We start from the raw sequence: 115343 nt of genomic DNA on the forward strand, positions 1-115343 counted from the left end.
AGAGCAAATATTTCTTAGTCGCTTTTTGCAGCAACTCTTTTATTGTACCAGTTTGATTAGCGTTTGTCAATAACTTTTTTCAAGTTTTTATCATCAACTGTTTTGCTTCTCAAATTGGCGACTTTATTAATATACCATGTTTGCTAGATTCATGTCAACAAACAATTAATATATTTTTTTGTCTTATGTCGCTTAACTCAACTGAATTTTTGCGACGGAATTAACTTTATCATGGTTATATTACAATGTCAACGGTTATTTTACATTTATTTGCATAACGACGAAAAAATTGTAGAAGGCATGCAATAGCGTTACACCATGTATACGAATTGCAATGCCCATACACAATTTATGCCTATTATCATAAAAACGTTCCACTATTGATGCATTTTATATTTTCGGTGGTAAACGCCAACTCCTTTGGTTTCTTGCCTGACCGTTGTAATTATATCTTTCTCAACTAAATATGCAATGATTGCAGATAAGTCCAGTGAATACGGTGTAATCATTTGCAATGACTTTAATTCCGCATAGGACCAAGCATCATCTCTAGTATCCATAATATCCAATAAATGCTTTACTGAAACCTTTGCTCGATTTTTTATTACATAATCCATTGCAATAAGCATTAGTTGAATTCGTTTCTTGATTTCTTCATTACTCTCAATAAATTCTTCATATAACTTATATACCTCGAGGTCAATCTGTTTTACTTGACTCCAAACCGTGACTTCTGGATAATACCCCTTTTCAATGACAGCTAACCTCGCTAAATAATGCAGCGAATATAAGATCTTGCTATTGGAATCCTTGTACTCCTCCGATTCAAACAGCTCTTTAGCTTCACTATAGCTTTTAACAAGCTTACCAAATTCAATTGCTTTACGAAGATCTCGCTTACTATCTGGAAAATCTCTTAATTGACCTTTCAAATTATAAATAAATTCATTTCTGTCATAAATCACCTTCCCATAAATAATCCATTCAACAGCTGTTCGATATCCACTCGTATCAATCCATTTCATTAATAGATCCTCTTTAACGATATGTAACGCACATGTCTTATCATCAAATTCGTAATGTTTTACGTACCAAGCTTGTTCTCCCTCTTGAACAATAATTAATAAGATCACATCAAAATTATCTGTAATGGGACTATCTGGTTTTGTTTTTTCTAGCACTAATATCCCTAATGTATTTGTATCACTCGCATGTTCTTGATAAATCGGTCTCAGGAAATTTTCCATTGCCTCATTTCCTCCAGTTTTATTTTACTTTCTATTAGTAATTATTTTCTATCTTCACTATACTACAATTCGTTGTAGATATATGAAATCCTCTCTCACAATCAAAATTTTTAGCAAAATATGCTATACTACCTATTGTAAGCTGAAGGAGGTTTAACATGGCTCAGATCGTATATTCGAGCAAAATCAATAAAATTAGATCGTTTGCCTTAATTCTCGTATTTGCTGGTATTCTCTTAATGTATGTTGGTATCTTAACGAAACGAATAGAATGGTTAATGGTAACATTCTTTATCCTAGGTGTGCTAATGGTAGTTCTAAGTTGTGCGGTTTATTTATGGATTGGAACACTCTCATTAAAAGCAGTGCCAATTGTTTGTCCAAACTGCGAAAAGCCCACGAAAATGCTTGGCCGGGTTGATGCATGTATGCATTGCAAAGAACCGCTGACATTGGATAAAGATTTAGAAGGTAAAGCATTTGATGAGAAATATAATACAAGACGATATCGAAAAGAACTTAAAGCGAAGGAAAAAGAAGAACAACATAATAAGTCATAAAAATTCGCTGAGATAGCGAATTTTTATTTAAAAACTCCAAATGCCCACACGAGCATTTGGAGTTACGTAAATTAAAGAATCAGTGCTTTTGTGTAGCCGTCTTTTGACAATCCTCACACTTACCGTACACTTCCATGCGATGATGACTAACTTCAAAGCCTGTTACTTGTTCGGCTAATGATTCCACTTCGTCTAATGGAGGATAGTGAAAATCAACAATCTTACCACAAGAATCGCAAATAATATGATAATGATCTGACGTGTTACAATCAAACCTACTAGAAGAATCTCCATAAGTAAGTTCTCTTACAAGACCAATTTCACGTAACACACGAAGATTATTATATACTGTTGCAACACTCATATTCGGGAATTTACCTTCAAGTGCTTTATATATATCATCAGCCGTTGGATGGACCATCGCATTGAGTAAATACTCAAGTACCGCATGACGTTGTGGTGTAATCCGGACGCCTGACTCTTTTAATGTACTTATTGCTGCCTGCAATCGTTTTTCAGACACCCTCATCCACCTCACTTTCAGTATTTTCTATAATTATAAGTTTATTATTAATTTATAATCTTTATAAATAGTGTACGCTTTATAACGGGGTTCTGTCAATATAAGTATATTATATTTGAGAATAAATAGAACTAGTTAAACATGGTTCCTTCTTTCATTTGTCTCTAGATTATCCATCTGCTTGCAATGGCCATTCTTTCCCATCAAGGGCATGATTACAATACCTTGCTACAACAAACAGATAATCAGATACGCGATTTAAGTAAGCGATCACTAAAGGATTTACTCCTTCCATCCCTACTGCCAAACGCTCTGCTCTTCTAGCAACAGTTCTAGCCACATGTAAACTAGCGGATACTTGATGACCCGAAGGTAGAATGAAGCTTTTTAACGGCTCAAGGTTGGCATCCCACTTATCAATTTGGCTCTCTAATTCATCAACATGTTCCTGTTTTAATTTCCAAGTTACTTTTTTATCCTTAGGTGTGGCCAACTCAGCTCCAACATGAAACAGGATGGTCTGTATCCGATGCAGCTGATGGGTTAATATCTCCCTTTCATCAAATGATTGTTGGTCTATATAACTTAAGCTTAACCCAATCATTGAATTTACTTCATCACAAGTGCCGTAAGCCTCGACACGTAGATCGTTTTTAGGAACTCGTTTTCCATATATTAAAGATGTTTCCCCTTTATCTCCAGAACGGGTATAAATCCGCATGCCAGTTACCCCTTTTCTTCTCACATTTAGCTTGTACATGTTTATCGTTTTTTATCGATTTCTTTATTATATAATATCATATCAATCATATATTTACGGACTATAGCAGTTTTCTTATCGTTCTAGCGAGAATTTTTACATCCTTTTTCCATGAGCGATACTTTATATAATTTAAATCCATTTCTAACTGTTGTTTATAACTTAATTTCTGTTTGTCAGCTAATTGAACAACCCCCGTAATACCCGGTCGTATTTTCAGTCGTTGTTTTTGATAGACATTATAAAACCTGGTTATCTCATGAAGCTCTGCCTCAGGACCGATAAAACTCATATCCCCTTTTAATACATGAAGTAATAGAGGTAGTTTATCTAATTTATGTTTTTTTAACCATATACCGGTAGAAGTCAGCGTCACAGTGGGATTCGGAATATAAGTAAATTCATTTGGCACACCATATTGCCAAGAAGATGGAAATGGATAAGGAGGTAGCCCATGAATCACTCGTGACGGAATTGTCGTTGTACGAAATGTATACATAATAAAGGATTGATCATTCATTCCTGTCCGAAGTTCTTGATAGAAAACCGGCTTTCCTTCTTGGCTCTTTATTTTTTGATAAACAAAGAGAATCACTGGTGCAAACAGCAAAAGCAGGATAAAGCTTAACATAATATCAAATAAGCGTTTCACATATCGGTAACTTCTGCTTTCAACACTAGTTATTCTACCAACTCTTGTTACTTTCCCCTGAATCTCCAATGTTTTCACCTCAGATTTAACTACTAGATTTAGTAGTACAATCTATTCGAAATGTTAGCAATCTATGACAAAAAGCAGCCGTTTTTGGCTGCTTTTTAATAATTCACCTTAATTTAAATGCTCACGAATATAAGTTAACGCTGCTTCAACATGACCTTTAACCTGTACTTTACGGAATTCCTTTTGTAATGTTCCTGATTTATCCAGAATAAACGTAGAACGTTCAATGCCATAATATTCTTTTCCGAAATTCTTCTTTAACTTCCATACACCAAAATCTTCAGCCACTCGATGGTCTTCATCGGCTAATAATAAAAATGGTAAGTCATGTTTGTTAATAAATTTCTGATGTGATTCAACAGGATCTGGACTGATCCCTATGATAACGGCATCTATTTCCTTGAAACTTTCATGCGCATCTCGAAAGTCACAAGCTTCCGTTGTACATCCAGGAGTCATATCCTTTGGATAAAAATATAGAACAACATGCTTTCCTTTAAAATCAGCTAAACTTACGTTGTTGCCATCTTGATCTGGCAGTGAAAAATTAGCGACTTGTTCCCCTATTTGGACTGTCATCTTATCCCTCCAAAATATCTGTTCTCTCTACTATAGCATAATAACTAGGAGGAATCATTGATCTCTGCTTCGTTCTTGTGATTGAACAAGACGGAGTACAAACGCCGTCGGAAGAATGTAACCAATTAGCGCTTCGATTAACGCAATCAGTCTACCAATACCAATCGGTGTTATATCTCCATAGCCAATCGTTAAGATAGTTACTCCACTGAAATAAAAAGAATGGATCATAGAACCTAGGACACTAACCTGACGTAGTTCCCCATTTTCAACAAGTACAATTCCCTGCATAGATAGTAAAAAATAAATAAGACCAAAACCAATAATAACAATGCAATAAATAACGAGGAGTGCATAAAATAATTCGAGTGAAAACCCACCTTGGCGAACCGATTTACTCATATGTTTTCCACGAATAAATACAAGTAGACTCCTTGCTAGTATGGCAAAAATACCGCCCATAATAAACCAAATTAGAACCCCCATATGATCCCCTTCTATTTAAGTCTATATCTCATGCTTATGCGGAGAAATAACATAGCTTGTCAATTATTTTCTATTGAGGATAAGATAGAGTAAAATGAACTTCATACATGGTAGTGCTGATCTTGATTAAAAGGACGGTGTATAATATTGAAAAAGATATTCTTAATCGAAGATGACCCAAAGATTGCTGGATTACTAAAGGATTATTTAGAAAAATATGAATACCACGTTGAAGTGGTTCAAGCATTTGATCAAATCCTCGAAGAATTCCATAACCATGATCCACATCTTATTTTGCTGGATATCAATCTACCCAGATATGACGGGTTTTATTGGTGTCGTAAAATAAGAAGTGTATCCAATTGTCCGATTATATTTATCTCTGCACGTGATTCTGGAATGGATCAGGTGATGGCAATCGAAAATGGTGGGGATGATTACATTACAAAACCATTTAACTTCGATGTCGTTCAAGCAAAAATTAAGGGAATCATGCGGAGGATCTATGGAGAATATGCAGTGAATAGACAATCAGATATATTAGAGATAAAGGAGCTAAAACTTTACCTGACTGCCATGGAGGTTAGTTATATAGACCAAAGATCACTTCTTACAAAAAATGAATTTATCTTATTAAAAGCCTTTATGGATCACCTTAATCATGTGTTATCACGTACCTACTTATTGGAAATGCTATGGGATGACGAACAATTTGTTGATGATAATACCTTATCTGTAAATATAACCCGATTACGAAAAAAGTTAGAAGATATTGGTATTCACCAGAGTATCCAAACAGTTAGAGGAGCCGGCTATAAAATGACTGAGACATGGGGCGGTAACGAATGAAAGATTTTTTAAAAGATAGCTTGCCGTTTATAGGATTCTTTTACGTTCAACTATTTCTTTTGATTGCTATTGTCCAGTTGTTTTATGGAATCACAGCGGTTCCTTTAAGCTGGGACTTGATCTCTTATCTGATTATTTTACTTACCTGTTGCTTGATCTTATTTTTAGCCTATCGTTACTATCGATTACGTGATTATTATGTAGTTATCCAGCAGGATGAAGAAAACCCCAATTGGTTACCAGATCCACCAACCAACCTATTGGAAAACTTGAAACGGCAATACGATCAGCAATCCAATAAATATGCGGAAGAAATTGAGCTGTTAAAACAGCAAAAGCAAATGGAATTTCATTTCATTCAACAATGGGTTCATCAAATGAAAACACCAGTATCCGTGATGCATCTTACATTACAAAAGGAGAAACTACAGCTCCCTCAGGAGTTCCTTCATAGTATGCAGGAAGAATTAGAACGAATGCAGCAAGGCCTCGACCTAGCATTGTATCAATCGCGTTTACAAAAATTTGATCGCGATTTCCAAGTACAGCAAGTTAATTTACGAGCTGTCGTAAAAGAAGTGATTCAAGATTTCAAATCAAGCTTCATTCGTAATCAAGCTTTTCCAGACTTAGCGGTTGATGAGCAGTATGTTGTAGCAACCGATCCAAAATGGCTTCGCTTTGTGATTAGTCAAGCTGTATCCAATGCAATTAAATATTCGAAAGCCGGCTCCAGTCATATTTATTTCCGAACGGTATTACAAAAGAAGGAACTTGTACTTGAAATCGAAGATACTGGTCATGGCATACCGAAACAAGATATCAATCGTGTTTTTGATCCCTTTTTTACTGGTAACAATGGAAGAAAATTTAGAGAGTCCACCGGAATGGGCCTCTATTTATCAAAACAAATTTGCCAAGAGCTTGGACATGAATTGACAATTACTTCAGAAGAAGATCATGGGACGATTGTATCCATTCACTTCCACTCAAGTTAACCTTACAACAATGTAAGGTTAATTTTTTCATTTGAAAGATAGACCCATAGTGAATTTTAATGTAGATTCGATATACTAATGTTGAAATGTTTGATTAGGAGGATTCATCATGCACGTGTTAAAAGCGGATAACTTATCTAAAATATATGGAAGTAAACGAGGAATATCACATGAAGCATTGCATCATTTTCATTTAACCGTTAATAAGGGAGAATTCATTGGAATTATGGGCCCATCAGGCAGCGGTAAAACAACATTATTAAATCTTCTATCAACAATTGATGTTCCTAGTTCAGGAAAAATTATGATAAATGATCAAGTTGTTACTTCCTTCTCCCAACAAAAACTAGCGAAATTCAGAAGGAAGGAAATGGGATTTATCTTTCAGGATTATAACTTATTGGAAACCTTGACAATTGGAGAAAACGTTCTGCTCCCATTAACATTAAATAAAGTAAAAGTAAAAGAGATGGAGAAAAAGTTAGTCATTGTAGCCAAACAGCTAGGCATTGATAAACTTATCCATAAACGCATAATGGAAGTATCTGGTGGACAATTGCAGCGTGCTGCCATTGCTAGGGCGATTATACATGACCCTTCCATTATATTTGCCGATGAACCCACTGGGAATTTAGATTCGAAAGCCTCTCTTCAAGTAATGGAAGCATTAAGTCTGTTACAAGACAAACAAAAAGCTACAACCGTGATGGTTACCCATGATCCATTTGCGGCTAGCTTTTGTGGTCGGGTCATTTTTATAAAAGATGGTAGGTTGTTTAATGAAATTCACCGTGGGGATAATCGGCAAAGCTTTTTCCAGGATATTTTAAATGTGCAGTCCTTGTTGGGAGGAGATATGAATGACCTTCAAACAGTTCGCTTTTAATAATGTAAAACGGAATACTCGTGTATATCTAAGCTATTTTCTAAGTTGCATGTTCGCAGTTATTGTCTTTTTCATGTATGCTGTGGTTATTTTCCATCCGCAAATAGCGGAGTATGATTTTATAGACATCGTGCAGCGAGGGATTCTGGTATCTGAAGTCATTATCTATTTGTTTTCATTTTTATTTGTACTTTATTCTACTGCTTCATTTATCCAATCACGGATGAAAGAATATGGAATTTTAACGACATTAGGTATTAGCAAATCACAGTTAAACCGAATGCTGATTATGGAAAACACGGTAATTGGGCTAGCTTCCATTGTTGCTGGAATCTTTGTCGGTGCTTTGCTAACAAAATTGTTTCTCATGATCTTTTCAGCGATACTTGGTACAGGAGAAATACTCCCTTTTTATTTATCATGGAAAGCAATTGGAATTACCGTCATTCTATTCTTTATTATGTTTGAACTTAATTCGTTCGTCGTTGTTTGGTCATTACGTACAAAATCGATTATGGAAGTATTTCGAGGAGCAAAGGCACCTAAGAAACGACCACGCTTCTCTTGGATATTAAGTCTAATTGCCCTTTCCCTAATCGCGTACGCATATTTTTTAGCCTACACATCCGATATGATTTCAATTTTGTACCGAATGTTCATTATTCTCGCTTTAATTATTCCAGGTACTTACTTGTTATTTACTCAATTTAGCATTGCCCTAACCAGTTTATTACGAAGTCGCAAGAAGTTCTTATATAAGAATTTAAACTTATTAATGGTTTCGGATTTAACGTATAAATTAAAAGACCACTCTCGTTTATTATTTATGGTTACTATTTTGAGTGCAGTTGCCTTTACCTCTTCTGGGGTATTATTTGGCCTTTTCCAAAGTGCCGAATCGGAATCTGAACGATTTGTACCTCAGGATTTCACTTTAATTGCCAATGAAGAGGCTAATGAAGCCTTTGAAACAAGAGTAAATAAATTAGAAGAAGCATTTCAGGAGAATTACATTCCTTATGAAGCAATGCGTGTTCAACCGACACTCGTACATTCACAATCTGAGGTTTCTGAATGGGATGATATCTCATTCCTAGTCTTCTCCTATTCAGACTATAAATCAATGCTACAACTAAATAATAAGGAAATACCTGCTCAGCCATCAGCCAATGAAGCGATCATCCTGACACAAGACATTATTCATACATATAATACGGAGCTGCCAAAATCGTTAACTTTTACATCAACGAATAAAAAAATGAAGGTCTCGACGGTGGACAGAGATTCTTCTCAATTAAATACAACGCCATTTAGTACATTTCAACTTGTCGTTGCTGATGATGTATTCCAACAGTTCTCCCAAACGGCGAAAGTTCAAGAGAACTATGATTATTATGTGATGAATATACCAGATTGGGAAGAGCATACAGACCAAATTACAGAGATTTACTCTACCATGCATGGAGATGAAATATTTCCTGACGCACAAGCTGATTTCTATACATCAATGAAGGAAAGCATGTCTTATCTCTTCTTTTTTGGTATATTTATTAGTGTCCTTTTCTTTTTAGCAGCTGGATCAATTCTATACTTTCGGATGTATCAGGATATTGATAAAGATTTAAGCCATTATCATTCGCTATATCGGATTGGTTTAACCAATATGGAAATGAAAAAGATCGCAACGAAACAACTTGCCTATTTATTTTTCCTTCCGTTTATCGTTGCTGTTATTCATGCAGGATTTGCCTATAAAGCATTACAAAATATACTCGTATCATCGGTTGTACTACCGAGCACCTATATTATCCTGTTCTATTTTATCGTTCATTTTATCAATTTTATCTTTATCCGAAATATCTACACGTCCAAGCTAAAGAAGGTCATGTAATTCTAAAGGAGGCATTATCGTGGAGTTCACTAAATCAGAAGCACTGCATCAAGAAGCCCTAGACCATATTGTAGGTGGTGTAAACTCTCCGTCTCGCGCTTATAAAGCAGTTGGCGGAGGTTCACCAGTTTATATGGAACGTGGCCAAGGAGCGTACTTCTGGGATGTTGATGGAAATAAATATATTGATTACTTGGGAGCATATGGTCCAATTATTACAGGACATGCCCATCCCCATATCGCTAAAGCGATTGCGCAAGTAGCTAGTACTGGTGTTTTATATGGAACACCTACCCGATTAGAAAATCAATTCGCTCAAATGTTAAAAGAAGCGATACCTTCACTTGAAAAAGTAAGGTTTGTTAATTCTGGTACGGAAGCAGTAATGACTACTGTCCGAGTAGCTCGTGCTTATACAAATCGGACAAAGATTATTAAGTTTGCTGGTTGTTATCACGGCCATTTTGATTCTGTCCTTGTGGAAGCCGGATCTGGTCCTGCAACATTAGGGACACCTGACTCTGCTGGAATACCAGAAGCGGTAGCCCAAGATGTAATTACAGTTCCTTTTAATGACTTAGATACATTTAAAGAGGCTGTAGCGAAATGGGGAAGCCAAATTGCAGCTGTCTTAGTAGAACCGGTTGTTGGTAATTTCGGCATTGTCGAACCAAAACAAGGCTTCCTGCAAGCAGTGAATGAGCTTACCCACCGTGCAGGTGCACTGGTTATATATGATGAGGTTATTACGGCTTTCCGCTTTACATATGGCAGTACACAACAACTCTATGGCATTGAACCTGATATGACAGCAATGGGTAAAATCATTGGCGGTGGACTTCCTATTGGCGCTTATGGTGGCAAACAAGAGATTATGGAACAAGTAGCACCACTTGGACCTGCTTATCAAGCTGGTACAATGGCTGGTAACCCAGCTTCAATGGCATCAGGCATTGCTTGTTTAGAAGTGTTACAAGAAGAAGGCATTTATGAAAAGTTAGATAAGTTAGGAGAACGTTTAGAAAAAGGCATCCTAAAAAAAGCAAAAGAAAACGGCATTGCCATATCTGTGAACCGCCTTTGTGGTGCTTTAACAGTTTATTTTGGTGAAGGCACAATTACCAATTATGATCAAGCCGAAGCGAGCGATGGTGAAGCATTTGCTGACTTTTTCCGACTCATGCTTAAGCAAGGAATAAACCTAGCTCCTTCTAAATATGAAGCTTGGTTTTTGACTACAGCACATTCAGACAAGGATATTGATTATACCATTGAAGCTGTTGAAAAGGCATTTCAAATAATGGGTAAACAATAACAATCACTGCCTTCTGCGGCAAATTCCAGGCTATCGAGTAAGTTATCGGTAGACTTCTTCTTTCCCTTTGTGCTGTGCGTATTAATAGGTCACGTCAATTTTTCGAGGGAGCTCAAGGCCTTTGATGAGGCATTGCATATTTTTCTCCATTTAATCCATTCTAAGCATATATTAAATATTGGAGGAGATAGTTATGAGTAATCCATATCGCTGTCCAAATTGCAAAACAAACAAGACTAGATTCAATAAAATTGAACAAATTGCACAGCCAATAAAAATGGACGCTCAAACTGGTGAAACCGTAGATTCTTACCAAAATGGAAACATTGAAGCATTTCACATTATCTATCAAGGTCCAGACTATAAAGTACAATGTGCAGTTTGTGGAAACATAGAAGATGAAAGAGCATTTACGCAATTTGCTAAGCTAGGTCATTAGAAATATGAATTAAAAACAAAAGGGAGGCCAAATTATTGGCCTCCCTTTTATTCTTCCACTTTATCATCTAAATGTTGAACCTGATATAGGTTGTAATAATGTCCCTGTTTTTTCATCAATTCTTCATGAGATCCGACTTCTTTAATTTCGCCGTCTTCAATCAGTACGATTCGATCTGCATGTGTAATTGTCGCCAACCGATGAGCAACAATAAATGTTGTGCGATCAGAAGCGAGCTTTTCCATTGCCTCTTGAATCGTATGTTCACTTTCCAAATCAAGAGCAGATGTAGCTTCATCAAAGACTAACATTGGTGGATTTTTCAAAAATACACGAGCAATAGCTATCCGTTGCTTTTGACCACCCGATAACTTCACTCCTCGTTCGCCAACAAGTGTATCATAACCATAAGGTAGGTTCTCAATAAATTCATGCGCATTTGCAGCTTTTGCTGCTTCGATCACTTCTTCATCCGTAGCATGAGGGTTTCCCATACGAATATTCATGGAAATCGACTCACTAAACAACGTATTGTCTTGCAAGACCATACCGATGTTATCTCGAAGGGATCGTGCTTTCATCTGGCGGACGTCAATCCCATCAACTTTAATAGACCCACTCGTAACATCATAAAAACGCGGGATCAAACTAACTAATGTAGATTTCCCACCACCACTCATGCCTACAAAGGCGATGGTCTCTCCTTTTTCTACATGTAAACTCACATGATTAAGTACTTGCATTTCATCGTCCTCATACTGGAACGAAACTTTATCAATCGTTACTTCTCCTTCAAGTCGATTCATCGTTATCGCATTCGGTTGATCCGTCACATCATATTTCTCATTCATAAGTTCAAATACACGATCAATCGAAGCAATTGACTGAACGAGGGTAGTTGAGGAGTTAATTAACCTTCTCAGTGGGCTATAGACTCTTTCCATATACCCTACAAAGGCAACCATTGTCCCCATCGTCAAATTACCATGAATGACTTGATAACCTGCATAAGCAATTACAAGTAACGGAGCTAAATCTGTAATGGTATTGGTAACGGCAAAGGTTTTCGCATTCCAATTTGTATGATCCAATGCCTTTTGAAGAAAGTTTTTATTTCTTTTTCCAAACTGGCCTTGTTCATATTCTTCCAATGCAAAGCTTCTCGTAACTGGCATACCTTGTACACGTTCATGTAAGTGACCTTGTACTTCAGCAAGCGCTTGTGAGCGGTCACGAGTTAATTGGCGAAGTCTTCCATAAAAATACTTTATTGAAAACCCAAAGAGTGGAAACAGTATAATGGAGACAATGGTTAATTCCACATCCATTGATAACATTATTCCAATGGCAATAAGAATAGTAATCAAGTCCAACCAAATATTCATTAATCCTGTAATGACAAAAGTTTTCGTTTGTTCGACATCATGTATTACCCGGGAAATAATTTCGCCGGTTTTTGTCTTTGAATAAAAATTCAAGCTCAATTTTTGTAAGTGGTCAAATAAACGATCTCTTATATCAAATAATATTTTATTCCCCACCCATTGTGCTAGATATTGCCTGATGAATTCAATGGGTGGGCGCAATATAAGAAATACTGCAAAGGAAATACCCATTAACCAAATCAACTGGCTTGTTTTTTCGTCTGGATTTAGTGAATTGTCACCAATAATATTGTCAATCACATACTTTAATATTAATGGCATGAGTAAGGGAATCCCAAACTTAGCAATTCCTACTATCACGGTCCAAACGATTTTCCACTTATACGGTTTAACAAATTGCATATATTGTTTAATAGAACTCATCGTTGAAACTTCCTTATTTTTAGAATTTAATTTACTAATTTATGTGCTCGTGCAAAGAAAAGCCTTGCTACAGTAGTAACAAGGTTCTTTATCAGCGATACGTTAAATATCTTTCATACCACTCATCGACAAAACCCGGTAAAAATGGTCCTTTCTTTTGTCGCACCCATCGTACTAAGTATTCCAATTGATGATGTAGGATCCTATCAAGAACTCTTGGATAATTCATTTGCTGTCGATGTTCTTCATATTCATCTTCATCCAATAAATCAAAGGTCATATCAGGATAAACTTTAACGTCTAGATCATAATCGATGTACTTAATCGCATTATCCTCATATATAAAAGGTGAGCTAATATTACAGTAATAATAAATACCGTCATTACGAAGCATACCGATAATATTAAACCAATACTTGGAATGGAAATAACAAATAGCAGGCTCTCTGGTAAGCCACTTTCTCCCATCACTTTCCATTACTTCTGTTTTATCATTCGCTCCGATAACAATTGTTTCTGTTCCCTTTAGTACTAGACTATTATCCCATATACGATGCAGTTGTCCATTATGCTTATAACTTTCTATCTGAATTTTTGTTCCTGCTTTCGGAGCAACCATTCAATCTCCCTTTCCACATGTTCCTACCGTTTCTAATCCTTCATTCATTATAATTGGAATAGAAACAAATATAAAGCATAACGAACCATTTTTAAGTATGGGGGAAAATAAAGGGAGCTATAGGCGATCGAGAAAGTTATCGACAGTCTTTTTTTTGCTTTTTTCCTTAAGATAGAATTCCTAAAAATGCGGTGATGATTTTGTTTCAATCAAAAAAAGATCGATAAAAAAATGGTGACAATTGAAGAACTTGTTCCTCAAGACCACTTACTCCGGAAGATTAACCACTACATCGATTTCTTCAAAGTACGCGAACAAGCATTACTGACGACTTCCTGACAGAACATGAAAAAAATGGCCCTTCATCAATCCAAGGTGAGTTAGGTGAAATGGAGTCTTTTTCAGTGAAGGGCGAATACTACAAGACTTCTGCGGAAAAACGGGTGATCCGAGACCCCGCGGTGGAGATTTTCACGAGGAGGCACCGGCGTTCGTCCGTGGAAAGCGAATGGTATTTGGTCCGCACAGGCGCACCAAAAAAAGCTTGTAGAGAAACACAGGGTTTCTCTACAAGCTGAGAGTTCCCTAATTGGGAGCTCTGTTATTGGGGGTAAGGTTACTTTTTGTTTTGCTGAGATTTTTGATTTTGCTTTTTAACTTCTTGAGCATTTGTTTGTTCAGCACCAAATTCAGTTCCGTACTGACCTTGCCCTTGAGCGGCTTGCTGGTTTTGTTGTTTAACCTTTTGAACGTTTGTACCTGCAGTAGTTTTGTTCGGTTTTTTAGCCATCAATATCACCTCCGCACTCATTAATTTGTCCACTTATCGATTTGTTATCCAAATTTAAATTAGTAATAAAAAGATAAAATGGATTTTAATTCCACAAGCGAATAGAATAGGGAAAAATACATACATTAAAGGAGAGCAATTCATTTTGGAGGATGAAGAAATGGACACATCACGAAGAGACTTTACAGAACTGACAATGATAAGTAAAACGAAATGGAACGAAAAAGAATTAATGTATTTTCAACATGCTTTATCACAGCTATTACCATATGTAAATTCTGAAGGTTTAACCATTTTGCATGAAATTAATAAAGAAATGCATAACAGGAAGGATCAACCTTCAAGCCCTCCATTGACAACATCAACCATAACTGATTAAGCTAAAAACGCAAGGGATGCCCCTTGCGTTCTTACCTTCATTTGATATAGGACATAATCTTTTGATGAGATACTGGAAACGGATAATTCGTTAACGCTTCTTTTTCGACTAGCTTAAGTCGTTCATTCATGTTTGGTTGTTCCAATTTAGCTTCATAAACATCCAGCTGCCAAATCAAATGAGAAAATACATGCTTTAGATTAGCTTGTTTTTCTCCTAATGTTAAATGAATACCATATTCATGATACACCCAATTCTCAAGATGATCCCAGCCAATTTCATTAATTGGTACCATAGGAAATTGCCAAAGGTTTGCTAATAATCCTTTGTCTGATCGCTTTTCAATAATATATTGCTCTTGTTTATTCTTTACAAGTAATACAACATAAGGGACTTTCTTTTGTTTTTTTGCTTTCTTCTTTATTGGTAATTCCTCTTCTACACCTGCAGCAAATGCTTGGCAATGTTCTTGTAATGGACAAAGTAAACATGCTGGTGATTTAGGTGTACAAATAAGTGCTCCTAATTCCATTACTGCTTGATTAAAGGAAGAAGGATCTGACTCATCAATAAGTTCTCGAACATACGATTCAAATAATTTCTTTGTACGCTGTAACGCAATATCTTCTTCTATCCGAAGAATCCTGGAGAAAACTCGCATTACATTTCCATCAACTGCAGGTTCAGGTTGATTAAATGCAATCGATAATATGGCTCCTTTTGTATATGCTCCTACGCCTTTTAAAGCCCCTAATTCATCCCCATTATCAGGTACTTCTCCATTATAGGTTGCAACTACCTCACGAACAGCGTTTTGTAAATTCCTTGCACGGGAATAGTAACCTAAGCCTTCCCACGATTTTAAAACATCTTCTGGATCAGCTTGAGCGAGGGCATGCACATCTGGATATTTTTCAATAAACCGTTGAAAGTAAGGAATTACCGTATCAACCTTTGTTTGTTGAAGCATAATTTCTGATACCCAAATTTTATATGGATCTTGGTCTTGGCGCCAAGGTAGGTCGCGTTTATTTTCTTGATACCAAGTAATTAAATCGTTTTGAAATCTTGAAATGTCAATATATTGTAGTTTTTTATCTATCATAAAATCACATCCTATATGGTACAATAAACAGATAAGTAAATTAAAAAAAGTTCGTAACCTGTTGCTATTTGTAAAATGAGACAGTAAAAAATAATATGCTGTACCGAATATTGTAATTGTAGGATACATGAAAATAGTAAACGTTGTCTAAGGAGGACCTTTTCTATGGATACTGGAACCCATATTGTAATGGGTGTTGCACTAGGTGGATTAGCTACATTAGATCCAGTCGTTCACAACGATCCTGTTTTATTTAACGCAGTACTGGTTGGAACAATTGTAGGTTCTCATGCACCAGACTTCGATACGGTTTTAAAATTAAAAAACAATGCAACCTATTTACGTCATCATCGCGGAGTTACACACTCCATCCCAGCTGTAATTCTTTGGGGTATTTTAATTGCTGGTTTGATTCACTTATTTGTTCCACAAGTGAATTTATTCCACCTGTGGTTATGGACTGCGATTGCAGTTGTTATCCACGTCTTTGTGGATATCTTTAATGCATATGGGACTCAGGCGTATCGTCCCTTCACGAGCAAATGGGTTGCACATGGCTTTATCAATACGTTCGATCCATATATTTTTTTCCTCCATATTGCAGGGATAGCTGTTTGGGCATTAGGCGCAAACCCAGGATATACTTGGATAACGATTTATAGTGTGATACTGCTGTATTATATCAAACGATTTATTGACAAACGAGCAATCGTAAAGAAAATTAAAAATTACTACCCACAGGTAGAACAAATTGCCACTTCACCAACGATAAAGCAGAACTATTGGCGCGTAGCCATTACTGCTGGGGAGAAATTCTATGTTGGCGTTGTGGAAAACAACCATATCGAGATCGTAGATGAATTTGAAAGAGTGCCGCTTCCTGATACACCGATTATTGAAATTGCAAAAAAAGACAAAAATATTTCTGCATTCTTATCCTTTTCACCAATCTATCGATGGGAAATCAATGATTATGATGACTTTACTGAAGTCCGATTTATTGATTTACGCTACCGCTCAAAAGGACACTATCCTTTTGTAGCTGTTGTGCAAATTGATGATAATATGCAAATTATTAGTTCCTACACTGGCTGGATCTTTTCTGAAAAGAAATTACAAAACAAATTATATGTAGAAGAAAGTCCGATTTAAAACAGCAGGGATGCTTTCCTGCTGTTTTATTATTCGTCTATTTTATTGCCTAAGAGCGAAATTGGAATTGCTTCTTCTTTCTCAAAAACTTCCCCTAATAAGTTAATACGATGTCCCCATGCAAATACACCATTAATGTAATTAATGGTAAACCGTTGGCCTGGATCGGTTGTAAATTCATATACTTCACCAGATTTGAAGTCAGCCGGATTTAATGTGTAAGCTAAAGCTACTTGCATTTTTCGTTCGTATACAGCCACTTCAGAGATATTTCCGAGTTGCTCCGCCTTTTGCGCTTTTTCTTTTAATTTACCTATTTCTTGTCTCAATTGTTCAATTGAATAATCACTATAACGAAAGTTATTGCTCATCCTTATCCCCCATTCAAATTCCTCATCATTTTACCAATTGTTGAATTAGATTTAAACTATATCGTCTCCGTCATCGTAATTAAGCTTTCTCTTGACCATCGATAAATTCCTCAATAAATCGAGTAATTAAATCCATAGCGAATCCTTTTCGAAATAAGCCTTCTTTTACTTTGTTTTTTAGTTCATAGCCAGTACGTTTTGTTTCATGCTTTCTGAGTAATTTTTCTCCTTGATAGATAATTGCTTCCCATTCTTCATCTTGATTTTGATTCGCATTTACTTCACGAAGCACTGCTTGGACGACATCCTGTGTAAAACCTTTTTGCTGTAAAGAAGCTTGGAGATTTTGAATTTGTTTACGAAACGAATCTTTTTTCTTCTGTTGAAACTTTTTATCGACCAATTTCTGAACCTTTTCAAACTGAGCCTGATAAGAGTATTGGTGAAGACTCTCGTCGATAATGCTCATTGCAACACCTTTGTCCGACAGCTCCCTCCTAATAACCATTGGTCCTTTTGAAGAGGTATTTATACGAGTCCGTATGAACATTTCTGCAAATTGGCGATCATCGATTAGTTTCTCATTTGTTAACTTGTTTATAATAACCGGTATATGATCAGGTTCAACCTCTTTTTGTACCAAATAATCATGAATTTCTTTTTTAGTACGCATTCGATAGCTTAAATAATGAATTGCTAGGGTATATGATTTATGCATGGTATCTTTTTGGATAAGCTCATTAACGGTTGCGTTTTCTAATTCCAATCCTTTTCGTAGCTGATATTCAATTAAAATGGACGTATCAACGCTAAATCCATATTCTTCACCAGCACCATCATCCAAAAAAATATTATAGCGATCTTTCCTTTTCTTTTGGGTTGTAATTCGGGTAATTTTTTTCATGCATACACACCTCTAATAAAGCATATCAAATTTAAGATGAATCTGTCTTTTATTTTTCAACCAAAATGAAACATTCCTTATTTGTTCATACTGGTATAGACTAATGTTAATTAAAATTGGAAGAGAAAGGTGATTTGAAAATGAATATTCTCCTAACTGGCGGTACTGGATTTGTTGGTCAAGCATTATCAGCCTATTTGCATACTCGAAACGATCACACATACATACTTACACGATCACCGGAAAACCATAAAAATACCAATCAATCCACTTTTATTAGTTATCAATATCCTCCTGAAGAATTACCTGTGATACATGCAGTGATTAATCTAGCAGGTGAGTCCCTATTTGGTTATTGGTCTGAAAAGAAAAAACAAGCAATTTTAAACAGTAGAATACAAACCACAGAAAGATTGATTGCTTTTATCAAACGACTGCCTACATTGCCTGATGTTTTTATTAGCGGGTCTGCAGTTGGATATTACGGCATTTCTGAAGACCTGATGTTTTCAGAAAACACATCGGAATCTGGTGATGATTTTCTTTCGCATGTTACATCGAAATGGGAAAAAACTGCTAGTCAAGCTGAAGATTTAGGCATTCGAACACTATATACTCGATTCGGTATTGTTCTAGGGAAGGATGGCGCACTTCCTTTCATGAGCCTTCCAGTAAAATTATTCGCCGGAGGTAAAATTGGCAATGGGGAGCAATGGCTTTCTTGGATTCATATTGAAGATGCGGTCAAGCTCATTGTATTTTGTCTGGATCACCCCAAAATATCTGGACCTGTAAATGTCACTGCTCCCCATCCTAAACGAAATAAAGCATTTATGAAAATACTAGCTAAAGTCCTAAAACGCCCATACTGGTTACCGGTGCCATCACCATTTATTTTTATCGCTGCAGGTGAGATGAGTCAGTTAATCACAAAAGGACAATACGTTATTCCAAAAAAGGCGCTTGATCATCAATTTTCATTTGCCTTTCCCTATTTGGAAGAGGCATTAAAAAATATTTATCGTAGCTAACACGGAAAGCATGACAATAGCTTCAGATTCTATTCGGAAGACAATTTTATTACTACCGATAGGTATGGAGACATAGTAACTGAAATCTTATCGGGTTTATGAAGTCCGTTATAGTTATTTCTAAGCCTCCAGCCCCTTTTTTAAAAGGTTTTACATGTTGTGATAAAAAAAAGATTCCTTTTTTCACAAAGGCTGTGTAAAATAAAGTTATAAAATGAAAACAGTTGACGGAGATGACAATAGCAAGCCAGCAACAGACGAAATTAAATAGGGAAGGCAAATGGTGCGCCACCAGCTTAGCTGGTTCTAGTGGGTTCGATTCCCACCCCGAATTTTTGTTGAAAGCTAACTAAAAATTCGTGGGTGGGTAAAACGTGCTAGATTTCCTTTTTCATTTGGATATTCTATACACCCGCCTAAAAACAGGAGGGTATTTTTTATGTTAAAAGCACGAGAGCTACATGAAGTGCCAGTGTTATTTGAGTTGTTACGCGATCCAGCTGTTTTTCCCTATGTACGTCATAAGGCGGAGACATGCGATGAATATTATTTCTCTACGAAGCAAACAATGGAAGCAGAAGAAAGAGGGGAACTAATTTCAAGAACAATTGTAGATGAATATCTAACGCCGATTGGAACGATTAATTTATTCGATATTGAAGGTAATTACGGTTTTTTGGCTACATGGATTGGCACGCCTTATTTTGGCAAAGGATATAATCAGCAGGCCAAGGAGCAATTCTTTAACGAATTATTTTATCAATCTCCGATTGAAGGTGTGTTTATGAAGGTTAGGAAGACAAATATTCGATCCATGAAAGCAGTGATGAAATTACCGTATGTTACTTTAGCAAATGCCATCTACCCTCAAATGTATAAAAAGGTTAATCAAGATGAGGAAATGTATGATTTATTTGTTGTTACTAAAGAACAATATCTTTCGTTCCAACAATTTGTATCTACCCCTGTCAATCATACCGGAGAAGAAGTTGGTTAACCTTCAGTATAAATAACAAGAAACATGTACATCCTAATAAAAAACAATGCAGAGGACGGTAAAAATGAAAAAAGCCAATCCAGCATATAAGCGTAAGTTCTTATCTAAAACGCAAGAAGTTCTTTATCAAAAAGAATTTAAACATGCAGATCAAGTTTATCGTCAACTATCTGGAAAGAAGAATCAAGGTTAATTACATTGATTCTTCTTTTCTTTCGTTTTTCCTGAGAATAATTTAAACTCCTAATCAAAATAATTGGGGATGAGATTCCGTTTGTTGCAATAATGTATTCCATGTCTCTAGCATATCTTCAGCTAACCATCTTGCCTCTAGTTTGTCTTTGCCAAATCCATATCCGACGATCATATTTGTTGTTTCGAACATCGCAAATGCCCTCCAAACCATGTGTTTTTCAACATCATAAATAAATGAAATAGCTGTATCTTTGGATAGTACTTCTATTTCAAATACATAGTCCTTGAATATAAAACGCAGCATTTTACACTTCGTAAGGGAAGTTATTGTAGAATGTTGCAAGATCAAACAACTAACCATTACATCCCCTCCTTTTGGTCTATATGAGAACATTTTACTATATGTGTATTTTAAGAACAAGAAAGAAGCAAAATAATCTTTAAAATCGTGATAGGATGAAAGATACTACGAAGTCATTTTCTAACTTTAACCAATTGAGTGTGATAGCATGAGTGAACAAATTGCACATAATATTAAATTCTTTCGTGAACAACATAACTGGACGCAAAAAGAGCTAGCTGAGAAATTGTTACTCTCACGTTCTGTAGTAGCTAAATGGGAAAATAATACAGTTACACCTGATATCGCATCCCTTTTAAAACTTGCTGCTATTTTTCAAGTATCACTTGATCATCTAGTAGGTAATTATTCTTTTCAAAATGACCTATTACGAGAATTTAAGCGAATATATAGCTCCTCTACTACTTCGTTTGATGAAGAAGTCGTAGAGCTAATTGAATACATTATGACCTATCCAGAATTTAAAGCTGACATTTTTGAATTGAAGCATTTATCCATAAAAAAACAACGTTCCATTCATAAATTAATGGCTGAATTAATTCAACAATACAGACAGTTATAATAAACAAAAAAGCTTGTAAGGAAAATAGAAAGTTCCTTTACAAGCTTTTTTATTTGTGGTTTTTGAATTCGTTCCATCTCCATAAAAAACCGTGTGAATCTTTCTAAATTCTACTATTCCTATTTTCTAATTAAAAATTTCTTACCATTGACAAAATAGTTATAACTGTTATACATTATATATAACAGTTATAACTATTTTATGGAGGTGGTATGGGTGTGTTTATTTCACTCGATTTTGAATCAAGTCAACCCATTTATTTACAATTAATTCATCAAATTATCGAAGGAATAGCTAAAAAAGAGCTGCAACCAGGTGACCCTTTGCCCTCTGTTCGTTCCTTAGCACAAGACATAGGAATTAATTTGCATACCGTCAACAAGGCTTATCAACAATTAAAACAAGATGGTTTTTTGCAAATTCACCGACAAAAGGGTGTTGTTATCCGTCCAGAAGGTATTCCTAAAGCTGATAATATCTATAAGGAGCAAGTACAACAAAAACTCCGACCACTAATTGCTGAAAGTATATGCAAAGATTTATCAAAAGAAGAATTCCTCACCCTGTGCCAGACTATTTATCATGATTTTCAAATTGGAGGTAGAAATGATGACTAACCTCATCCTTCTTATAACCCTTACATTGTTACCAGCGTTTATTTCTATTATGTTTATTCCTTATTGGACCCGAAAAACGGAAAGCTTTGGAGTATCTATCCCAGCGGATATTTATGATACTTCAGCGTTGAAATCCATGCGTAAAAAATACACCATCATCATCGGTGTTATTAGTTTACTAACCATATGTGTTTTCCTAGGATATGGTTTATTTACAAACATGAGTGAATCAATGGTTGGTTGGTTAGTTGGGACAACGATTACTTTATTTATGATAATTAGCTTTATGATTTACTTGATATTTCATCAAAAAATGAAACAAATAAAATCAACTGCCAAGTGGGGAAGGCAACGAACACAGAAATTAGCCATCCACACTCAGTTTAGACAGCAGAAATTAAGATACTCCAATAACTGGTTCATTGTTCCATTTGTTCTTATTTTTTCTACGATTATCTTGACATTTCTTTCCTACGAACATATACCTGAAAAAATACCGATGCAATACAACTTTCAAGGGGAAATTACGAATTTCGCAACAAAATCATATCGCACTGTTTTAGCACTTCCAATTACGCAACTTTATCTTATATTAATCTTTATTTTTGTTAACACCTTAACAGGAAAGGCAAAACAACAGCTTAGTGCGGAAAACCCGGAAAAATCTATGCATCAGAATACTATTTTCCGTAGAAGATGGTCTGCTTTTACTATATATGGCGGAATTATATTATCGATGCTACTCTCTACTGTACAGCTGTCTTTTATCTATTCCATTCCACAAGGATTCTTAATAACTACTGCCGTAATTACTGTATTTGCTATTATTATTTGGGCATTTATTCTGTCTTACAAAACCGGGCAAGGTGGTAGTCGAGTCACAGTATCTATGGATAGTAATGGAAAAACAGTTAATCGAGATGATGATCGTTATTGGAAACTTGGTCAATTTTATGTGAACAAAGATGATCCAACCATATTCATCGAAAAACGATTCGGAATTGGCTGGACAATGAATTGGGGAAGGCCGATATCGTGGGTAATTGTCATTGGTTTTATTCTAATTACATTGGGAATTGTTCTCTTAACTATTTAATTATGCCTTAATGTTTACAATAGGCTGTTAAGCTTGATCGCTTAACAGCCTTTTTTGTTTTAGGTTACCGCATCTTTACAATTGTCATCCTTTTTAAAATGAAAAACGATAAGAAGTAGAAGAAGATACCAACTGCAAATAGTTGTATAAAGAATAGCATATCTAGATGCGATATGATTTCGGCGATAAAATCCACTATCCATCCAGTAGCGATCCCGAATAAGAACATAACGCCAACAATACCGAGGGTAATTCCCCCGCCGAAAAAACCATATCGATAAAAGATTAAACCAAGCATAAACATAAACGACATTGCAAAGAAGATAGTCATGATATCCATACCGATTCGTATATACCACGTATCGTCGATAAAATGGGCTAGATGGAGAAAATAGAATCCATCTATTCCAATTCCAGTTATTAGGAATAAAACAAGTTCCTGTAAAAGACTTGCTACGATAGCTTTGACTGCTGATAATAGGAGAAAAAAGATCCCAATTGAAATAAAAATGTTTTTTCGAGTTGCCCCCATTTTAATTGCGAATGGGATGTACTCCCTTACAGAAATAAATGCAACGATACTACAGTAAATATAGATTGGCCCAGTTAGGCTGAATGTCATCATGCCACCATCGATTGCTTTTATATAATATCCAAAAGCAATCGACACCATTAGAATCGATAATAATATTATCCAAAAAACCTTTAAAGAATGGCGGATATCAACCATATAAAAATAGATAAGTCCTTTCAATTGATTATTCACTTTATAGATGCCCCCTTCCCCTTTTCTGTTAGATGAATCATTAATTCTTGTATTGGTATCCCCTCTACGTGAAAACCTTGTTTTTTCGCTTCTTTTATGTTTCCAAAGATATAGGCTGTCATCGTTCCAGCTAATTGTTTTGTTTCAATTACTTCTTTATCTTTTATAAAAGCTTCTACATCCAAGACACTTCCAGATACAGCACAGCTACGTTGACGAAGAACCTCTGCAGACTCTTGTAAAACAAGCCTTCCTTCTTGTAATATCAATACTTCATGAAACATTAAACTGACTTCATCAATGAGATGGGTAGAAAAGATAATCATCCGTTTCTCATTTTCAAATTCTTCTAACATTTTCATGTAAAAATTTTTTCGAGCTGCAGCATCCAACCCAATATACGGTTCATCAAAGATAGTAATTGGTGCTTTGCTTGCTAAACCCACAATAATTCCAAGTGCGGATTCCATCCCTTTTGATAATGTTTTAACCTTTGCATGCGGCTTTAATTGATATTCCTGAATTAATTGATCAGCTAATGGTTGATCCCAGTTTGGATAAAAAAATGAAAAAACACGAAGAATTTCTTTTATTTTTAAGTCTCGTTTAAAATTATTGCTTTCTTTGATTAAACAAATAGTTGCATTTACCCCTTCATTATCAAAAGGTTCCTCTCCGTTTATGAGCACATTGCCACTGGAAGCCAAAGTATTCCCCGCCATAATATCCATAAATGTTGTTTTTCCTGCACCGTTCCTCCCTAGTAATCCATATATTTGCGGGCCATTCAGACGAAATGATACATTATCTAATACTGTATCCTGGTCATATCGTTTCGTTACATTACAAACGTCAACGTTCATTGATAGATCCCTTCCTTTCAATCATCTCTTTTAATTCTGCCTCACTAATACTTAATTTTTTTGCTTCATTTTTTAATGGAAGCATATAATTGTCATAGAATATTTGCTTCCGTTTCTGCAGGACAATTTCCTTTGCCTCTTCGGTTACGAACATACCTACACCCCTTCGCTTAAACAGAATCAATTCGGCAACGAGCTCATTAATACCCTTAGCTGCAGTGGCTGGATTAATTTGGTAATAAGCAGCAAATTCATTTGTAGATGGTACACGTTCACCTGGTTTAATAGAACCATTCATAATCGAGTCTTCTAAATGTTCTTTAATTTGGAGAAAGATTGGCTTATTTTCGTCTAAATGATTTTTCATATGTTTTCACCTTCACGTTATTTGGTTCGTTACTTATGTAATTAACCATATAACCATATCTTAAAAATGTCAATACCTCTATTAATAAATAGGCACGTATATTGTGGACCTTCTTTAGCAAAAAAAAAGCTACATGCGCAGCTGCATGTAGCTTCAATCTTCTCCAATTTTTTTATCTTGGCTCTTTGGCAACCTTCCTGCTTTCTTCACTGCATCTCGAAGTAAAAATTCCACATGACTATTTACACTCCGGAATTCATCTTTTGCCCAAATCTGTAACAGTTCATAAAGCTTTGGATCGATTCGTAGCGGAAAGCTCTTCTTCTTCGACATATTACCCCTCTTTTAAGTTATTGATATAGGGATCCTGTATTTACTACAGGCGTAGTTCCATGATCAGAGACAATAGAAACAAGTAGGTTATTTGCCATTGCAACCCGCCGTTCATCATCGAGTTCCATTGCTCCATTGCTTTCCAATTGATGAATAGCATCTTGAACCATGCCAACAGCACCTTCAACAATCTGCTTTCTAGCTGCAATGATTGCACTTGCTTGCTGACGCTGAAGCATGGCCTGAGCTATCTCTGTAGAGTAAGCAAGATGTGTTAATCTCGTCTCAATAACTTGCACGCCTGCCACATTTAATCGAGCTTGTAACTCCTTAGTCAATTCATTCGAAACTTCCTCTGCATTGCCTCTTAACGTTAATTCAGCATCCGAAAAAGTATCATAAGGATATTTTGTTGCAACAGCACGTATTGCTGTTTCACTTTGAATTTCTACAAATTGTTCATAACGATCGACATCGAAAACTGCTTTGGCACTATCGACAACTTTAAAGACAATAACCGCAGCAATCTCAATTGGATTACCATTTACATCATTTACTTTTAGCCGATTGCTATTAAAGTTACGCACGCGAAGTGAAATTGTTTTTCGTATGGAAAAAGGTACCGTCACTACTATACCTTCTCTCCGAATACTCCCCATATATTTCCCAAGAAAGATAACAACTTGTGACTGGTTAGGCTGAACCAACGTAATACCACTACCTAAGGTGATTGCAACAACCAAGCAAGTAATTCCTATGATAAATTGTTGCTGAATCAGACTTAATATGGTTACCACAAGTAATCCTGCAATAAGTAAAATTCCCAAAAAACCATTCATCGTCCATGCCGGTTTTTCTTGAATCATCATTGACACACCTTCCCCATCCCTTTTTATATCAATATGATATCATTTTTGTATATTTTTGTAAATTATTAACTTGCATCTAAATCATATAATGGTTCTCTTTCTGGAAGTACCAGGTAATCTTCACCATCCGTACGAATTACTAAATTTCCTAGCGCACCAGTAGAATATATATTAGCATTTACGCGGTAGAGATTATTGATAACACGGTCAACTGGATGACCATAATCATTGTCTTTGCTATATGTTAGAATGGCTGTATCTGGGCTTACTGCTTTTAAGAATTTCAATGATGTACTTGTATTTGAACCATGATGGCCAACTTTAATAACCTCCGCATCCACATCGACATTTTTCATAATTTCTTTTTCCTGTTCAATTTCGACATCACTCATAAATAGGATATCCATTGCTTCATAAGACATCTTTAATGCAATGGAAGATTGATTATTGCTTCTCGATTTCTTGTATGTGTTTAATACTTGAATATCTACAGCAGGATCAAGCAATATTTTTTCGTTTTGTTTGGCAACTTTGACTGGTATCTCCTGTTTACGTATTTCTTGAATATATTTCGCATACATTCTTGTTGTGTGAAGCTTTCCAGAATCTAGGATCTTCTTTACCTTTATATGCTTCATTATATAAGGTAATCCACCAATATGATCGACATCTGGATGGGTAGCTACTAAGAGATCGATCTTGTCTATTTTTTTTTCATTTAAATACGATACAACCTTCTTTCCCGCATCAGGGGGGCCACCATCAATTAAAATATTTTTATTTCCAGGTGTTTTTATCAACATGCTATCTCCTTGACCAACATCAATAAAGTGAACCTGCATTTCTGATGAAGATGCTTCACTATGTATAGATAGCATATTACCGTTAAAGCATATAAAAAAAGCAATAATTCCAAATAAAACGCTGCTTTTGCCCATGAAAATGCATCCTCTTTCTTATATAGATAAACTTATCTTTTTACAAAAGCGATGGAATTATTTAATTGCTTTAAAGTAAGTTTCTGGGAGTTATGAGGGCATAAAAAAAGCCGCTGACTTCATTCACAGTCAGCGGTTTTTATCATTTCCTATGCTTGTTTCACCACAATATTATTATCGATAACATCTACTTGAACAGTTTCTATATGGTTATCCTCTAAAATTAAGTCGGTTAGTTGGTCTTCAATCTTATCTTGGATAACCCTGCGTAAAGGTCTTGCACCAAAACGGCGATCATAGCCAAGTCGAACTAATACTTCTTTAGCTTCTTTTGTTATCGTAATGGTAACATTATTCTCTTCCATGGTTTTTTGTAGATCTGAAAGCATAAGATCAACAATTTCCATTAAGTTTTCTTCAGTAAGTTCATTGAATTGGATAATCGCATCAAAACGGTTTAAGAATTCTGGTTTGAAGTAAGCACTTAAATTCTCCAAAGTAGAAACCGATTCATGTGAATCACTATTGAATCCTACATTAACCGTCTTAACCCCAGTTCCAGCATTACTTGTCATAATAATGACAGCTTCTTTAAAACTCACTGTTCTTCCTTGTGAATCTGTTAAATGACCATCCTCCATAATTTGTAAGAACATATTCTGCACATCTGGATGTGCTTTTTCAATTTCATCTAACAATATAATGGAATAAGGGTTTCTGCGAATTTTCTCCGTTAATTGTCCTGCTTCCTCATGGCCTACATAACCAGGAGGTGAACCAATAATTTTGGACACGGCGTGTTTTTCCATATATTCACTCATATCTAATCGAATTAATGAATCCCTTGAGCCAAATAGTTCTTCAGCTAATGCTTTCGTTAATTCCGTCTTCCCTACCCCAGTAGGACCTACAAATAGGAAAGAACCGATTGGTCGATACGTTGATTTTAAGCCGGCACGACTTCGACGAATTGCTTTTGCTACTTTATTAACAGCAACGTCTTGTCCAATTACTTTTGCTCCTAAGTTTTTACCAATGTTTTTCATTTTTTCTTGCTCATCGGCTTGTAGCTTTGTAACCGGAATACCTGTTTTTTCTTCCACAATTAATTGGATATCAGAAATGTCTACATCGATTACTTGCTCTTCATCTTTTGCTTTATCTAATTGTTTTTGTAATTGTATCTCCTGATATCTTAAATGAGCAGCACGTTCATAATCTTCTTTTTCTGCTGCATCTTCTTTCTCTTTAATTATTTCGTTTAAGCGTTGATTAATGGAATCAGAATCTTTTTGAGAATTTGATAGGTTCAAGCGTGAACCAACTTCATCCATCAGATCAATTGCCTTATCTGGTAAATATCTATCTTGAATATAACGTTTTGAAAGTGTTACGAAAGCTTGAATCGCATCATCAGAATAACGAACCTCATGAAAATTTTCATAGCGATCTTTTATTCCTTGTAGTATTTGCACCGCTTCTTCACTCGTTGGCTCTTTTACCATAATTGGTTGCAAACGACGTTCAAGTGCAGCATCCTTTTCAATTTGACGATATTCTTTCAATGTTGTAGCACCAATTAGTTGTAGCTCCCCACGTGCTAATGCAGGTTTTAAGATATTGCCAGCGTCCATTTGTGAACTTTCTGCCGTACCTGCTCCAACTATAAGGTGAACTTCATCCACGAACAAGATAACTTCCTGACGTTCTTGCAATTCTTGAATAAGCTGCTTCATACGTTCTTCGAATTGACCTCGAACACCAGTATTCGCAACTAAAGATGCCACATCTAGCATATAGATTTCCTTGTTCATTAATTTAGCAGGAACATCACCTTCCGTAATCTTCAAGGCTAATCCTTCTGCGATTGCCGTTTTACCAACACCCGGCTCGCCAATTAATACCGGATTATTCTTATTTCTTCGATTTAAGGTTTCCGTTACACGTTTTACTTCTTTATCTCTTCCAATAACCGGATCAATTAATCCAGCTCTTGCTGCATGTGTCACATTTTTGGCAAGTTGATCAATTAATCCATTCCCACGGTTCCCATTTTTCTCTTTCGTTCTTGTGCCCATTTTTTGTGCTCCATTTCCTTGCTGAGAAAATGCGTTAGAAGCATTTCCAAATGGTGTATTTGAGAAGAAGTCATTGGAATTCATCATTTGTCCTTGGATTTCACGAAAACATTCATTACAAAGATGCATTTGCATTTGTTGATGATTAATATTCATTGCAACATTTATACTTGCTTCGTTTTGACCACAATTTTGACAAAGCATTTCCATTCCTCCTTGGAATTATCATTTAATGTTGTTTACTCTAGTTTGACTTTGACTATCTTTGACCTTTGATTATCATTATACTCTGACCTTCTTTGACTTTCAAGAGGTTTGATCAAATTTTTTTAACCTTTACTTAAAACCAGTCATAACCTGACTTCATAACTATTATTCCCAAAGTAATTTGGTTATTAAACATAAGGCAGCGGTAAAAAACAAGGAGCATGAAATGCTCCTTGTTTTTTGACTAATCATTGCGTTTTAATTTTTTCTCTATTTCGTAATTCTACTCTCCTTGTCTTTCCTGATGTGGTTTTTGGTAGTTCATCAATGAACTCAATCTTTCTTGGATATTTATAAGGTCCTGTTAGTGTTTTTACATGATCTTGTAGCTGTTTAATCAGTGGTTCTTCTGCACGGGACCCATCACGTAATACAATAAAGGCTTTTACAATATTTCCTCGCAGTTCGTCTGGACTGGCTACAACGGCACACTCCTGTACAGCAGGATGTTTAACTAAAGCATCTTCTACTTCAAAAGGGCCAATGGTATACCCTGAACTTATAATAATGTCATCGCTTCTTCCCTCAAACCAAAAATATCCTTCTTCATCCTTGGAAGCCTGATCACCTGTAATATAATATTCCCTTCGTCTTGACATATTCGTTCGTTCTTCATCTTTATAGTATTCACGAAACAATGCTGGACAATCAAGTCTAACAGCAATGTCACCTACTTCACCAGGTGTGACAGGTTCTCCATTTTCATCAATGATATCCACATCGTTTCCGGGAGTAGGTTTTCCCATTGACCCAGGTTTAACCTCCATACCTTTCAAGAAACCTAGTAATAATGTATTCTCGGTTTGCCCGTAACCATCACGAACAGTGATGTTAAAATAACGTTGAAATGTATCAATGACTTCAACATTTAAGGGTTCTCCAGCTGATACAGCACTATGCAATGCAGATAAATCATATCCATCTAGATGATCCGCTTTTGCCAGCATTCGATATTCTGTAGGCGTACAGCATAAAACATTAATTTTATGCTCTTGTAACAATTGTAAATATGTTTTCGCATCAAACTTTCCATTGTAAATATAGCCTGTAGCCCCTACACCTAAAACGGATAAGAATGGACTCCAAACCCATTTCTGCCAACCTGGTCCAGCTGTCGCCCACACTTTATCGCCATTATTAATCGATAACCAGTTTTCTGCGGCTGTTTTTAAGTGAGCAAAACCCCATCCATGCGTATGGACAACTCCTTTTGGATTGCCTGTTGTCCCCGATGTATAAGGTAAAAAGGCGATATCGTCCCTTCTTGTTTCTGCTACTTGTAATTGATCACTCGCATCCTCCATTAAGCCATCTAAAAAAAGCCATCCATCTTGAGGTTTTCCAATGACGAACCGATGCAAGTCTTCATATTGATCAATCGTTAGATATTGGTCAATGTATGGATAATAACTTATGATGCCACGAACTTCTCCATGTGTTACACGATATTGGAGGTCCTTTGTCTTTAACATTTCTGAACTAGGAATAATTATAATCCCTGTTTTTAATGCAGCTAAATATACTTCATATGCCTTAATTAAACGAGGCACCATAACCAAAATTTTATCGCCTTTCTGTAGACCACTTTCAAGGAAAGCGTTTCCAATTCTATTTGCATTTCTTACTAAATCATTATATGTAATAGAATATTGATCTCCTGCTTGGTTTTCCCAGATTAACGCAAGCTTGTTCGGATCTTTTGCATGTCTTTCCATTTCCATTGCAATATTATAATTAGGTGGAGCAATTAAATCTTCTCGTCGCATTATTAACAACTCCTTGTTTTTTCACTAGTATACCAAAGGTTGCGAAAATTTTAAATAAAGCAATGGGTTCTTAAATAAAAAAGCTTCATCTCGTATTGGTATACTAGAATGAAGCTTTTCTAAGATTATAACCCATATAATGCTGGAGGTAATTGGTCTTTTAAAACGAGGTCGTCTAAACTCTTAAAACTGTAGCCTTGTTTCTTTAATTTATTAATAATATGGTCAAGTGCTTCTGCATTATCCGACGATACAGTGTGTAATAACATAATCGCTCCGGGGTGAATTTGATCCATAATTTGATCATAAGCATACTTCCATCCTTTTTGCTTGTTTGTCTCCCAATCAATGAAGGCAAGTGACCAAAAAATGTGAATATAACCTAATTCTTTTGACCATTTTAATGTATTTTCATTAAACATACCTCTTGGCGGGCGTAAGTATTTGATCTCCTTTTGATCAGAGACTTCAGCTACAGCATCCTCCAATGTTTCTAACTCTTCTTTAATTGCATCTTTATCCATAATAGAGAAATCTGGATGATGATACGAATGGTTACCTACAATATGCCCCTCGTCTACCATACGTTTGACTAAATCAGGTTTACTATCTACATAGTGTCCTGTTACAAAAAAGGTAGCTGGTACATCATGTTTTTTTAATACATTAAGAATATTATCTGTATATCCTTGCTCATAACCATTGTCAAAGGTGAGATAAATATTCTTTGCCCCGGAGTCGTCCGCATAATAAGCATTGTATTTATCTAACATCCCTTTATATTTCCCTATATCTGGAAGTTCATGGTTTGAATTCTTACTATAACCCCAACCATAGCCATTAGCTGAAACAGTGGACATACATATAAAGGAAATAGCAAGAAGTACAAGGATTGTGAGCGCAGTAATTTTATTCATAACAATCCCACCTGTTTTTCTTTTTACTATCTCCTGCCGACCTGTTTTTATTCTTCTTATTGTACAATGTTACTCGAATTAATAAACAGAACCAATGGTTTTGCAGTTTGTAGAGAAACCCCGTGTTTTTCTACAAGCTTTTTTTGTGCGCCCGTGCGGCCAAAAACCACTCGCTTTCCGGGGATGAACGCCCGATCCTCCTCGTAAAAAACCGCCACTGCGAGGTCTCGGATCGCCGTTTCTCCGCAGGAGTCTCGTAGTATTTCGCCCACCCTTCACCGAAAAAGACTCTGGTGAAGGACACTCTTCTCCATATTCTTGCAGAAAGCCTTCAGTAATGCTTGTTTGCGTACTTTTTGAAGACATCGATGTAGTGGTCAATCTTCTAGAGTAAGTGACAAAACCATTACCGCCTATAGGTTTTCTTCTTATGAATAACAAAAAAAGATGGAATTTCAGGAAAAAAAGCAAAAAAAGACTGCCGATAACTTTCTCGACAGCCTACAGAACCAATGGTTTTGTTTTAAAACATGCCTTTTAAAGAACAATAGCTGCAATCCAACCAAAAATAAATAATGGAATATTATAATGGATAAAAGTTGGTACTACCGTATCCCAAATGTGATGGTGCTTTCCATCTGCATTTAAACCTGATGTTGGACCAAGTGTACTGTCGGAAGCCGGAGATCCTGCGTCTCCTAGTGCTCCAGCTGTGCCAATTAACGCTGCTGTAGCCATTGGTGAAAATCCAGCTGCTAAGCAAATTGGTACATATAAAGCAGCTAATATTGGTATCGTTCCAAATGAAGAACCAATTCCAATCGTTACAAGTAAACCAACTAACAATAAGATAAAAGCAATAAGCGCTTGATTATTATCCAAGAATCCAGACGAAACTTCTACAAGAGCCTCAACAGCTCCAGTTTCCGTTAATATGTTCCCGTATCCTGCTGCTACCAGCATTACAAAGGCAATTGTCCCCATCATTCCGATACCTTCAGAAATAACTCGATCCCCTTTACTAAACGGAATAACAAGGAACAGGAACATACATACAAGACCAGTAAGTGCCCCAACAATTAAATTATCGGTAATAATTTGAACTACCAATGCTGCTACTATTGAGATTAACGTAAATAAGTGCTGTTTATTAAACTGAATGTCTTTCGGTTCTACCACTGCAGCCATTTCGGTTTCACTTTCTAAAGAACCATAATCTCGTTCCTTACGATAACTGAAGAAAATAGCGATTAACAATCCTACAATCATTCCAGAACCAGGGATCAGCATTGCCATCGTTGTTTCACCAACTGTTATATCCGCACCATTTTGGTTCATTCCTTCAACAATCGTCTCGTGAAAAATTAATCCAAAACCTGCTGGAATCAAAATATATGGTGCTTTTAATCCAAATGTCAATGCAGTAGCTACTGCCCTTCGATCTAAGCGCATGCGATCAAATAATTTAAGTAATGGCGGGATTAAAATCGGAATAAAAGCAATATGCACAGGTACTAGGTTTTGCGAAAGTGAAGCTACTCCAGCAATTGCTAATAACATCATTGTCTTTTTACCAGTTAACATACGTATCAGATAGTTCACCAACAATGACGTAATTCCAGTGTAGCTTATGGCAACAGCAAATGCCCCTAATAATATATAACTTAATGCCGTATTAGCACCGCCACCCACTCCATCAACAAGCAAATCAATCGAATCGACAACGTTTAAACCTGACATTAAACCAGCAGTAAGAGCAGCTGCTAATATTGCAATAATTACATTAACACGTAATAAACTTAATATCGTCATCACAAGAACAGATACAATAACAACCCATTCCATGTTCGTTCCCCACTTTCTTTCTCTTTAGTACTTCACTATGATAAAGTAATAAAGTGTAAAAATCAACCCTTTTTTATTTCCATTTTCTAGCTTTCTGAAATAGTTAGAAAAAGAAGGGTATCTAAAACCTCAATTTATATGGACAAACTCAGTTAATTCCATTCAGTATCATTTCCATATATAAATCCGTTAATTCTTCCTCTGATAATTCCCCATCTGGTTGGAACCAATAATATGTGCGGTTGACCATTCCCAATATCGCAAATGAAAGGATATCCGTACGTACCTGACTTTGGAATTCCCCTTTGTCCACTCCTTCTTGGATTAATTTTTGAAAGTTTAATCGGAATTCCTTTCGCTTTTGTTTAATTTGTTCCAGATTAGCATCATCTAAATGACGCATTTCTCGGAATATAATGCGAGCATATTTGCCTTGTGTTTCGATCTTATTAATAATCGAATAAATCATTGTATAAAGTTTTTCTTTCACGTTTTTTGATGAATCATTGATAATTTCGGCTTGTTCCTTGAGCAAATTATGAATATAGGTTAAATGAATATCTCGTAATAATTCTTGCTTACTTGTAAAGTAATAATAAAATGTTCCTTTCGTTGCATCAATGCTATCCACAATATCTTGAATTGAAGTCTCCGTGAAACCTTTTTCATCAAATAAATCAATACTCTTAATCATAATTTTGGCTTTCATGGTACAGCGTCCTTTCTATTGATTATGAGTATCATTATACGGATTGAATAGATATCTGTCGATTCGAGTTCAGTGAATATTCTTAATCACTAAGATAGGGAAAAATGTTTCTAACAGTCACTTTTTTATGAGAGCATATTGGAAAGTGAATCTAGAGGATAAACTGTGAATAGCCTTATTATTGTGATAGAATAAAAAACATCTTTTAAATAATAACAAGGAGGATACATCTTTTTCATGAATCAACGCAACAAGAATTTTTCTAGTGTATTCACTTATGCATCAATTATCGTCGGAATACTGGTACTCTTAGGCGCTATTTTTCCTGATCAATTTGGTACATATTCTGGAGCTATTGGTGCTTGGATTACAGAAGCTTTTGGTTGGTATTATATGACACTTTTTACTTTAATCCTGATATTCTGTATCTTTTTAGGATTTAGTCCAATCGGCAAACTCAAACTGGGTAAACCAACGGAGAAACCTGAATTTAACACGATATCATGGTTAACAATGTTATTTAGTGCCGGTATGGGAATTGGTCTAGTATTTTATGGTTCATCTGAGCCAATCTCTCATTACCTTGCTCCCCCAACTGCTGATGCAGAAACAAAAGCTGCCTTAGCTGAAGCAATGAGGTCAACATTTCTACACTACGGATTCCACCCTTGGGCAGTGTACGGTATTGTAGCACTTGCTTTAGCTTATTCACAGTTTAGAAAAGGGGAAGTTGGTTTAATTTCCAAAACATTGCGGCCTGTTTTAGGAAATAAAGTAGATGGACCTATCGGTAACATTGTAGATGTGTTAGCAGTGTTCGCCACAATTATTGGAGTAGCTGTTTCTTTAGGGGTAGGGGCAATGCAAATTAACGGAGGGTTGAACTACCTCTTCGGCATCCCGAACAATATATTCGTTCAAGGTATTATCATCGCCATTGTTACGGTGTTGTTCTTATATAGTGCTTGGAGTGGTCTAAGTAAGGGGATTCAGTATTTAAGTAATTTAAATATGATATTAGCAGGTCTACTGTTTATTGCTATTTTAATTCTTGGGCCAACACTACTTATACTCAATATGGTTCCAAGTGCAACCGGTGACTATTTATCTACATTAATATTCAGCAGTTTGGATGTAGCTCCCTTAAATGAGCAAAAACATGAGTGGATGCAGTCTTGGACTATATATTACTGGGGCTGGTGGATGAGTTGGAGCCCCTTTGTAGGTATATTTATTGCAAGGGTTTCACGAGGACGTTCAATCCGCGAATTTATCCTTGCGGTATTATTCGTTCCAACCATTGTGAGTATATTTTGGTTTAGTGCATTTGGTCTAACAGGAATTGAAGCGGGGCAAAGTGTACCGCAACTATTTGAGTTGCCACCTGAAACGCAGTTGTTTGGTATATTCAATGAACTACCTATAAGTATCATTTTATCGATTATCGCTTTGGTACTTATATCGTCCTTCTTCATTACCTCAGCCGATTCTGCAACATTTGTTTTGGGTATGCAAACAGCTTTTGGAACGTTGCATCCTAAGAATTTTGTGAAAATTGTATGGGGATTATCGTTATCAGCAATTGCATATGTATTACTTTTATCGGGTGGAGAAACCGGCTTAGATGCATTACAATCTGCAGCAATTATCTCAGCACTACCATTTAGTGTAGTCGTCATATTAATGGCTGTAGCATTCTACAAAGACGCCAATCAGGAAAGAAAATACCTAGGTTTGACACTTACACCGAATAAAAAAAGAATGAAAGAATATATGGATGAGACTAGATCCCAAGATGACCATGATAACAGCAAGGAGTAGAAAGCTATTCTTCTGGCTTGCTAGAAATAAGTCTCGCTGTTTAATTAAATGGACAGGGATATGTATAAACGAAATACAAAAATACCAAATCTCTTTTTTCTAAAAGGGATTTGGTATTTTTATTTGCTGGGAACGACCCATTTTACATACCATCATAAATACAGTCAAATCAATGTTTCACTGCAAAACACTAAAATCAACCTATTCTCTCTCAATTATTGTGGCTATACCTTGCCCTCCACCTATACAAGCAGTGACTAATGCATACCTTCCTTGACGACGTTGTAATTCATAAATCGCTTTTGTTATTAAGATTGCACCAGTTGCTCCAAGCGGATGACCATGGGAAATCGCTCCTCCATTTACATTCAACTTTGCTTTATCAAACCCTAATTCTCGATCGCATGCGATTACTTGGGCAGCAAAGGCCTCATTCAATTCGATTATATCCATCTCATCCAAGCGCTGTTCCGCCTTTTCCATCAGTTTCTTCGTTGCTGGTACAGGACCAATCCCCATGATATTTGGATCAACACCAGCTACTGCTGCTTGACGAATAATCGCTAATGGTTTTAACCCTAAACGTTCTGCTTTTTCTCTAGCCATGATTACTAGTGCAGCTGCAGCATCATTCAATCCTGAACTGCTACCCGCAGTAACCGTACCATCCTCTAAAAAGGCAGGTGGCAATTTCGCTAAACCTTGCAAATTCGTTTGTGGTCGTGGATGCTCATCTTCATCGAATACGAAAGGGTCGCTTTTACGAATAGGTACGGTAATAGGGACAATTTGCTCATCAAAGTAGCCTAATTCCATTGCATTAGACATTTTTTGCTGACTTTCTAAGGCAAATTGATCTTGTTCCTCTCTTGTTATATTATATTTTGTGGCTAAATTTTCAGCAGTTATCCCCATTGGCGGATCACCAATTTCAGATGGGGACAGTGTTGATTTGCGAAAGGATGGTGGTGCTGGACTATATGGACGTTCTGCTCGATCCATTAAGTAGGGTGCCCTACTCATACTTTCAACTCCACCTGCTACAATGACATCGCCATTGCCTGACTGAATTGCTTGTGCAGCTAAAACAACAGCATTAATACCCGATCCACATTGTCTATCCACAGTTAGGCCAGGAATTTGTATAGATAAATTCGTTTGTAATGCGGTTAAGCGGGCAATATTACCACCTCCGCTTAATACATTGCCAAGAATGACATCATCAATATCTTCCGGATCGACATTGACCCGATTTACTGCTTCCTTTATAGCTTCTGCCCCAAATATATGAGCGGGAACAGTCGCTAAAGCTCCCCCTTGCCTGGCAATTGGCGTTCGAACTGCAGAAACAACAACAGCATCACGATTCATGAAACTAACCTCCGTCTCTTATAGTAAATAACGATATAGCATCAACGATATTTAGCAAATCGTACTTTTCCTTTTAATACTACTTTCTCATTTTGATTCAAAGCTTTAACATTAAAATCTAAATAATCTACTTTTGCTTCATTCAACTCTGCTTTTAACGTAATAACATCTTGAAGAAAAACCATCCCGGAAAAACGGATTTGAAAACCCTGAATAAAGCCTTGATCATAATATGGCGTAAACAATTTTGATAAATTGCCCATTGTCCACATACCATGAGCGATGATCCCAGGTAACCCTGCCTTTTCTGCTTCTTCATCAATGGTATGAATCGGATTAAAGTCCCCTGACGCTCCTGAGTATTTAATTAAATCCATTCTAGTTACAGGCTCAAGGATAGTTTCCAGCGATTCTTGCATCTGCAATTCCTCTACATTGTATTTCATACTTGCATCGCCTTCCTTACTGTCTCTGTAATAATGATTGTAGATTCTTCCATAAAAACAACTTTCTCATGAGCATCTTCACCATACCGCTTAATTTTCAAGAATCCCATTAACCCATTTTTCCCTTGTTTCTCATCATAACTATCAATAACGGTATAACAATAAAGAACTTCATTGACTAAAAGGGGACGTTCGTATTGATATACCTGTTCACCATGGATTAATCCCTTGTTAGGCAGGTTTAACCCATGGACTGTACCAAAGTCAAAAACACGCGGAAATGTAGATGGTGCAATGTTTTCCCCATATCTAGACTGCTTACCTACTTGTTCATCGATAAACAGCGGGTGAGCATCTCGAATTGATTCTGCAAACCGTTTGACCAAGCCCCGTTCCACAACGTTCTTTACTTTATTTGATTGTTTACCTATCAGATGGTAATACATCTTATGCCTCCTTATTAATTTTTTGGTCCTCCAGCAACATAAATCACTTGGCCATTAACGAACGAAGATTGTTCATCCGCAAAAAATGCTACTGCATTTGCTATATCCGCAGGTTTTCCACTTCTACCGACAGGAATTTGACTAACACTTGCTTTGACGAATTCATCAAATGGTACGCCAACTCTTTCTGCTGTTGCCTTAGTCATATCTGTTTCAATAAATCCTGGCGCAACCGAATTAGCTGTAATACCAAACTTGCCTAATTCGATTGCTAGTGTTTTGGTAAAACCCTGTAAACCTGCTTTAGCTGTTGCATAGTTAGCTTGACCACGATTACCTAAGGCAGAAGTGGATGAAATCGTAATAATTCGCCCATACTTTTGCTTTACCATATGAGATTGAACAGCACGGGCAGCATGGAATGAACCTTTCAAATGAACATCCATGACCTGCTGCCAATCACTATCTGTCATCTTAAAAAGCATATTATCCCGGATAACCCCGGCATTGTTTACAAGAATATCAATTGTCCCAAACTTATGAACGACTTCTTCTACTGCGTTACTTACCTCCTCTGCATGAACTACATTGGCTTGAAGAGCCAAGATATCATAGCCTTTCTCAGTAAATTCCGCTTCTGTTTCTTGCAATGCTTGTTCATTGATATCAATGATAGCTACTTTTGCACCTTCTTCAGCAAATAATTGCAAGATTCCTTTGCCAATCCCTCTGCTTCCACCGGTTACAAATACTACTTTTCCTTCAAAACGTTTAACCATGTTTCCCCTTCCTTCCTGCTTTTCTTTGAATTGTTTATTAAATATATTGCCCTAGCTTCACATTTTCTTTTAATAGATTGCGAGAAATAATTAATCGTTGAATCTCATCTGTACCATCATAAATTCTCCATAATCTAGCTTCTCGATACCAGCGTTCAATTGGCAACTCTTTTGTATAACCCATGCCTCCATGGATTTGCATAACCCGATCTACTACACGATTTCCCATATTAGAACCATATAATTTTGCCATCGAAGCAAGATGGCGATTATCTTCACCATTGTCTAAAGTAAAGGCAGCATTTAATACTATCCATTTTGCTGCTTCAATCTCTACTGCAGAATCAGCAATCTGCCATTGAATAGCTTGCCTATCAGAAATTGGCCTTCCAAATGTCTCCCGCTCTTTAGAATAATCAATTGCCATTTGTAGTAAGCGTTCAGCAGAACCAACTGCCCGGGCACCGACTATCCACCTGGCAAAGCCGATCCATTCCAATCCAAGTTTATAGCCAACTGCATGAAGTTCACCAAGTATGTTTTCTTCTGGGACCCTAACATTGTCAAAAACTAAACTTGCTGGCCCCCAGTCTCCCATCGTATGAATATATTCTGATTTCCAGCCCATATTCCGATCAACAATAAAACAAGTGACACCGTCTCTTCCTTTTGTTTTTTGATGCATGTCTTTATCAGTTATTGCGATTACCATAACAAAATCAGCTTCATTTCCACCTGTTATAAATGTTTTCTCTCCATTTAGAACCCACTCATTACCATCTTTTACAGCTGTCATTTTAATATTTTGAGTGTCAGATCCAGCACCTGGTTCTGTCATTGCAAAACATGATTTCTTCTCTCCATTAATTGTCGGAATTAAATATTTTTTCTTTTGTTCTTCATTACCGTAATAAAGGATATTATCCGCAGAACCTCCAAATGTAAATGGAACAAATGTCTTTGAAACTTCCATCGTAACAATTGCTTGCATCATCTGACCCAAATCAGCTCCACCATATTCTGTTGGTGTATTGATCCCCCAGAATCCTGCTTCTTTTGCTTTTAATTGAAGTTCCTCTTGTTTTTCTGCAGATAAGCTTGGCATGCCATTTCGTTCATTTCGAAGTACTTCATTCTCTAGAGGCATTAATTCCTTCTCAACAAATTTCCGTATCGTTTTTTGTACCATTCTTTGCTCTTCCGATAATCGTAAATCCATTGCACTCTCTCCTTTTCCCTATTTATCATTTCGTCGCATTATTTGTATCTAACTGCTCTTTTAAAGCACGCTTTAGAATCTTTCCTACAGCTGTTTTTGGTAAATCCTCCACAAATTCAACCAACCTAGGAACTTTAAAAGAAGCTAAATTGTCTCTACAAAATTGAATTAATTCTGTTTCTGTAAGATCCTGACTATCTTTTCGTACGACATAAGCTTTTACGGTTTCTCCACGATACTTATCTGGAATTCCGATAACTGCTGCTTCCAATACATTTGGATGGGAATAAATCACATCTTCAATCTCGATTGGATAAATGTTATACCCGCTAGCAATAATTAATTCTTTCTTCCTTCCCACAATATAAAAGAACCCGTCTTCATCCATTTTGGCTAGATCACCCGTATATAACCAACCATCACGTAGTACTTTATCCGTCTCTTCTGGCTGCTTCCAATAGCCTTTCATAATTTGGGGACCTTGTACGACCATTTCTCCAACTTCACCTATCGGCAGATCCTCTTCACCTGAGGCAATATCAACGATTTTTGCTCTCGTATTGGGAATAGGTATTCCGATACTTCCTGGCTTTTGTAAACCAGAAATAGGGTTACGATGAGTGACTGGGGATGCCTCAGACAAACCATATCCCTCCGCAACGCTGGAGCCTGTTGTTTCATTAAATGCTTGTATGACTTCCATTGGTAAGGGAGCTGATCCACTTGTACATGTTCGTATACTGCTAAGGTCAAACGGATGATCTTTACAATAGTTAACTAACGCAATATACATGGTAGGTACTCCTGGAAAAATAGTCGGTTTTGTTTGTTCAATAATTCTTGCCGTTTGTTCTACATCAAAATTTGGTACTAAGATAAGATTTCCACCGATGTAAAATGTCAAATTCATACAACTTGTCATTCCATACACATGAAACAATGGAGAAATAGTCAGTACCCTTTCTTTTCCTAACATGGTTCTTGATTGCGAGGTAGCATAAGCTTGTAGCGTATTGGCCACTAAATTATAATGCGTTAGCATTGCACCTTTTGATCTACCGGTTGTACCACCTGTATATTGCAATACGGCAATATCATCCACAGGAATGTGAACATCAGGTAATGGTAAATTACTTTGCTTGCAAAAATCATCAAATTTGGAACCGTTTTCAAAAGATGCCGTAATAATTGCTGTTAATGGCGTTTGTTTTTGTATTTTCTCAACAACTGGTAGTAATTTATCGTGTACGATTAACACTTCTGCTTCCGAATCATTTAATACATGAAGTAATTCAGCAGCTTTGTACATTGGATTAAGTTGTACAATCGTGGCTCCACAATATAGGGTTGCATAATAGCTAATCACATATTGCGGACAATTCGGTAACATAAGAGCTACTTTATCCGATCTACTAACACCCATCTGAAATAAAGAGCGTGCCACATTCTTTATTTGATTATCCAACTCCCTGTAAGTTAGGGTTTGATTAAAAAAAGTAATTGCAATATGATCTGGATACATTTCAACTGATTTGGAGAATAAACTAGGTAGCGGTTCTTCTGGGATTTGAATTTCACTAGGATTTCCTTCAGGAATATGTTCCAACCATAGGTTCTCCATTAAGTAACATACCTCCTATTCACAAGAAATTCATACTAACCGATTAGTATGTTCTGAATATTTAATTAAAATTATAACAGAAGAGATTAAAAAATCAATCCATAAAATACACTTTCTGTAAAGGAAAAATGCTATCGATTCGTCGATAGCATTTTTACCTATTTTACATTGTATGAGAATGAGACATGATCTTGGATTGGAATCCATGCACCTATCCCTTGCTTTGTAACATTTTTTACAACAATGGACTTTTTGGAACCTTTTAACTTTATATATACTTCTCCAAATGTAATTTGTCCTTTTTCATTTACTGCCGGGGCGTAGGAATTAAGCGTGGCATGCTTACTAGCTGGGACATTATAGGTATTGTCCTTTTTTGTGTTTTTTCCAATAACGGTTTGATAAGAAAGCGGAAGCTTTGTTTTCTCCTTAGACTTTAATAACATCATTTTCTTTACGTCATCGGGATTGTTGATTTTGTTTGTTAATGCGCCTTTAATTTCTTTTTGTTCCTGTTGGACATAATTAAGCTCTTGCGCTTCTGTCCCACCAGTATTGTTGATTTCATTCGAATTAATTTGTTGATACTCCCAATTAATTGTTGTTTCTAATGACTCGTAATTTAGAGGCCAACGGCCAATATATACCATACCACGATAGCCAAGCGCTATAGGGGATGGGTTTAACGATGTTTCATTTAACATTTTTATTAGAACTGGATTTTCTATTTTCATCTCTAGTTCATCCATTAGTTCTTTGGTTAGTTCACTTGGTTCAATTACTTCTTGGTCCTCCGTAGAATTTGGAAAAGTATTATCTTTTGAAATGTTAAGCACATGACTAGGTATTTCATATGGGTCTTTTTTATCTTCTTTTTCTGCACCTAAACTACTTATTGGGAATACAAAAGTAAACATAAGAGCTATGATGGATAGCGGAAAAAGCCAATGATGTTTTTTCATATATGTTAGTCCTTTCTTTTTCCCTTAGTTTCTTTCTGACATATGAATTTTATACCTCGTCCAGAAAATTTTAACGACTCAATTCAATCGTCTTCACCGTTTCTTCAATTTCGATACTGTTCTCAACTGAACGTACCATTGAACAGTTTTTTCTAGCAATTGCCAAGTTTTTGTACATTTTTTCAGGATCTAAATGATGTCCTTTTATTATAAAATGTAAGGTTATCTTTTCGATTCGGTTTGCTTCGTCGGGATTTCTTGTTGCCTCAGCAGTAATTTGAATATCTTCCACTTCGATGCGTTGCTTTGCTAAAATCTTTCGAAAGACAGATCCACTGCAACCTGCAATGGATGCAATCATAAGCTGATAAGGTCGAAAACCATACGTTTCATCCCCAGAAATTTCAAGTTCACCATATTCTAAGCTCGTTCTAAGCCCATTTTCCTTTAAGTATAGTTCCATTATTATTCCCTCCATAAATTTAATCATCTTCATAAATCCTTACCCTACTTCCTTCTTATCATAAACGATCTTGCATCTTCTTTTACAGTTATTGACCTTTTCATGTTTAGCAATTAAATTTAAGACAGATAATTAAATTAGAAATCTTGTTAAGGTGATGAACAATGAATGCAAAGGATTATCGTTTTTGGATATTAATTGGACTTGTATTGATATCCGGATTTTCACAAGGAATGCTACTTCCCTTACTTTCCATTATTTTAGAGCAAAATGGTATATCTTCGACTATTAATGGGTTACATGCTACTGGCTTATATATTGGTGTATTAATAGCTTCTCCTTTTATGGAAAAACCAATGCATAAATTTGGATTTAAACCAGTTATTACGGTAGGTGGCATACTGGTAATCCTATCTTTAGCGATTTTTCCCATTTGGGAATCATTGTGGTTTTGGTTTATTTTACGTATGGCCATTGGTATTGGAGATCAAATGCTGCATTTTGGTACACAAACTTGGATTACCGCAACTACTACAAAAGAAACGAGGGGAAAAAGTATTGCTTTCTACGGACTGTCATTTAGTCTAGGTTTTGCTTTAGGACCATTAATGACACGGCTATTATCCATTCATCAATCCCTTCCGTTTATCATAGCGGCCATCTTGAGTTTATTCGTATGGTCTACCTTAATCTTTATTCGAAATCAATGGCCTGAGCAAGAAGTACATAGTGCTTATCCAACCACTTCTCTACAACGTTTTGTGCAAACAGCTAAAATAGCGTGGGTGGCTTTACTTCCTGGTTTCGGATATGGTTTTTTGGAGGCTTCTTTACATAGTATCTTCCCTGTATATGGATTACGAATTGGGCACGAGGTTGACACTTTAGCCTTAATCATTCCTTGTTTCGCAATTGGTAGTTTGATTACTCAATTCCCTTTAGGAGCTTTAAGTGATCGGTTTGGAAGAAAGAATGTGCTTATAACCGTCTTAACGATCGGTTCTTTATGTTTTGCTCTGACGGGTATATTGGAGAAATCTATTCCAGCACTATTTATTTTGTTTAGTCTAGCAGGTATGTGTGTCGGTTCATTATTCTCTTTAGGGATTTCCTATATGACGGATTTACTACCGGGTAATTTACTACCTGCAGGAAATTTAATGGTTGGTATTATGTTTAGTATCGGTAGTATAAGTGGACCATTTATTGGTGGCTATTATATCGATGCACTAGAAAATATTTCGTTTTTCTATCTCATTACGATCGTCTTAGTAATAATAACACTTGCCATTTACTTACAACGCCCTGACCGAAATACGCTTACGACAGATCATTCATCTCAAAAATAAAATGAAAAATACGGAAAAGCAACGTATAAAGCCCCCACAGTGAATTCTATTTGCTCACGTGGGGGCTGAACCAGTTGTCATGGTTTTGTTTACGTTATAACAAAGTTTTCCTATTAAACAAATTTACTATATCGCTTTTCCAACCGATCTTGTACCAAGGATATGAGAATACAAACCGGCCAATAGATGAGAGCAACAAGTACATACATTGTCATCGCATCAAATTCACGTCCCGCTATAATCTGTGTTTTTTGGAACAATTCAGGAACGGTAATAACAGCAGCCAATGAAGTTGCTTTAACTATATCCATAAATACATTTGTAAGAGGTGGAATAGCAATGCGCATTGCTTGAGGCAGAATGATCTTTCGAAGTGTCTGCCAATAAGTTAAGTTAAGTGCTTTTGCTGACTCCCACTGCCCTACATCAATACTATTTAATGAGGACCGATCTATTTCGGCAATATAGGCTGCGCTATTCAAGCCAAAGCCAAGGCAAGCCGCTACTAAGGCGGTTAATTTAATCCCAACAACCGGTAATCCAAAATAAAGGATAAATAAAAATACCAGCATTGGGGTACCGCGCATAAATGAAATATACGTTCGCGCTGGTAGACGAAAGATAAAGCGGTTTGATCCTCTAGCCAAAGCCAGAAATAAACCTAATACCAATCCTAACGCCATTCCAACAAAGGATACAAGCAATGTCATCGGTAAACCACCTAAGACGAAAGGAAGACTTTCTAGTGCTAATTCAATATCAAACAGTCCACCGAAATCAAATCCATTGAAATTCATTGCAAATTCTCCTTTTACGTAAGCTTAAACAGACCAATATCTAAAGATCGAGTCCTTCTATTTCCTGAATGTCTCCTTCTGGCTTTTGAGATGCATCTTCTTTATAAAACTGCTCTGCTAATTTTGTTAATGTTCCATCTTCCCGCATTTCTATAAGTACTTGATTAATCTTTTTAGTCAAAGTATCTGCACCTTTAGGTATAACAACTGCTTGCTCTGTAGGGTGAAACTTTAAATCTGGATGTAAATGAATATCAAAATCTGGGAAACCAGCTACCCCAAACTTCGATAGGTAGTAATCATTTACTATCACGTCTGTCCTTCCATTATGAACATCTCGTAAGTAAGCTTCGTTTGGTGCATTTCCATATGTTTTTACTTCTGCTCCAAAATGCTCCGCAATTTGGCTATATACAGTAGTCGCTCCACCACCAGCTATTTTACCTTCTAGATCTTCCAAAGACTCAATACCTGAATTATCTTCTTTACGTACAACCATCGTGGAATAGGAATATTTGTAAGGATTACTAAAATTAAACTCTTCTTTCCGTTTATCTGTAGCTTCAATATCATTTGCTGCTACATCGATTCTCCCGCTTTTTACAGCAGGCAGCATACTGTCAACCCCCATGATTTCAAAAGAAATATCAAGATCTAATCGCATTGCTACCTCACGCATTACTTCAACATCATAACCAGTTAGCTGATCCTGATTTTCTTCTTCTCCGTCATAATAGGAAGCAGCTAACAACGTTCCAGAAGTACCAACAACTAGTTCCCCTGAATCTTGAATTTCTTGCCATCTCTTATCTGTTTCATCTTCATTACCACTACTGTTACTATTACCTTCAGAATCATCGCAAGCACTAATAATGACTATTAAAACAAGTAATGAAAGCAATAATTTAATCTTACTCATCCTCCAACACCCCTATTGTTATATTTAATTTACAAATTTGATTGTAACAGCTTTCGATTAATTTTTACAATAGTTAAATTTTACAATTCTCTTCTTGACTTTATTTAATATAGTGATAATATAATAATAAATATTTATTTGTAATCATTATAAATAAATGATTTTAATGATGGAGGTGCTGATTAGAATGTCAGTTAAAACAAATACATTGTATGACTTACCTACTCAAGATGGAAAAGCATCCAAGGTAACTAACAAATTACGTGAACATAAAGAATTAATAGCCGCTTTAGTGAGTGGATTACTTATTTTATTTACTTGGAGTATGGAGGGGTACCTTTCCCACAACTTGTGGATTTTACTTCATCTAACTGCCTTTATAATTGGGGGATATTTTAAAGCAAAAGAAGGAATTACGGAAACCATCCAAAACAAAGAATTAAATGTAGAAATGCTTATGGTCTTAGCAGCTATTGGTTCTTCAGCTATTGGATATTGGACAGAGGGAGCGATTTTAATTTTTATATTTGCTCTTTCAGGCGCTTTGGAAACATATACAATGAATCGAAGCAATCGAGAAATAGCCGCCTTAATGGATCTTCAACCCGAAGAAGCGACACGTATAATTGAAGGCAAAAAGGAAGTTGTTCCGGTTTCCAGCTTACATATAGATGATGTTATCTATGTACGAGCTGGTGAACGAATTCCAGCAGATGGAAGTATTATTCAAGGCTCCACAGCAATTGATGAGAGTGCCATTACTGGTGAATCCATTCCTGTAACAAAGGGTGACTCGAATGAGGTTTTTGCAGGAACAGTTGCTTTAGATGGTTCTATTTCCATACAAATAACCAAGCCCGCTAACCAAACTGTTTTTCAAAAAATCATAGAAATGGTCCAAACAGCGAAAGAAGAAAAATCTCCATCGCAATTATTTATTGAAAAGTTCGAAGGTGCCTATGTGAAAACAGTATTAGCCATGGTCGTACTTATGATGTTTATTCCCTATTTTCTATTTAACTGGTCACTTCTTGAGAGTATTTATCGGGCGATGATATTACTTGTTGTTGCTTCTCCTTGTGCGCTTGTGGCATCGATCATGCCTGCCACTTTATCTGCTATTTCCAATAGTGCTAAAAAAGGCGTATTGTTTAAGGGCGGTGTACACATTGAAAACATGAGCCACATGAAGGCAATTGCTTTTGATAAAACGGGGACACTAACTAAAGGAAAGCCGGAAGTAACCAATTTTATTATTCACCCCGACTATGATGAGCATGTAATTATGACTACAGTAAGGGCGATAGAACAAGAATCTACCCATCCTTTGGCAGTGGCAATTACAGATTACTGTAGCGAAGAAGCTATTATAGACAAACTGTTCATTGACAATGTAATAACCGCTTCGGGAAATGGCGTGAATGCGGAAATAAATGGTGAACATTGGAGAATAGGCAAACCAGCGTATATTGGCTTTAGTTCATTTTTTGATCCATACACGAAAGACCTTGCAGCTGAAGGAAAAACGATTGTTTATGTAAAAAAAGAAGCAACTATCGTAGCACTAATTGCATTAAAAGATACAGTTCGGAAAGACAGTGTAAAAGCTATTAAACAATTAAAACAGCTAGGAATCTATACCATTATGTTAACTGGTGATCATGATTTAACGGCAAAAGCAATAGCGAAAGAAGCAAAAATCGATCATTATGCTGCGAATTGTCTTCCAAAAGATAAAGTCGATTATTTAAAACAAATCAAAAATAAATACCACCATATTGCCATGGTTGGAGATGGCATTAATGATGGGCCGGCATTAGCTACTGCTAACCTAGGAATTGCTATGGGGGAAGGGACGGATGTTGCTTTAGAAACTGCCGATGTCGTATTAATGAAAAATGATCTGACTAAGATTACCAATGCAATAAGTGTTTCAAAGAAAATGAATACGATTATAAAACAAAATATCTGGTTCTCGCTTAGTGTCATTTTGCTATTAATTACAACGAATTTCTTGCAAATACTCGATCTCCCATTAGGGGTAGTAGGTCATGAAGGAAGTACGATCTTAGTTATATTAAATGGATTAAGGCTGTTGAAATAACTATTCCAACAGCCTGTTTTTTCGTATAACCGAATTAATTAAGCCACCAGTCATTATAATAATCCCAGATAAATAAAACCAAATCATTAGGACTATTACAGCACCAAGACTCCCATATGTGGCTGAGTAATTCCCGATTGTACTAACATAATAGGAGAATCCAAGGGAAGCTAATTGCCATGAAATCGTAGCGAACAATGCCCCAGGAATTGCATTCTTAAAATAAATACGCTTATTGGGTGCCAGCTTGTAAAGCGCTAAAAACACAATAAAGAACACAACTGATGATACTACCCATCGTAATGTTTCCCATACGGAAACAAACCCTTCAGATAAACCAACAAAGGAAAAAAGATAGATCCCTAAGGTTCTTCCGAAAACAGGTAATAATAAGGCGATAATCATGACTGCTACCATCGCTATCGTTAAAACAATCGCAATTAAACGTGATACGATAAACGAACGGTTTTCTTCGACTTCATAAGCATGATTAAACCCGCGCATGAGCGAATTTACACCATTGGAAGCTGCCCATAACGTAGCAATAATCCCAAAAGATAATAATCCCCCATTTTGTTGGCGAATTAATTGTGTAACATTTGATGTAATTAACTCAACAATTTGTGGTGGTGCATAGGTAGCAATAATATCGAGTATTGCTAATTCATCGATTGGTAAATACCCAACTAAAGTTACTAAAAACAGCAAGAACGGAAATAACGACAATAGAAAAAAATAAGCAAGTTGTGCAGCTAAACCAAAGACATCCACTTCTTCCATCCTTTGATACAGCTGCTTACCAAATTGAACGATCCTTTTTTCCATTGCCACACCCCTAGACATTTTCTTCAGCAACCTATAACCAAGCTTGCCTTTATTCTATTCGATCTGTTTGGTTTTTATTAGCAAAACTTTCAAGTGTTGATTCTACTTGATCGAGTGCGTTCAATGTACTTTCCGCACCACGTGTGAATGCTTGATTAAAAGTATCGAACGCTGAACGCACCGTATGCACAGCATCTGATGGATGCTTCATTAGATAACTAGTACCTGATTTGGCTGCTGTTAACTTCTCTTTACTGTATGCTCTTGTTTCCTTATCAAAAAGGCTGACAAGCGCACCTACTGTTGCACCAATAAATACACCTAAAAATAGTTTTCTTTTTCCCATCGTTATCGCTCCTTATGAAATTGAATGTTTTTCTTTAATAAATTGCAGTAATTGCTGACAACCTTCCAAAACCAATTGATATGTATCTGAAAAATTCCCTGTATAGTAGGGATCAGGTATATTTGATTTTTCCGGTTGATTTACAAAATCCATCAACTTTGCAATTATTATTGGTTGTTGGCTAGCCCCAAATAATTGTAGCAGATCATGTTTATTTTGATCATCCATTGCAATAATATAATCAAATTGATTCACATCACTTGCATCGACTTGCCTTGCCACCAGTCCTTTCCAAGATATATTATTGTTGGTTAAAATTTCTTTCGTCTCTTGATGGGGTTCTTCACCCATATGCCAGCTCCCGGTACCAGCTGAATCCACAGTAATATATTCCGTAAGCCGGTCTTTTTTTATAAGATCAAGAAATATTGCTTCTGCCATTGGAGATCGACAAATATTGCCAAGACATGCAAATAAGACGCGAATCATAAAGCACACCTGCCTTCTATTTCTTCTATTATAAGCAACAAACCTTCTGTCAGGCAAAGGTTTCTATTTATATAGAATACCAATTTTTACCTTCCTTGTACAAATTGTCAAAGAAAACGTACCCATTCAACCTTTTTGCAACACGGAAACTTATACATTTACATGAAACAACTTGACATACGCTCTCTTTTTTCGGAATATTTAATATAGGTAGAAAAAGGGGGAAAAAGATTATGATGGACATCATCAATGCAATAAGTAGCTTTGTGTGGGGTCCTCCAACATTAATTTTAATTGTTGGAACTGGATTATACTTAACCTTTCGATTAGGTTTCTTACAATTCAGAACACTACCTTACGCTTTGAAACTTGCTTTTCGACCAACAAGACAAGATAAAAAATCAAAAGGCGATATTAGCCATTATGAAGCCTTAACAACAGCAATGGCGGCTACCATAGGAACTGGTAACATTGTTGGGGTAGCAACAGCAGTAGTATTAGGAGGTCCGGGAGCTGTCTTTTGGATGTGGATTTCTGCATTATTTGGAATGGCAACAAAATATTCTGAAGCCATTCTTGCAGTTAAATATCGGGTAGAAGATAGTAAAGGTCAAATGTCCGGCGGTCCAATGTACTACTTAGAAAAGGGTTTAAATGCCAAATGGTTAGGTGTTTTATTTGCTATTTTTGGCTCCATCGCCGCATTTGGAATTGGAAACATGGTACAATCGAATTCTGTATCCGATGCACTGCAAACCTCATTTAATATCCCAACTTGGCTAACTGGAATCGTACTCACTGTATTAGTTGGTATTGTTATTCTTGGAGGAATTAAAAGCATCGGTCGTGTGACAGCATTTTTTGTACCTATCATGGCATTATTGTATATTATTGGCGGATTAATTATTATGATCATGAATTTAGACCTTCTTCCAAGCGCAATTAGCTTAATCTTTACAGACGCCTTTACAGGAAGTGCAATCGGTGGCGGTATCTTAGGTACGGTTATACGCTACGGAGTAGCTCGTGGTGTATTCTCCAACGAAGCTGGACTAGGTTCCGCACCTATTGCTGCTGCTGCAGCGAAAACAGATTACCCAGGTCGTCAAGCTTTAGTATCGATGACTCAGGTATTTATTGATACGATTATTGTCTGTTCAATTACAGGTATTACAATTGTGATGGCAGATATGTATCAAGGTGGACTAGAAGGTACAGAGTTAACTGCAGCATCTTTTTCTTATTTCTTAGGTGATGTTGGTGGCTATATTGTTACAATTGGAATTATATTATTTGCTTTTTCTACATTAGTAGGTTGGTCTTATTATGGGGAAAAGTGTTTTTCATATCTATTTAGTGACAAGGCTATACCGTATTATCGGTTTGTTTTTGTTATTGCTGTCATGTACGGAGCCATGGAAAAATTAGATATTGTTTGGGGTATTTCTGATATTATGAATGCGCTCATGGCAGTACCGAACTTAATTGGCTTACTTGGTCTTTCCGGAGTTGTAGCTTATGAAACAAAGAAATTCCTTAAAGTAGCCAAACAAGAAAAAACACAAGAAAAGGCAGAAAGTAGAACATAATCTTATAAAAGGGATGAGCGATAACAGCTCATCCCTTTTATGATGTTAACGGTACAATACATTGCTCATCATTATTTTCAGCTGAATTCACATAGGTATGAACTGCATAAGCTTTTAATTGATCCTCGTCAAAAGACTCTAAGAGTTGCTGCGATACAAGTGGTTCCATCTTTACTGGTTGAATCCATTCATCCTCTTTATGTTTAGGAAGAATGATTGGCATACGATGATGAATGTCTTGCATAAAGGTATTTGCTTTTTTGGTTAGAATGGTACAGGTGAACAGTTGCTTTCCTTTATGTTCCCACTTATCCCAAAGGCCAGCAAAAGTAAATACTTTACGGTTTTCCAACTCAATTCGTTGTGGCTGTTTCCCATCAGAAGTCTGTTTCCATTCGTAGAAACTATCGGCAAGGATCAAGCAGCGCTTCTTTCCCATTAGCTGTTTGAAGCTCGGTTTTTGATGGGCGGTCTCACTACGTGCATTTATCATCTTATAACCAATTTTCTCATCTTCCGCCCACTTAGGTACAAGTCCCCACTTCAATAAACCTGCTCGTTTCTGTTTCCCATCGTGAATGATTGCTAACACTTGCTGACCAGGAGCGATATTATAACTTGGTATATATCCTTCAATTGTGTCTTGCTCTAAATCAAAGGCCGTCAAAATCTCTAATTCATCTGCCAATAATGTATACCTTCCACACATCCGCTTCACCTCTATAGCCACTATATTTCATTTAGAATATACTTAAATCCCACTTCGTTGCAATATGCTTCAGTAATTTTATTCCTGCTATACTATTTCCTTGATTATCCAAGGCAGGACCATATACCCCTATCCCACATCCTTCTGTAAATGGTAAGACTTCCTCTCTTACTCTTGGTGGGGCTACAGCGATAATTCCACCAGATACCCCACTTTTAGCAGGAATACCAACATAAGCAGCAAATTTACCAGATGCATCATACATACCGCATGTGAGCATTAATGCCTTAGCTAATCTTGCAATTTTACGAGGAATAATTTCCTCATCCGTCTGCATATCCAATCCATCATTTGCTAACACTCGGCCAATTATTGCTAAATCATCAATACTTACTTCAATGGAACATTGTTTAAAATAGGTTTCTAACGTAATATCCATATTTGATTCAAGGTAGTCTAATTCAACTAAATAATAACCAATTGCCCGATTTCGTATAGAAGAATCTCTTTCTGATTCATATACATCTAAGTTCAATGATGGACGATGACCGAGAATTTTTTCCAGCAATTGAAATAAAGGTTCTAGTTTTTCATCCGGCGTTTTCCCATTTAACATAGAAGTAACTGTAATCGCTCCTGCATTTACAAAAGGGTTGAAAGGCTTTTTTAATTTTCGCATTTCCAAATGCATGATTGAATTAAATGCCTCGCCAGTTGGCTCAACATCGACTCGATCAAGCACGTATGCTACCCCTCTTTCCATACACGCCACAATAAAACAAAACACTTTTGAAATACTTTGGATCGTAAACGTTGTATCGACATTTCCGGAACGAACTGATAGTCCATTATTGCCTAAAATGGATATTCCTAAGTGTTTTGGATCAGCTTCTTTTAAAATGGGAATATAAGAAGCCACTTCTCCATCCTTTGTTTGCTTTTGATAAAAAGTTACCCAATCGTCTACATAATTCTGCAACCAATCTTGGGTTATTTTTGTATTCCAGTTCACCGTACCTTGAATCAACTATATCACCTCCCTACTAGTATGCCTCGTATTTAAAAAAAGAAACTTATAAACAAAAAGGGAGGATACATAATAAAACGGAAACTCTACAACTAATCACTGCTGCCCCGAGTACCAATTTGATCTCGCTGAAGTCATGACTATTACAATTAATAGAATTAATGAATCCATTATTCCGTTTTTTGGTAGAACTTATATTTTAAAAAACCAAAAACCGAACTATTTTCTGAATAGTTGCAGAAAATAGTTCGGTTTAAATTCCTTTTTCCTTTCGCTCTTCCTAAATCGGCGCTTTACTAGCTCCTCAACTTGATCAGCATCTTCTTATTGCAATCGTTTTTCTATTATTTCTTGGACCACTTCAGCTATTTCGTTACTGCTTTTAGCATGATATGATTCCGGATGAATTGCCTCCTCAATAGATCGTTTTACATCGGAATCATCCTTTATCTTACCGTCTTGTTGTTCGTACATTCGGTATATACCGGTGATTGTAACTGGCACAATTGGCACCTCTACTTTAACTGACTGCTTACGATCATGACGATCAATAAACACAAATTGTAAAAGTTCCATCTAGAGGAATAATTGGTAAAAAAAAGAGATTGACCGCAGTCAATCTCTTTCATAGATTCGTATATTTATTTTCCAATAAATTGTTGCGTCCAGTGGTTACCTTGTTCAACATACCCTACTCCAATATGAGTGAAGTCAGGGTTCATAATGTTTTCACGGTGACCTTGACTGTTCATCCAAGCATCAACTACTTCTTGAGGAGTTTGTTGCCCTTTAGCAATATTTTCTCCTGCAGTTGTATAGCTAATACCGAATTGTTTCATCATATCAAATGGTGAACCGTAAGTTGGGCTATTGTGCGCAAAGTAGCCATTTGTTGCCATATCATTCGATTTTTCACGTGCAACTTTACTTAGTTCAGTATCAACTTTTAATTCAGAAAGACCTTGTTTTGCACGTTCTTGGTTTGTTAGTTCAACAACTTCTTGTTCAAATTGACTCAATTCTTCAGATTGAGACTGTTCTTGATTTTGATTTTGTTGTTCTTCTGTTTGTTGTTGATTCGTGTTTTGCTCCGGTTGTTGCTCTTGTGCAGGCTGTTCTTTATCTTGTGTTTCTTGTTCTTGTGACTGTTCTGGTTGTTTTGGTTCTTCTGGTTTTTCTTGAGCTGGTTTGTCAGCCTGATTTGTTTGTTCTTCTTGAGCAGGTTTTTCATTTTCTGCTGGTTTTTCTTCTATATTAATCTTATCCCAATTAATTTGGTTCCAATTTAATTGTAATTTATTCATATATTTATTTAAAAGATCATTTATATTGTCTTCTGTAATTGTCTTTGTTTGTCCATTGATAGAATAGAAGACTTTATAAATTTGATCCTGAGATTGATCTTTGGCAGAAGCATCAGCAGAAGATGAAAAAGCTCCCCCGAATAGTAAAGCTGTAGATAAAGCTGTAACTACACCTATTTTTTTAAACATGTTTCTTACACACTCCTTTGGTTTTTGTTTCGTGCAAGATCATCATAGCATGGATTTTTTGTAATATTTTTGGCAGCCGTTACCAATCGTATTTTCTCTTGCTCTTTAAATCTAAAAACCTTATATTAATAGGAGTTAGTTTCATGGGAAAATAGGGTATACATGAAAATAATAATAGTAGAGGAAAAAATTTCATCAAAATTCGGCTTGACAACCTAAAAAAAGCGGCTTGTTTATTACAAATTCTATCAATTTGTAATCCAAATGTTACGTATTCTGTCGTAAATAATAGTTTTTTTGTTGTATAATAAGGATATTTGGAAAAAAATCTATTACTAATTACTAACACTTGTATATCTACCCCCTAAAACTATATGAAAGAAGAGAATTTATATAAAAGAAATCTGTCATCATTGGAGGATCTATATTATGTTATCTACTGCGGAGATTGGAATCGATCTTGGTACTGCAAACATTCTAATATACTCAAAGTCAAAAGGAATCGTTTTGAATGAACCATCTGTTGTAGCAATTGATGTAAATACCAAGCAAGTAGTCGCTGTTGGAGCAGAAGCAAAGGAAATGGTGGGTAAAACCCCACAAAATATCATACCGATTCGCCCACTAAAAGATGGAGTGATTGCGGATTATGATGTCACTGCACAAATGTTAAAAGAATTTTTGAAGAAAGTTAGTAAGAAAATTGGCATGTCCATGCGAAAACCAGTTGTAGTTGTTTGTACACCATCAGGCAGTACTACCGTAGAACGTCGTGCTATCCACAATGCTGTCACAAGCTATGGAGCAAAACAAGTCCATCTTATTGAAGAGCCAATTGCTGCTGCAATTGGTGCTGATCTGCCAGTTGATGAGCCTGTTGCCAATGTCATTGTCGACATCGGAGGCGGTACTTCAGAAGTAGGAATTATTTCATTCGGAGGTGTCGTTTCCTGTAATTCCGTTCGTATTGGTGGAGATAAAATGGATGAAGAAATCATTCATCACATCCGCAAGAATTATAATATCCTAATTGGTGAACGTACGGCTGAGAATATCAAGATGGAAATTGGTTATGCACATCCGAATCACAAAGATGAAACAATGGAAATCCGAGGACGTGATATGGTAACAGGTTTACCTAAGACGGTTACAATTACATCTCAAGAAATTCACCTTGCATTAAAAGAATCCTTGGAACAAGTTCTAGAGACCATACGTGCTACATTAGAAAACTGCCCTCCAGAATTAAGTGGAGATATTGTAGATCATGGTATTGTTCTAACAGGCGGTGGCTCCATGCTTAATGGCATGCAAGAATGGTTATCTACTGAAATTATCGTCCCTGTCCATCTTGCACCAAATCCTTTAGAATCCGTAGCAGTCGGAACCGGACGCGCATTAAAAATGATCACAAAACTGCAAAAAGCCACAAAGTAGAAAGAAAAGCATAAAAGGCAAATACCTCCAACAAGCTTAAGTTCCTTCTGATGTGGTGGTTTTTACCACAAAGGAAGGACGCTTTAGTCCTCTAGGAGGTAGCCCTTTCATGCTAGACATCAGAAAAGCTTTTAAGAGCGTTAGGCGACGTATGGGCTCGCCCCGGTATTCGGGGATGGTTCGACGTTGGCAAGCATCGTGCCGTTTTTCGTCGGTCTTCCGTTCCTCAATAAAGGAATTACGGTGACTTTCAGGAACCGATGATAACTGGGAGTCGAAGGAAGTCTCATTAGTCGCTGGTCCTCTTCTATATTGCTTATATTCATAAGTTTACACCCAGGCATCTAATTGCCTGGGGATTTTTATCAAAAAATCGTCCCGGAAAGCGTTTACAAATATTAATTATCATAGTATACTGAAAAATAAGAATTAATTAGCTTGTTGCTAAATAGCTCTTTTAATTACCTATCAATTCGCTGCCTAATCTGTTCTCAGTTCCATGCCAGAACTGACTCAACAGATAAAAGCCAGTTCAGATTGAATTACAGAAGTTCTGTAATTTGTTTGAATTGGCTTTTTTATTTTTTACCGACTTCTCATCATATGCTTAAGAAGCTATGATAATTAACCTATTCTTTATAAAAGGAGTGAAAACATGACAGGTGCTCTGGAACATATTCGTATTCTTGATTTGTCCCGAGTGTTGGCTGGTCCTTACTGTTCAATGATTCTTGGGGATCTAGGGGCTGAAGTTATCAAAGTAGAAGCTCCTGGTGGAAGTGATGAAACACGAAGATGGGGGCCACCTTTTCAAGAAGGTGTTAGTGCTTATTATCTATGTGCAAATCGCAATAAAAAAAGCATTACCCTTGATTTAAAATCGCAAGAAGGGATTACTCAAATCAAAAATCTTGTAAAAAATAGCGATGTAATTATTAATAACTTTCGTACAGGAACAATGGAACGATTTGGTTTAGACTATGACACATTATCATCTATTAACTCAGGACTTATTTATTGTTCAATTACTGGATTTGGTGAAACTGGTCCATTGAAGGATATGCCAGGTTATGATTTTATCATTCAAGCCATGAGCGGACTTATGAGTATAACTGGTGATAAAGAAACTGGACCACAGAAAATGGGGGTTGCTATTTCAGATATATTAACAGGGATGTACGCATGTATTGGCATACAAGGTGCATTAATTGAAAGAAACCAATCTGGAAAAGGACAAAAACTCGATATTGCCCTATATGATGCAGCAGTAAGTGCTCTTGTAAATGTAGGAAGTAATTATTTAATGTCCGGTCAAATCCCATTCCAACTTGGAAATCATCATGCAAATATTGTCCCCTATCAAACCTTTTGTGCAAAAGACGGAGAAATGGTCATTGCAGTTGGAAATGACAAGCAATTTCAAGCGTTATGCGATATTATTCAAAAGCCCGATTTAAAAACAGACCCTAGATTTACTACTAATCCTGATCGGGTTAAGCATCGTGACAAACTGATACCTGTTCTACAAGAATTATTCTTACAAAAGGAAGCAAATGAGTGGATGGATGAGTGTAAGGCAAGAGGCATTCCATGCGGACCAATTCAGAATATTGCTGAAGTAGCTAATGATGCACAATTAAATGCACGAAACATGTTCATCGATCTGTCACATCCAACAGCCGGTATCATCAACATGATAGGCAGTCCATTAAAATTGTCTCGTACTCCTGTTTCATATCGACATCATCCACCTGATCCAGGTGAACATAATCAAGCTATTCTTAATGAAAATCCAACCAATTAATAAAAGGAGATGTGTTTATGAACTTCCATTTTACAGAAGAACAAGAAATGCTAAGAGAAACCGTACGTAATCTTACAGATAAGGAAATTATGCCTTATATCAGCGAATGGGATAGACAAGGGAAATTTGATCCCGCTATCATTCCTAAACTTGCAGAGTTAGGACTCATGGGTGTTTGTATACCTGAAGAATATGGCGGCAGTGGTATGGACTATAATTCGCTTGCAATTGTTTGTGAGGAATTAGAACGAGGAGATACTGCATTTCGTACAGCTGTGTCTGTTCATACAGGTTTAAATAGCATGACTTTACTTCAATGGGGAAATGAAGAACAAAAACAAAAGTACCTCGTACCACAAGCAAAAGGTATGAAAATTGGGGCCTTTGGTTTAACCGAGCCTGGGGCTGGTTCAGACGTTGCTAGTATGGAAACAACTGCTGTAAAACAAGGAGATTATTATATTTTAAATGGTCAAAAAACATGGATTTCTTTATGTGATATGGCCGACCACTTTCTTGTGTTTGCATATACGAAGGATCGTTCAGAAAAACATAAAGGAATCTCGGCATTTATCATTGAAAGAGAATGGGAAGGATTCTCGTCCAAAGCAATTAAAGGAAAACTAGGTATTCGTTCAGGTAATACAGGTGAAATTTTCTTCGATCACATCAAAGTACCAAAGGAAAACTTACTTGGTGAAGAAGGAGAAGGATTTAAAATTGCTATGTCTGCATTAGATAATGGTAGATTTACTGTAGCTGCTGGTGCAGTTGGTCAAATTATGGCGTGCCTAGAAGCAAGTGTGAAGTATTGCCACGAACGAGCAACATTTGGCAAGGAGATTGGTAAACATCAACTTGTCCAGCAAATGATTGCAAATATGGAAGCAGGATTACAGATGAGCAGACTACTGGTATACCGAGCAGGTGAGCTGAAGAATGAAGGAAAACGTAATACGAGAGAAACATCTTTAGCGAAATGGCAAGCATGCGATTTTGCAAATAAGGCTGCGGATGATGCTGTTCAGGTCCATGGTGCTTACGGATATTCAGATGAATACCCAGTAGAACGCTATCTTCGAAATTCAAAAGCACCTGTAATTTATGAAGGTACGAGAGAAATTCATACGGTGATGCAAGCAGAATACGCACTTGGATACCGACAAGATAAAAATTTAAATAAAATGCTACCCGCATGGAATCAAAGTGAGTTCACTAAGTTCTAATTCAACGAGCTTTTTGAATAGACTATAAATAAACGAGAGACACCTGGTTATACCAGGTGTTTGAACTTGTTACAAGGAGGCTGCTTATATGTTTGAATCGCTGACTAAAAGTATCTTTATTAATGGGAAATGGGAAGCTATTAGCGAAGCTCATACAGAAACAATTTATAATCCTGCCACCTTAGAACCGATCACCAAGGTCGCGCATGCTGGAGCTAAGGAAACAACTAAAGCAATTACAGCGGCAGACGAAGCTTTTCCACAGTGGAGTCAAAAAACCGGGAGAGAACGATCTCGTTATTTATATAAGGCGTATCAGCTAATGCAGGAAGATGCAGAACGATTAGGTAAAATCTTAACTATGGAACAAGGAAAACCATTAAACGAAGCAATTGGTGAAGTTAAAGGGGCTGCTAACTTTTTATTATGGTATGCAGAAGAGGCTAGTCGAAATTATGGAGAGTGGCTCCCTTCATCAACTAATTCAAAACGTCTGATGGTGATTCCTCAAGCAGTTGGGGTTGTTGGAGCGATAACACCTTGGAACTTTCCTTCTTCCATGATCACCAGAAAACTAGCACCTGCCTTAGCTGCAGGATGTACGGTTGTTTTAAAACCAGCACCCGAGACACCTCTTTCCGCAATCGAAATCATGAAAATCTTTGAGCGTGCTGGAGTTCCAAATGGTGTTGTTAATTTAGTGACTGGAGATGCCAAAGCCATTGGACAACAATTACTTACGAATAAAGTAGTTCAACATATTACATTCACTGGTTCTACTGCAGTAGGGAAGTATTTAATCCGTGAAAGTGCACAGCAGGTTAAAAAACTCTCCCTTGAATTAGGTGGTCACGCACCAAGTATTGTCTTTGCGGATGCAGATTTGGATAAAGCCACTTCCCTCGTTATAGGCAGTAAGTTTAGAAATAATGGCCAAACATGTATATGCACCAATCGTCTCTATGTTCATCAACATATTGCCAATGATTTCGCTAATCTATTAAAAGCCAAAGTTTCTCAATTAAAACTAGGATCTGGTTTAGAGAACGAGGTAGACCTTGGTCCATTAATTAATCAAAAAGCTTGTGAAAAAGTACATGATCATGTAAAAGATGCCACGGAAAAAGGTGCTATTGTTGAATGTGGTGGTGAACAATGGAATGACAAGTTAGATGGACATTATTATAAGCCGACAATCCTATCAAACATTTCTGATGAGATGAAGATTATGCATGAAGAAACCTTCGGCCCTGTCATCCCCATTCAAACCTTTACAGATGAATCAGAAGTGATTAAGCAAGCAAATAATACAGATTATGGCTTAGCAGCATATGTTTTCACTGAGAATACAAATCGAGCCATTCGCGTTTCTGAGAAGCTCGACTATGGCATCGTAGGCGTGAATGATGTATTTCCAGCGACACCTGAAGCTCCATTTGGTGGAATTAAACAGTCTGGTATCGGTAAAGAAGGCGGTCATCATGGTATGGATGAATTCCTAGAGAAAAAATACATCTCGATAGGAATCGATTCTAAGTAAAGGCAAGTTCATTACATTCGCCACGAAAATCAAAAACGCCTTAGGTTTTTGTGTTATTCACCTGCTGCTGAGAGTATATTTCTGAAGTGATTTGGAAAACGATCCTTCTTGTCCTTCGCGAGCACGTTATCAGCTCACTCGGGTAAGCAAAATCGTATTACCTGAGTGAGCCATATTGTTCGTTGAGACGTCTCAACAATATCAACTGCCTCCCCATCCTGATTCATCTAACTTCACTAAATTAAAATCGTTCATTACGAATTTTGCTTTACACTATCATTCTAATCTCTTTCTTTTAAGATGTTCGTTCACTGGTATTCTCACAAAGCACCACATATTGCTTGTACAAATCTTTTAAAGCAGAAGCTAACGCATTACCTGCCTTTCCTAGATAATGTGACTTTAATATTTCAACTGGTTTATCAATACCATCTTGTAAACTGTGACCTCGTAATAATTGTTGAACGAAACTTTTGCCGTGGTCGGTAGCTAATGTACATCCTGCCGCTACTATAACACCATATTTATTATCAATTTCTGCTGTAATGGTTAATGTTTCATAAATACTTTGAGCAGCCATTCCTGATGGTAATCTTGCATGACCTGCGATAAATATTGTGTTCATTTCTTATCTCCTCCCCCATCCACACAGCTTATCGATAACCAAGCCTTCGTGAAATGTCTAGTGCTGTTATTTTTGTTTCTACCTTAATATGTTCTAAATCATCTCCTTCGAAATGACTTGTGAGACCACTTACGGCTAGTGCAGCAATAACCTGCTGCTGATGATTGTAAATGGGATAAGATATTCCAGTTGTATCCTCGTCTTGTTCAGCAATACTATATGCGTACCCTTGTGCTTGAATTTGTTGTAATTCTACTCTTAAACGCTCTTTCTCAATTGGACGATGAATAGCCACAAGCTCTGATTGATTGATAATTTCCTCTTGCCTCTCTTTGGTTTGGAAGGCTAATAACAATTTTGGACCAGAACCGATGTACAACGGAACACTTTTTCCCACTTTTGTATAAAGCCTCAGTGCACGTGAACTTTCCACTTTTTCTATATAAGTTGCTTCGTCTTGATTAATAATGACTAAGTGAATGACTTCATTTATTTCTTTCGCTAATTCCTCCATATATGGTAAAGCAATTCCTCTTACTTCTAGTCTATCAGAAACAAGGTTGCCAAGCTCTAGTAATTTTAAACCTAACCGATACCTTGCCTCCTGTTCCGATTCTTTTGATTTATGTAAGAAACCATTCTGTTCTAAAACCGTTAAAAGCCGGTATGCTGTAGGTTTAGGTATTCTAGCTTGATCTGCAATATCTTTTAATGATAATTCATGCGATCCTTCTCTAAACAAGTCTAGTAATTTTAATGCTTTATTCACACTTTGATTCATAGGCAAGCTCCTTAAGACAATTGAATAGCTAGTTTACGGATATAGGTAAATCCCTCCGCTATCATTGCAGAGGGATAACCTTCATTTTACGTATTTACATGTGTTTTTTCTGTACTTTCTTTTTCTACAATCATAACACCACGTTTTTCCATCTCAGCCATATATACTTCTCCTGGTACAATTTGTTCTGGTGGATACACCCCTTTCTTTGTAATTTTGTTATTTCCAATCATTTGGGCTACTACAGAAATCGTATTTGCTGTTGCTCTAGCCATCGCTGTAACTTGGTTCGCTCTATCCTTATACGTTGTCATTTCATAAGCATATGTTTTTTGTCGTCCTTCTTTTTCACCGGAAACAATTACTCTTAGTAAGACGGCATCATCCTTATCTCCTAGTTCAACAATAGGATCAAGCACTTTTAAAAACACATCTCTTGGACTAACTTTTTGTCCATTCATTTCTACTTCATAACCAGCTTTTGTTAGATTTAAATCAACAAGCAGCTTGAATTTTTCTGCATGACCTGGATAGCGAATCGTTTTATATTCTAAGGTTTTTAAATGAGGATAAGATATGGATAAAGTTGACGTCCCTCCAGAAGTATGGAAAGCTTCCAATGGACCAAATTTTTCAAAATAGACACGTTCTACCTCGGAAAGCGAAGGGATTTCCTGCTTTATACCATTCCGAATGATTAACGATGGATCGGTATAATGATCAAATACCCCTTCCATAGAAAAAACATGGTTATATTCTAAAGGTGCTTCAGGTTTTACAGGAATACCTCCAACATATAATTTAATGGAATCTAAATGATCTAGCCTACTATTACCAAGGCCCGATAAAATATTAATCATTCCAGGTGCTACACCTAGATCTGGAATTAACGTTACTCCAGCAGCTTTCGCCTGTTCTTTTAACGTTAATACCTTATCCGTTACATGACCGATGTGGCCACCTAAATCTACAGCGCTGACACCTACTTCAATCGCCGTTTTTGCAACGATTTCATTAAACGAATAAAACAATGCATTGATAATTACATCAAACTGCCTCATATAATTAGCTAAATCCTGTTGATCCGCTGCATTTACTTGATAAGCTGATAGTTTAGCAGATTTTAATTGGTCACATACATGTTGTGCTCGTGCTATATCAATATCAGCCAAACCGATAGATGTGACATCATCACTTGCAGCTAGATCACGAGCAGCTTCTTTCCCCATTAACCCTGAACCTAGAACACCTATCTTCATCCAATCCACTCCTTCTACCAAAGATTCCTAAATTTTTCCAGTCAATACGAGTCCCTACTTTACAATTAATCTACATCAATTTGAGCACGTTGTAATTTACCACTGTAGTCTACATAAACTGCTTTCCACTCTGTAAACACATCTAATGCCTGCACACCAGAATCTCGGTGACCGTTCCCAGTCCCTTTGGTTCCACCAAAAGGTAGATGTATTTCTGCACCAGTCGTACCCGCATTCACATATACGATGCCAGTATCTAAATCCCGCTGCGCTTGAAAAACACGGTTCACGTCTTTTGTAAAAATGGAGCTTGACAATCCGAAGGTTACTCCATTGTTTACCTTAATAGCTTCTTCAAAGCTTTCCACCGGAATCAACGACACGACTGGGCCAAATATTTCCTCTTGGGCTATCCGCATCGAAGAATTAGCATCCGTGAATAAGGTTGGAGCAAAGAAGATTCCATCTTGATACGAATCGTCTTTCCATTCATAACCTCCAGCAAGAAGCTTTGCCCCTTCATCTTTTCCAATCTGAATATATGATTTTATCTTTTCTACTCCTTTTTGATTAATGATTGGGCCAATTTTATTCCTTTCATCCAATCCATTTCCAATTGTTAATTTTTCCATTTCTGCAAGGAGACGCTCCTCTAAGGTAGACTTTACATCTTCATGAACAATCACTCTACTACATGCTGTGCAACGTTGGCCGCTTGTACCGAATGCACTCCATAAAATTCCTTCCACTGCGAGGTCCACATCAGCATCTTCCATAACAATAACCGCGTTTTTTCCACCCATTTCAAGGGATACTTTCTTTAATTGCTTTCCACATTCCGCTGCAATATTTCTACCTGTATCATTGGAACCAGTAAATGAAATAATGCGAATATCTTCATGATGAACCATTGCATCTCCAACTGTTGAACCAGTGCCAAATACAACATTCATGATTCCTTTTGGTAACCCAGCTTCTTCAAAAATGGACGCTAATTCATAAGCCATAATTGGTGTTTCAGTAGCTGGTTTCCAGATAACTGCATTTCCAGCTACAATTGCTGGGAAGGACTTCCATGTTGCTATAGCTATTGGAAAATTCCAAGGAGTGATGATTCCCACAACTCCTACTGGACAACGCTGGCTCATAGCGAATTTATCTTTTAATTCTGCCGGCGTCGTTTGCCCAAATAACCTCCGTCCTTCACCAGCCATATAAAATGCCATATCGATACCTTCTTGCACTTCCCCACGGGCTTCTTCAATCACTTTTCCATTTTCCATTGTTAATAACTGCGATAGTCTTTCCTTACGTTCTTTCATTAAATAACCAACGCGATATAGTACTTCCGCTCGTTGAGGGGCTGGAACGAGAGCCCATTCTTTTTGAGCCTGTTTAGCAGCATATACTGCTTGATGAACATTTTCGCTGCTGGATAATGGAACTTGAACAATTTCTTCCCCTGTTGCAGGATTAATAACGGCTGTTGAAGCTTCTACCTCTACCCAATCTCCATCAATAAAATTTCGTAGTTTTTTTGTTTGTAACGTTGCTGTCATAATAAAACCTCCTTTATTTAATATATTACTGTTTCATGGACCTTTCTCGAAGTTGAGTAATGGTTGATGAAACAGAAATCTGCTCTGGATCTGTCAATATTTCAATCACAACCGGTTTTCTTAATTGACATGCTTCCGCAAAAGCAACTTTAAATTCCTGCGATGAAGCTACACGATAACCAATTGCCCCAACACTTATTGCCATATCCTTAAAAGACACATTTCCTAAATCCGTAGCGATCACTTTTTCTGGAAAGTGCATTTCTTGGTGCATGCGAATCGTACCATACATCTTATTATTAAAAACGAGACATATGACTGGAATATCATATCTCACAGCGGTCTCCAGTTCTTGACAAGTCATCATAAACCCTCCATCACCGGAAAAACCAACGACTAAGCGATCTGGAAGAGCAAGTTTTGCTCCAATTGCCCCCGGTAATCCATACCCCATCGCTCCAGAAGTAGGCCCAACATACGTATGTGCAACCTTAAATGGATAAAAATGATGAACCCAACCAGCAAAATTCCCGGCATCATTCGTGATCACAGTATTCTCTGGTAATATTTTAATTAGGTATTCAATAATTTGCGTATTAATGGGATCTGTTTCTTTCACATCTAACCGACAGGATCTAGCATAAGCTGCATTTCGATCAAAAGCCCAATCCGACCAAGCATGCATTACATTTACTGTTTGCAACTGATCAAAGGCTTCCTTCATATCAGCTACAATGCCTATGTCTGGAGCAAAGCTTTTGCCAATGCTATTGTAGTCAATATCGATATGAATAAGCCGCTGGTTGGACGATAGGAGTGCGTAATCCTGGGTAGTTACTTCAGACAATCGTGTTCCTAATGCCAATACCACATCCGCTAATTTCACTGTATCAAGTACTTCTTTTGAAGTTCCTAAGCCCAAATGTCCTGCATATAACAAATGATCATTTGGAAATACATCATGACGGCGAAACGCTGTTAGAACTGGTATATTAAAGGTTTCTGCGAATTTTTTTAAGCCGGGTTCTGCATTTGCATTCTTTACCCCGCCGCCAGCAATGATGATTGGCTGCTTAGCTTTTGATAAAAGCATCTCTACCTGCTTCAATTCAGCGGGAGAAGGTGCTGGTGCTGGACGAGGTATCACAGGACCATATTGCATATACGCTTCTTCCTTTAAAACATCCTCTGGCAATGAAATAATTACTGGACCTGGTCTGCCTGATTTGGCAATTCGAAAAGCACGTTGTACGATTTCTGGTGTTCGTTCTGCATCTTTTAATTCAACAGTCCACTTAGCAATGGATTGAAAATACTGATCTAAATCAACCTCTTGAAACCCTTCTCTTCCTCTAAATTTACTGTGTACCTGACCTAAGAATACAACCATTGGCGTAGAGTCTTGATATGCTGTATGAACACCAATTGATAAATTCGCTGCACCTACTCCTCTTGTAGCAAGCAAAACACCTGGTTTTAATGCAGATTTGGCATAGCCTTCAGCCATGAAGGACGCCCCTCCCTCATGCCTTGCTGATATTACTTGAATAGTGCTTTCATCATAAAGCGCATCCAATACAGGTAGATAACTTTCCCCTGGTACACAAAAAACGCGTTCTATATTTTCTTTTTTTAAACAAGTTATGATCGCCTTTGCCGCTGATTCTTTTGTTTTTGTCATCTGTATTTTTAATCACTCCTTCCATTCAAACTGGTGTAACCGATGAATGACTTCATCCAACCTTTCCGAGCTAACAGATAATGAGATGCGGATAAATCCTTCACCATTTGCTCCAAAAGCAATTCCTGGGGTTACAATAAGTCCTGCCTCATCTAATAGTTGATTGGCAAATGACATGGAATTATAGCCCTTTGGTACTTCTGCCCAAATAAATATTGTTCCTCTTGGTTTTCTCACCTTCAGTCCAACCTTGGTCAATGCAGCGTACAATTTTTCCATACGCTGTTTGTAAACAGCATTATTTGCCTGAACACAGGATAGATCACTCGTTAAAGCTGCGGCTGCAGCTTTTTGAATTGGGATAAACTGGCAAGTATCAATATTACTTTTTAAGGTAGCCAGCGATTGAATTATTTCTTGATTTCCAACAATGTAACCAATTCGCCATCCAGTCATATTAAAACTTTTGGAAAGAGAACCTAATTCAACAGCATAATCTTTGGCATCAGGAATTTGTAAAACACTTGGTGACTGATAATCTTCAAACGTTACAAGGTCATACGCTGCATCATTGGCTAAAATGATTCCATGATCCCGACAAAATGTAATCGCTTCCAAATAAGTAGACATATCCGCTACTGCAGCTGTTGGATTGCTCGGATAATTTAAGAACATTAATTTCGCTTGATGGGCATCTGCAGCAGAAAGACGGTGAAACATGGGAGTGTAATTATTGTCATGATCGAGAGGCAAAGAAATACTCTCACCACCAGCCAAATGAACTCCAGTACGATAAACCGGATAACCTGGATCTGGTACAATTACCTTGTCATCTGGATTAATTACGGCCTGGATTAAATTAGCAATTCCTTCTTTTGAGCCGATAAGTGCCAATACTTCTGTTTCAGGATTAAGAATTACGCCGTATTGTTGTTTATAAAAATGAGCGACTGCTTGTTTAAATTCCAGTAAACCACTATAAGTAGAATAGCGATGATTTGCTGAATGTTTCACTTCCTCCATTAATATCTGACATACAAAATCAGGCGTCGGTAAATCAGGTGCACCGATTCCTAAATCTATACAATCGACGCCATTACTGATAAGCTGCTTTTTCTTTTTCTGAAATTCCGAAAACAAATATGGTGGTAAGCTTTCTACTTTATCAGAAATAAAAGCCATCCTAATCCTCCCTATATTTCATATAATGAAATGCTGTTTCATTTATTTACCAATAGTATAAATCAGCATCATAAAATTTACAATATACTGAAAACAAATCATTCCAAAGTACTATTTATTGCTATGGTAAATACATATTTGTTCCCTCATTCCCCTTCTTAACATGACAAACAGCAACTTTTTAATTGCTGAACAAAGCTACTGACCAGGAATAAAGGTCTAATAATTTTTATCAAAAATGCAATTGGCCTATCAGAAAACAATATGTGTGTAGTGGGATTTATATTACGAATAAAATACCTGCACACTCCTAATTTTGAGTATTTTATTAGATGAACTTTTTTTAGTACTAAAAATCTTCTAGTAATTAACACTAACATCCTTCTGTAATTTTGTTAGAATAATAATAGGTTTAAGATCATAATTCGAAGAAATGAGGTACCTTAAAAATGAAGACGGACATTTCCTATGCACGCCATTTAGATAGTGAAGATGAATTATCGACATACCGAGAGGAGTTTTACCTTTCTCCTGATAAAATCTACTTTGATGGAAATTCGTTAGGCATATTATCCAAACGGGCAAAAAAAACCGTAGAAATGCTCATGGAATCCTGGAAAGAATATGGAATTGATGGTTGGTCAGAAGGGGCATATCCTTGGTTCTATTTATCAGAAAAATTAGGAAAGATGTCCGCCCACCTAATTGGTGCAAGGCCAGAAGAAGTAATCATTACTGGGTCAACTACAACCAACCTTCATCAGCTGACAGCAAGCTTTTTTCAGCCAAGGGGAAAAAAGACGAAAATTTTAGCGGATGAATTAAACTTCCCGTCAGATATTTATGCATTAAAGAGCCAGTTACGGTTAAAAGGACTACAACCAGAAGATCATTTGATTCAGGTTAAAAGTAAAGACGGAAACACCTTAAATACAAATACGATTATTGAAGCAATGTCAGAAGAAGTAGCTATGCTTGTGCTTCCTGGTGTACTATATCGTAGTGGTCAAATTTTAGATATGGAAACCATTACCGTAGAAGCTCATAAACGGGGGATTATTGTCGGGTTCGATCTTTGCCATTCAATTGGCTCCATTCCACATCAATTATCTGAATGGGGAGTTGATTTCGCCTTCTGGTGTACATATAAGCATTTAAATGGAGGACCTGGTAGTGTCGGCGGTTTATACGTTAACCAAAAGCATTTTGGTAACAACCCTGGACTAGCAGGATGGTTCAGCTCGAATAAGGAAAAACAATTTGATATGGACCATACGTTAACACCAGCAGAAAGTGCAGGTGCCTATCAAATTGGCACCCCACATGTGTTAAGTGCAGCACCATTAATCGGCTCCTTAGAAATGTTTGAAGAAATTGGAATAGCCAGAATTCGAAAAAAGTCGCTTGAATTAACCAACTACTTAATGAAACTTATTGAAGTTGAACTTCAGGAACAAGGATTCTTTATCGCAAATCCTAAAGCAGATGAATTACGGGGTGGACATATCTATTTGGAACATCCTGAAGCAGCTCGAATTTGTAAAGCATTAAAGGCAGAAGGTGTCATTCCAGACTTCCGAAATCCAAACGGAATCCGTTTAGCTCCTGTTGCTCTCTATAATACGTTTGAAGAAATATGGAAGATGGTACAAATCTTAAAAACGATTATGGAAAACAAGGCCTATAAAAACTTTGAAAATAAGCGAGGTGTCATTGCATAATGACAGACTGGATCGATATCTCTCAACCACTAACAAATAACATAGCTAACTGGCCTGGCGATACACCATTTTCATACTCATTAACGGCATCAATAAAAGAAACAACATCTGTAAATATTGGCCAAATAACTACCAGTCTTCATATCGGAACGCATATCGACGCACCATACCATTTTGATGCAAATGGTAGTACTGTTGAACAACTTGACATCAATCATTATGTTGGTGATGCTGTCGTTTTTGATGTAAGTCATGTAGATAAAATAACCGACAATGTATTGAATCAATTGACCTGGCCAGCAAATATAAAACGTGTCCTATTACGTACATCACTACCTAATATTCCAACACGTTTTCCAGAAAACATCCCCAGGTTAGATCCATCTATTGCAGCCTTTTTACAAGAAAAAGAAGTTACCTTGCTTGGGGTTGATATCCCATCTGTGGACCCACCTGAAAGCAAGGACTTACGAACACATCATACGCTTCATAAGCATGGCATCCATATTCTAGAAAATATTACGCTTGATCAGGTTTCGCCAGGTATCTACGAGCTTATAGCTCTTCCATTACCTATTCAGGGTGCCGATGGTAGCCCAGTACGGGCAGTCTTACGTCCAAAGGAAAGGGGCCAACAGGATGACTAACAAACATATGGATCGTACCTTTGATTCGGAACAAGGAATTCATACAAATTTCAAGGAAAAAATGACATATGGAGATTATTTGCAGCTAGATACATTACTCTCCAGCCAAAAGCGGCTATCGGATCATCATGATGAAATGTTATTTATTATTATTCATCATGTTAGTGAATTGTGGTTAAAATTAATCATTCATGAAACCCAGGCGGCTGTCGCTGCGATTAAGCGTGGCGATCTGCAAGCGTCATTTAAAATGCTATCCCGTGTGTCTAAGATACAGTCGCAAATTATTCAAGCTTGGGATGTGCTATCAACCTTAACACCAGCGGAATACATGGAGTTTCGCGATAAGTTAGGAAACGCCTCTGGTTTCCAATCTTACCAATATCGATTAGTTGAATTTGTACTCGGCTATAAAACGCCATTCATCTTAAAAATATACGAAAAGGATCCAGAAGTTCATCAAATGCTCTATCATGCTTATCATGCTCCCGGTTTATATGATGTTGCTATTCAAGCTTTGGCAGATAATGGTTTTCCTATAAACCCAGACATAGTGACGCGTGATTTTTCGAAAACGTATGAAAAGGATGAAACTGTCGAACAAGCATGGATGACTATATATAAGAATGTAAATCAATACTGGGATTTATACCAGCTTGCAGAAAAACTCGTCGATATCGAAGATTGGTTTCAACAATGGCGTTTTCGACATATGAAAACAGTGGAACGAATTATTGGCCACAAAATGGGAACAGGAGGATCATCTGGTGTTGGATACTTAAAGAAAGTGCTAGATCACCCCTTCTTTCCAGAATTATGGGAAATAAGAAGCAAGTTATAATCCGAAAATGAGGACCATATTAATAAAAAGCGTGGAACTAAGATAAAACCAAGATAAAATCACTTGACTTTTACGATCAATGTAAATAAAGTGAAACTTAATTCATAAGGGGAGGTTTGCGCCTCCCTGTACATATCATTTGTACTAAAAATGGAAGAAAAAGAAAGAAAGGAAGACGTTTTGTATGCAACCTAAAAAAGAACAATGGTCGACAAAGATAGGGTTCATCTTATCTTCTGCTGGAGCAGCTATCGGCCTAGGAGCAATTTGGAAATTCCCTTATATGACAGGAATGAACGGCGGAGGGGCCTTTTTCTTGTTATTCATCGCATTTACAGTAATCATTGGTCTTCCTATATTAATAGCAGAGTTTATTATTGGTAGAGGAGCGCAGAAAGAAGCAGTAACAGCTTATCAAAAGCTAGCCCCTAAAACTGGCTGGTCATTCATTGGACATTGGGGAGTCGTTGGCGCTTTTCTACTTATGTCCTTTTACAGTGTTGTTGGTGGATGGGTATTAATCTATAGTGCTATTTCGATTCCAGGTCTGATCATTAGCGACACGGCGAATTATGCAGATTTATTCGCTACCATTACGGGAAATCCGTTAATTACATTGATTGGTCATCTATTATTTATTCTAATTAATATTATGGTAGTCTCTTTTGGAATTAAAGATGGGATTGAAAAAACAAGTAAAGTACTGATGCCATTATTATTTATCTTTTTTATCATACTTGTCATTCGTTCACTAACTTTTGAAGGTGCTATGGAAGGACTCCGCTTTTTCCTTCAACCGGACTTTTCTAAGTTAAATGCCGAAAATGTACTCTATGCACTTGGGCAATCATTCTTCTCACTTGCTGTAGGTATCTCTGTTATGGTTACATATAGTTCCTACTTAAAGAAGGATGTCAGTCTCCCAATGTCTGCCGGATCTGTTTCAATTATGAATATTTTCGTTTCATTGTTAGCCGGGCTTGCTATCTTCCCTGTTGTTTTCGCATTTGGTTTAGAGCCAGCAGAAGGTCCAGGACTATTATTCATTGTACTACCGGAGGCATTTGCACAAATGCCATTTGGTGAAATATTCTTGAGTTTATTCCTCTTATTATTCTTATTTGCGGTTCTAACATCCTCCTTTAGTATGTTAGAGATTATCACAGCTGCGTTCACTGAAAAGAAACAGCGTTCTAGGAAGAAAACAGCATTTATATCAGGTATACTTGTTTTTATCGCTGGTATTCCAGCTGCTTTATCTTCAAGCAGTTTAGCTGACTTTACCATTTTTGGAAAAACCGTATTTGATGCTACTGACTTTTTAGTAAGTAATATTATGCTTCCTGGTGGGTGTTTATTTATCGCTCTATTTATTGGGTATAAAATGGATAAGACGTTAATTAAACAAGAATTTTCTTATGGAAACCAGCTATCTAATGGGATATATAATGTATGGTTGCAGAATATGCGTTGGCTTGTTCCGATTACTATTATTATTGTCTTCTTAGGTTCAATCGGCATTATATAGGGTAAACTATGCCTGGAGGTGATTGCATTGACGCAAAAAATTCTTATTATTGGCGGAGTAGGTGGCGGCGCTACTGTAGCCGCTCAAATTCGTAGAGATAACCAAGATGCAGAAATTATTATCTTTGAGAAAGGGGAATATATCTCCTTTTCTAATTGCGGTATGCCTTACTACATCGGGAATAAGATACCAAACAGAGAAGATATTTTATATGCAACAGGAGACTTCCAAGCGAAATATCAGGTAGATGTACGAGTCCATGCAGAAGTAACAGCGATTCAACGTACAACGAAAGAAATTGAGTATAGACAGGATTCACAAATTCATACCGAATCCTATGATACACTCATCTTATCACCTGGAGCTTCAGCCGTTGCTCCTTCATTTAACGGAATGGACATGAAGCGCACGTTTTGCTTACATTCTATTCCAGATATGGATGCGATTCATTCCTTTATTGAGCAGGAAAAGCCAACCTCAGCAGCAATTATCGGAGCTGGGTTTATTGGATTGGAAATGGTGGAAAACCTGTATAGCAAAGGCATAGATTGTACGTTAATCGATCAATCGTCACAAGTAATGAATATAGTCGATTCAGACATGGCACAGATGATTGAAGATCATCTTAAGAAAAACAATGTCACCGTTGTACTTAATGACGCTCTCTATTATTTTTCTAACCAAGGGCAAACGCTCCACTTAAATGGTGGTACCTCTATTCAAGCTGATATGACTATTCTAGCAATAGGGGTTAAACCAAATACAAAGCTTGCTGAAGATGCATCACTTGCAATTGGGGATACCGGTGCAATAAAAGTTAATGCGTTTATGCAAACTAATGACCCAAATATATATGCACTAGGTGATGTTGTGGAAACGAAAGATGCCATCATAGATATTCCAAGAAATATTGCTTTGGCAGGACCTGCCCATCGACAAGCATTTATTATAGCTAGTCATATCAAAGGGCAACAAATCCCCTATAAGGGCACACTAGGTTCTAATATTCTAAAACTATTTGACTTAACGATTGGCTCCACTGGACTGAATACAGATCGTTTAAAGTCTCTAAACCGAGACTATGAAACCGCGACCCTTAAAACCATGTCTAACGCCAGCTATTATCCCGGATCTGGAGAAATATGGTTAAAAGTATTATTTAGTAAACAGGACGGAAAGATCTATGGCGCACAGGTGGTTGGATTTGCTGGGGTCGACAAACGGTTAGCCGTTTTAGCAACTGCAATAAAGGGAAATCTCACGGTGACTGATTTACCTGAATTAGAATTGGCCTATGCCCCGCCATATTCTAGCCCTAAAGATCCCATTAATGTACTTGGTTATAAAGCAAGTTCGAAATTAGAAGAAAAATAATAAGAAAAACTGTGCGATTCATTCTTTCAATCGCACAGTTTTTTTGTTCATCTTCAGTTGATTCTTAAATTAAAATCTTGTGATTTGAAGTTGATATACCTTATAGATCCTCTTCAAAACGATATACTAATTTATAATTTTCTTCATTTAATAGATCGGCTACATGAATACGTACACCATGACCAAAGACTACTTCATCTTCCGTCATCGCAACAATCATTGCTTTCGTTTCATTATTTACATCGATATAAATATCACCGACAACCGGTTTGATATTGCCATCACTTTCAGCTAAATAACTAATTGATTCATCTTGAATTTGTTGTTCTTCTGGAACAAGGCTTTTATCGTAATAAGCAATCTCACGACTTGCATCTGATTTTCCTGGTACCATTACCACATATTCACTGTGTTTCACACCATTATCTCTTGTCGTTACAACATTCCCATCTTCCACGCTATCGACTTTTTCTATGGAATTAAGCGAATAATGATCGAGAAAATCGGGAGCAGGCTTAATAATTAAAATATAATCACCTGGCTCTGGTCGTTTATCTTTATCAATCGTATATCGTTTTCCATAAAAAATAAATGTATCATTATGTTGCGGACGATACAATTCGATTTCACTTGCTTTCGTTAGAATCTGCTGCATATCTTTTAAACGATATAAGTGAACTGATTTTTTAAACATCGGTTTAACCGAATACACCTTATGCAATTCATTTCGATAGAAAACGAATTGACCTTTCCGTACCTGAAAGAGCTTCATTAGGTTACCTCCTACTTTGATATTTCACCTGAGTATATTATAACTGCTGTTATAAAAAAAGAAAGTATAAATTTATTTTCCCATAAACTTCTCAAATTTAAACATGCTTTTCACAAAATTACTAATCACCGCACATTTCCTTCCATATGAACAAATGGCAGCTCTGTATCCACCTCTCCAATTATCCGACTAGTGTTAAAGTCATCGCCATTTAACCAGTTTTTAAAGTGAAAAACAAATGGTTCTCGATCTCCTCCTAGAGCAAACCAAACCTTTAATTCTTTTGGAAAGTACGCGGATGTATGAATGGTACCAGCCCAATGTTTATATTTTTTTGAGAATACCCCTCTGGTGGAATCATTCATCATTGTAAATGCCTGGTATGCAGTCATTGTCTCCTTTTCTTGTGCTTGTATAGCTTGCTGCCTGCGATATGAATCATCCAAATGATACCGATTTTCCTTAGTTAATTGTTCAAAATGATTCGTACAAACATTCGATTGACGTACCTGAACCGATCGAGGTGAAGCTTCTACAATAAAGGTTTCCCCATTTTTATCTAATAAAACATAGCTAAATGAGTGGCGATGCGGTATTTCTTTTAGTAATTGAACGGCTTCATCCGTGTTCTTACAGTTTTCAAGAATCATTCTTCCAATCATATTACATATAAATCCGTCTCCAGGTTTGCGACGATGAATAAAATTATAGCCCATCGCCAACCCATGTTCATTCATACCATCCATTCTCCCTGTTATACGTTGGGAAGGAGCAATCGTCGCATATCCCTGATCACGTGGTTGAAATACAGTATAGCGACCCTCATACGTTTTCGGATGATAGTCATAATTACGAATCATATATTCACTACCTGTGAATATAGAGCATCCACTTTTTTTATATTCCAAGCGGAACCCGCCAAATTCCAGCAATACATCCTCCATTGTCCAATCCAATGCATCCCTTAATCCGCGCAATTCGTCCCAAATACCTGGGGCAATGGGAGTAATAGCTGCTTTTACTTCTTGTTCATGAATGGCAAATCGCGGCTGCCTAATTTTCCACTGCTTCTTTCGATTCTCTAATATATAAGAATCCTTTAAAGCTTTACCCTGCATACAGCCATATTGATAATGATTCCCCCTAAATTGGATGACATCACTATAAATTTGCTTCAAACCGATCCCCCCTTTTTCTGCATCTCTCCCTATTTTAATGATTTTTATTCCAGTTGAAAATCAAATTGCCTTTCTTGAAACTTTTTATAACAATCCTACGTATATAATAGTAGAGTTAAGAATAGGAGATGAAATTATGACAGGAATTTTAACGACAACCATTCTCTCATTTATTTTGTATTTTGTCATTGCTGGATTTTTTGTGCTTAAAAACAAAAAATTTCGCATGACCACACTAAAAGCAGTTGGCATCGTATTTGCTACCCTTTTTATTATCGGCATTATTATCGTTTATATTTTCATGCCGGCAATTACAATTCCAACAATAACCATTGCTAACATCATTATCGGATTTGTTGGGATGGTCGGATTATATGTATTGACTTCTAGTCAGCCTTTTACAAAATCCAGTAAGCAATTTGATGCGATTACTGGGGCAATTATTTTATTCGCCATCATAGCTATTCCTGGATTCTTCGTAATGGGTATTTTCACCTTAGATGACACACATGATTCAATCACAACAGAAGAAGTAGATGAGGCAAAGCCATTGGATAAAGATGCAACACCGATCGTGGTATCACCAGAATCTGCTCGTAATAAAGTACAAAAGGCAATGAGTGTTGTACCAAATACACAATTCTATGATTTAGGTAAATTACAAGTTCAAAAAATAGGTGAAGATATCGTTTTTGTAGCACCTGTAGAATTTACTGGTTTCTGGAGATATTTCCGAGGCAAAGAGACAGAAGGTTATTTCACAATTTCGGCCACGGATGTCAATGCACAACCTGAGTTCCATAATAGTAATATGCGCTATACCAACTCTAGTTACTTTCATCATAATGTAACAAGAACGGTTTATAATGCTTATCCGGATTATATTCAAAGTGGTGAAGCCCAAATTGAAGTGGATGGAGAAGGAAAACCTTGGTATGTTCAAACTCTCTATAAACCAATTGGGATGACAAATAAACCAAATCTAGAAAAAATACATGTTGCTATGGTTGATCCAGTAACCGGCAATGTAAAATTATATCGAGCTAAGGAAGCGCCACGTTTCGTCGATGGGCCAATTAGTTCAGAAATGGCTTCAGATGAAAATGATTACTTTGGGAAGTATGTGCATGGATGGCTCAATTCTATCTTTGGTAAAAAGGATGTAAAAATTCCTAATGAATCTGGAACAGAAAGCAATGTAACGCCAATTTTTGATGAAAATGGAGAAATGCATTATTTCACAGATATGTCATCTCCAAAAGAAAATATTGACTCTGCACTTGGTTATACATTAATTAACGCAAGAACCGGTGAGTTAACCTATTTTAACGGGGATAAAAATAATGGAATTATGGACAGTAAAGGTGCAAAGGAAATTGTAAATAAAGAATTTCCTGAGAAGAATTGGACGGGGTCCATGCCAATTCTCTATAATATTGATGGCAATCCAACATGGGTTGTGAACGTGCTAGATCCCAATGGGCTATTTAAGCATTATGCTTATATCAAAGCTGCTGATTCAGACTTCGTTGTATTTGGAGACACGGCAAGAAGTACATTAGATGCCTATCGATTAGCACTAGCACAGGATCCAAGTAATGTGGAATCTACGGAAGAAGCAGCATTGGAAAAAAGAGCTGGTACGATCGAGAGAGTTATTGTTACGACACAAGATACAAAACAAATTGTGCAATTTTTACTTGAGGATGACCCGACGATTTATACGGTAAACTCTGGAAAAGCTCCTAAATCAATCTTCCTACAAACAGGAGACAAGGTTGAACTGGAAGCAAATATGCGGGACAATCAAACAGCAATTGTTGAGACAATAACCATCGATGCTCTTTCACAATAATGCTAACAACAGGCAAAGGACGTACTTAATCCTTTGCCTGTTGTTTTGTGGATTGCCTTCCTATCCAGATGAAAAATTTTGTTAGCCAATAAGCTAAAAAGGCTACCATAACATCAATTAGGAAAACATAGGTTAATGTCATCCATTTATGCAATTCTAATAAGTTTACAGCAATACTAAATGCACCGAACCCATAAGCAAAAAGAACAGAAAGTAAAATAGCATAGAAATAGTAGTTCTTTTTATGATTCGTACAGTATTGGTAAATGAACATAAATCCAACAGGCAGTATTACTGCTGTTACAGACAAACCAACAGGTATTAAGAAGGAAAAGCTATGGGGATGGACCAATAAATTATTTATACTTAAAAAGTTATTTGTATAGCCCCAAAGCATATGAATCGAATAGCCAAAAAACCCGATTTCAAAGACACGTCTTCGATCGATAAATAAGTATAAAATAACTAGCGGTACAATATAACTGGCAATATTAAACCAAAAATACCACGTATCAACACCAGAGGTTTGGTACCAGTATTCTGTTCGAAGGAATGAAAGTTGCTCCTTAAGTTCGTATATTTGATGATATAACGCATCAACATTCATCTGAATAACCACCTAATTACGCATTATTGTGGTTAGTTTAAGCTATTATTTTCTTCCTTATACAGAAAACACAGCAATTATTTGAGCTTATATACCCCGATTCTTTAACAACCGGAACAAATTCGTTAACCAGAATGCCAAACATGCTACTGCAAAATTAATGATACATAAGTAAGTTAAATTCATCCCCTGATGTAGTTTCAGGAAGCCTACTGCAAGGAACATAGAGTCAAGACCATAAGAAATGACGAGAGACAATAATAAAGCATAGAAATAAAAGTTCTTCTTTTGATTTGTGCAGTATTGATAAATAAATATAAAACTAACAGGCAAAACTACTGAAGTCACTGTCACATCGCTAGGAAGCAAATAAGTTAAACTATGGGGATGAACAAGATAATTATTACTTTCAAGAAAGCTATCTACTCTTGATGCTAAAATATGAACAGAATAACCATAGAAACAAATTTCAAATATTCTTTTCCGATCAATAACAATAATAAGGATAATTAATGGAAGTATAAAACACACGATATTGAACCAAAAATACCATGTACCTATATTCGATGTCATTTCCCAATACTGTTGCTGTAGTTCCCCTAATTATTCCTTCATCAAGCAGTAACTTATCAAATTTTTGGAATTTGCTTTAAGAATTATAAAAAAGCTGTCGATGCGATCGACAGCTGACAAACAGGTAATACCTTTACTCTTCGATTAATAAGGAAAGCTCTTCCCATCTTGCTATTTTCGCTTCTAGTTCCGCTTCTATTTCTTGTTGATCTTTATATAGCTGCTGTACAGTTTCAGCATCACTGCCAGCACCTGCAATATCAGACTGGACTGCTTCAAGCTTTTCTTCTAATTGCGTGATGACATCTTCAATTTCATTCCACTCTTTTTGATCTTGATACGACAATTTTTTCTTTTGTTTTTTCGGTTTGTTGTTTTTAGACTTATGAAGATCTTCAGATTTCGCAGCAGCTGTTTCAACTCCTTGCTTCTCCATATAATCCGTATAATTTCCATGATACGAACTTGTGCTTCCATTGCCATGAAAAATAAGTAAACGATCGACCACTCGATCTAAAAAATAGCGATCATGCGATACGGTAATGACAACACCAGGGAAATAATCCAGATATTCTTCCAATACACTTAGCGTTTGTGTATCTAAATCATTGGTTGGTTCATCCAAGAATAAAACATTGGGTTCTTTCATTAGCACTTTCAATAAATATAAACGCCGTTTTTCTCCACCAGATAATTTGCGAATATAGGTCCATTGTTCTGATCGAGAAAATAGGAAATGCTCTAGCATTTGTTCTGCTGTAATAACTGTTCCATCTATCGTATGAATGACTTCTGCTACTTCTTTAATATAATCAATGATTCGTAAATTACCGTCGAGCTCTTCGTCTCCTTGGGTATAGTAGCCAATTTTAACTGTTTCACCAATAGTAACTTCTCCACTATCTGGTGCAAAGCGGTTTGCCATTATATTTAGCAATGTCGTTTTCCCAGTTCCATTTGCTCCTACGATGCCCAAGCGGTCTCCCGGTACAATTAATTGATTAAAATCGGTTAGTACCTGATTGCCTTCATACGACTTTTCCACATGTTTCAATTCTATAACCTGTTTGCCAAGTCGAACAGAACCAACAGGTACATGAAGTGTCTCTTTCTTGGTATCAAAAGTCTGTTCCTTCATGTCATGCACGCGTTGAACTCTCGCCTTTTGTTTTGTAGAACGAGCTTTTGCCCCTCGTTTTAGCCAGGCAAGTTCTCTTCGTAATGTATTCGCATGCTTCAACTCATTACTTTTTTCTAACGCTTCCCGTTCCGCCTTTTTTTCAAGAAAGATCTCGTAATTCCCCATATACGTATACAACTTTCCTTTGTCTAACTCAAAAATACGATTGGTTACACGGTTTAAGAAATAGCGGTCATGCGTAACTAATAACAATGACCCTGGATAGGTGAGTAAGTACTTTTCCAACCATTCAATGGATTCATTATCTAAATGGTTTGTCGGTTCATCTAAGATTAACAAGTCTGCAGGCTGGATAAGTGCTTTTGCAATTGCAACGCGTTTTTTTTGACCTCCTGAAAGGGCTCTTACTGGTTTATTAAAATCGGTAATCCCCAGCTTGGTTAGTACTGTCTTTGCTTTTGTATTTGCCTCCCACGCACCCATTTCGTCCATTTTTTGTTGCATATGAAACAGATTGGCTTGTGCTGACTCACTCATTGCATCATGCTGTAAATCTATTAAAGCTTGTTCATACCCTCGCATTACGTTCATCATTTGCGAATCCCCATAATAGATTTGATCAATTACCTTTAAAGCAGGATCTAACTTTGGTTCTTGAGGCAAATATTCAATTTGATAATTTTTGGCATGTTGAATAACACCTTCTTCAGGAACTTCTATACCAGCAAGTGTCTTTAAGAAAGTTGACTTCCCCGTACCATTAACACCAATTAAACCTATTCTTTCCCGTTCCGTAATGGTACAAGATATTTGATCAAATAATGTCTTCTCTCCGAATGTTTTAGTTATATTTTCAACGGTTAACATACACGCTCATCCTTCAATCTCTATTGGTTCTTCCTTTTATCCATGTTTTAATAATCAGTACAATCAACAATAGCATCCAAGATGTCACAAGGTAAAATATAATTTTACTCGCTTCTGTCATCTCAGAAAAAAAAACAGCCATCGACGTCCAGACCACAGCAATTAGTACTAATTGACCAATTAATAGTTTCATATTCATCTCCCCCGAATTAACACCGAAACACGTATATTGCAACATGCTCTATGATTTCAGTCAAAAATGCCCCATTTATTCAGTTTATCCTATCGCTATTTATTTTTCCAACATAAGCTGGATAGCAGATACGTACTTACAATAATTATCTCAAAAAGAGCTCAGATCTTCTAACATAAAAAAACCCCAACGTAAACAGCATTCGATGATCCTGTCTACACGAAGGGGAGAATATGGTTTCTGTTGCATTTGATTATCAACCTATAAGGAACGTAATAAGTTTGCCATCTCAATAGCTGAGAGTGCTGCTTCTGCTCCTTTATTTCCAGCTTTTGTCCCAGCTCGCTCAATCGCTTGTTCAATCGTTTCGGTCGTTAGAATACCAAAAATAACAGGCTTTTCTGATTGTAGTGAAGCCTGCGATACACCTTTTGCTGCTTCATTACAAACATAATCAAAATGAGGAGTTGAACCTCGGATCACTGTTCCTAAGGTAATAATTGCATCATATTCTGTTTGTAAGGCCATTTTCTTAGCAACTAATGGAATTTCATATGCGCCAGGAACCCATGCAACAGTAATGTCCTGTTCTGCTATTCCATGTCGAGTTAAGGCATCCTTAGCCCCTTCTAATAGTTTGCTTGTTATAAAATCGTTAAATCTACTTACTACAATCCCTATTCGTAAATCGGTCCCTACTAAGTTTCCTGCTACAACTTTTGCCATCTTACTTACACTCCTCTACTCTTTTTGTTAAATAACTTATTAAATCTTCAATTGAGATCATGCATAATTGAAATTTGTCTGCCATTTTCTCCAAATCTGGCACTCTTGCCATCGTTCCATCCTCATTAATAATTTCACAAATAACCCCAGAAGGAGAAGCTCCACAAAGTTTTGCCAAATCTACAGATGCTTCGGTATGCCCTGGACGTGTTAGAACGCCGCCTTCTTTTGCAATTAAAGGAAATACATGTCCCGGCTGTTTAAAATCTTCTTTCATAGCAAACTTATTGACCAGTGCTCGAATGGTTGTAGCGCGTTCATATGCACTAATTCCTGTAGTCGTTTCTTTATAATCTATACTGACAGTAAAAGCTGTTGACAATGGATCGTTTGAATTCGAAGTCATTAAAGAAAGCCCTACTCTTTCTGCTACATCGGATTCAATGCTAGTACAGACGAGCCCTTTCCCATGGGTGATCATAAAATTTATCATAGTAGGTGTTATCCTATCAGAAAGGGCTACAAGATCTCCTTCATTCTCTCTATTTTCATCGTCCACAACAATAATTGCTTGACCAGCTTTTAATTGATCGATCGCTTCTTGGATTGTGTTCATTACTGTTCCCCCTTAAAAACCAGTATTTTTCAGGAAATCTTCATCAAGCTCCTGCGACTCGGTAGAATACGAAATAAGTCGGTCCACTTGTCTTGCAAGCACGTCACATTCAATATTGACGAGATTGCCTTTATCTTTTTTCCCCAATATCGTAGCAGAAGCTGTGTGAGGTATAAGTGATATTGTGAACACATTCCCCTGAACATGAAAGATGGTCAGGCTCACTCCATCAACTGCAATGGACCCTTTTTTTAATACATATCTCTCTAGAGCTTTATTCAACTCAATGTCATAATAGATCGCATTTTCCTTGTAATATTTTCCAACAACCTTTCCGGTTCCATCTACATGCCCAGTAACAAAATGACCTCCAAATCTACGATTAGCAGCCATTGCTCTTTCTAGGTTAACTGCAGAACCTGTCTTAAGTGTACGTAAAGATGTGGACGTTACGGTTTCAGGCATCACTTCCGCTGAAAAGCTCTTGTTATCAAAGGACGTAACGGTTAGACAAGTACCATTGACAGCGATACTATCACCAACTTCCATATCCATTAGTATCTTTTCAGCATTCACGGTTAATGACATCGCATATTTGGATAATTGTTCCATTGATCGAATGATACCTTTTTCCTCAATAATTCCAGTAAACAAATAATTCACTCCCTTTATCTCTTTGTAGTACTCGGGACATTAGTATACTTGGCAGAACGGACTTCACCAAGAAAAATAGCGAGAGTTTATACTGAGGATACCTTCCTTTATTCAGTATAAAAAAAGCCTCTGAATTCACTTCAGAGGCTTTACGTACAGAATTTTGATCAACACATGCTAAAACACGTATAGAAGTCATCCAATTTTTAAAATGACCAATAAACGTAATCAAATAATACTAAGTTACGATGCATGTTGAACGATTAAAATTCCTTCTCCCATCCAGACTTTAACTGTCGGCTCTGGAGTTGCACCAGATCCACCGCTTGGCATATTGCCGCACGGGTCACGGACTAAGAAGCCTATTGCTTCATCACCGCCGATTGGGAATTTCACCCGACCCCGAAGGAAACTAATTAACTATGAACTTGTAATACAGTTATATAATAAAATATGAAAAACCGCAACTCATTTATACTTTTAACTGATCAAAATTGGTTTATGCTCTTATATAAGTTGCTGCTTCATCATGTAGATTGCTTCGAACATTTACATTTTCATATGCCTGAAGTAAGAGATCAACAATATGAACAGCTTCCATTTCATTAGATCGTCCTTCACGTTCAATTCCTAGTTTCATTTGTAACAAACAGCCGGGATTAGCTGTAACGATTGTTTTCGCCTTCGTATTCTGTGCTTGCTCCATCTTGTAATCCAATATCTGCATCGACATTTCTGATTGCACAATATTGTAAATTCCTGCTGATCCACAGCATCGACCGGCATCCTTCATTTCTACATAATGTACACCATCGATGGATTCAAGCAGCTGTCTAGGTTCCATAAATGTTCTTTGACCATTTTTCAAATGACAGGAATCTTGATAAGTAACGATTTGATTATCCAAAGATAGTGGCTGTTTATGAAAATCCAATTCAATTAATATACTTGTTATGTCTTTAACCTTATTACAAAAACGCTTTGCACGAGTACTCCATTCTGAATCATTCTTTAATAAATGATCGTATTCTACTAAAAAGGCACCGCACCCTCCAGCATTCGAAATTATATAATCCACTTCCACTTCTTCAAATGCCTGAATATTGCGTTTGGCCATTTCTCTTGCCTGCTCCATTTCTCCACTATGCCCATGTAGAGCACCACAGCATGCTTGTAAAGAAGGTACGACAATTTCGCAACCTGCATACTGCAGCAATTTTACAGTAGCGTCATTGGTATGCATAAACATCGTGTCCATGAGACAGCCAGAGAAAAAAGCTACTTTCTTTTTTTTCTCTAATTTTAGAGGTTGTAAATGCCGAGGACGATCTTTCATTTGACTTTTCTTTGGGACGCTTGGCAACACCTTTTCCATTGAACGCATACTTTCAGGAAACAAGTTCATAACCCCTGTTGCTTGGGCAAGCTTCTGCGCACCAGACCGTTGATAAAAACTTAACAGCCCTGTTACCCCCATCATTCGATTTTGATATGGAAATATATTTTTAAAGAAGATGCCTTTGATTAGTTTTTCAGGTAAAGTTTGTTTCTTATGTTGATATATGGCATCTCTTGCCTGTTCTAATAACCTACCAAACTTTACGCCAGATGGACAAACTGGTTCACATGCTCTACAGCCTAGGCACATATCAATCGAATCCTTTACTTCTTGGCTAGGCTCAATCACTCCATCTACAAGCCCTTTCATTAAAGCAATCCGCCCCCTGGGGGAATGCACTTCGTTTCTTCCGGTTTCGATATATGTCGGACAGCTTGGTAAACAGAAGCCGCATCGTGTACAATTCATTAATTCATCATAATCCATCGTCTCTTGAAAAGCTTGCTGAATTTGTTGTTTTTCTTGTATATTCACTGGTGTTCCACCACCATTCTCTGTCTCCCTTTTGGTTCAATCATTTTCCCAGGATTCATAATTCCATTTGGATCAATCGCCTGTTTAATACTTCGCATTGCCTCAATCCCATGTTCTCCAGCTTTCAGGTGTAAATAAGGCAGCTTCATCATGCCTACTCCATGTTCTCCGGTAATTGTGCCACCTAATGCTACTGCCTGTTGAAAAATCTCTTCAAACGCTTTTTCTACTAATTCAATTTCTGCTTCATCCCTAGCATCTGTTAGACAAGTAGGGTGTAAATTACCATCCCCAGCATGACCAAATGTACAAATGTTTAATTGATATTTTTCTGCAATTTCACCAATTGCTTTTACCATTTTTGCAATTTCAGACCGTGGTACGGTAGCATCCTCCAAAATCGTAGTCGGCTTTAAACGGGATAACGCAGATAATGCGGATCTCCTTGCAGCGGTTAATTGCTCTGCTTCCTCCACTGTTTTCGCTACTTGGACGTCAAATGCGCGATTATCCTTACATAGTTCTTCAATCTTATCCATATCACGGTCTACTACTTCAGGTGGACCATCTTGTTCAATTAATAATACCGCCTTCGCCTCAACTGGCAAACCGATTTCAGCAAAATCTTCAACTACTTGAACAGTTGCTTGATCAAGAAATTCTAATGTTGCAGGAATAATTCGATTCGCAATAATTGCAGAAACGGTTTCAGCAGCTGCTTCTAAATCCTCATAAAGTGCTAGCATTGTCTTTTTTGTTTCTGGCTGAGGGATTAACTTCAAGATAGCTTTCGTAATGACTCCAAGTGTCCCTTCCGCTCCTATATATAACCTAGTTAAATCATAACCTGCAACATCTTTAGCCAATTTCCCACCTGTTTGGATGACTTCACCGTTAGGTAAAACAATCTCGAGACCAAGCACATAATCTCTAGTAACACCGTACTTCAATCCACGAAGACCTCCAGAATTTTCACTAATATTGCCGCCAATTTGTGAAATATGCATGGATCCGGGATCGGGAGGGTAAAACAAACCAACATCGATAGCAGCATTTAAAATATCTTTCGTATAAACGCCTGGTTCTACAGTCATGGTTAGATTTTCTTGATCTATTTCCAATATGTGATTCATGTGTTTAAATATAAGAACAATTCCACCTTTTGTTGGTGTCGTACCAGCGCATAAATTTGTCCCAGAACCACGCGGGACAATTGGAATCTTATGTTCATTACAAACCTTCACCACACCAGCTACCTCTTCTGTGTTGCGAGGGGCAACCATGGCATCAGGTAATGCTTGGAATCTTGCTGTAGAATCATAAGAATAAGCTAATAAGCTCGCATTATTATCCTCTACATTCTCAGCTCCAACAATGGCTAGCAATTTCCCTTTCACTTCACTATGTAACATATGCATTCTCCTATTTCATACTATTTTTATTTTATAAAATATTAACGAAAAAAAATATGTCTATAAACACAAATATTTTCATTAGATAACGGATACATTTGTACATATGCACAGTTACTATTCTTCCAGAGAAAATCGGAATCCTATATATAGGAGCATTAAATCATCAATACTTTTTAGATCAAGCTGCGTCCATGAAGCAATTCGATTTAAACGGTAGGTTAAGGTATTCTTATGAATATGTAAATGATCAGCAGTAACCTGCATCTGCATATCATGTTCAAACCAACTGTTTAGTGTATGCATCAAGACCTTATCGGTGATTAACTTCCCTAATGTCCGCTTAACAAATTGATGTTTCGTTTCAGAAGATAATTCATGTTGAAGCATCTCGAATCGTAAATCAGATTCAAATACAACAGGTGATTGCTGATTCGCATGTTCACATGCCTTTATTGCCTGTGAAAATGAATCAGATAGCCGCTCCGTACTTGTCTGTCTCCCAATTCCAGCATATAATCGGAACCCATTTATTTGCTCCACTCGTTCTAAGAAGTAATTGATTTTTTTTGATAGTCTGTATTGATCGATATCTTCAATAAGCATAACAATTCTATCTTGTCCCCATCGAATAAATAGCACCTCTATTGTATAATCCCAAATATTCTTGACCATTTCTAATTGGTGATAAGAAAGATTAAAATGGGTCTCCTTGCTTTTAAGCACGATAACTTGATGGTATTGGTACATATTAATTTGTAAAAAATTACTTCTCTCATCTAAACTTGTTAGATCAATGGTATGATTTAGCCAATCAAATATAAAAAATTCAATATCACGCATCTTACTTTCCTGATTGATTCTTGTTAGGGAATCATGGATAAATAATTCGGTTACTTTCTGGACAAGCATTGCATATGGTTCAACAATTTGTGGATCACCAGTAATACCCAGCACTCCTAAGGGAGCATCGTTAATAATGATGGGGATAACAATGCCGTGCCTTACACCTTGCAACTGATGAACCAATTGATCCGTCATAATCATCTTTTCTTTTTTTTGCATTGCAAGAAAAGCACCTTCATGAAAGATGCCAAGCCTTTCTGTGTTCGTGCTTGCCACAATAACTCCTTGTTCGTTTGTTAATATTACTTGTTCCTTTATTAAACGATTAATTTCCAGTACAATCGATTGGTATAATCGATCGGTTTGAAATAGACTGTCCATTTCCATTCACCCAATTCCTTTTATATACTATTCTTAGTATAAAATAGACTAAAAAATAAAACAGCCAGAAGTAAATTTCCTTCCAACTGTTTTCACCCTACTTCATCTTTTCAAATTCTTGAATCATTAACTCATAAGACATTGCCCCAAACGCTTTATAATGAATATAACCTTTTGAATCAATTAAATACGTTGTGGGAATTGGTTTTATTTGATAATTCTCACTGACTTTTCCGTCTTTATCTAAAAGTATAGGAAAAGATAACTTATATTCCTTGGCAAATTGCTGAACATCTTCTGCCTTTCTTTCCGTATCGGTTAAATTAACTGCTAGGATAACGATATCTTTATCCTCATAAAAACGTTGCATATCCGGCATTTCATTTCTACAAGGAGGGCACCAAGATGCCCAAAAGTTTACCATTACTTTCTTCCCTTTAAAATCTTCTAATCGATATTCCTTTCCATCCAGTCCCTTCAGTGTGAAATCAGGAGCAAGCTTCCCGACATGAATACCTGTATCCAGGTTAGTTGGCTTTATTGTATTATTCACTGGCTGTGTGTTTTTTTCTTCTTGGCGAGCTGAAAAATCACTAACAGAAAGGAAATAGATAATTCCAGCAACAGCAATAATGGAAACCAATATTCGTTTACTATGTTTCATACATGTCCTCCTTGAATTCCTTCATATATTATTTGGCTTTATTATTCCACATCAATTACGTCAACATACTACTTTGATATAATACTAAAAAAGGGGGACTAAATGGGATGTTGAGAAAAGGAAAATCCAATTGCATTACTGATATTTCTGGGGTATCCGTTGGGCATGTTACTTTACATCATCAAATCGATAAGGAAACAACAGTTTGTACTGGAGTGACAGCCATCCTCCCACATAATCGAAATGTTTTTCGAGATAAAGTGCATGCTGGTAGTGCTATACTAAATGGATATGGAAAAACAACAGGGCTGATCCAAGTAAATGAGCTAGGTCTCATTGAATCACCAATTATGTTGACGAACACTTTTAGTGTTGGTTATGTATGGCAAGGAACCATGGAATACATGCTTAAAACAACAGAAGAAATTGGTGATACCGCTAGTTCAATTAATATTGTCGTTGGTGAATGTAATGACAGTTATTTAAATTCAGCAAGGTATCCAGCCATTTCTCCAGTTCATGCTATAGAAGCCATTCAGACAGCAAGTACTTCCCCTGTAGAAGAAGGTGCAATTGGTGCCGGAAAAGGGATGGTCTGTTTTGGTTATAAAGGAGGAGTAGGTACTGCATCACGAATAGTAGAAGATCAAAATGAACAGTATCACATTGGCTGTTTAATTGTCAGTAACTATGGTAAACGCGAGGATGCACAATTTGCTTCCTGGCCAACTATAGAATTAGATACCCCTGATGGATCGATTATGATGATAATTGCAACGGATGCTCCTCTGTATGATCGTCAATTGAATCGAATAGCCAAACGTTGTGCAGCTGGTCTTGGACGAACTGGAAGTCACTTAGATAATGGTAGTGGAGATATCGCTATTGCGTTTTCTACCGCACATACCTATCACCAGAATAAGCAATCTATGAAAGCATCCTTGACCTACTTGCGTGATGAGCATCCAATTATGAATCAGTTATTTCAAGCAGTTACAGAAATAATTGAAGAAGCAGTCGTACGGTCATTAAAAACAGCCGTAACTACGGTTGGGAGAAAAGGAAGAATTATTGAAAGAGCACCTTTAGTATAATCACTTGGTACGAATGTTTTAAATTTAATGCACTGGGAATACACAGAGTACAACGTTATAAGAAAAACTCTGATGGAAAGGAAGAGTTCTCATATGAAACGCACAAATTTAAAACATTTTATTAATGGCGAATGGGTGGAATCGACTGGTTCCGAAACCATTGATGTTATTAATCCAGCAACAGAAGAAATAATCGGTCAAATTAGTTCAGGTACAAGCGAAGATTTAGATAAAGCAGTAGATGCAGCTAAAGCTGTACTTCCAGCATTTTCAAAAACAACGAAAGAAGAACGTATTCAAATGCTTGAAAGCATTGCTGCGGAATATGAAAAAAGAAAAGATGAATTTATTGAGGTCATGACTGCTGAATTAGGTGCTCCCCTGTCAATATCTGAAGATGTGCATTATCAAATGGGATATAATCATTTTACTCATGCAGCAGAAGCATTAAAATCCATTACATTTGAAGAGGAGCGAGGTGGACATACGATCCGTAAAGAATCCATTGGTGTTAGTGGTTTAATTACGCCATGGAACTTCCCTACCAATCAAACATCTACGAAGATTGCAGGAGCGATAGCAGCAGGGAGCCCAGTTGTTCTAAAACCTGCATCCATGACCCCGTTTGCGGCAATTATGCTAGCTGAAATTATTGATAAAGCTGGTGTTCCAAAAGGTGCATTCAACCTTGTAAATGGCACTGGTTCTACCATTGGCAATGGGATTAGTGCACATCCAGATATTGACTTTGTATCCTTTACAGGATCAGGAAAAGTTGGGGAGAAAATTATGCAAAATGGAGCAAAAACAATTAAAAAAGTAGCTCTAGAACTTGGTGGTAAATCACCACTTGTTGTTCTAGAAGATGCCGATGTTGAAGAAGCTGCAAAAACAGCAGTTTCCAATATTATGATGAATACAGGACAAGTTTGTTCAGCGGCAACACGTGCCATTATTCCAAGCTCTATGAAATCGGATTTTGAAGAAGCGATTAAGAAAGTATTACCTTCCTTTAAGTATGGAGATCCTCAACAAAAAGAAAATACAACAGGCCCACTTGTCTCCAAAGATCAATGGGATACTGTTCAATCCTATATCCAAAAAGGGATAGATGAAGGTGCAACATTGCTAGTTGGCGGTAAAGGAAAACCAGAAGGTCTAGAAACAGGATACTTCGCTAAACCCACCGTATTTACGGATGTATCCAATGATATGGCAATTGCTCAAGAAGAGATTTTTGGTCCAGTTCAAACAATCATCACATATGATGATTTAGATCAAGCAATCGAAATTGCTAATGACACCATTTACGGACTTGCGGGTTATGTAGTTGGAAAGGATAAAGAAACATTAACCTTTGTAGCTAATCATATTAAGGCTGGCCAAATCCAAATAAATAATGCACCAACTGACTTCTTTGCACCATTTGGCGGATATAAGCAATCTGGCATTGGCCGCGAATGGGGCGACTTTGGAATTGAAGAATATCTAGAAGAAAAAGCAGTGCTCGGGTTACCTTCTTAAGCAAACACAAAGGAGAGGTTCTTCCATATTGGAAGAACCTCTTTACATATTCGTTAATCTTCATCCTTCACATCTATATCCTCAGGAATAGGCTCATTTAAATAATCTTGTATCATTTTTCGATATTTCTCCATTTGTTCAAGATGAGTAGTGAATTGTTCTTTATTAATTAAATATTGATCTCCATCGTGAACCGCTCGAATTCTTCCCTGTAAAACAAGCGCATTAATCTTTTGTTCCTCCATAGATAAATAATCCGCTGTCTCCGATATGGTTAGATACATTGTCCTCCATCCCTTTCTATACATTTTGGAAATGTAACTTACCTAAGAAATTGTACCACTACCTTGCTTATGTCCTTCATTATACTATTCCAATACCTAGTCTAAAAACAAGAGAATCCCTAGTCAATTTCAACTCATTATTGTACCAGGATATCCCTATATTCCGGCGTTCTTTCCATTTTATTTTTGGCATAGGGACAAACAGGATTTACTTTTTTCCCTTCTTCTCTAGCATAATTCACGACTTCCTCTACCAACTTCCCCGCCACTCCTTGACCACGTAAGTCATCCGAGACTTCTGTATGATTGATAACAACATCCCCATCGTCAGAAAAACCATACGTTATGACAGCTTTTGGGTACTGTTCATCTTCCCCAAGAAAAAATTTTTGGTCACCTTTTTGAATGTTCATGCGATACTACTCCTTCTTCGAAATGTTTTATATACTAGTCTTAAACAAAACGAGGAATCTATGCAATATACAGTAATCCAATCAATTATTTCCAAGTTATCCCCTTAAATTATTCCCCTTTTTGAATGGTAATTCCCATTAGTTTTTGAAGTTCTTCTTCATTTTTTATTAAGTCATCTAAAGTATACGCTTCAAGAACTTTAAAAAAAGCAACTAGCGCCTTATTAATTACATGTTTTAACGTACAACCCGGAGAAATCACACAGTGATTTGTTCCTTTATCAAAACACTCTAGCATTATAAAATCATTTTCAAGCTGGCGAATTAATATTCCGACATTAATTTCATTTGCAGGTTTAGCTAACTTGATACCACCGTTTCTACCTCTTACAGACACGATTAATTCTCTTTTTGAAAGTTCATGAACTACTTTTTTTAAATGCTCCTGAGAAATATTATATACGTCAGAAATTTGCTTAATGGTTGCCAGTTCTTGCTTTGATTTTAATCCTGTAAATATTAACACACGTAATGCATAGTCTGTATATTTCTTTAAATTCACCCTCATCACACTCACTTGTTAATAACTTCACATTATTGTAACACATATTGACTTCATCCCCATTGTAATAGGAAAAATAGTTCCATACAATAAAGGTGTATTAAAAATACATCTTTTAAAGGAGTAGTTTTTATGACAAATGCCACGGAAAGCTTAGACAAGAGAACAATAGACGTTATTAAAGCGACTGTACCAGTATTACAAGAACACGGAGAAAAAATAACAAAACAATTTTATCGTCTGATGCTTGCGAATCATCCGGAATTAAACAATATCTTTAATCAAACGAATCAACAAAAAGGTGCACAATCAAAAGCATTAGCAAATACTATTTATGCAGCTGCAGCAAATATTGAACACTTAGAAGAAATAGTTCCTCATATAAAACAAATCGCACATAAGCATACGAGCATAAATATAAAAGCTGAACAATATCCAATTGTTGGAAAATATCTGCTATTAGCGATTAAAGAAGTCTTAGGGGATACAGCAAATGAGGAAATATTAAAAGCTTGGGAAATGGCATATAACGTCATCGCAGAAATGTTTATAACCATAGAAACAGAAATATATGAACAAACACAACAAAAAATAGGTGGTTGGGTAGGATACCGTGATTTCACGGTGATTAAAAAAGTTGTAGAAAGCGAAGTAATTACCTCTTTTTACCTAAAACCAACGGATGGTTTACCAATACCTAAATACAGACCAGGACAATATATAACCATTAAGGCACAAATAGAAGATGAGCCCTTTGATCACCTACGACAATATAGTTTATCAACTGCTCCGAATGCCGAATTTTATAGAATTAGTATAAAACGTGAACCGGGAAATGCATATCCCAAAGGGATCGTTTCGAATTTTCTTCATACAACGATACATGAGGGATCTATTCTGCCAATAAGTGCTCCTGCTGGAGACTTTACCTTAGATTCAGAATGCCAAACACCTTTAGTTCTAATTAGTGGGGGCGTGGGATTCACTCCGTTAATGAGTATGTTAGAAACCGTTATTGAAAAGCAGCCCCATCGACAGGTTATCTTTATCCATGCGGCAAGGTCAGCCAAACATCATGCAATGAAAGACAGAGTGAAAAACCTTACAAAGGAATATGCAAATATAACAAATTATGTTGTCTATGGTAACGATCATGATGATTGTGATAAACATGGTCATATTGATTATGAATGGCTCCATCGTGTAATTCCTACCACGAATGCATCTTTTTATGTTTGTGGTCCAAATGGATTTATGCAAACCATCCTTCGTATTTTAAGAAAAATGGAGGTGAAAGACGGCGCTATTCACTATGAAACATTTGGACCATCTGCAGATATTAGCGCCTAAAGGCAAAAGAAACAAGAATAAATTTAATTCCGAACTACCATCCAAGGATACAAAATTATATCCGGAAAGTAGTTCGGAATTTTTCTAAGAAGTAACATTATTGCCACCGAATGTAATGAGGTACCGTTTATCAAATGAATTAAGGCAACCAGTGACGTGAAAGTAGCTGAGAGCATGGCCGGTCAAATCGGAATGGAAAACATAAAATAAATAGTTAAATTTAGAGCTTTCGTTTCCGTATACCTCTATCGCTTTATCTTAGAAATAAATAAGAATAGATACATGATTGATTCACTTTTAATCATACTAGAAATGAGATGATAACATGAAATTAAAAGATAAAGTCGCTATTATTACTGGTGGAGGAGCAGGGATTGGAAAAGAAACTGCTCTGATATTTGCTAAAGAAGGAGCGAAAGTTGTCTTCACTGACATTAATGAAGACTCCGGAAAACGATCGGTAGATGAAATAAAGGCAATAGGGGCTGAAGCTACTTTTATAAAGCATGATGTTAGTAAAGATGCAGGTTGGAAATAAACAGTTGAAAAAACGCTATTTAGCCATAAACAGATCGACATTTTATTTAATAATGCTGGAATCTCAATTAATAAACTATTAATAGAGACAGAATTAGAAGATTGGAATAAACTAATGTCCATTAATGTAACTGGTGTGTTTTTAGGAATGAAACATGATGTTCCAATCATGGCCGAACAAAAAAATGGTTCCATAATTAATGCCTCCAGCGAAGCAGGAATCATCGGTACACCTGGCCATGTTTTATATGGCGCTAGTAAAGGTGCAGTTCGGATTATGACCAAGGATGGTGCGATGGAATACGCTCAAGCAGATGTACGTGTAATTTCTATCCATCCAGGGTATATAGAAACTGCAATGGCAGATTATGCTTCTGAACAAATTGGCCGTTCTAAGGAAGAATTGGACAAAACCTATCTCTTAGGACGAATGGGAAAGCCTGCCAAAATGGTATTATTCTTAGCTTGCGACGATTCATCTTTTTCAACTGGAGCAGTTTCTAATTGATGATGGATCGACAGTAAATTAATTTAAGGAGTTTTTGCAAATGAGACTAGAGAACAAAGTAGCAATTATTACAGGTGGAGCTAGTGGAATTGGCGAGGCTACAGCTCGTTTATTCGCACAGGAAGGCGCTAAAGTAGTTATTGCTGATTTAGCCGATCGTGGTCAGGAGATTTCACATGATTTAATTCAACAAGGATATGAATCCCTATTTGTTAAAGCTGATGTAACCAATGAAGAACATACAAAGAATATGATCGAACAGACGGTTCGTCAATTTGGACAGCTTGATATCATGTTTGCGAATGCTGGAATTGCCAATGAAGCTAATATTCATGAAATGTCATACGAGCAATGGAAAAAAACCATGGATATTAACTTATCAGGTGTTTATCTTTCCGATAAATATGCGATTGAACAAATGCGGAAACAAGGAACCGGAGGAGCTATCGTTAATAGTGGTTCCATTCATAGTTTTGTCGGGAAAGATGGGGTGACAGCATACGCTGCCGCCAAAGGTGGAGTTAAATTACTCACCCAAACATTAGGAATTACGTATTCAAAAGAAGGCATCCGTGTTAATGCAGTTTGTCCAGGGTATATCGACACTCCGTTAATTGCTGATTCGCCGAAGGAAGTAAAAGAACATCTTGTCAATTTACACCCTATGGGTAGACTCGGTCGAGCGGATGAAGTGGCAAAAGCAGTGCTATTCCTCGCAAGTGAAGATGCGTCATTTATTGCTGGAACTACTTTATTAGTTGATGGTGGCTATACAGCACAATAATTTAGAAGGAAAACAAAGAGGATCAAATTTTACTGATCCTCTTTGTTCATGATAGGCTCTTCTAGTTCTTGTTTTGATAACCAAGTTTGAGATAGCATTATCGGTATCATAAGGAGTCCAGCCCAAATCTAAATGGATCATCCATTTTTGCATGGTTGTGGAAACCTACGAAAGACATAGAATAATCCTAATAAAAGTAGCCTATATGCAATTAGTAAAAATAATAATTTTATAATATTCATATTCTCCATATCGAAATTTACAAACTCTCTATAATTATTTAAACGGTTCCACACCACTTTCCAAAATGGAGAACGTTTGATGTTCACAATCGATCTCGGCCATCGCTCCATACGGGATAACAATTTTAGGTTCGGTATGACCAAAGTTCAAATTATATAATATTGGCAAATCCTCTAGCTTATACTCACGCATTACCATGCGTATCGCTCTTTTATATTCTTCATAAAAGGCTTCATCTTTAGGCTTTGCAAATACAATTCCATTGGTGTTTTGTAATAGCCCCTGTGCAGCATAATTACGCAGCCAATAGGTCAGTAGAACAGGTGATGATTTTACTTCAGAAGTCTCAAAAAAAAGGATACTATTTTCCCAGTGATTACTAGTCGGCCAAAGCTCGGTCCCTTTTGTAAATTCTAATACCTCCATACACCCTCCAATTAATCGTCCAGATACAGTACCAGAACCTTGAAGCAGCTCGTACCCTTTGTTTGGTTGCATCTTCCGTTTAATCTGATTATTAGTTTCGACTGTCCAATCTAGAAATTCACTTGTCCAAGCCGTCGCCTGTTCTATTTCACCAATAGGTGTGCTTGTAAACAGCGTTTGCTTAATGGAATGAATGGTATAAGCATGCATTTCTACATTTTCAGCAAAATCCGTTAGAATTGCTGGTCCATAGAATGATGATATGCCAGCTTTCAAGTTGATTAGATGTTGAATGGTACTATCCGAATACCCCATAAAAATTTTGGAGTTATCATGAATCACTTCTAAATCTAAATATGGCAATAACCGGATACTATCATCACCTCCGATGTTAGCAATGATTGCTTTAATGGAAGGATCTTTAAATGCGATCATTAAATCTTCCGCACGTGCTTGTGGATTTTCATATAAGTAGGAGGTCCCTTTCAAGCTATTCGGCATCGGTACAGCATGTAGACCAAACACGTCTTTTAAACGCTTTACTCCTATCTCATATCGCGTTCTCAATTCAGGGTCTCCCGCTCCACCCCAGCTTGGGCTAACAGTTGCTACTTTATCTCCTGACAATAAATGTTTAGGTTTTTTTAACACCTTTCTTATTCCTCCTTGACTATAAAATAACTATCATATGCTCCCTCCATCACATAACCTAATTGTTCTGCTAATCTAGCAGATGCTAAATTAGCAGCATCCCAACTTGGATACCACCCTTTTTCAAGACACTCTAGTATTAATGCAGATGCTGTAATTTTAGCCAAACCTTTTCTTCTATAATCAGGATTTGTACCGATTTCGATTTCAATCCCATCATTATATACACTATAAGACGATGCTCCACATACGACCTTTCCATTATATAAAACACAATATCCTATCCCTCTTTCTAAAAAATCCTCTATAGAATGAAAATTTCCCGTGAAATCTTCTGAAATAGCATGTAACGATGGATTTAGAATATTGCTTCGATCGATACGTTTTAATTCATAGTTCTCTGGTAGTTTAGCGACATAATCTTCTAGTGGCTTTATCTTTAAGTCGGTAGCCTGTTTTCGAAAGCGATATCGTTTGATTTTTTCAAAGGCCCCCTGATACCTTGCCTCTAGCTGGTCTGCCCATTCTTTGGTATGAACAATAGCTAGTATTCGATCAGGAATATTGCCTAATAATTCAGTTGCTGTATTGGAATAAGCATCTCCAGCAAAGAAGGTAAAGTCACCAACTGTAATCTGAGCTACAGTCGGATGCACTGGATCATCAACCCAAGCTTCTCCCATATGGCCTTGTAGACAACTTAAAATCTGTGTATCTTTGAGACCTTTAAATAAGGGATACAGTTTTTGCTTAACTTTAAAGTCTGTCTTCACGATCATTCATAAAACATCCTCTATTTATCATTTCTTCACACAAAAAAATAGAATAATAGTAAACTATCAGTAATGGAACACTTTAATTTAGTAATTATTTGAATAATCCACACAAATCCATATTATCATATTCGTCATGGAATGATTAGCCTTTTTTACATCCATTGATAATAGCCAATGTAACACCCAAATTGGTTAAGCCCTTACGTAACATGTGATACATTCCATTAATGAGTTACAGCAGGAAAGATAAACATGTCATAAAACAGTTACACAAGGTGCTTCGCGTATTTCCCTTATCTTCAATCACCACGTTACTTCCCGTTATCTTAATCATTTTACAAAATCGTTAATCTTTCTTCCCATAATCGTAAAGGGAATTGTATGATCTGGAAAGAAGGAGTTGCTAATACCCGCCACTCTTACTTTTTATATAATGATTGACCAATGATATTATTTACTGTGTGGTTAATACTACTGTCTGATTAGGGATTCTTTTCAAGATCTCCTCTAAAAATTGTTGTCCATATCCACTTCCTTGAAAGCTAGGTTCCACGGCCAATTCTACTAGTTTAAAACAATCGGTTAGCCAAAATGCAGCTTATTCCTCCTTCATTGCCTCACGAAGTACTGTGTTATAATATTAATTCATTTTGTTATTTTGAACATTATCTTCCTCTGATTGCCAAATGATCTGTCTCTAATCACCTTTTTTATGAGGACCAAATAAAAATTTCCCAGCAGTATGAAGTGTAAAAGTCAACATACATTCAAAGTAAATCCAATTATTTACTTTTAAACCAAAATATACAATAAATGAGACAAATACCCTACATTTATGAAGTGATTACTATAAAATAACAAACAAATTAGTAGTAATATGTCGTAATTTATATCATTTTGACTTTCTTTGTTGAAACTATTGCATTTTCATATAGAAATAATCATACTTACACTTGTGTGTTCTGAGACTTATGCCCTAACATTTTTATAATCAAGAAAGGAAGAAGGAAAATGAAGATCGTTGAACCAAAAGTTACAAGATTAAGCAAGGCGATTAGTAAGAAAAAAAAAGAGATGATAGAATTGGGTCTAAAATATGGACTGACTGATAAGCGAACGGTTAAATGTAGTCAACAGCTTGATACGCTATTAAATTTGCAAAACAATTTAAAACCAGTATATTTAACTGGATTTATTGTCATGTTTTGGGTATGAACTGAATGAGTTATCATTCATTATTTGATTGGTACATCGATTGAATATACCTTAAATCATCAAGAACGTTTGCCACTTCTTCCTGATTTAAGAAGATTGGCATTTGATCATATAAAGTTAATACTTGACCATCAACATTAGGATGACTGTCTAAGTACCTCATGATTTTGGTTAACTGATTCTCAGAGAGATTAGATTCGGTAGCGAGCTGTTTAAATTGCTTTACTATAAAATCATTTGTGTTTAAATCAAGTTCACCTGATATAAGCTTACCATTTAAATACATATGAACCACACTCCAAACATTTTCGAATAGTATTAGTTATGTCCTTGTTGTATCAAGTTATTACATAAAAAACGTATTGGGCGAACGACCCAATACGCTAGTTTTGTTACAATATTTTATTTAAAAATTCTTTTGTTCGATCAGATTGGGGGTTAGAAAATAGTTGATCGGGTTTCCCTTCTTCAACAATAACACCATTATCCATAAACAACACTCGATCACCCACTTCTCTAGCAAAACCCATTTCATGTGTCACGACAAACATGGTCATTCCCTCTTTAGCCAGTTGTTTCATCACTTCTAATACTTCTCCGACTAATTCAGGGTCTAACGCAGAAGTGGGTTCATCAAACAACATCATTTTCGGTTCCATGGCCAGTGCTCGTGCGATAGCAACACGCTGTTGCTGGCCACCAGACAATTGCTGAGGATATTGTTCAGCTTTATCTCCTAATCCAACTTTTGCTAGCAATTTCTCTGCTCTTTCTCTTGCATCCTGACGACTAATATTTCTTACTTTTTGAGGTGCAAGCATTAAGTTTTCAATGACTTTCTTGTGAGGAAATAAATTAAACTGTTGGAAGACCATTCCTACTTCTGTACGCACCATATTTATATCTGTATTAGAATCATTTAAGTTATTCCCATCCACAATCACTTCACCACTAGTAATTGATTCCAGCATATTTAAGCAACGTAAAAAAGTACTTTTTCCAGAACCGCTTGGACCAATTACACAAACTACTTCCGAGGGCTGAATCTCACAATTTATTCCTTTAAGAACCTCTGTTTTTCCAAAGTTTTTGTATAAATCTTTTACTTGAATCATTAAATATCCAGCCTCCTCTCAATAATCCGTAATACAAATGATAATGTCAGCGTAATAGCCAGATAAAAAACTGCTACCGTTGTATAAATTTCCACCGCGTTAAAATGGTTGGCAGCGATTAATCGACCTTGAAAAATCAACTCCGGCACTAATATTACGGATAAGAGTGAGGTGTCCTTAATACTAATAATAAACTGATTCCCTAATGGAGGAATCATTCGTTTAAATGCCTGTGGCCAAATGATATATCGCATTGTTTGTCCATGGTTCAGCCCTAATGAGCGACCTGCTTCCATCTGCCCTTTATCAATTGATTGTACTGCCCCACGAACAATTTCAGCAATATAAGCACCTGAGTTCAACGCAATGACGATAACCCCGGCAATTATGGACTCGATTTCAAAGCCAATGATTAGTGGTAGGGCGAAATATATCCAAATTGCTTGTACCAATACAGGTGTACCCCGAATAACTTCTACATATATTGCAGAAATGCTCTTAATAAGTTTATTATTAGCTATTCTCCCTAGTCCAAAGATTCCACCAAGAACAAATCCAATAATTAAGCCAATAACAGAAATGAGTAAGGTATAATAAAGTCCTGTAAATAATTCAGGTAAGAAATCAATCACTTGCAGCCAATTAAAATTCACCATTTGCTTCACCTCGCTAGTCAGAGAAAAAGGAGCTGCCCTAAAAGTCAGCCCATCCAAACAAGAAGATTCTCCTCTTTTACTCGTAACGACCCAGTTTCCATATGAGCATCAATTTTGTTACTACGTATTCAAACTGTCCAATCAAAACAGGAGATTCCCTATTCATTATTGCTTATTCTTCATGAGGCTGTGCTCCTTAACGACTTGTAATCGTTCGAATTCTGTTATTCTGGTTTTTTTCCAAACCATTTTTCATAGATTTCATCGTATTTACCGTTTTCCTTTAAAGTTGCTAATGCATCATTAATAGCAGTAACTAATTCTTCTTGCCCTTTCGAGATTGCAATACCGTAATCCTCAGCTTGGTAAAGGTCACCAACAACTTTTAGGTTGTCTCCATTTGTTTGAATGTAATAATTTACATTCGGAGCATCATATAAAATAGCATCAGCACTGCCATTTTCAACAGCTAAATACGCTTGATCAAGCTGTTCAAATTGACTCGCCTCCGCATTTTCAATGTTCTCATCGATATATGAAGCACTGGTAGATCCTAGTCTAGTGGCAATTGTTTTCCCCTCTAAATCTTCAATCCCTTTAACAGAATCGTTATCACTACGGACACCAATTGCTAATCCAGATTCATAATATGGCTCACTATAATCAATCTTCTGTTTTCTTTCTTCAGTAATACTTATACCAGCAATCGCAATATCAAACGAACCAGTCTGCAAGCCAGGAATAATTCCATCAAAGTTCGTTGTTTCTAATTCGATTTCAAACCCAGCTTCATCCGCAATGGCATGAATAAGATCGATATCGAAGCCAACGTATTCGCCATCTTCTTTGAATTCAAACGGCACGAAGGATGTATCACTAGCTACTGTGTACGTATCTTTCAACTCACCTTCACTATTATCACCATTTTCCGCATCCCCTTCAGAAGAACCACATCCCGCTAAAACAAGACCAATTAAAATCAGAATACTCAGTAATTTCCATTTGTGTTTATTCATGTAAAAACCCCCTTGGTAATAAAAAAATGAATACCCTTTAATAATAACAAAGATATGATTATTTAAAAAATTCTAAACGAGCGGAAATTGTCGAATGAACGTGATTCCTTGAATTTCTCACCTTAATAATTTGAAAATACGTATAAATCGTACAATTAACTCTAAATAACTAGTAGACTATCTTCTCCACTTCCATTTTATGAATAAAGATGCTTTTCTAATTCCTGTCGAATGTTGTCAGGAATTAACTCAGATACTTGTTTCTCTTGATTGTAATTTACATATACAGCTTTACCTTTCGCGCAGTGGTGACCTCTTTGATAGACTTCCTCATATAATTCAAGGCTGGTATTACCAATTCTCTTTACCCACGTATGTATTTCTACCGGAGTCCCAAAATAAATTTGACTAAGATAGTCTACTTGAATAGATAGTAGTATCATTTTCCAATTTGCAAAGGAATCATCTGGGGTAAATAATTTAAAGATGGGATTTCTTGCTGCCTCTAGCCAGATTGGTATGGTCGTGTTATTAATATGTCCAACTCCATCCGTTTCAGAAACACGTGGTTCGATCCTCATCTGAAACATATCCTATTCCTCCTTCATCTATCAGTTTAAGATTTATTATACCGCAACTTTTCACTAGATTATAATCCGTATTCAATTTGTTCGAATTACTAACATCTATGATAAAAATGGATCGTCCCTTCTCTTATTCTAGGCATTTTCACTCATTTTTCCGAATTTTTGTAAGATTTCCTTCCATTATAGTAGTGACATCTATTATTCTATGTTTAACTAGAAATAATTATTTAATTTTTCAAACTATTAAAAAGAAGGGAAGGTTAGAATGGAAAAGGCAATGTTAGTAGCTAATAACCCGTTCATTTGGGTAATCGCTTGTTTGATTATAGCCGTCATCGCTTTTCAAGGGATTATATTTATCCGAATCGCCTCAAAGACAAGTGCTAGCGTAGGGTTATCTCAACACGAAGTAAAAACATCTCTTAAAGTTGGGGCCATTAACTCTATTGGACCTTCCTTAGGCATTATGATTATCGCTATTTCACTTATTACCTTGTTGGGCAACCCACTTACTTTAATTAGAATTGGAATTATCGGATCAGCTGCAACGGAATCAATGGGAGCTTCTATCGCTGCTACTTCTTTTGGAACAGAATTAGGTTCATCTTCGTTTACGTCTCAAGCATTTACCACTGTAGCATGGGTATTATGTTTAGGGGGATGTGGTTGGTTATTGTTTGTAGCCTTATTTACAAAACATTTAGGGAAATTCCAATCCTCTATAACGAACAAAACAAAAGATAAAGGCTTTCCAATCATGATTATTATATCTACAGCTGCAATGCTTGGCATATTCGGTAATTTATTAACACAGGAATTATTTAAAGGATACGAATCAGTTATCGTTATTATTGCTGCAGCAATTACCATGATCGTTGTTACGCTTGTTGCTAACAAGTTTAGAAAATTAAAATGGTTACACGAATGGTCACTAGGTCTGGCTATACTTACAAGCCTATCTGTTATTTACTTCATCATCTAACGAATGGGAGTTGTTTTAATGGAAGTGAGCGAAAAGTTTCTTCATACTGAACGGATAAAACAATCTGAAACGATAAAAATGAGTGAGTTTCATGCGAAATCTCACTTCTGGGGTAGAATCACCATTTGGACAATTATCGGACTAACTTTGTCTTTACCAATTTGTCTTTCATTTGTACTTGGCTACCATCCAGGTTGGCCCCCTATTCTATCTGGTTTAACTGCTTATATAGCTGTTATTGGACTTGTTTGGGTAGTAGAACCAATTTCTTATTTTCCAACACTTGGCGTATCTGGGACTTACCTTGCTTTTTTGACCGGTAATATCTCTAACATGTGTTTACCCTCTGCTGGAGCTGCTCAATTAGCAGTTGGTACAGATCCAGGTACGAAAAAGGGAGAAATCGTAGCCACTCTTGCTATTGGAGCCGCTTCTTTAGTTAATCTAGCGATATTAACCGTAATTATCATCTCCGGTTCCTTTATCGTTTCGATGCTTCCTGATTCTGTTCGTGCTATTTTCCCATATATTGTTCCTGCTATTTTTGGCGGTATTTTTGCTCAATTTGCAATAAAAAAACCTTTATATGGGTGCATTGCATTAACAAGTGGTTTACTCATATATCTGTTACCTATTCCAAGTTTTTTTAAAGGCTTATGTTGTATTGTTATTACTATAAGCTTATGCATCTTTATAGAAAAGAGAAAACATCAACAATCACACGCATAATAAAGGAGAATTTACATGGCAAAAAATTCCATTTTAGACTGGTTAGATGAAAAGCAATCTTTTTTTTCGGAAATAGCTAATGACATATGGGATCACCCACAGCTTGCTTATGAAGAAACCTATGCAGCAACTTTACAAATGGATACATTACGGCAAGCAGGATTTACCATTAAATCTGATATTGCAGGAATACCTACGGCATTTGTCGCAGAATTCGGTAACTCACAGCCGATCATTGGCGTATTGGGTGAATATGATGCATTACCAGGCCTGTCTCAAAAAAAATCAACAACTCGACAGGAGATTAATCCAAATGGCCCTGGTCATGGTTGTGGGCATAACCTGCTAGGTACAGCAGGAGTCGAAGCTGTTATTGCATTAAAAACAGAAATGGAGAATAATCAATTATCAGGGACCATACGATATTATGGATGCCCAGCCGAAGAAGTTCTATCAGGTAAAACATTTATGGCTAAAGAAGGAGTATTTGATGATTTAGATTGTGCTTTAACTTGGCATCCTGGAACCTCGAATATTACAGCAAGTTTCAGTATGCAAGCAATGGTATCCATCAAATTTCATTTCAAAGGAATAACTGCACATGCTGCTGGTGCTCCCCATGCTGGTCGAAGTGCTTTGGATGCAGTTGAACTAATGAACGTTGGAGCAAACTATATGCGAGAACATACATTAGACGGTTCACGTATTCATTATGTTATCTCGAATGGTGGACTTGCGCCAAATGTTGTACCAGATAACGCGAGTGTTTGGTATTATTTACGAGCTGCTAGCAAAGCACAGGTAGAACAGATGCTAAGGAGAATAAGAAAAATTGCTCAAGGAGCCGCACTAATGACAGAAACAGAAGTCAGCGAGGAAATGTTGGCTAATGCTTATGATACCCTGCCGAACAATACATTGAACGATTTGATGTATGAGAATATGATAACTGCCGGATCACAGAAGTTCTCACTAGAAGAAGATTCCTTTGCTAATGATTTGGTAGCTACGGTAGATCAAGAAATTGTCCAATCCGCTAAGCAAAGTATGGGAGTTACCTTCAAAGAACACTTGCCTGAAGACTTCTACAATCTTCAACATTTGAAAGGTACTTCCATTGGTGGCTCAACCGATGTTGGAGATGTGAGCTGGATTACACCTGTGGGACAGATTATGACAACTTGTGCCCCTATCGGCGTGCAGCCACATTCTTGGCAAGCTACTGCTTCCTATGGATCTTCTATTGGGTTAAAAGGGATGCATCTAGCCGCTAAATCAATAGCTCTCACTTTATACGACCTGATAACGAACGAATCCGTTATTGATAAAGCTAGAAATGAATTTGAAAAAGACACAAACGGAAAAGGGTACACTGCTGGTATCCCAGATTCCGTACAGCCTCCGGTCCTTCCAGTACCGAACGTATAGCTTCAGAACATGAGCCAACTTAAATAGTGAGACTTCTGCGAGAACAGCATTGGCAGAGATCCACTTAGCTGAGACCGTGCTCGCGAAAAATGAAACCATCGTTTGGATTCTCCGTCCTGTACCATAGGAGTTATCATTATGTCTCAGCTTTTTTAATAAATCCTATTCTTTTAAAACAAAAACAGGTTGTCAGATTATGACAACCTGTTAATCATGTAATGGAGTGATTCAACTATTCCCCTAATACGGTTTTAGCTATTTTCTTATCTAATTCTTCAAAATCATGATACGAAATCGTTTCATATAATTCTTTTCTCGACTGCATATCAGAGACCCCGTTTTTTTGTGTTCCTTCTTCTTTAATTAAGTTAAAAATGCGCTCATAAGCTTTCGCTGCAACTCGTAAGGAAGTAACTGGATATATAACCATACTAAAGCCCATGCTTTGAAATTCTTCTGCTGTTATATAAGGTGTTTTTCCAAACTCTGTCATATTAGCTAATAAAGGCACATGTACTTTTTCAGCAAATAAACGAAATTCTTCATCGGTTTGAAGTGCCTCCGGAAAAATGGCATCTGCCCCAGCTGCCACATAATTTGTTGCACGTTTAATTGCAGCATCTAATCCTTCGTTTGCACGTGCATCTGTTCTAGCAACAACTACGATGGATGGAGCAACCTTTTTAATCGCTTGAATCTTTTGTTCCATTTCCTCAACTGTCACAAGCTGCTTTCCATTCAAATGGCCACATTTCTTCGGTAACTGTTGATCTTCAATTTGAACAGCTGCAACATTTGCTTCGAACATTTCCTGTGCAGTTCGCGCTACATTTAACACTCCTCCAAAGCCGGTATCAATGTCTACAAGCAATGGTATATTTGTTGCACGAACAAGCTCTTTCGCACGCTCTGCTACTTCAGTAGATGTCACAATACCTAAATCAGGTAAACCCTTGCTCGCTGTATATGCTCCCCCGGATAAATAAAGCGCCGAGAATCCAGCTTCTTTAGCTACAAGTGCTGCCATTGCATCATGTGCACCTGGAATTTGTAAGATCGATTCTTCGTGTATTAATTCTTTAAATGCAGTGGCTAGTTCTTCTTGTGTTTTTGGTCGGTCAACGATCCATGCCATACCAATCGGCCCCTCCTTGTTACTTCACTAATAAATCCATGAATTCATTCACATTCATTGCTGTAAGCTTATCATAATCATAACTTACTTCTTCAATTTGTTGTAGCTGTTTTCTTGAATACTGTGTTGCTAGGTTTGCAGCATATTTCTCCAAGATTTTTGGTACAGCCTCATCTCTACGGAAACGATGGCCTAGTGGATATTCACAATCTACCTTTTCCGTCGATGTTCCATCCTTAAAATGAACTTGAACAGCATTTGCGATCGATCGCTTATTTGGATCTAAATAATCTTTTGTATAATCCTTGTTTTCCGTGACCACCATCTTATCTCGCAATGTATCAACACGAGGATCTGCAGCCACTTCATCTTCGTAATCTTCAGCTACAATGTTCCCTTTTAACAGACCAATTGCTGTTATATACTGAATACAATGATCTCGATCGGCTGGATTATATAACGGTCCTTTTTTATCGATAATACGAATCGCAGACTCGTGGGTTGTTATCCTAATCTCATCAATATCATCGATACGATCCTTGACTTCTGGATATAATTTCACAGCTGCTTCTGCTGCCGTTTGTGCATGAAATTCTGCAGGGTAAGATACTTTAAATAGTACATTCTCCATAACATAACTATTAAAAGGTTGATTTACTGTTAATTCCTGCTTGTTAAATAACACATCTTGAAACCCCCATCCTGGAGCGCTTAAAGCTGTTTGATACCCCATCTCACCTTTAATAGCCATCATTGCTAAACGAACAGCACGACTTGTCGCGTCTCCAGCAGCCCAAGACTTACGTGAGCCAGTATTAGGTGCATGCCGGTAAGTACGCAAGCTCGAATTATCAATCCATGCATTGGATAAGGCATTAATTATTTCTTCACGCCCCCCACCCAACATTTCGGTAACTACCGCCGTAGTGGCAACTTTTACATAAAGAACATGGTCTAAACCTACACGATTTAAGCTGTTTTCTAAGGCAAGCACACCTTGTATCTCATGTGCTTTAATCATTGCTTCCAAAACATTTTTTACTGTTAAAGGCGCTTTCCCCTTTGCCAAACGTTCTTGGCTTACAAAATCAGCTACTGCAAGAATGCCACCTAAATTATCCGATGGGTGACCCCATTCGGCAGCAAGCCATGTATCATTATAATCTAACCATCGAATAATGGCTCCAATATTAAATGCGCCTTGTACTGGATCAAGAACATGGGAAGTTCCTGGTACTCTTGTACCATTTGGTACTACTGTTCCAGGCACGATAGGGCCTAGATGCTTCGTACATTCCGGATAGTTTAATGCCAATACCCCACAACCAATTGTATCAATAAGCACATAATGCGCAGTTGAATATGCTTCTTCACTTGTAATTTCTTTATTCAAAACATATTCGGTAATTTCCTCTAACAGCGTGTCTGTTTTTTTCTGTTCCTCTACTTTTAACATGTTTTTCTTCCTTTCTAACAAAAAAGTTCTTCATTCGTTTGATCTTAATAACTCTTGCCAACATAGTTAACACGTGGTCTGAAAAGACGGTTATGCTCGTGTTGCTCTATTACATGCGCAGCTAAACCAGCCGTTCGCGCACTAAAGAAAATAGGAGTATATAAACCAATTGGGATACCTAACATCCAATAAACAGGCGCCGCGTAATAATCAAGATTAGGATAAAGGCCTTTTTCCTCTTTCATTATTTTCTCTCCAGCTTCACACATTTCGAGTAAAAGATGGTCCCCCTTTTCATCACATAATTGCTTTAATGATTCCTTCATTACTAATGCACGAGGATCCATTTTCTTCATATAAACACGATGACCAAATCCCATGATCTTTTCTTTTTTTACCAGTTTTTTATGAAGCAATTCTTCAAATTCAGCTTCAGATTTTGCTTCATTTAACATGTACATAACCGCTTCATTCGCACCACCATGTAAATTTCCTTTTAGTGAAGCTACTCCACCTGTAAGCGCTCCATACATATCCGAATTAGTAGAAGCAATTACTCTTGCAGTAAATGTTGAATTAGGCATTTCATGTTCACTATACAAAAGTAACGAGCGGTCAAAAATTTCGGCCTCTACATTTTCTGGCTTCTTTCCAGTAATCATATACAAAAAGTTAGCACTATACGCTAAGTCTTGGTTTGGTTGCACAGCCTTTTGCCCCTGAATCAGTCTATAGCTATTAACTGTAATAGCGGGAAGTTTGCCTAATAATGCATAAGCACGGCTTTTATTCGCTTCCAAGGAACGATTATCGATATCCTCATCATAACCAGAAAGCGCTGACAATCCTGTGCGTAAACCATCCATTGGGTGCGTATGCTCTGGTAATAACGCTAAAAGATCCATTATATTTGAGGGAATATGATAATTTGAAGTTAGTTTTTTCTCTAAGTCAGCTTTTTCTTCTTGATTCGGTAGTTTTTTATCTAATAAGAGATGCACAATATCAATATAATCATTCTGTTTTGAAAGATCGATTAATTCATGCCCTCGTATAATAATTTTCTCTTGTTCCGTATCAAGAAATGAAATGGCTGTCTCTGAAGCTATCACTCCATCTAATCCTGGGACATACTGTTCTTTCGTACTCATATATATCCTCCTTTTAGAATTATTGATTCACTATATTTCTGTAATTTCTTTATTTTCTATCTCTATTATAGAATTGAAATGAAAATTAGGAAAATATATAATTTTAATTATCAGCCATAAATTTTTTCAATATCAAATTGCTAAACGAGGTGTCATTGTCTATGCGAATGCAAGATTGGGAAATGCTGTCCGTGCTTTATGAAACCGAAAATATTACAAAGACAGCAAAGCAGTTGTTTTTATCACAACCCACATTAACCTCCCGATTAAAAAAGCTGGAAAATTACTACGGTGTCCAACTAATTATTCGAAAGCAACGAGGGATTACATTTACACCTGAAGGTGAACAGTTAGCCCAACATGCGCAGAGAATGATTCACGAACAACGGAAAATAGAAGAACAGCTTCATAATATGAAGGAAGAAGTTGCTGGTACGATAAGGGTTGGTGTATCTAATTTCTTTGCATTAAATAAAATGCCAAAGTTACTGCGCCTATTTAAACAAAACTATCCAAATGTTGAGTTTCAAGTTGTTACTGGATGGAGCAGTGAAATGCATCGGCTTATCTTAAATCATGATGTTCATATTGGTTTTATCAAAGGGGATTATCTATGGAATGAAAACAAGGATTTACTTTATGAAGAGGAAATATGTCTTGCTTCACCGTGGGAATTCGAATGGGAAAACCTTCCTGATTTACCGCGTATCGACTACCATACGGATGAAAAAATGCGAAGTATCGTAGATCAATGGTGGTACAGTAATTATAAGCAAGGTCCAAATATAAATATTCAGGTCAATCAAGTAGAAACATGTAAAGAAATGGTTATTAATGGCCTAGGATATGCAATTATTGCAAATCTTGTTGTCCGTCCATATCGAGAACTAATTATCAAGCCACTTCACCTAGCATCCGGGAAGGCTATTACACGCAAGACTTGGATGTACTATCATGAGGATACCTTACAACTAAATATTGTTCATGCATTTGTTCGGTTTATCCAAACCTTAGATGTTAAAGCATTATAATAGGGCCTTCTATGCATGAAGTGCCCTGATCTAGCCTACGTAATGTTAAAGCACTTCTTTAGTCAGTAACCTCTCACAACTTTCCAAAGCCTTTCTAGTAATTTAATGCTATTTTCCTTGTAAAACTACTAATTAGCTGGAACTTCACATGCTATTCTATAAATTTATTTTAGAGAAGAATAAAGGGTTTACAAATTCTTAGATTATCTGGTAATATACTTGTATACAAGATAAACAAGTATATTAGTCTTAGGGAGAAATGCTAAAATGAATACGCTTTACCCAAAAGAATGGTTAGATAAATCATCAATTGGAGAAAGAGTAGCTGCTGAATTACGTATGCAGATTATTTCTGACCGTATTGAAAGCGGTTCCGTTATTTCTGAAAACAAAATAGCTTCACAATTCGGTACTAGCCGTTCACCTGTCCGGGAAGCACTTAAAGTTCTTTCTTCTGATGGATTAATTCAACTAGAGAGGATGGGAGCTGTTGTAATAGGATTCTCAGAAAACGACATCGAAGAAATGTATGACATCCGAAAAATGATTGAGTCATTTGTCCTTGAACGTGTAATCGAATCGGAAAATGATGATTTAATAAAGAAGTTAAGACAAATTATTGAAATGATGCGTATTTCGGTAAAGTATCAAGATGCCGAAGGGCTTACTATACAAGATTTGGACTTTCATGAAACCATAATTAGAACGATACATCATAACCAAATTATGCTTCTATGGTCTAAATTACGACCAGTGATGGAATGCTTTATTCTGCTATCAATGAGAAGACGGTTTATTGATAAACCAGAAGACGCAGAACGTATTGTTAGTAATCATATTTCGATCATTGAAGCTATTCAAAACAAGGATAGAGAATTACTAACTAAAGCAATCTATCAAAACTTCCATACACAGCATATGCTAGAAAAAGAAAGAGAGACAAAATAAACTCAACTAGATAAACATAAGCATTCGTGAAAAGGGTTACGTATTGCTTATCTTGCACAGAGAAAGGAAGATAAATATGCCGTTACTTATCGTCGCACTAGGTGTGCTTGTATTACTATTTTTAATTATGAAATTAAATATAAACACATTTATTTCATTAGTAGTTGTAGCATTCTTAATTGCTCTAGCATTAGGTATGCCATTAAATGAAATTGTCGCTTCAATTGAATCAGGAATGGGTGGAACATTAGGAAGTATTGCTTTAGTATTTGGACTTGGAGCCATTCTTGGTAAGCTAATTGCTGACGCTGGTGGTGCACAACGTATTGCCATGACGCTAATTAATAAATTTGGTGAAAAGAATATTCAATGGGCAGTAGTTATCGCCTCCTTTATTCTTGGTATTGCCTTATTCTTTGAAGTAGGATTAGTATTGTTAATTCCAATTATTTATCAAATTGCAAAACAAACCAATGTTTCATTCTTATCACTTGGTCTTCCAATGGCTGCCGCATTATCGGTTACCCATGGGTTTTTGCCTCCACATCCTGGACCAACCGTTATTGCTCAAGAGTATGACGCTAACATAGGTATGGTACTCATTTACGGGATTATTGTTGCTATTCCAACAACATTAATAGCTGGGCCATTATATGCAAAAATCGCTAAGAGGCTCGTCCCTTCTGCTTTTGAAAAAATAGAAGGTGGAAGCCTTACTGAAATTGGTGATGCAAAACAATATAAATTAGAAGAAACACCTAGCTTCGGAATAAGTGCATTTACTGCACTATTTCCTGTCTTGTTGATGATGCTATCAACGATCGTTTCGTTAATCCAAGAAGGAATTGGGGCAACAGGCTGGTTTTTCGATTTTATTGAAATCCTAGGTTCACCCTCTACGGTAATGTTACTTTCTGTTCTATTAGCAATCTATACAATGGGGGTGGCAAGACACATCCCAATGAAAGATGTAATGGCTTCAGCCGAAAGTTCAGTAAGATCAATTGCCATGATGTTATTAATCATTGGTGCAGGTGGTGCTCTAAAACAAGTATTAATTGACGGCGGTGTAGGTGACTATGTTGCTCAGATTTTTGAAGGAAGTGCGATTTCTCCTATCATTCTTGCTTGGTTAATTGCTGCTGTTTTAAGAATTGCTCAAGGTTCTGCAACAGTCGCTGCCTTGACGACCGCAGGATTAGTAATTCCATTAATGGCAGGTACAGACGTAAACTTAGCATTAATGGTACTAGCCACTGGAGCAGGAAGCTTAATCGCTTCACATGTTAACGATACCGGATTCTGGATCATAAAAGAGTCCTTTGGTTTAACAGTTAAAGAAACCTTTTTGACATGGACCATGCTTGAAACGATTATATCGGTAAGTGGTCTTGTGTTCATACTATTGATCAGCGCATTTGTTTAATTGCATTATAAAAGACCGAGAATCCAGGTTCTCGGTCTTTTAATAAAATGAAGGTAACCACTCTATTTTTTGAACGCATTCCTTTTAATATATTCGTCCCTTCTTGTTGAAGAAATTGGTTATACGAACTACTGTTAACTTCGTAAATGGCAATTCTTCCATCTTCATCATAATGTATACCCCAACCAAATTTCTTTACTAATGGGGAAGCTCGAAAACAAGCTCTTGATTTAGAAAAGAATGCTTCTCTTATACCTTCTATTTTCCTCTGGACAATGTTGTTCTTAATAAGCTACGTTTGAAATTGTACATCCACTTGAGTATAGGTATATGGATTTTCCCTCATTAGTTCGTACTCAATTGATGCAATCGTTGGTTTATTGTTTCTTGGAGTTGGTTCCATCCCTGAAGTAGCTGTGGAATCCTCCGAAACAGTAATAAACGTATTTTTATAACTCATGGCAAATCACCCCCCATTCAGTATTCTAGAATTCATCACTACGTATTCGACCAAGCCCAATTTTATATTTTATACGTTTCTATATCTCTTTAGCCTATACCTGCTTCATCCATATATTTTCTTATACTGGACATAAGATCCGTTTTCTTCCATGAGTACAACAGTGAACCAAGAGGTGAAGAGATTGAAAGTTGAAATCAACGGTAATACATTGGAGCTAACCGTCGCTGATATTACAAAGCAAAACACCGATGCCATTGTTAATGCTGCAAATGGAACATTAATGGGGGGCGGAGGTGTTGATGGGGCTATTCACCAAGCTGCTGGGAGTAAATTAGTACAAGCTTGCAAAACCATCCGTGAACAAAAACTTCATGGGGAAAGATTATCTACTGGAGAAGCAGTTATAACAAATGGATTTCAACTTCCAGCAGCCTATGTAATCCATACCGTAGGTCCCGTGTGGAATGAGTCTAATGCCTCGACATTAGATCAAAGATTAATGAATTGTTACATAAATTCATTGCAATTAGCAAGTAACTACGATTTATCAAGTATATCATTCCCCTCTATTTCGACTGGTATTTATCGTTATCCGCTAGATAGAGCTGCACAAATAGCGATCCGTTCCATTGGTCAGTATCTACAAAGCCATCGATTCGGAGAGGCAACGATGACACTATCTTCTAAAGATGACTATTACGTTTATAAAACAGAACTAGATAAGATAATAAACCCGACGTGAAGTACACGCCGGGTTTGACCTTATTTCTTTTGTTGTATTAGCTGAATCAGGCTGTATAAATCTGCCTCTATCTGCTTGCAGACTGATTCATCTATTTTCTTTTGCTTCTTCCTTTTTTCTATATGCTGTATTAAATTGCGAGTTTGTTTAATTGCTTGTTCCATTTTCCCTTTTTGAACATGCTTTTCCACATTGCCTAATTGATGGATAATTTGGTCGGCCATCCCCTTGTTCAAATCTTCAGCTTTCTGGAATTTTATTAACTGTTCGGTTATTTGCTCGAAGATCTGATTCAGATTATCGTAGCCAAGCAATTCGATTTCTGAAATGGTTGTACGGTCAGCGCCATTGTTTTTGGTGATTTCCAACTGGTAGTGACTGTATTTATTTGGACTTTCTATTTTAAATGAACGTGTATAGTTACGCCATTTAAATGACTCATTTTCTCTAGAATCAATTATCTTCCAATCCTGCCCATTATTAGATCCCTTTAACACCCAGCTTATTGGATCATATTTTTTATCTTCTCCAGAAGTGATGGTATACATCTCAGCTTGCAAAGGGGCATTCGTAAATTCTGTTCGAATACGAGCTACTTGATCATCTATATGCCATTCCGTTGTGGATGCATTATCAAATAAACGTTTCTGTTCGTTAGTAATACCACTATATTTATTGTTATCGGTTAAATCATGCATTGGGGGAAGTGGAATAGTCGTACCATCTGTTTTCGTATCTACAATAGAATTAGGCAAGGCTTCATCTGATGTACCCCAATCGGAAGGTTCACTTCCCATTTCATATTCGATGGTGC

114 protein-coding genes, 3 pseudogenes and 1 riboswitch (1 of these 118 running past the window's edge) are annotated in these 115343 nt (G+C 36.8%); of the genes and pseudogenes, 42 read left to right on the forward strand and 75 right to left on the reverse strand.

The window, feature by feature from the left end:
- Positions 1-377: 377 nt before the first annotated feature.
- Positions 378-1247 carry a nucleotidyltransferase-like protein gene (locus tag M948_RS32160; RefSeq protein WP_021290570.1) on the reverse strand — a complete coding sequence of 290 codons (870 nt, stop codon included), beginning with the start codon at positions 1245-1247 and terminating at the stop codon, positions 378-380.
- A 158-nt stretch (positions 1248-1405) separates the two neighbouring features.
- Between M948_RS32160 and M948_RS32165 the strand changes: the two genes are divergently transcribed.
- Positions 1406-1807, forward strand: coding sequence for a YgzB family protein (locus M948_RS32165; protein ID WP_021290571.1), 402 nt, complete (start codon positions 1406-1408; stop codon positions 1805-1807).
- A 79-nt stretch (positions 1808-1886) separates the two neighbouring features.
- Here M948_RS32165 and perR read toward each other — a convergent pair whose 3' ends face one another.
- The 5 genes from perR to M948_RS32190 all read right to left on the reverse strand — a co-directional run bounded on the left by perR (position 1887) and on the right by M948_RS32190 (position 4876).
- Positions 1887-2336, reverse strand: a complete 450-nt coding sequence (perR, locus tag M948_RS32170) for a peroxide-responsive transcriptional repressor PerR (protein ID WP_038247482.1) — start codon at positions 2334-2336, stop codon at positions 1887-1889.
- A gap of 163 nt (positions 2337-2499) precedes the next feature.
- Positions 2500-3051 carry a cob(I)yrinic acid a,c-diamide adenosyltransferase gene (locus M948_RS32175; protein ID WP_021290573.1) on the reverse strand — a complete coding sequence of 184 codons (552 nt, stop codon included), beginning with the start codon at positions 3049-3051 and terminating at the stop codon, positions 2500-2502.
- 100 nt (positions 3052-3151) lie between these two features.
- On the reverse strand, positions 3152-3811 hold the full coding sequence (locus M948_RS32180) for a sugar transferase (protein ID WP_021290574.1): 660 nt from the start codon (positions 3809-3811) through the stop codon (positions 3152-3154).
- Positions 3812-3919: 108 nt separating this feature from the next.
- Complete coding sequence (bcp, locus tag M948_RS32185) at positions 3920-4390, reverse strand: thioredoxin-dependent thiol peroxidase (protein ID WP_021290575.1); 471 nt, start codon at positions 4388-4390, stop codon at positions 3920-3922.
- 54 nt (positions 4391-4444) lie between these two features.
- Positions 4445-4876, reverse strand: a complete 432-nt coding sequence (locus M948_RS32190) for a potassium channel family protein (RefSeq protein WP_021290576.1) — start codon at positions 4874-4876, stop codon at positions 4445-4447.
- 147 nt (positions 4877-5023) lie between these two features.
- Here M948_RS32190 and M948_RS32195 point away from each other — a divergent pair, with 147 nt between their 5' ends.
- From M948_RS32195 to M948_RS32220, 6 genes are all read left to right on the forward strand, one after another.
- Positions 5024-5725, forward strand: a complete 702-nt coding sequence (locus M948_RS32195; protein ID WP_021290577.1) for a response regulator transcription factor — start codon at positions 5024-5026, stop codon at positions 5723-5725.
- Positions 5722-6723: a sensor histidine kinase gene (locus M948_RS32200; protein ID WP_021290578.1), complete on the forward strand. Its 1002-nt coding sequence runs from the start codon at positions 5722-5724 to the stop codon at positions 6721-6723. The genes M948_RS32195 and M948_RS32200 overlap by 4 nt, the downstream gene beginning before the upstream one ends.
- A gap of 109 nt (positions 6724-6832) precedes the next feature.
- Positions 6833-7609, forward strand: a complete 777-nt coding sequence (locus M948_RS32205; protein ID WP_021290579.1) for an ABC transporter ATP-binding protein — start codon at positions 6833-6835, stop codon at positions 7607-7609.
- Positions 7584-9500 carry an ABC transporter permease gene (locus M948_RS32210; protein ID WP_021290580.1) on the forward strand — a complete coding sequence of 639 codons (1917 nt, stop codon included), beginning with the start codon at positions 7584-7586 and terminating at the stop codon, positions 9498-9500. Before M948_RS32205 ends, M948_RS32210 begins: the two co-directional genes overlap by 26 nt.
- 13 nt (positions 9501-9513) lie before the next feature.
- Positions 9514-10815, forward strand: a complete 1302-nt coding sequence (locus M948_RS32215; protein WP_196806073.1) for a glutamate-1-semialdehyde 2,1-aminomutase — start codon at positions 9514-9516, stop codon at positions 10813-10815.
- A gap of 193 nt (positions 10816-11008) precedes the next feature.
- Positions 11009-11254 carry a hypothetical protein gene (locus M948_RS32220; RefSeq protein ID WP_021290582.1) on the forward strand — a complete coding sequence of 82 codons (246 nt, stop codon included), beginning with the start codon at positions 11009-11011 and terminating at the stop codon, positions 11252-11254.
- A gap of 47 nt (positions 11255-11301) precedes the next feature.
- On the opposite strand, the gene M948_RS32225 is transcribed toward M948_RS32220, so the two are convergent.
- From M948_RS32225 to M948_RS32235, 3 genes are all read right to left on the reverse strand, one after another.
- On the reverse strand, positions 11302-13062 hold the full coding sequence (locus M948_RS32225) for an ABC transporter ATP-binding protein (RefSeq protein WP_021290583.1): 1761 nt from the start codon (positions 13060-13062) through the stop codon (positions 11302-11304).
- A 91-nt stretch (positions 13063-13153) separates the two neighbouring features.
- Positions 13154-13681 (reverse strand): nucleoside tri-diphosphate phosphatase, encoded by a 528-nt coding sequence (locus M948_RS32230; RefSeq protein ID WP_021290584.1) that lies wholly within the window; start codon positions 13679-13681, stop codon positions 13154-13156.
- A gap of 616 nt (positions 13682-14297) precedes the next feature.
- The gene (locus M948_RS32235; protein WP_021290585.1) at positions 14298-14471 is read right to left on the reverse strand and encodes a gamma-type small acid-soluble spore protein; all 174 of its coding nucleotides are present in this window, start codon (positions 14469-14471) and stop codon (positions 14298-14300) included.
- A 160-nt stretch (positions 14472-14631) separates the two neighbouring features.
- Between M948_RS32235 and M948_RS32240 the strand changes: the two genes are divergently transcribed.
- Positions 14632-14850, forward strand: coding sequence for a hypothetical protein (locus M948_RS32240; protein WP_031335396.1), 219 nt, complete (start codon positions 14632-14634; stop codon positions 14848-14850).
- 37 nt (positions 14851-14887) lie between these two features.
- Here M948_RS32240 and mutY read toward each other — a convergent pair whose 3' ends face one another.
- The gene (gene mutY / locus M948_RS32245) at positions 14888-15955 is read right to left on the reverse strand and encodes an A/G-specific adenine glycosylase (protein WP_021290587.1); all 1068 of its coding nucleotides are present in this window, start codon (positions 15953-15955) and stop codon (positions 14888-14890) included.
- Positions 15956-16120: 165 nt separating this feature from the next.
- On the opposite strand from mutY, the gene M948_RS32250 reads away from it, so the two are divergent.
- On the forward strand, positions 16121-17107 hold the full coding sequence (locus tag M948_RS32250; protein WP_021290588.1) for a metal-dependent hydrolase: 987 nt from the start codon (positions 16121-16123) through the stop codon (positions 17105-17107).
- 29 nt (positions 17108-17136) lie between these two features.
- On the opposite strand, the gene M948_RS32255 is transcribed toward M948_RS32250, so the two are convergent.
- Together M948_RS32255 and recX are read right to left on the reverse strand one after the other, a co-directional pair.
- Positions 17137-17478, reverse strand: a complete 342-nt coding sequence (locus tag M948_RS32255) for a YfhH family protein (RefSeq protein ID WP_021290589.1) — start codon at positions 17476-17478, stop codon at positions 17137-17139.
- A 79-nt stretch (positions 17479-17557) separates the two neighbouring features.
- Complete coding sequence (gene recX / locus M948_RS32260; RefSeq protein WP_021290590.1) at positions 17558-18382, reverse strand: recombination regulator RecX; 825 nt, start codon at positions 18380-18382, stop codon at positions 17558-17560.
- A gap of 140 nt (positions 18383-18522) precedes the next feature.
- On the opposite strand from recX, the gene M948_RS32265 reads away from it, so the two are divergent.
- The 3 genes from M948_RS32265 to M948_RS42825 all read left to right on the forward strand — a co-directional run bounded on the left by M948_RS32265 (position 18523) and on the right by M948_RS42825 (position 20603).
- Positions 18523-19413, forward strand: a complete 891-nt coding sequence (locus M948_RS32265; RefSeq protein ID WP_021290591.1) for a TIGR01777 family oxidoreductase — start codon at positions 18523-18525, stop codon at positions 19411-19413.
- Positions 19414-19852: 439 nt separating this feature from the next.
- Positions 19853-20410: a GNAT family N-acetyltransferase gene (locus M948_RS32270; RefSeq protein WP_021290592.1), complete on the forward strand. Its 558-nt coding sequence runs from the start codon at positions 19853-19855 to the stop codon at positions 20408-20410.
- A 64-nt stretch (positions 20411-20474) separates the two neighbouring features.
- Positions 20475-20603, forward strand: coding sequence for a YfhE family protein (locus tag M948_RS42825; protein ID WP_021290593.1), 129 nt, complete (start codon positions 20475-20477; stop codon positions 20601-20603).
- A 54-nt stretch (positions 20604-20657) separates the two neighbouring features.
- On the opposite strand, the gene M948_RS32275 is transcribed toward M948_RS42825, so the two are convergent.
- Positions 20658-20966, reverse strand: a complete 309-nt coding sequence (locus tag M948_RS32275) for a hypothetical protein (protein ID WP_021290594.1) — start codon at positions 20964-20966, stop codon at positions 20658-20660.
- 148 nt (positions 20967-21114) lie between these two features.
- Between M948_RS32275 and M948_RS32280 the strand changes: the two genes are divergently transcribed.
- The 3 genes from M948_RS32280 to M948_RS32290 all read left to right on the forward strand — a co-directional run bounded on the left by M948_RS32280 (position 21115) and on the right by M948_RS32290 (position 23241).
- Complete coding sequence (locus M948_RS32280) at positions 21115-21528, forward strand: helix-turn-helix domain-containing protein (protein WP_021290595.1); 414 nt, start codon at positions 21115-21117, stop codon at positions 21526-21528.
- 218 nt (positions 21529-21746) lie between these two features.
- Positions 21747-22145 carry a GntR family transcriptional regulator gene (locus M948_RS32285; protein ID WP_031335398.1) on the forward strand — a complete coding sequence of 133 codons (399 nt, stop codon included), beginning with the start codon at positions 21747-21749 and terminating at the stop codon, positions 22143-22145.
- Positions 22135-23241 carry a DUF1648 domain-containing protein gene (locus tag M948_RS32290; RefSeq protein ID WP_231378673.1) on the forward strand — a complete coding sequence of 369 codons (1107 nt, stop codon included), beginning with the start codon at positions 22135-22137 and terminating at the stop codon, positions 23239-23241. Before M948_RS32285 ends, M948_RS32290 begins: the two co-directional genes overlap by 11 nt.
- A 64-nt stretch (positions 23242-23305) precedes the next feature.
- Here the strand turns inward: M948_RS32290 and M948_RS32295 are convergent, their stop codons facing one another.
- The 11 genes from M948_RS32295 to M948_RS32345 form a co-directional block, all read right to left on the reverse strand.
- A complete protein-coding gene (locus tag M948_RS32295; RefSeq protein ID WP_021290598.1) occupies positions 23306-24007 on the reverse strand; it encodes a hypothetical protein in 702 nt (233 codons plus the stop codon).
- Positions 24004-24870: an ABC transporter ATP-binding protein gene (locus tag M948_RS32300; protein ID WP_021290599.1), complete on the reverse strand. Its 867-nt coding sequence runs from the start codon at positions 24868-24870 to the stop codon at positions 24004-24006. The genes M948_RS32295 and M948_RS32300 overlap by 4 nt, the downstream gene beginning before the upstream one ends.
- Complete coding sequence (locus M948_RS32305) at positions 24860-25237, reverse strand: GntR family transcriptional regulator (RefSeq protein ID WP_021290600.1); 378 nt, start codon at positions 25235-25237, stop codon at positions 24860-24862. Before M948_RS32305 ends, M948_RS32300 begins: the two co-directional genes overlap by 11 nt.
- A gap of 153 nt (positions 25238-25390) precedes the next feature.
- Complete coding sequence (locus M948_RS32310) at positions 25391-25570, reverse strand: Arc family DNA-binding protein (RefSeq protein ID WP_021290601.1); 180 nt, start codon at positions 25568-25570, stop codon at positions 25391-25393.
- 17 nt (positions 25571-25587) lie between these two features.
- Positions 25588-26433 carry an SPFH domain-containing protein gene (locus tag M948_RS32315; protein WP_031335399.1) on the reverse strand — a complete coding sequence of 282 codons (846 nt, stop codon included), beginning with the start codon at positions 26431-26433 and terminating at the stop codon, positions 25588-25590.
- Positions 26434-26504: 71 nt separating this feature from the next.
- Entirely contained in the window at positions 26505-27377 is an 873-nt protein-coding gene (locus tag M948_RS32320; RefSeq protein ID WP_021290603.1) for a ComEC/Rec2 family competence protein, read from the reverse strand.
- 149 nt (positions 27378-27526) lie between these two features.
- Positions 27527-29659, reverse strand: a complete 2133-nt coding sequence (locus M948_RS32325; protein ID WP_021290604.1) for an ATP-dependent Clp protease ATP-binding subunit — start codon at positions 29657-29659, stop codon at positions 27527-27529.
- A 251-nt stretch (positions 29660-29910) separates the two neighbouring features.
- A complete protein-coding gene (gene mbcS, locus M948_RS32330; protein WP_021290605.1) occupies positions 29911-31488 on the reverse strand; it encodes an acyl-CoA synthetase MbcS in 1578 nt (525 codons plus the stop codon).
- 125 nt (positions 31489-31613) lie between these two features.
- Complete coding sequence (pdaA, locus tag M948_RS32335) at positions 31614-32405, reverse strand: delta-lactam-biosynthetic de-N-acetylase (RefSeq protein ID WP_021290606.1); 792 nt, start codon at positions 32403-32405, stop codon at positions 31614-31616.
- A 537-nt stretch (positions 32406-32942) separates the two neighbouring features.
- The gene (locus M948_RS32340) at positions 32943-34250 is read right to left on the reverse strand and encodes a Na+/H+ antiporter family protein (protein ID WP_021290608.1); all 1308 of its coding nucleotides are present in this window, start codon (positions 34248-34250) and stop codon (positions 32943-32945) included.
- 148 nt (positions 34251-34398) lie between these two features.
- Entirely contained in the window at positions 34399-34959 is a 561-nt protein-coding gene (locus tag M948_RS32345) for a TetR/AcrR family transcriptional regulator (protein ID WP_021290609.1), read from the reverse strand.
- A 237-nt stretch (positions 34960-35196) separates the two neighbouring features.
- Between M948_RS32345 and M948_RS32350 the strand changes: the two genes are divergently transcribed.
- Complete coding sequence (locus M948_RS32350; RefSeq protein WP_021290610.1) at positions 35197-36780, forward strand: BCCT family transporter; 1584 nt, start codon at positions 35197-35199, stop codon at positions 36778-36780.
- A 201-nt stretch (positions 36781-36981) separates the two neighbouring features.
- Here M948_RS32350 and M948_RS32355 read toward each other — a convergent pair whose 3' ends face one another.
- The 8 genes from M948_RS32355 to M948_RS32390 all read right to left on the reverse strand — a co-directional run bounded on the left by M948_RS32355 (position 36982) and on the right by M948_RS32390 (position 44087).
- Entirely contained in the window at positions 36982-38151 is a 1170-nt protein-coding gene (locus M948_RS32355) for a thiolase family protein (RefSeq protein ID WP_021290611.1), read from the reverse strand.
- Between the two features lie 41 nt (positions 38152-38192).
- Entirely contained in the window at positions 38193-38597 is a 405-nt protein-coding gene (locus M948_RS32360; protein ID WP_021290612.1) for a MaoC/PaaZ C-terminal domain-containing protein, read from the reverse strand.
- Positions 38594-39043: a MaoC family dehydratase N-terminal domain-containing protein gene (locus M948_RS32365; RefSeq protein WP_021290613.1), complete on the reverse strand. Its 450-nt coding sequence runs from the start codon at positions 39041-39043 to the stop codon at positions 38594-38596. The genes M948_RS32360 and M948_RS32365 overlap by 4 nt, the downstream gene beginning before the upstream one ends.
- A 14-nt stretch (positions 39044-39057) precedes the next feature.
- Positions 39058-39822: a 3-oxoacyl-ACP reductase FabG gene (gene fabG, locus M948_RS32370; RefSeq protein WP_021290614.1), complete on the reverse strand. Its 765-nt coding sequence runs from the start codon at positions 39820-39822 to the stop codon at positions 39058-39060.
- Positions 39823-39859: 37 nt separating this feature from the next.
- A complete protein-coding gene (locus tag M948_RS32375; protein WP_021290615.1) occupies positions 39860-41041 on the reverse strand; it encodes an acyl-CoA dehydrogenase family protein in 1182 nt (393 codons plus the stop codon).
- A gap of 25 nt (positions 41042-41066) precedes the next feature.
- On the reverse strand, positions 41067-42662 hold the full coding sequence (locus M948_RS32380; RefSeq protein WP_021290616.1) for a long-chain-fatty-acid--CoA ligase: 1596 nt from the start codon (positions 42660-42662) through the stop codon (positions 41067-41069).
- A gap of 158 nt (positions 42663-42820) precedes the next feature.
- Positions 42821-43624 (reverse strand): YfkD famly protein, encoded by an 804-nt coding sequence (locus M948_RS32385; protein ID WP_021290617.1) that lies wholly within the window; start codon positions 43622-43624, stop codon positions 42821-42823.
- A gap of 70 nt (positions 43625-43694) precedes the next feature.
- Positions 43695-44087, reverse strand: a complete 393-nt coding sequence (locus M948_RS32390; RefSeq protein WP_021290618.1) for an OsmC family protein — start codon at positions 44085-44087, stop codon at positions 43695-43697.
- A gap of 164 nt (positions 44088-44251) precedes the next feature.
- Here M948_RS32390 and M948_RS32395 point away from each other — a divergent pair, with 164 nt between their 5' ends.
- Positions 44252-45436 carry an MFS transporter gene (locus M948_RS32395; protein WP_021290619.1) on the forward strand — a complete coding sequence of 395 codons (1185 nt, stop codon included), beginning with the start codon at positions 44252-44254 and terminating at the stop codon, positions 45434-45436.
- Between the two features lie 113 nt (positions 45437-45549).
- On the opposite strand, the gene M948_RS32400 is transcribed toward M948_RS32395, so the two are convergent.
- Together M948_RS32400 and M948_RS32405 are read right to left on the reverse strand one after the other, a co-directional pair.
- On the reverse strand, positions 45550-46233 hold the full coding sequence (locus M948_RS32400; RefSeq protein WP_021290620.1) for an amino acid ABC transporter permease: 684 nt from the start codon (positions 46231-46233) through the stop codon (positions 45550-45552).
- 40 nt (positions 46234-46273) lie between these two features.
- Positions 46274-47152 (reverse strand): transporter substrate-binding domain-containing protein, encoded by an 879-nt coding sequence (locus M948_RS32405; RefSeq protein WP_021290621.1) that lies wholly within the window; start codon positions 47150-47152, stop codon positions 46274-46276.
- Positions 47153-47339: 187 nt separating this feature from the next.
- Here M948_RS32405 and M948_RS32410 point away from each other — a divergent pair, with 187 nt between their 5' ends.
- On the forward strand, positions 47340-49256 hold the full coding sequence (locus M948_RS32410) for a heavy metal translocating P-type ATPase (RefSeq protein ID WP_021290622.1): 1917 nt from the start codon (positions 47340-47342) through the stop codon (positions 49254-49256).
- Here the strand turns inward: M948_RS32410 and M948_RS32415 are convergent, their stop codons facing one another.
- From M948_RS32415 to M948_RS32425, 3 genes are read right to left on the reverse strand one after another with little or no spacing between them, the layout of a single operon-like run.
- Entirely contained in the window at positions 49257-50081 is an 825-nt protein-coding gene (locus tag M948_RS32415) for a YihY/virulence factor BrkB family protein (RefSeq protein WP_021290623.1), read from the reverse strand. It lies immediately after the preceding gene.
- 49 nt (positions 50082-50130) lie between these two features.
- A complete protein-coding gene (locus M948_RS32420; protein ID WP_021290624.1) occupies positions 50131-50427 on the reverse strand; it encodes a hypothetical protein in 297 nt (98 codons plus the stop codon).
- Between the two features lie 12 nt (positions 50428-50439).
- Positions 50440-50916, reverse strand: coding sequence for a low molecular weight protein-tyrosine-phosphatase (locus tag M948_RS32425; RefSeq protein ID WP_021290625.1), 477 nt, complete (start codon positions 50914-50916; stop codon positions 50440-50442).
- 233 nt (positions 50917-51149) lie between these two features.
- Here M948_RS32425 and M948_RS32430 point away from each other — a divergent pair, with 233 nt between their 5' ends.
- The gene (locus M948_RS32430) at positions 51150-52505 is read left to right on the forward strand and encodes an alanine/glycine:cation symporter family protein (RefSeq protein WP_021290626.1); all 1356 of its coding nucleotides are present in this window, start codon (positions 51150-51152) and stop codon (positions 52503-52505) included.
- Positions 52506-52542: 37 nt separating this feature from the next.
- Here the strand turns inward: M948_RS32430 and M948_RS32435 are convergent, their stop codons facing one another.
- From M948_RS32435 to M948_RS32445, 4 genes are all read right to left on the reverse strand, one after another.
- The gene (locus M948_RS32435; protein ID WP_021290627.1) at positions 52543-53214 is read right to left on the reverse strand and encodes an SOS response-associated peptidase; all 672 of its coding nucleotides are present in this window, start codon (positions 53212-53214) and stop codon (positions 52543-52545) included.
- A gap of 31 nt (positions 53215-53245) precedes the next feature.
- Positions 53246-54241 carry a glutaminase gene (locus tag M948_RS32440; protein ID WP_021290628.1) on the reverse strand — a complete coding sequence of 332 codons (996 nt, stop codon included), beginning with the start codon at positions 54239-54241 and terminating at the stop codon, positions 53246-53248.
- A gap of 324 nt (positions 54242-54565) precedes the next feature.
- Complete coding sequence (locus tag M948_RS0121845) at positions 54566-54799, reverse strand: hypothetical protein (protein WP_031335402.1); 234 nt, start codon at positions 54797-54799, stop codon at positions 54566-54568.
- Between the two features lie 83 nt (positions 54800-54882).
- Positions 54883-55734, reverse strand: coding sequence for a CAP domain-containing protein (locus tag M948_RS32445; protein WP_021290630.1), 852 nt, complete (start codon positions 55732-55734; stop codon positions 54883-54885).
- Positions 55735-56163: 429 nt separating this feature from the next.
- On the opposite strand from M948_RS32445, the gene mreBH reads away from it, so the two are divergent.
- The 4 genes from mreBH to M948_RS32465 all read left to right on the forward strand — a co-directional run bounded on the left by mreBH (position 56164) and on the right by M948_RS32465 (position 61741).
- On the forward strand, positions 56164-57171 hold the full coding sequence (mreBH, locus tag M948_RS32450) for a rod-share determining protein MreBH (RefSeq protein ID WP_021290631.1): 1008 nt from the start codon (positions 56164-56166) through the stop codon (positions 57169-57171).
- Positions 57172-57826: 655 nt separating this feature from the next.
- Positions 57827-58975, forward strand: coding sequence for a CaiB/BaiF CoA transferase family protein (locus tag M948_RS32455; RefSeq protein WP_021290632.1), 1149 nt, complete (start codon positions 57827-57829; stop codon positions 58973-58975).
- Between the two features lie 17 nt (positions 58976-58992).
- On the forward strand, positions 58993-60201 hold the full coding sequence (locus M948_RS32460) for an acyl-CoA dehydrogenase family protein (RefSeq protein WP_021290633.1): 1209 nt from the start codon (positions 58993-58995) through the stop codon (positions 60199-60201).
- Between the two features lie 88 nt (positions 60202-60289).
- On the forward strand, positions 60290-61741 hold the full coding sequence (locus M948_RS32465; protein WP_021290634.1) for an NAD-dependent succinate-semialdehyde dehydrogenase: 1452 nt from the start codon (positions 60290-60292) through the stop codon (positions 61739-61741).
- Positions 61742-62036: 295 nt separating this feature from the next.
- Here the strand turns inward: M948_RS32465 and M948_RS32470 are convergent, their stop codons facing one another.
- From M948_RS32470 to M948_RS32495, 6 genes are all read right to left on the reverse strand, one after another.
- Positions 62037-62366, reverse strand: coding sequence for a DUF3870 domain-containing protein (locus M948_RS32470; RefSeq protein WP_021290635.1), 330 nt, complete (start codon positions 62364-62366; stop codon positions 62037-62039).
- 28 nt (positions 62367-62394) lie between these two features.
- Positions 62395-63147 (reverse strand): IclR family transcriptional regulator, encoded by a 753-nt coding sequence (locus tag M948_RS32475; RefSeq protein WP_021290636.1) that lies wholly within the window; start codon positions 63145-63147, stop codon positions 62395-62397.
- Between the two features lie 86 nt (positions 63148-63233).
- Positions 63234-64406, reverse strand: coding sequence for a saccharopine dehydrogenase family protein (locus M948_RS32480; protein ID WP_021290637.1), 1173 nt, complete (start codon positions 64404-64406; stop codon positions 63234-63236).
- Between the two features lie 65 nt (positions 64407-64471).
- A complete protein-coding gene (locus tag M948_RS32485; RefSeq protein ID WP_021290638.1) occupies positions 64472-65965 on the reverse strand; it encodes an aldehyde dehydrogenase family protein in 1494 nt (497 codons plus the stop codon).
- A 25-nt stretch (positions 65966-65990) separates the two neighbouring features.
- The gene (locus M948_RS32490) at positions 65991-67652 is read right to left on the reverse strand and encodes a thiamine pyrophosphate-dependent enzyme (RefSeq protein WP_369759871.1); all 1662 of its coding nucleotides are present in this window, start codon (positions 67650-67652) and stop codon (positions 65991-65993) included.
- A 6-nt stretch (positions 67653-67658) separates the two neighbouring features.
- Entirely contained in the window at positions 67659-68828 is a 1170-nt protein-coding gene (locus tag M948_RS32495; protein ID WP_021290640.1) for an aminotransferase class I/II-fold pyridoxal phosphate-dependent enzyme, read from the reverse strand.
- A 449-nt stretch (positions 68829-69277) separates the two neighbouring features.
- Between M948_RS32495 and kynU the strand changes: the two genes are divergently transcribed.
- From kynU to M948_RS32520, 5 genes are all read left to right on the forward strand, one after another.
- Entirely contained in the window at positions 69278-70549 is a 1272-nt protein-coding gene (kynU, locus tag M948_RS32500; RefSeq protein WP_021290641.1) for a kynureninase, read from the forward strand.
- Positions 70549-71196, forward strand: a complete 648-nt coding sequence (kynB, locus tag M948_RS32505) for an arylformamidase (protein WP_021290642.1) — start codon at positions 70549-70551, stop codon at positions 71194-71196. The genes kynU and kynB overlap by 1 nt, the downstream gene beginning before the upstream one ends.
- Complete coding sequence (gene kynA, locus M948_RS32510) at positions 71189-72037, forward strand: tryptophan 2,3-dioxygenase (protein ID WP_021290643.1); 849 nt, start codon at positions 71189-71191, stop codon at positions 72035-72037. The genes kynB and kynA overlap by 8 nt, the downstream gene beginning before the upstream one ends.
- Positions 72038-72221: 184 nt before the next feature.
- Positions 72222-73565, forward strand: coding sequence for a sodium-dependent transporter (locus M948_RS32515; protein WP_021290644.1), 1344 nt, complete (start codon positions 72222-72224; stop codon positions 73563-73565).
- Positions 73566-73592: 27 nt separating this feature from the next.
- Positions 73593-74939 (forward strand): CoA-disulfide reductase, encoded by a 1347-nt coding sequence (locus tag M948_RS32520; RefSeq protein ID WP_021290645.1) that lies wholly within the window; start codon positions 73593-73595, stop codon positions 74937-74939.
- Between the two features lie 100 nt (positions 74940-75039).
- Here the strand turns inward: M948_RS32520 and M948_RS32525 are convergent, their stop codons facing one another.
- Together M948_RS32525 and M948_RS32530 are read right to left on the reverse strand one after the other, a co-directional pair.
- Positions 75040-75711 (reverse strand): hypothetical protein, encoded by a 672-nt coding sequence (locus M948_RS32525; RefSeq protein WP_021290646.1) that lies wholly within the window; start codon positions 75709-75711, stop codon positions 75040-75042.
- A gap of 125 nt (positions 75712-75836) precedes the next feature.
- Complete coding sequence (locus tag M948_RS32530) at positions 75837-76889, reverse strand: C45 family autoproteolytic acyltransferase/hydolase (RefSeq protein WP_021290647.1); 1053 nt, start codon at positions 76887-76889, stop codon at positions 75837-75839.
- A 136-nt stretch (positions 76890-77025) separates the two neighbouring features.
- Here M948_RS32530 and M948_RS32535 point away from each other — a divergent pair, with 136 nt between their 5' ends.
- Positions 77026-78744, forward strand: coding sequence for a hypothetical protein (locus tag M948_RS32535; protein WP_021290648.1), 1719 nt, complete (start codon positions 77026-77028; stop codon positions 78742-78744).
- 25 nt (positions 78745-78769) lie between these two features.
- On the opposite strand, the gene M948_RS32540 is transcribed toward M948_RS32535, so the two are convergent.
- The 11 genes and pseudogenes from M948_RS32540 to M948_RS32585 all read right to left on the reverse strand — a co-directional run bounded on the left by M948_RS32540 (position 78770) and on the right by M948_RS32585 (position 89297).
- The gene (locus M948_RS32540; RefSeq protein WP_021290649.1) at positions 78770-79351 is read right to left on the reverse strand and encodes a hypothetical protein; all 582 of its coding nucleotides are present in this window, start codon (positions 79349-79351) and stop codon (positions 78770-78772) included.
- An 87-nt stretch (positions 79352-79438) separates the two neighbouring features.
- Positions 79439-79924 (reverse strand): hypothetical protein, encoded by a 486-nt coding sequence (locus M948_RS43195; RefSeq protein ID WP_148530750.1) that lies wholly within the window; start codon positions 79922-79924, stop codon positions 79439-79441.
- A 133-nt stretch (positions 79925-80057) separates the two neighbouring features.
- Positions 80058-81932, reverse strand: a complete 1875-nt coding sequence (locus tag M948_RS32545) for an ABC-F family ATP-binding cassette domain-containing protein (protein ID WP_021290650.1) — start codon at positions 81930-81932, stop codon at positions 80058-80060.
- 13 nt (positions 81933-81945) lie between these two features.
- Complete coding sequence (locus tag M948_RS32550) at positions 81946-82125, reverse strand: hypothetical protein (RefSeq protein ID WP_021290651.1); 180 nt, start codon at positions 82123-82125, stop codon at positions 81946-81948.
- Positions 82126-82386: 261 nt separating this feature from the next.
- A complete protein-coding gene (ribE, locus tag M948_RS32555; protein ID WP_021290652.1) occupies positions 82387-82851 on the reverse strand; it encodes a 6,7-dimethyl-8-ribityllumazine synthase in 465 nt (154 codons plus the stop codon).
- A gap of 19 nt (positions 82852-82870) precedes the next feature.
- A pseudogene (gene ribB / locus M948_RS32560) lies at positions 82871-83467 on the reverse strand (3,4-dihydroxy-2-butanone-4-phosphate synthase); the annotation flags it as partial.
- Between the two features lie 12 nt (positions 83468-83479).
- A complete protein-coding gene (ribE, locus tag M948_RS32565; RefSeq protein WP_021290654.1) occupies positions 83480-84121 on the reverse strand; it encodes a riboflavin synthase in 642 nt (213 codons plus the stop codon).
- 266 nt (positions 84122-84387) lie between these two features.
- Positions 84388-84535, reverse strand: a riboswitch (FMN riboswitch).
- Positions 84536-84620: 85 nt separating this feature from the next.
- A complete protein-coding gene (locus tag M948_RS32570; RefSeq protein WP_051170060.1) occupies positions 84621-85946 on the reverse strand; it encodes a (Fe-S)-binding protein in 1326 nt (441 codons plus the stop codon).
- 44 nt (positions 85947-85990) lie between these two features.
- On the reverse strand, positions 85991-87406 hold the full coding sequence (glcD, locus tag M948_RS32575; protein ID WP_021290657.1) for a glycolate oxidase subunit GlcD: 1416 nt from the start codon (positions 87404-87406) through the stop codon (positions 85991-85993).
- A 117-nt stretch (positions 87407-87523) separates the two neighbouring features.
- A complete protein-coding gene (locus tag M948_RS32580; RefSeq protein WP_160807432.1) occupies positions 87524-88633 on the reverse strand; it encodes a CdaR family transcriptional regulator in 1110 nt (369 codons plus the stop codon).
- Between the two features lie 97 nt (positions 88634-88730).
- On the reverse strand, positions 88731-89297 hold the full coding sequence (locus M948_RS32585; protein WP_021290659.1) for a TlpA family protein disulfide reductase: 567 nt from the start codon (positions 89295-89297) through the stop codon (positions 88731-88733).
- 107 nt (positions 89298-89404) lie between these two features.
- Between M948_RS32585 and M948_RS32590 the strand changes: the two genes are divergently transcribed.
- Together M948_RS32590 and M948_RS32595 are read left to right on the forward strand one after the other, a co-directional pair.
- Positions 89405-90391, forward strand: coding sequence for a DmpA family aminopeptidase (locus M948_RS32590; protein WP_021290660.1), 987 nt, complete (start codon positions 89405-89407; stop codon positions 90389-90391).
- Positions 90392-90484: 93 nt separating this feature from the next.
- Positions 90485-91915, forward strand: coding sequence for an aldehyde dehydrogenase family protein (locus M948_RS32595; RefSeq protein ID WP_021290661.1), 1431 nt, complete (start codon positions 90485-90487; stop codon positions 91913-91915).
- A 53-nt stretch (positions 91916-91968) separates the two neighbouring features.
- On the opposite strand, the gene M948_RS32600 is transcribed toward M948_RS32595, so the two are convergent.
- From M948_RS32600 to nsrR, 3 genes are all read right to left on the reverse strand, one after another.
- Positions 91969-92199: an excisionase family DNA-binding protein gene (locus M948_RS32600; protein ID WP_021290662.1), complete on the reverse strand. Its 231-nt coding sequence runs from the start codon at positions 92197-92199 to the stop codon at positions 91969-91971.
- Between the two features lie 137 nt (positions 92200-92336).
- Entirely contained in the window at positions 92337-92612 is a 276-nt protein-coding gene (locus M948_RS32605; protein ID WP_021290663.1) for a GNAT family N-acetyltransferase, read from the reverse strand.
- 109 nt (positions 92613-92721) lie between these two features.
- Positions 92722-93174, reverse strand: a complete 453-nt coding sequence (nsrR, locus tag M948_RS32610) for a nitric oxide-sensing transcriptional repressor NsrR (protein ID WP_031335407.1) — start codon at positions 93172-93174, stop codon at positions 92722-92724.
- A gap of 132 nt (positions 93175-93306) precedes the next feature.
- Here nsrR and hmpA point away from each other — a divergent pair, with 132 nt between their 5' ends.
- The 3 genes and pseudogenes from hmpA to M948_RS32625 all read left to right on the forward strand — a co-directional run bounded on the left by hmpA (position 93307) and on the right by M948_RS32625 (position 96353).
- Positions 93307-94524, forward strand: coding sequence for an NO-inducible flavohemoprotein (hmpA, locus tag M948_RS32615; RefSeq protein ID WP_021290665.1), 1218 nt, complete (start codon positions 93307-93309; stop codon positions 94522-94524).
- 325 nt (positions 94525-94849) lie between these two features.
- Positions 94850-95591: pseudogene (locus M948_RS32620) on the forward strand (SDR family NAD(P)-dependent oxidoreductase).
- A gap of 18 nt (positions 95592-95609) precedes the next feature.
- On the forward strand, positions 95610-96353 hold the full coding sequence (locus tag M948_RS32625; RefSeq protein ID WP_021290668.1) for an SDR family NAD(P)-dependent oxidoreductase: 744 nt from the start codon (positions 95610-95612) through the stop codon (positions 96351-96353).
- Positions 96354-96629: 276 nt separating this feature from the next.
- Here M948_RS32625 and M948_RS32630 read toward each other — a convergent pair whose 3' ends face one another.
- Both M948_RS32630 and M948_RS32635 read right to left on the reverse strand, forming a co-directional pair.
- Entirely contained in the window at positions 96630-97673 is a 1044-nt protein-coding gene (locus M948_RS32630; protein ID WP_021290669.1) for a S66 family peptidase, read from the reverse strand.
- Positions 97674-97678: 5 nt separating this feature from the next.
- Positions 97679-98452 carry a GNAT family N-acetyltransferase gene (locus M948_RS32635; protein WP_021290670.1) on the reverse strand — a complete coding sequence of 258 codons (774 nt, stop codon included), beginning with the start codon at positions 98450-98452 and terminating at the stop codon, positions 97679-97681.
- 1008 nt (positions 98453-99460) lie between these two features.
- Here M948_RS32635 and M948_RS32640 point away from each other — a divergent pair.
- Positions 99461-99664 carry an aspartyl-phosphate phosphatase Spo0E family protein gene (locus tag M948_RS32640; RefSeq protein ID WP_021290671.1) on the forward strand — a complete coding sequence of 68 codons (204 nt, stop codon included), beginning with the start codon at positions 99461-99463 and terminating at the stop codon, positions 99662-99664.
- A 13-nt stretch (positions 99665-99677) separates the two neighbouring features.
- On the opposite strand, the gene M948_RS32645 is transcribed toward M948_RS32640, so the two are convergent.
- The 5 genes from M948_RS32645 to M948_RS32665 all read right to left on the reverse strand — a co-directional run bounded on the left by M948_RS32645 (position 99678) and on the right by M948_RS32665 (position 103041).
- On the reverse strand, positions 99678-99950 hold the full coding sequence (locus M948_RS32645; RefSeq protein ID WP_021290672.1) for a hypothetical protein: 273 nt from the start codon (positions 99948-99950) through the stop codon (positions 99678-99680).
- Between the two features lie 106 nt (positions 99951-100056).
- A complete protein-coding gene (locus M948_RS32650) occupies positions 100057-100779 on the reverse strand; it encodes an amino acid ABC transporter ATP-binding protein (protein WP_021290673.1) in 723 nt (240 codons plus the stop codon).
- A complete protein-coding gene (locus M948_RS32655; protein ID WP_031335408.1) occupies positions 100779-101435 on the reverse strand; it encodes an amino acid ABC transporter permease in 657 nt (218 codons plus the stop codon). Before M948_RS32655 ends, M948_RS32650 begins: the two co-directional genes overlap by 1 nt.
- 224 nt (positions 101436-101659) lie before the next feature.
- A complete protein-coding gene (locus M948_RS32660) occupies positions 101660-102451 on the reverse strand; it encodes a glutamine ABC transporter substrate-binding protein (RefSeq protein ID WP_021290675.1) in 792 nt (263 codons plus the stop codon).
- 197 nt (positions 102452-102648) lie between these two features.
- Entirely contained in the window at positions 102649-103041 is a 393-nt protein-coding gene (locus M948_RS32665; RefSeq protein WP_021290676.1) for an acyl-CoA thioesterase, read from the reverse strand.
- A 262-nt stretch (positions 103042-103303) separates the two neighbouring features.
- Here M948_RS32665 and M948_RS32670 point away from each other — a divergent pair, with 262 nt between their 5' ends.
- From M948_RS32670 to M948_RS32680, 3 genes are read left to right on the forward strand one after another with little or no spacing between them, the layout of a single operon-like run.
- Entirely contained in the window at positions 103304-104020 is a 717-nt protein-coding gene (locus M948_RS32670) for a DUF5058 family protein (protein WP_021290677.1), read from the forward strand.
- A gap of 18 nt (positions 104021-104038) precedes the next feature.
- Positions 104039-104749 carry a hypothetical protein gene (locus M948_RS32675; protein WP_021290678.1) on the forward strand — a complete coding sequence of 237 codons (711 nt, stop codon included), beginning with the start codon at positions 104039-104041 and terminating at the stop codon, positions 104747-104749.
- 15 nt (positions 104750-104764) lie between these two features.
- Positions 104765-106177: an amidohydrolase gene (locus M948_RS32680; protein ID WP_021290679.1), complete on the forward strand. Its 1413-nt coding sequence runs from the start codon at positions 104765-104767 to the stop codon at positions 106175-106177.
- Between the two features lie 232 nt (positions 106178-106409).
- Here M948_RS32680 and prpB read toward each other — a convergent pair whose 3' ends face one another.
- From prpB to mmgD, 3 genes are read right to left on the reverse strand one after another with little or no spacing between them, the layout of a single operon-like run.
- Positions 106410-107312 (reverse strand): methylisocitrate lyase, encoded by a 903-nt coding sequence (gene prpB / locus M948_RS32685; RefSeq protein ID WP_021290680.1) that lies wholly within the window; start codon positions 107310-107312, stop codon positions 106410-106412.
- A 19-nt stretch (positions 107313-107331) separates the two neighbouring features.
- A complete protein-coding gene (gene prpD, locus M948_RS32690; RefSeq protein ID WP_021290681.1) occupies positions 107332-108768 on the reverse strand; it encodes a 2-methylcitrate dehydratase in 1437 nt (478 codons plus the stop codon).
- Between the two features lie 44 nt (positions 108769-108812).
- Positions 108813-109919, reverse strand: coding sequence for a citrate synthase (gene mmgD / locus M948_RS32695; RefSeq protein WP_021290682.1), 1107 nt, complete (start codon positions 109917-109919; stop codon positions 108813-108815).
- A 161-nt stretch (positions 109920-110080) separates the two neighbouring features.
- Between mmgD and M948_RS32700 the strand changes: the two genes are divergently transcribed.
- The 3 genes from M948_RS32700 (at position 110081) to M948_RS32710 (ending at position 113324) form a co-directional block, all read left to right on the forward strand.
- Entirely contained in the window at positions 110081-110950 is an 870-nt protein-coding gene (locus tag M948_RS32700) for a LysR family transcriptional regulator (RefSeq protein ID WP_021290683.1), read from the forward strand.
- Positions 110951-111217: 267 nt separating this feature from the next.
- The gene (locus tag M948_RS32705) at positions 111218-111898 is read left to right on the forward strand and encodes a GntR family transcriptional regulator (RefSeq protein WP_021290684.1); all 681 of its coding nucleotides are present in this window, start codon (positions 111218-111220) and stop codon (positions 111896-111898) included.
- Positions 111899-111974: 76 nt separating this feature from the next.
- On the forward strand, positions 111975-113324 hold the full coding sequence (locus M948_RS32710; protein WP_021290685.1) for a gluconate:H+ symporter: 1350 nt from the start codon (positions 111975-111977) through the stop codon (positions 113322-113324).
- Here M948_RS32710 and M948_RS43625 read toward each other — a convergent pair.
- Positions 113308-113784 (reverse strand): annotated as a pseudogene (locus tag M948_RS43625) (DUF6157 family protein). The gene M948_RS32710 and the pseudogene M948_RS43625 sit on opposite strands and share 17 nt — an antisense overlap.
- Positions 113785-113959: 175 nt before the next feature.
- On the opposite strand from M948_RS43625, the gene M948_RS32720 reads away from it, so the two are divergent.
- Positions 113960-114529 (forward strand): macro domain-containing protein, encoded by a 570-nt coding sequence (locus tag M948_RS32720; protein WP_369759872.1) that lies wholly within the window; start codon positions 113960-113962, stop codon positions 114527-114529.
- A gap of 20 nt (positions 114530-114549) precedes the next feature.
- Here the strand turns inward: M948_RS32720 and M948_RS32725 are convergent, their stop codons facing one another.
- Positions 114550-115343 carry the end of a GH92 family glycosyl hydrolase gene (locus tag M948_RS32725; RefSeq protein WP_021290688.1) on the reverse strand. It continues 3391 nt past the right edge of the window, so 794 of the gene's 4185 nt are visible here — the last part of the coding sequence; its start codon lies off the right edge, out of view — the gene reads right to left on this strand; the stop codon is at positions 114550-114552.

The sequence above is a fragment of the Virgibacillus sp. CM-4 genome, assembly GCF_000445495.1.
GTDB lineage: Bacteria > Bacillota > Bacilli > Bacillales > Amphibacillaceae > Virgibacillus > Virgibacillus salexigens.

Coding starts and splice junctions, on each gene's coding strand:
- M948_RS32160 (WP_021290570.1), bottom strand. CDS start 1,247: ATGGAAAATTTCCTGAGACCGATTTATCAAGAACATGCGAGTGATACA.
- M948_RS32165 (WP_021290571.1), top strand. CDS start 1,406: ATGGCTCAGATCGTATATTCGAGCAAAATCAATAAAATTAGATCGTTT.
- perR (WP_038247482.1), bottom strand. CDS start 2,336: ATGAGGGTGTCTGAAAAACGATTGCAGGCAGCAATAAGTACATTAAAA.
- M948_RS32175 (WP_021290573.1), bottom strand. CDS start 3,051: ATGCGGATTTATACCCGTTCTGGAGATAAAGGGGAAACATCTTTAATA.
- bcp (WP_021290575.1), bottom strand. CDS start 4,390: ATGACAGTCCAAATAGGGGAACAAGTCGCTAATTTTTCACTGCCAGAT.
- M948_RS32190 (WP_021290576.1), bottom strand. CDS start 4,876: ATGGGGGTTCTAATTTGGTTTATTATGGGCGGTATTTTTGCCATACTA.
- M948_RS32200 (WP_021290578.1), top strand. CDS start 5,722: ATGAAAGATTTTTTAAAAGATAGCTTGCCGTTTATAGGATTCTTTTAC.
- M948_RS32205 (WP_021290579.1), top strand. CDS start 6,833: ATGCACGTGTTAAAAGCGGATAACTTATCTAAAATATATGGAAGTAAA.
- M948_RS32210 (WP_021290580.1), top strand. CDS start 7,584: ATGACCTTCAAACAGTTCGCTTTTAATAATGTAAAACGGAATACTCGT.
- M948_RS32220 (WP_021290582.1), top strand. CDS start 11,009: ATGAGTAATCCATATCGCTGTCCAAATTGCAAAACAAACAAGACTAGA.
- M948_RS32225 (WP_021290583.1), bottom strand. CDS start 13,062: ATGAGTTCTATTAAACAATATATGCAATTTGTTAAACCGTATAAGTGG.
- M948_RS32230 (WP_021290584.1), bottom strand. CDS start 13,681: ATGGTTGCTCCGAAAGCAGGAACAAAAATTCAGATAGAAAGTTATAAG.
- M948_RS32235 (WP_021290585.1), bottom strand. CDS start 14,471: ATGGCTAAAAAACCGAACAAAACTACTGCAGGTACAAACGTTCAAAAG.
- M948_RS32240 (WP_031335396.1), top strand. CDS start 14,632: ATGGACACATCACGAAGAGACTTTACAGAACTGACAATGATAAGTAAA.
- mutY (WP_021290587.1), bottom strand. CDS start 15,955: ATGATAGATAAAAAACTACAATATATTGACATTTCAAGATTTCAAAAC.
- M948_RS32250 (WP_021290588.1), top strand. CDS start 16,121: ATGGATACTGGAACCCATATTGTAATGGGTGTTGCACTAGGTGGATTA.
- M948_RS32255 (WP_021290589.1), bottom strand. CDS start 17,478: ATGAGCAATAACTTTCGTTATAGTGATTATTCAATTGAACAATTGAGA.
- recX (WP_021290590.1), bottom strand. CDS start 18,382: ATGAAAAAAATTACCCGAATTACAACCCAAAAGAAAAGGAAAGATCGC.
- M948_RS32265 (WP_021290591.1), top strand. CDS start 18,523: ATGAATATTCTCCTAACTGGCGGTACTGGATTTGTTGGTCAAGCATTA.
- M948_RS32270 (WP_021290592.1), top strand. CDS start 19,853: ATGTTAAAAGCACGAGAGCTACATGAAGTGCCAGTGTTATTTGAGTTG.
- M948_RS42825 (WP_021290593.1), top strand. CDS start 20,475: ATGAAAAAAGCCAATCCAGCATATAAGCGTAAGTTCTTATCTAAAACG.
- M948_RS32275 (WP_021290594.1), bottom strand. CDS start 20,966: ATGGTTAGTTGTTTGATCTTGCAACATTCTACAATAACTTCCCTTACG.
- M948_RS32280 (WP_021290595.1), top strand. CDS start 21,115: ATGAGTGAACAAATTGCACATAATATTAAATTCTTTCGTGAACAACAT.
- M948_RS32290 (WP_231378673.1), top strand. CDS start 22,135: ATGATGACTAACCTCATCCTTCTTATAACCCTTACATTGTTACCAGCG.
- M948_RS32300 (WP_021290599.1), bottom strand. CDS start 24,870: ATGAACGTTGACGTTTGTAATGTAACGAAACGATATGACCAGGATACA.
- M948_RS32305 (WP_021290600.1), bottom strand. CDS start 25,237: ATGAAAAATCATTTAGACGAAAATAAGCCAATCTTTCTCCAAATTAAA.
- M948_RS32310 (WP_021290601.1), bottom strand. CDS start 25,570: ATGTCGAAGAAGAAGAGCTTTCCGCTACGAATCGATCCAAAGCTTTAT.
- M948_RS32320 (WP_021290603.1), bottom strand. CDS start 27,377: ATGGGCAAAAGCAGCGTTTTATTTGGAATTATTGCTTTTTTTATATGC.
- M948_RS32325 (WP_021290604.1), bottom strand. CDS start 29,659: ATGCTTTGTCAAAATTGTGGTCAAAACGAAGCAAGTATAAATGTTGCA.
- mbcS (WP_021290605.1), bottom strand. CDS start 31,488: ATGCGACGAGAAGATTTAATTGCTCCACCTAATTATAATATTGCAATG.
- pdaA (WP_021290606.1), bottom strand. CDS start 32,405: ATGAATAAAATTACTGCGCTCACAATCCTTGTACTTCTTGCTATTTCC.
- M948_RS32340 (WP_021290608.1), bottom strand. CDS start 34,250: ATGGAATGGGTTGTTATTGTATCTGTTCTTGTGATGACGATATTAAGT.
- M948_RS32345 (WP_021290609.1), bottom strand. CDS start 34,959: ATGAAAGCCAAAATTATGATTAAGAGTATTGATTTATTTGATGAAAAA.
- M948_RS32350 (WP_021290610.1), top strand. CDS start 35,197: ATGAATCAACGCAACAAGAATTTTTCTAGTGTATTCACTTATGCATCA.
- M948_RS32355 (WP_021290611.1), bottom strand. CDS start 38,151: ATGAATCGTGATGCTGTTGTTGTTTCTGCAGTTCGAACGCCAATTGCC.
- M948_RS32360 (WP_021290612.1), bottom strand. CDS start 38,597: ATGAAATACAATGTAGAGGAATTGCAGATGCAAGAATCGCTGGAAACT.
- M948_RS32365 (WP_021290613.1), bottom strand. CDS start 39,043: ATGTATTACCATCTGATAGGTAAACAATCAAATAAAGTAAAGAACGTT.
- fabG (WP_021290614.1), bottom strand. CDS start 39,822: ATGGTTAAACGTTTTGAAGGAAAAGTAGTATTTGTAACCGGTGGAAGC.
- M948_RS32375 (WP_021290615.1), bottom strand. CDS start 41,041: ATGGATTTACGATTATCGGAAGAGCAAAGAATGGTACAAAAAACGATA.
- M948_RS32380 (WP_021290616.1), bottom strand. CDS start 42,662: ATGGAGAACCTATGGTTGGAACATATTCCTGAAGGAAATCCTAGTGAA.
- M948_RS32385 (WP_021290617.1), bottom strand. CDS start 43,624: ATGAAAAAACATCATTGGCTTTTTCCGCTATCCATCATAGCTCTTATG.
- M948_RS32390 (WP_021290618.1), bottom strand. CDS start 44,087: ATGGAACTATACTTAAAGGAAAATGGGCTTAGAACGAGCTTAGAATAT.
- M948_RS32395 (WP_021290619.1), top strand. CDS start 44,252: ATGAATGCAAAGGATTATCGTTTTTGGATATTAATTGGACTTGTATTG.
- M948_RS32400 (WP_021290620.1), bottom strand. CDS start 46,233: ATGAATTTCAATGGATTTGATTTCGGTGGACTGTTTGATATTGAATTA.
- M948_RS32405 (WP_021290621.1), bottom strand. CDS start 47,152: ATGAGTAAGATTAAATTATTGCTTTCATTACTTGTTTTAATAGTCATT.
- M948_RS32410 (WP_021290622.1), top strand. CDS start 47,340: ATGTCAGTTAAAACAAATACATTGTATGACTTACCTACTCAAGATGGA.
- M948_RS32415 (WP_021290623.1), bottom strand. CDS start 50,081: ATGGAAAAAAGGATCGTTCAATTTGGTAAGCAGCTGTATCAAAGGATG.
- M948_RS32420 (WP_021290624.1), bottom strand. CDS start 50,427: ATGGGAAAAAGAAAACTATTTTTAGGTGTATTTATTGGTGCAACAGTA.
- M948_RS32425 (WP_021290625.1), bottom strand. CDS start 50,916: ATGATTCGCGTCTTATTTGCATGTCTTGGCAATATTTGTCGATCTCCA.
- M948_RS32430 (WP_021290626.1), top strand. CDS start 51,150: ATGATGGACATCATCAATGCAATAAGTAGCTTTGTGTGGGGTCCTCCA.
- M948_RS32435 (WP_021290627.1), bottom strand. CDS start 53,214: ATGTGTGGAAGGTATACATTATTGGCAGATGAATTAGAGATTTTGACG.
- M948_RS32445 (WP_021290630.1), bottom strand. CDS start 55,734: ATGTTTAAAAAAATAGGTGTAGTTACAGCTTTATCTACAGCTTTACTA.
- mreBH (WP_021290631.1), top strand. CDS start 56,164: ATGTTATCTACTGCGGAGATTGGAATCGATCTTGGTACTGCAAACATT.
- M948_RS32455 (WP_021290632.1), top strand. CDS start 57,827: ATGACAGGTGCTCTGGAACATATTCGTATTCTTGATTTGTCCCGAGTG.
- M948_RS32460 (WP_021290633.1), top strand. CDS start 58,993: ATGAACTTCCATTTTACAGAAGAACAAGAAATGCTAAGAGAAACCGTA.
- M948_RS32465 (WP_021290634.1), top strand. CDS start 60,290: ATGTTTGAATCGCTGACTAAAAGTATCTTTATTAATGGGAAATGGGAA.
- M948_RS32470 (WP_021290635.1), bottom strand. CDS start 62,366: ATGAACACAATATTTATCGCAGGTCATGCAAGATTACCATCAGGAATG.
- M948_RS32475 (WP_021290636.1), bottom strand. CDS start 63,147: ATGAATCAAAGTGTGAATAAAGCATTAAAATTACTAGACTTGTTTAGA.
- M948_RS32480 (WP_021290637.1), bottom strand. CDS start 64,406: ATGAAGATAGGTGTTCTAGGTTCAGGGTTAATGGGGAAAGAAGCTGCT.
- M948_RS32485 (WP_021290638.1), bottom strand. CDS start 65,965: ATGACAGCAACGTTACAAACAAAAAAACTACGAAATTTTATTGATGGA.
- M948_RS32495 (WP_021290640.1), bottom strand. CDS start 68,828: ATGGCTTTTATTTCTGATAAAGTAGAAAGCTTACCACCATATTTGTTT.
- kynU (WP_021290641.1), top strand. CDS start 69,278: ATGAAGACGGACATTTCCTATGCACGCCATTTAGATAGTGAAGATGAA.
- kynB (WP_021290642.1), top strand. CDS start 70,549: ATGACAGACTGGATCGATATCTCTCAACCACTAACAAATAACATAGCT.
- kynA (WP_021290643.1), top strand. CDS start 71,189: ATGACTAACAAACATATGGATCGTACCTTTGATTCGGAACAAGGAATT.
- M948_RS32515 (WP_021290644.1), top strand. CDS start 72,222: ATGCAACCTAAAAAAGAACAATGGTCGACAAAGATAGGGTTCATCTTA.
- M948_RS32525 (WP_021290646.1), bottom strand. CDS start 75,711: ATGAAGCTCTTTCAGGTACGGAAAGGTCAATTCGTTTTCTATCGAAAT.
- M948_RS32535 (WP_021290648.1), top strand. CDS start 77,026: ATGACAGGAATTTTAACGACAACCATTCTCTCATTTATTTTGTATTTT.
- M948_RS32540 (WP_021290649.1), bottom strand. CDS start 79,351: ATGAATGTTGATGCGTTATATCATCAAATATACGAACTTAAGGAGCAA.
- M948_RS43195 (WP_148530750.1), bottom strand. CDS start 79,924: ATGACATCGAATATAGGTACATGGTATTTTTGGTTCAATATCGTGTGT.
- M948_RS32545 (WP_021290650.1), bottom strand. CDS start 81,932: ATGTTAACCGTTGAAAATATAACTAAAACATTCGGAGAGAAGACATTA.
- M948_RS32550 (WP_021290651.1), bottom strand. CDS start 82,125: ATGAAACTATTAATTGGTCAATTAGTACTAATTGCTGTGGTCTGGACG.
- ribE (WP_021290652.1), bottom strand. CDS start 82,851: ATGGCAAAAGTTGTAGCAGGAAACTTAGTAGGGACCGATTTACGAATA.
- M948_RS32570 (WP_051170060.1), bottom strand. CDS start 85,946: ATGGATTATGATGAATTAATGAATTGTACACGATGCGGCTTCTGTTTA.
- glcD (WP_021290657.1), bottom strand. CDS start 87,406: ATGTTACATAGTGAAGTGAAAGGGAAATTGCTAGCCATTGTTGGAGCT.
- M948_RS32580 (WP_160807432.1), bottom strand. CDS start 88,633: ATGGACAGTCTATTTCAAACCGATCGATTATACCAATCGATTGTACTG.
- M948_RS32585 (WP_021290659.1), bottom strand. CDS start 89,297: ATGAAACATAGTAAACGAATATTGGTTTCCATTATTGCTGTTGCTGGA.
- M948_RS32590 (WP_021290660.1), top strand. CDS start 89,405: ATGTTGAGAAAAGGAAAATCCAATTGCATTACTGATATTTCTGGGGTA.
- M948_RS32595 (WP_021290661.1), top strand. CDS start 90,485: ATGAAACGCACAAATTTAAAACATTTTATTAATGGCGAATGGGTGGAA.
- M948_RS32600 (WP_021290662.1), bottom strand. CDS start 92,199: ATGTATCTAACCATATCGGAGACAGCGGATTATTTATCTATGGAGGAA.
- M948_RS32605 (WP_021290663.1), bottom strand. CDS start 92,612: ATGAACATTCAAAAAGGTGACCAAAAATTTTTTCTTGGGGAAGATGAA.
- hmpA (WP_021290665.1), top strand. CDS start 93,307: ATGACAAATGCCACGGAAAGCTTAGACAAGAGAACAATAGACGTTATT.
- M948_RS32625 (WP_021290668.1), top strand. CDS start 95,610: ATGAGACTAGAGAACAAAGTAGCAATTATTACAGGTGGAGCTAGTGGA.
- M948_RS32635 (WP_021290670.1), bottom strand. CDS start 98,452: ATGATCGTGAAGACAGACTTTAAAGTTAAGCAAAAACTGTATCCCTTA.
- M948_RS32640 (WP_021290671.1), top strand. CDS start 99,461: ATGAAGATCGTTGAACCAAAAGTTACAAGATTAAGCAAGGCGATTAGT.
- M948_RS32645 (WP_021290672.1), bottom strand. CDS start 99,950: ATGTATTTAAATGGTAAGCTTATATCAGGTGAACTTGATTTAAACACA.
- M948_RS32650 (WP_021290673.1), bottom strand. CDS start 100,779: ATGATTCAAGTAAAAGATTTATACAAAAACTTTGGAAAAACAGAGGTT.
- M948_RS32655 (WP_031335408.1), bottom strand. CDS start 101,435: ATGGTGAATTTTAATTGGCTGCAAGTGATTGATTTCTTACCTGAATTA.
- M948_RS32660 (WP_021290675.1), bottom strand. CDS start 102,451: ATGAATAAACACAAATGGAAATTACTGAGTATTCTGATTTTAATTGGT.
- M948_RS32665 (WP_021290676.1), bottom strand. CDS start 103,041: ATGTTTCAGATGAGGATCGAACCACGTGTTTCTGAAACGGATGGAGTT.
- M948_RS32670 (WP_021290677.1), top strand. CDS start 103,304: ATGGAAAAGGCAATGTTAGTAGCTAATAACCCGTTCATTTGGGTAATC.
- M948_RS32675 (WP_021290678.1), top strand. CDS start 104,039: ATGGAAGTGAGCGAAAAGTTTCTTCATACTGAACGGATAAAACAATCT.
- M948_RS32680 (WP_021290679.1), top strand. CDS start 104,765: ATGGCAAAAAATTCCATTTTAGACTGGTTAGATGAAAAGCAATCTTTT.
- prpB (WP_021290680.1), bottom strand. CDS start 107,312: ATGGCATGGATCGTTGACCGACCAAAAACACAAGAAGAACTAGCCACT.
- prpD (WP_021290681.1), bottom strand. CDS start 108,768: ATGTTAAAAGTAGAGGAACAGAAAAAAACAGACACGCTGTTAGAGGAA.
- mmgD (WP_021290682.1), bottom strand. CDS start 109,919: ATGAGTACGAAAGAACAGTATGTCCCAGGATTAGATGGAGTGATAGCT.
- M948_RS32700 (WP_021290683.1), top strand. CDS start 110,081: ATGCGAATGCAAGATTGGGAAATGCTGTCCGTGCTTTATGAAACCGAA.
- M948_RS32705 (WP_021290684.1), top strand. CDS start 111,218: ATGAATACGCTTTACCCAAAAGAATGGTTAGATAAATCATCAATTGGA.
- M948_RS32710 (WP_021290685.1), top strand. CDS start 111,975: ATGCCGTTACTTATCGTCGCACTAGGTGTGCTTGTATTACTATTTTTA.